This is a genomic window from Anaerosalibacter sp. Marseille-P3206 (assembly GCF_900155565.1).
Lineage (GTDB): Bacteria > Bacillota > Clostridia > Tissierellales > Sporanaerobacteraceae > FUHM01.
On record NZ_FUHM01000002.1, the window covers coordinates 57672 to 173014 of the forward strand.

Sequence of the window (115343 nt, forward strand, 5' to 3'; positions counted from 1 at the left end):
CAGGAGAGATATTGGGCCAAGTTTACGGTATTCAAAGGAATCTTGATATCAAGTTATCAAATTTAGTTTTGATGGGAAGTGGTGAGCCGCTAGATAACTATGAAAATGTATTAAAGTTTCTTTATTTATTACATAATGAAAAAGGACAAAATTTTAGTTTTAGGAATATCACATTATCTACTTGTGGTATAGTGCCTAAGATATATAAATTAGCAGAAGAAGAATTGCCAATAACTTTGTCTATATCCCTTCATTCTCCTTTTGATGAAGATAGAAAGAAGATGATGCCTATTGGCAAAGTATATTCAATAGATGAAATAATAAAAGCTTGCCATTATTATTTTGAAAAAACAAATAGAAGAATAACATTTGAATATACATTAATTAAGAATAAAAACGATAGAAAAGAGGATTTAGAAGAATTAAGTAGAATATTAAAAGGGCTTAATTGTCATATTAATTTGATTCCTCTAAATCCTATAAGAGAATATAAAGAAAACAAAGCAGATACAGAAGTGGTAACAAATTTTAAAATTGAATTAGAAAAAAGAGGAATAAATGCAACAATAAGAAAAGAAATGGGCTCAGATATTAATGCTGCATGTGGTCAACTTAGAAGAGATTATATAAGTAAGAGAAGTTGATCACGTTACAAAATAGCGAGGTGATGGCATGCAAATAGGAGTATGCACAGATAGAGGTAGATTAAGAGAAAACAATCAAGATTATTATTATTCTTCCAAGACACTAGATTTGCCTTTGTTCATTGTTGCTGATGGAATGGGAGGACATAAGGCAGGAGAAGTAGCAAGTAAAATGGCTGTTGAGATAATTGTTGAAGTATTTAATTCAAACAAAGTAAATGTATCAAAAGATGAGAAAACAATTATAAATACTATTAAACAAGCTATTGATGAAGCTAATGAAAAAATATATAAAAAGTCTCTTGCTAATTTAGAATTTAATGGAATGGGTACTACTTTGACAATGGCTTATATTCTAGGTAAAAAACTGTTGGTAGGCCATATTGGTGATAGTAGAGTATATATTATTCAGGATAATAAAATTTATCAAATAACTGAAGATCATTCTCTTGTTGCAGAACTAGTAAAGAATGGTAGTATTAGTGCCGAAGAAGCACAATATCATCCTCAAAAGAATATTATTACCAGAGCTGTTGGGACTAGTAAGAGTATTGATACAGATATTGTCATTGATGAAGTGAAAAAAGGTGATATAATCTTATTGTGCACTGATGGATTGACTAATATGATTGATGATTTAGAAATTAAAAACATAATTAAAGATAATGATGATATGCAAAAAGCATGTGAAGGTTTAGTAAAGAGAGCCAATGAATTAGGTGGACTAGACAATATAACAGCAATAGCTGTTAAAATTGTATGAAATGGGGTGGTTAGATGATTGGAAAAATTTTAGGCGGTAGGTATGAAATACTTGAAAAAATAGGTGGCGGAGGAATGGCTTTAGTTTATAAAGCTAGATGTCAGTTACTTAATAGATATGTTGCCATAAAAGTGTTAAGAGATGAATTTACTAATGATGAAGAATTTATTAAAAAATTCAGACATGAATCACAAGCAGCTGCAAGTTTATCTCATCCAAACATTGTAAGTATTTATGATGTTGGTTCAGAAGGTAATACTTACTATATTGTTATGGAATATATAAAAGGAAAAACATTAAAGGAAATTATTAAGGAAAAAGGTAAATTAACACCGGAAGAAACTATTAATTATTCCATACAAATAGCAGAGGCATTACAACATGCTCATAATAATCATATTGTTCATAGGGATATAAAACCACATAATATAATGGTTACAGAAGATAAAAGAGTTAAGGTAACTGATTTTGGTATTGCGAGAGCTGCTACATCTACTACAATGACAAATACTTCAAATGTAATAGGTTCAGTTCATTATTTTTCACCTGAACAAGCTAGAGGTAGATTTACAGATGAGAAGTCAGACATATATTCATTAGGGATAGTTATGTATGAAATGATTACAGGAAAAGTTCCATTTGAAGGTGAAAGTCCTATATCAATTGCACTAAAACATGTTGAGGAAGAAATCATTCCTCCTAGAACAATTGATGCTTCTGTACCTGAAAATATAGAATATATCATAATGAAATGTGTAAAAAAGAATCAAATTGAAAGATATAAAAATGCTGGAGAATTGTTAAGAGATTTGAGAAAAATTAAGTATTCTAATGGAGAAATAGATTTTATTGAAGATACTAATGAACTTGATTCAGCTACTAGGATTATACCAGTAGTTGGTGGTGAAGGAGAAACTAATGATATGGAAACAAAAAGAAAAGTAAAACAAAAAAAGAAGAATAGTAATGATAGTAGTAAAAAGGCAGTTTTCTGGGGAATACTTTTATCCTTTCTTGTTGCTACAGGTTTGTTTATAGGTTCTTTTAAATTTAAAGGACTATTTGGATCTAGTGAAGTAGAAGTTCCTAAGCTTATTGGATTACAAGAAGAAGTGGCTAAAGAAGAGATTGAGAGTTTGGGTTTGAAATTTGCAGTTAGAGAAAAAGTGAATAATTCTGAATTTCAGGAAGGCCAAGTTGTAGCTCAAAGTGTTGAACCTGGCACAAAGGTCAAGAAAAATTATCCAATTGAAGTAGATGTAAGTTTAGGTAGTAAGCTTGCTAAAGTTCCTAAATTAGAAAATAGGGATATTACGGAAGTAGATGAATTATTAGATAAAACTGGATTATCTGAAGGGGAAGTAAGATATGAATATAGCGATACTATACCTATAAATATTGTTATCAGTCAGGATCCAGACCCATATATGGAAGTGCCTGAAGGAAGTAAGGTAAGCTTAATTGTAAGTAAGGGACCTGAAACTAAAACTGTAATTATGCCTAAAATAACAGGATTAAAGGAAAATGAGGCTAAAAGAGCATTAATAGCTAACCAATTGAAAGTTGGAGAAGTTTTACCTGAATATAGTGATGATGTTCCGAAAGGTGAGGTAATTTGGCAGAGTATTGAAAGTGGTAATGAAATTGAAATTAATACTGCGATAGATATTTCTGTAAGCAAAGGCCCTGAAAAGAAAAATGAAGGTAATAATGGTACAGGTAATGAAGAAGTAGTAAGATCTATTAAAATAACATTGCCTCAAGATAGAAATCAAACTGAAGTGAAAATATACAGAACCCAAGATGGGGTTAGTGAATTGAAATATAATAGTGTCCATGATGTTAGTGAAGGAAGTATAGTGGTTAATTTAGAAGGAAAACCTAATGCTAAATTCGATATATACTTTGATGATGTATATCAGGTTACTTTACCTGATTAAAATTAGGGAGGTCTTGTATGCTAGAGGGAGTTATAACTAAAGGTGTTGGTGGCTTCTATTATGTAAAAACAGATAGAGGAGTATATGAATGTAGAGCAAGAGGTGCGTTTAGGGAAAAAAATATTACTCCTCTAGTTGGGGATAGAGTTTTAATTAGAGAATCTGATAGCAACAAAACAGGTTATGTAGAGGAAATATTTGAAAGAAAAACACAACTTAAGAGGCCACCTGTAGCCAATGTTTCACAGGCGGTTATAGTTGCTAGTATCAAGAATCCAGACCCTAATCTTTGGTTGTTAGACAGATTTTTGGTGTTAGCTGAAGGAGTAGGTATAAATATAGTTATTGTCATAAATAAAGTTGATTTAGTTGATACAAATACAATTGATAGTATTTGTAAAACATATGAAAAAGCAAGGTATAAGGTTATATTAACAAGTTCAATGACAGATGAAGGAATTGATGAGTTAAAAGAGGTCCTAAAAGATAATGTCACTGTATTTGCAGGACCATCTGGAGTTGGTAAGTCATCACTTTTAAATAAAATTCAAAAAAAATTAGAACTAAAGACAGGCGAAATTAGCAACAAAACGAAAAGAGGTAAACATACGACAAGACATACAGAATTATTAGAATTAGAATTTGGTGGATATGTTTTAGATACCCCTGGCTTTAGTTCATTGAACTTAGATTTTATAGAAAAGGAAGAAGATTTAAAGTATTATTTTAAAGAAATCGAAGAATACAGTACTCAATGTAAATTCTCCAGTTGCTTGCATATAAGTGAACCAGGTTGTCAAGTAAGAGAAAAAGTCGAATCTGGAGAAATAGGAAAGACCAGATATGAAAATTACCTAAGCTTTATCAATGAAATAAAAAGTAATAGGAGGTACTAAAATGACTAAAATCTCACCATCTGTATTATCATCAGATTTCAGTAGACTGAGTGAAGAGATTGAGAAAATTGAAAGTGGTGGAGCAGATTATGTACATTTAGATGTAATGGATGGAATTTTTGTTCCAAATATAACTTTTGGTCCACCAGTTATTAAAAAAATTAGAGGCACTACTGATTTGCCTTTTGATGTTCATTTAATGATTGATAGACCAGAAAGATATATTGAAGATTTTGCAAAAGCTGGAGCTGATATCATTACTGTACATCAAGAAGCTACTATTCATTTACATAGAACTATACAAGCTATAAAGAGTTGTGGAAAAAAAGTTGGTGTTGCATTAAATCCTTCAACTCCACTAGAAAGTATAGAATATGTTTTAGAAGATATAGATATGGTTTTAATTATGACTGTAAATCCAGGATTTGGTGGACAATCATTTATTCCTGCAATGGAGAGAAAAATAAAAACCCTTAGGAAAATGATTGATAATAATGGCTTAAATGTTGAAATTGAAGTAGATGGAGGAGTAAAGCTTGATAATGCAAAAGAAATAATTAGTTGGGGAGTAGATATATTGGTTGCAGGTTCGGCTATATTTGGAGGAAGAGATGTAATTGAGAAAACAAGAATGTTTAAGAATCTTTAATATATTTTCAATGTTTTTTGTGATACAATGAAGTTAGAACTCAATATTAACACTAGGGGAGCTCTTATAGCTGAGAGGGAACTATGGTTCCGACCCTTTTACCTGAACTAGGTAATACTAGCGTAGGAAAGTGATTTGTTAGTTTGTGAAACAAACCCATTGCCTTTTCAGGTGATGGGTTTTATTTTATTAAATAAGGGGGATTTAATATGTCGAAGAAATGGAATGTTAAGATGTTAGCAGAAGGAGGAATAATGATTGCGTTAGCAACACTTTTGAGCTTTATTAAAATTTATAAGGCTCCACAAGGGGGTTCAGTTACCGCTGGTAGTATGATTCCAATAATGATATTTGCTATGAGATGGGGACTGGGACCAGGATTATTAGTTGGTTGTGTATATGGGTTATTGCAATTTGCAATTGAACCATATATATATCATCCTATACAATTCTTATTGGACTATCCAATTGCTTTTGGATGTTTAGGACTAGCTGGTATTGCAAAAATGGATGATGAACAATTAAGTAATAATAAATATTTTATGATAGTTTTAGGGGTATTATTAGCTATAAGTGGAAGATTGATTTCACATTTACTTTCAGGGGTTATATTCTTTGCAGAATATGCTGGAGACCAAAATCCTTGGGTTTATTCTGCACTTTATAATGGAGGATATTTATTACCAGAATTTATTATATCTTCAATAATACTTGTACTAATTTGGAAACCTATAAGTAAAATACAAAAATAATTGAATTGAAAGGATTAAAATGAAAGGTCTTATAGTATCTAATGGTGAAATTAGTGATTTAAATATTTTAAAGTCTGTAATTAAAGATGTAGATTTTATTGTATGTGCAGATGGTGGTACAAACCATATTGCAGCAATCAATGTTATGCCAGATTTAGTAGTAGGTGATTTAGATTCTATTAGTAGTAATACTCTAGAGAAAATTGAAAGTAATAATATTAATATCGAGAGATATAATCCTAAAAAAGATGCTACAGATACAGAGTTAGCTACAGAGTACTTAATAGAAAAAGGATTTAAGGAAATTATTTTTATGGGAGTAACAGGTTCAAGAATTGATCATACATTAGGCAATATTCTTATACTAGACAAATTACTAAAAAGAGGAATTAAAGGTGTTATTATTGATGAAAATAATAGAGTTTATATTACTGATAGTGAATTATGTGTATCTAGAGAAGAGGGAACCTTCGTATCTATAATACCTATTACTTCTAACGGAGCAAAAGTCACATTGACAGGTTTTGAATATGAAACAGACAGGGTAGAGTTTGGTTTTTCATCTACTCTAGGTATTAGTAATAGAGTTGTAGAAGAGAATGGTTATATAAAAGTAGAAAATGGAACATGTTTAGTAATCATCTCAAAAGATTAAAAGCCTAGTTTAAGGCTTTTTCTTTTGTTTTTGCAACTATTGATTTTTTTTGAATACTATGTATAAAAGCTACTTTTGAGGTGATGTGCATGAAAAGGAAAAAGTTTTTCAAAAGACATGGTTATAGGCATTATAATAGATGCACTAAAAAAAATATATTTGGGATTATATTAATAATAATTGGGTTAATTTTAATCCTAAAAGTACTACCTTTAAATTTCTGGTTGTTTTTATTTGGTGTAGCTATTTTGTCTTTAGGCATATTTCTATATAAATGTAGATAAAAGAGCAAGAAAAAAGGCTTCCAGTGTAATATGGGAAGCCAAATTTTTATTGAAATTTTTTATAATGCTCTAGTTACATTTCCAGATCTGAGGCATCTTGTACAAACGTAGATTCTCTTAGGAGATCCATCCATAACAACTTTAACTCTTCTAACATTTGGAGCCCAAGATCTATTATTTTTCTTATTTGAGAAAGTTACTTTATTTCCGTAAGTTTTACCTTTTCCACATACCTCACAAAACTTAGCCATTTACAACACCTCCTTAACTGACTATATGACATACTATTACATACTATTACATAGTATATACATCATTACATAATAACAACATATATTCTAACACACGAGTGCATATAATTGCAATACATGATTTAAATATAAAAGTTAAACTAGGAATAGTTGAACTATTTTTTGTAATAAGGTAAAATATAGTTACAAATATTTTTGAGGAGGTTTTGGTAATGGGAAGTAAATTTAAAAATGACTACGGAACAGTTAGCATAGATGATAGTGTATTAGCAACAATTGCAGGATTGTCAGCCATGGAATGCTATGGTATCGTTGGAATGGCAAGTAAAAATGCTACAGAAGGTTTTTTTGAATTAGTAAAATGGGAAAACTTATCCAAAGGCGTAAAAGTATATACACAAGATAATGAGATAACTGTTGATTTGCATGTTATACTCCAATATGGAGTAAGGATTACAGTAGTTGCAGCAAATATAATCGAGAAAGTTAAATATAATTTAGAAAATTATACAGGACTTAATGTAAGTAAAATAAACGTACTAGTACAAGGAATTAATGTTCAAAAGTAATATAAGGAGGTACAAACTTTGAGAATAGAGTATATAGACGGTGCAACGCTGAAAAGGGCTTTTATTGGTGCAGCAAACTATCTTGAAGCAAATAAAGAAGAGGTTAATGCATTAAACGTATTCCCTGTACCTGATGGAGATACAGGAACCAATATGTCCCTAACTGTTCAATCAGCAATAAAAGAAATATTGAATCTTGATGAATGTAGTGCTGAAAAAGTAGCTCTAGCAGCTAGTAATGGTTCGTTAATGGGAGCTAGAGGAAACTCTGGAGTTATTTTATCTCAATTATATAGAGGATTTGCAAATGGATTAAAAGATAGAAAAAGTGTAGATACAACAGCTCTAGCCGAAGCTTTTAATTTAGCTTCTGAAACTGCTTATAAAGCTGTAATGAAGCCAACAGAGGGAACAATACTTACAGTGGCTAGGGGCTGTGCAGAAAAAGCAATAGAGATATCAAAAAAAGAAAAAGATGTAGTTATATTCATGAATAAGGTAATAGAACATGGAAATTATGTACTTAGCAAAACCCCGGAAATGCTTCCTGTACTTAAAGAGGCAGGAGTTGTGGATGCAGGTGGAAAAGGCTTAATGGTTATATTGGAAGGTTCCTTTAAAGCCTTGATTTCTCATGGAGAAATAAAATATGAACCTATTTCTGCTAAGAAAGATGAAGTTCATTTTGATCATGATGTATCAACGGGAGATATTAAATATGGATATTGTACTGAGTTCATTGTTAAGAAGACAAACAAAGATGTGGAAGAGTTTAGAAAAGAACTATCACTTTTTGGTGATTCTCTATTAGCAGTTGGTGGAGAGAATATGATTAAAGTTCATATTCATACAAATAATCCAGGTTTAGTTCTGGAAAAAGGATTGGCTATTGGTGAATTAAATGATATAAAAATAGACAATATGAGGGTTCAACATAGAAATCTTCTTATAGAAAATGAAGATCAAGTATATGAAAATAAAGTCTCAAAATCAAATAATATAAAAAAAGAGCCTAAAAAGTATAGTTTCATTACTGTTGCTATGGGTGATGGCATTTCAGATGTATTTAAAGATTTAAAAGTAGATTATGTTATTCCTGGTGGGCAAACAATGAATCCAAGTACAGAAGATATTTTAAAAGGTGTAGAAAAAGTAGATGGTGAGAATATCATTATACTACCCAATAATGGAAATATAGTTTTGGCAGCTGAACAAGCTATGAAAATTAGTGATAGAAACATAAAGGTTTTTCCAACTAAGACTATAGCAGAAGGAGTAAGTGCTCTCTTAGCTTTTGATTATGAAAAGGATTTAGATGAAAATCTAAAAGCTATGGAATTTGCAGTACAAAATGTTAAAACAGGTCAAGTAACTTATGCAGTTAGAGATACAGAAATCAATGGAGTTAAAATAAAAAAAGATGATATTATAGGAATATGTAAAGGAGAAATAATATCAAATGGTAAGAATAAAGATGATGTATCCCTTGAGCTGATAAGAGAAGTTGTAGAAGAGGATTCAGAAATCATTACTATATTTTACGGAAATGATATTACTGAAGATGAAGCGAATGAATTAGCAGAAAAAATAGAGAGTGAATTAGAAGATTGTGATGTTGAAGTAATCTATGGTGGGCAACCTCTATACTATTATATTTTTTCAATTGAGTGATTAACTTATCCCCTACCTATATAGGTAGGGGAAATATATTATTTGAGGTGTTAAAGTGGAAAGATTATCTATGTCAGTTCAATATGTTAAAGGGGTTGGACCAAAAAGAGCCACTAAGTTGAGACGATTAAATATATTTACAGTTGAGGATTTGATATATTTCTTTCCTAGAAGTTATGATGATAGGAGAAAATTTAGCAAGATAGTAGATTGTGTAGAAGGTGAAAAGCTTAGTTTAAAGGTTCAAGTGATTAATCATCCAACTGTGCTGAGGCCAAGAAGAAATCTTTCCATTTTAAAGTTGCCTGTGAAAGATGATACTGGAATGGCCTATTTAGTATGGTTTAATCAGGATTATTTAGCTGATAGTTTTAGGATTGGTCAAGTCTTAGCTGTAAATGGAAAAATAAAAAGAATTGGAAATGAAGTTCAAATAACAACTCCAGTTTATGAATTAGAAAACTCCTCCAAAGGAAAGATTGGAAGGATTATTCCCATATATCCATTAACAGAAAAACTTAGTAATAATGAAATGATTAAAATCGTTGGTAATGCACTTAAAGATAATTTAAATCAAGTTGTGGAAGTTTTACCTCAAGAGATTCTTGAAGAATTTTGTTTAATGCCTGTAAAAGAAGCCATATTAAATATGCATTTTCCAACAAGTGGAGATGAATTTCATCAAGCAAGAAGTAGATTAGTTTTTGAGGAACTGCTTATTCTTCAACTAGGATTATTTTTAATAAATAATAAGAATAAATCTGACAATCTAGGAATTATGTTTAAAAAGGTTTCAGAAGTTGAAAACTTTATTAAATCATTACCCTTTGAATTAACAGGAGCACAAAAAAGGGTCATTAAAGAAATTGAAAAGGACATGGAATGTGAAAGACAAATGAATAGATTAGTTCAAGGGGATGTTGGTTCAGGTAAAACAGTTATAGCAGTTCTAGCTATGATTAAGGCGTGGAAATCAGGTTATCAATCAGTTATGATGGCTCCAACTGAAATTCTCGCTACACAACATTATGAAACAGTTTCAGAAATGCTTAAAAACTATGATGTAAATTGTGAATTACTTGTTGGTAGTTTAACGAGTAAGAAAAAGGAAGAAATATTACAAAGACTAAAAGATGGAAAAATTGATGTACTTATTGGAACTCACGCTGTAATACAGGAAGATGTTGAATTTTATAAATTGGGTCTAGCTATAACAGATGAACAGCATAGATTTGGTGTTAAGCAAAGAGCCGTTTTATCACAAAAAGGATTAAATCCAGATATATTAGTTATGACAGCTACTCCTATTCCTAGAACTCTTGCACTAATCTTATATGGGGATTTAGATATATCTGTTATAGATGAATTACCTCCAGGTAGAAAAGAAATTGGTACATATGCAGTTGGCTTACAGATGGAAAAAAGAGTGACTGAATTTATAAAAAAACAAATTAGAGAAGGTAGACAAGCATATATAGTATCTCCACTAATTGAAGAGTCAGATTCCTTAGATTTGAAGGCAGCTGAGGAATTATATAATAAATTTAAAGATGGGGCTTTTAAGGGGTTTAGATTAGGACTACTTCATGGTAAAATGAAAGGTGAAGAAAAAGACTATATAATGCAGCAATTTAAGAATGGCGATATTGATATACTCATATCAACAACAGTTATAGAAGTAGGTGTAAATGTACCAAATGCTAGTATTATGGTGATTTATAATGCAGAGAGATTTGGCTTAGCTCAACTTCATCAATTAAGAGGCAGGGTTGGTAGAGGTGAATATAAGTCTTATTGTATTTTGATAAGTGAAGGGAAAAATAAAATAGCAAGAGAAAGAATGAGAATTATGCAAAAAACTAATGATGGGTTTGAAATATCTGAAAAGGATTTAGAGCTTAGAGGCCCAGGTGAATTTTTTGGAACAAAGCAACATGGACTTCCAGACTTAAAAATTGCTAATTTGTTTACAGATATGGATATATTAAAGTTGGTGCAAGTAAAAGCACATGATATTCTTGAAGAAGATCCAAATCTTCAAAAAGATAAATATAGTCTGATAAAATATAAAATAATCAAAATGTTTAAAGATAAAATTGATAATATAGTTTTAAATTAAAGATTTATTTTATTGTTATAAAATATATGTTAAAATATAGATAAAAGAGGAGTGATCTTTTGAGAGTAATCTCAGGTAGTAGAAAAGGTTTTAGATTGAAAGCTCCTAAAGGATTAGATACAAGGCCTACTCAAGACAGAATAAAGGAGTCACTGTTTAATATTATAGGTAAAATACATGAGGAATCTGTAGTTTTAGATTTGTTTTCAGGTTCTGGTGGAATTGGAATAGAATTTTTAAGTAGAGGTGCTAAAAAATCATATTTTATTGATGATTCTCAAGAAAGTATTAAGGCTATTAATGAAAACTTAGAAAAAACAAGTTTTAAGGGTCAGTCTGAGGTATATAAAAATGATGTTTTTAGAGCTGTAAAAGTATTAGGAAAGAATAATATTACTTTTGATTATATTTTTATGGATCCACCATATAACAAAGAACTTGAGAAAAAAGCATTGAAGTTAATTTGTGAAAGTCAAATTATAAATGAAGATACACTAATTATTGTGGAACATGGAAAGGGATTAGTACTTGAGGATTTTCTATTTTGCTTAAAGAAAGTTGATGAAAGAAATTATGGGGATACAACAGTAACATTTTATATTAAAAACATAATTTAGGAGGTAAAAAGATGCCAGTAATATATCCGGGAAGTTTTGATCCTGTAACTAATGGACATCTAGATATTATCAAAAGATGTTCAAATAAGTTTGATAAGGTTATTGTAGCAGTTTTAAATAATACTTCAAAGAATGTATTATTTACTATAGAAGAAAGAATAAAAATGCTAGAAATGACTGTAAAAGAATATGACAATGTAGAAGTTGATACATTTTCAGGGCTATTAATAGATTATGCAAAAGAGAAAAATGTTACAACAATGGTTAGGGGACTTAGGGCTGTTTCGGATTTTGAATATGAAATGCAAATGGCTCTAGCAAATAGAAAATTATTTTCTGACATTGAGACTTTATTCATGGTGTCTAACAGTGAATATGCATATCTTAGCTCTAGTATTGTAAAAGAAATAGCATCGTTCAATGGTGATGTATCATGTCTTGTTCCTAAAGTGGTGAATGAAGCCTTAAAACAAAAACTAAAAGGGGGTAAATAAGTTTTATGGATATATTGCAATTAATTGAGGAGATAGAAGATATTATTGAAGAAAGTTCATCCATACCTTTTTCAGGAAAAGTAATGATAGATAAAGATGAAATATTAGAAATCATAAAAGAGATAAGGATAAAACTACCAGATGAAATAAAACAAGCTAGTTGGGTAAAAGATGAGAAACAAAGAATTTTAGCTGAAGCTCAAAAAGAAGCAGATACAATAGTGAGTGAAGCAAGAACTCATTTAGAAGAATTAATTGATCATGATGAAATTACTAAATTAGCTCAAGTAAGAGCAGAGGAGATTATGGCTAGATCTCAAAATAATGCAAAAGAAATTCGTATAGGTGCTGTGGAATATGCAGATAATCTTTTAATGGAAACCCAAGAATATTTAAAGGAACAAATAGATATTCTTGATAAGAATAGACAAGAACTAAGAGGTATGAAATAAAACTATTTATTAAATAAGATTTTATTTATTGAACTTATTATTAAGCCATAAATTATTAAAAATACAATGCTATGCAATAATATTTGTAATGAAAAAGCAGAAACTTTAATCCAGCTAGTTATTGATAGTGTATTCCAAAATGTAATTTGAGGTTTAAATGAAGGTAAAGTCAAATTTGTGTATTTAAGTTTATAAAGGATATAACTATAAATGCTTGAAAAAGAACCATGTAATAATTTTGAAAACACATAGATTTTGCCATTTAGATCTGTAGTCTGTATAAAGCTTAAGGCTTGGCTATGAATTGAGAAACCACTCCATCCTATTAAAAAGTTAATTATCATAATTTTTGATAGGAAAGACAACTCTGTTAAATTGGAGATTTCGACACAACCAATTGTAATTTCAAACAGACCAGGCAATAAGGCTTCTAAAATTTTACAATTTGTTTTTAAGGGTGTTATAGCAATTATAATATTATTTATTATATCAATAAAGTTAGATGTTTTTAATATTTCCACTACAACAGAGTAGAATATCATAAATCCGCCAATTATTGTTAGAGAAGAGAATCCACTTTTAATACTATTAGCTAATAGATTAGCTATACTGACGTTATTGCTATAGTTTAGTAGTTTATTAAATGAATTTTTTATGCTTGCTTTAGTGAATTTTTGATTGTTTTTATCTCTTTTATATTGATAAAATCTAAAAATAATACCTACAGTTATTGCGCCCAAATAGTGGGGAAGAACTATTAAAGGACTAATTGTTTGATTGTTTAACATTCCTGTAGATACAGCTCCAATCATAAATATTGGGCCAGATGTACTACAGAAAGATAGTAGCCTTTGAGCTTCAACTTTTGTAAAGGTGTTTTCTTTTCTAAGAGAAGAGATTAATTTTACACCAACAGGGTAACCTGAGGTAAAACTCATTACAAGAGGGAAAGCGCCTTTTCCAGACACATTGAAAATAGGTTTCATTAATGGTTCTAATAGTGTTCCTATTAGGTCAACAAATCCAAAATTGATTAACAAGTCAGTTATAATAAAAAAGGGAAAAAGCGATGGAACTATAATATTAAACCATGTAAGTAGTCCTTTTTTAGCAGCAATTATACAGTTGTTTGGAAATCGAATCAAATTAATTACTAGCCATATGAATATTATTAAATAGAATATTATTTTAAGATTTTTCTTAGAATTCATCTTGTACCTCCATTTTTACAATAAATGGTTTTCTAAAATTCTTATTAATATAAGAATTTTAATATAAGCTTTTGTTCATATATATTTAAAATAAAGACATAATATGATTGATTTTAAAGAATGATTGAGGTGATTAAATGACTAACAAACCTAAAATTGGTTTAGCATTAGGATCAGGCTCAGCAAGAGGAATGGCACACATTGGTGTATTGAAGGCATTAGAAGAGCATGGGATTAACATAGATATGGTTTCTGGTAGTAGTGCTGGAGCTCTTATAGGAGGTTTATATTGTTCAGGAATAAAACCTGATATGATAAAAAACTTATCAATACAAATAGATAAAAAATTATGGATGGATTTTTCATTTCCAAGAAGAGGTATTTTAAAAGGAGAAAAAATAGAAGAAATTCTTAGGATTATAACAGGGGAAAAACAAATTGAAGATCTTGATAAGAAGCTAGCAATTGTAGCTACAGATTTAAAAAATGCTGAAGGGGTTATATTTACTAGCGGGCCTATTTCTAAGGCTATTAGGGCTAGTATTTCAATACCAGGTTTTTTTGAACCTGTAGAGCATAATGGCATATTATTAGTAGATGGTGGCGTTGTAGATAGGGTACCTATTTCTGTTGTTAAGGATATGGGTGCTGATATAGTCATTGCAGTTGATGTAGGATTTAGTGATTATAATAGCAGAGTATTTCATCTTCTTGATATCATGCAACAATCTATTGATGTGATGGCAAAGAGAATACTTGAAGCAGATAAGATATATGCAGACGTTATTTTGGAACCATCTCTATCTCATATTGACTCTTCTCAATTTGAAAGAGTAGAGGAGTGTGCAGAAATAGGATATAATTGTGCTATGGAAAAAATGGATGAAATATTAAAAATTATTGATACTTATGAAATAAAACACCTGACAGAGTGATTATGTAGCTTCAGGTGTTTTATTTGTTGATATATGGACTTGTTGTAAAGTCTTTATTTCCCAAGTTTATTTGATTGGTTCCCAATCCTAAGAAAAATAAATCTGTAGCAATTTTATCGTATTGAATTATTTCATCTAAGTAAGGATTTTTATACTTATAATAGTCAGAGAATCTATTTATTATGGGTAATTTTGAGTTGCTTTTTATTTTTCTTAATAGAAACATTCCCTTCTCATTCATTCCAAGTACTCTTATATAATTTGGATAAGAATTATTTAATCTAATAAAAGTTTTCTTATCAAGATTTAACAATAACTGGATTAAAATTCGCTGAATTCTTGATTTTGGATATCTTTTTGTTGTTGTCTCATCAATTACTTGCGTGATACTGTTATATTTTAAGCCATATTTTATGAGCCTATTTTCTAAGCCATTTTCCATATCTAATATTTGCAATAAAGTTTCTTTATCGACTGTTCTCAATAGATACATTAATATTTTAGAATAATTATCTAATTTATTAAAGTACTGATATCTATGCAAGTAGTCTAATAATATATTATAACTTTTAGGAGGTAAATTGTTTTTTACTATATCTAAATTATTATTAAACAATTCTTTTCTAATGGCAGTTGCACTTGCTATAGTATTAGAAATATCTTCTTCCTTATAGCCTTGGCCAACTCTATTTATCGTTATTGGGATTATATCAAAATTATACTTATATAGAATCTTTAAATATTCTATAGCCAATATATTATTTGAGGATTCTAATATGTTTTTAAAATCATATTTAACATTTCTTCTTTTACTAAGATATTCTACAGTTGCATTACTTCTAGCTATAGAAAATGATAGCCCATTATCTAAATGTTTTTTAAGTAAACTTTTATATTCATTAGGTTCTTCTACAAATAACTCTGCAAGTATTTTTAGAGGTTCTATATAACCTATTTCACTACCAAAAGAAATATAGTCTATGATATTTAAGCTATTTAAAAGTTTTATACCACCAAGGGCAAAGAGTTCCGCACTTTGAATAGAATAAATAGTAGGCATTTCAATCACTAAATCTACTCCATTTTCTACTGCCATTTTTGCTTTACTCCATTTATCAATAAGAGAAGGTTCACCTCTTTGGACAAAGGAACCACTCATTACAGCAACAGAGTAGTCACATCCTGTTATTTCTTTTGATTTATTTAAATGGTAAAGATGACCATAATGAAAGGGATTGTATTCCACAATAAAACTGACAACCTTCATTTAATACCTCCACAATTAGTATATTTATAAAGATTATAACACAAAATTTATAACAGTTGATTTTTTAATATAATTATAATATCATGATTAATAGGATTGTATTAAATTAAAGGAGGTATGACAAATGAATATTCTAGTAATAAACTGTGGTAGTTCATCATTAAAGTACCAATTAATAGATATGAAAGAGGAAAAAGTATTAGCTAAAGGTCTTTCAGAAAGAATAGGTATAGAAGGTTCTAGAATAAAACATAAAACAACTGGAAAAGATGAAGTGATTATTGAAAAGCCTATGGAAAATCACAAAGTAGTGCTTGAATTAGTGTTAAATGCATTGGTAGATTCAGAGTATGGCGCTATAAAATCCATGGATGAAATAAGTGCAGTAGGCCATAGAGTAGTACATGGTGGAGAAAAGTTTGCAACTTCTGTAAAGATTGATGATGAAGTAATGAAGGCTCTAAACGATTGTGTAGATTTGGCACCATTACATAATCCACCTAACATAATGGGAATTGAAGCTTGTAAAGAATTAATGCCAAATACACCAATGGTTGGAGTTTTTGATACAGCTTTCCATCAAACTATGCCAAAATCAAATTATATTTATCCATTACCTTATGAATTGTATGAAAAATATGGGGTGAGAAAATATGGCTTCCATGGAACATCTCATAAATATGTTTCATTGAAGACAGCTGAGATTTTAGGAAAAGATATAAAGGATTTAAAAATTATTACTTGTCATTTAGGAAATGGTGCAAGTGTTTGTGCTGTTGAAAATGGTAAATCAATAGATACTAGTATGGGCTTTACACCATTAGAAGGATTGGCAATGGGAACTAGAACAGGTGATTTAGATCCAGCTATAATTCCTTTCTTAATGGATAAAGAAAAATTAACAATTGAAGATGTTAATAATCTACTTAATAAGAAATCTGGAGTATTGGGTATATCTGGGGTAAGTAGTGATTTTAGGGATTTAGAAGAAGCGGCGGAAAAAGGTAATGAAAGAGCTGAACTTGCATTAGATGTATTTGTAAATAGAGTTAAGAAATACATTGGTGCTTATGCAGTATTAATGGGAGGAGCAGATGCAATAGTATTTACTGCAGGAATAGGCGAAAACTCAGCAGAAATGAGAGAAAAAATATGTGCTGGATTAGAGAATATAGGAATTGAAATTGATAGCGAAAAGAATAATATAAGAGGAAAAGAAGCTGTTGTAAGCAAAGATAGTTCTAAGGTTAAGATATTAGTAGTACCAACAAATGAAGAACTAATGATAGCAAGAGATACTAAAGAACTAGCTTAAATGCAATATATTTCTTGACAAATAAAGTCCACCTTTATATAATTAAACTTGTTAGATTTAAGAGGTGAAACTATGATTATTGATTTAACTGGTTTTCTCGATAGAACTACTGCTAACCTTCACTTTGATAACACTCTTGAAAAAGAAAGCATTGAAGTTGGTGGAAGAGAAATTATTTTTGAAAAACCAATTTTAGTTACTGTTGATGTATATAGAGTAGATGGTAGCGACTATTTAAGTGGTTATGTAAATTATGAATACACTGAAAGTTGTGCCCGTTGTTTAAAACAGTTTACTCAAGAAGTAAAGGGTGTGTTATCTGGAAGACTCATTGAAAAAACTAACGATTACGATGAGGATGAAATAGATGAAGATGTTATTAACTACGAGGGAGAAATCTTGGATTTAACTGAGCATATAATGAATGCTATAGTTTTGTCCTTACCTATGAAATCTCTTTGCAGTGAAGATTGCAAGGGATTGTGTCCAAAATGTGGCAAAGACCTAAATAAGGGAAAATGTGATTGTACTATAGAAGAGATTGATCCAAGGTTAGCAAAGTTAAAGGATTTATTTAAGTAAATTAAGGAGGTGTTTTCGTTGGCAGTACCAAAAAGAAAAGTGTCAAAAGCAAGAAGAGATAGAAGAAGAGCCTCTGCTTATAGGCTTTCAAGGATGTCAGCTGTAGAATGTCCACAATGTCATGAATTGAAATTACCACATAGAGTATGTCAATCATGTGGATATTACAGAGATAAGGAAATAATCGACGTTGAATAGTAATAAAAGATAGTGAGAGTGATCACTATCTTTTTCATTTATTTATGGTTGCAATTTTATATTATGTAATATATATTAAATACAGTAGTGTAAATTGCTTTGTTACAGGAGGTTAAAATGAGGATAATAGTTGATGCCATGGGGGGCGATAGAGGACCTAGTGAAGTGGTTAAAGGTTCTATTCAAGCTATAAATGAATATGACATAAGTGTAGTTCTTGTTGGGAATGATAAGATTTTAAAAGAAGAACTAGCAAAAAACAATTTCCATGATGATAGGATTCAAATAATACATGCTGATGAAATGATAACAAATGATGATTCTCCATCTATGGCTATAAGGAGAAAGAAGAATTCTTCAATGGTAATAGGTTTAAATAGTTTAAATAATGGCGAAGGAGATGCTTTTATATCTGCAGGCAATACAGGTGCACTTCTTGCTGGAGGATTATTCTTAGTAAAAAGGATAGAAAAAGTAGAGAGAGCTGCTATATCTACTGTTTATCCAACTAAAAAGGGAATGTCTCTATTAATAGATGCAGGTGCAAATATAGATTGTAAGCCACAATTTTTAGAACAATTTGCTATTATGGGTTCAATATATGTAGAAAATGTTTTAGGAATAAAATCTCCAAAAGTAGGACTTGTAAATGTTGGAACTGAAGCAGAAAAAGGAAATCTATTAGTTAAAGAAACTTATTCTATACTAGAAAGATCAAATATTAATTTTGTTGGAAATGTTGAGGCAAGAGAAATTCCTGAGGGAGTTGTAGATGTAATGGTATGCGATGGGTTTGTTGGAAATGTTATACTCAAACTGACGGAAGGTCTCGGGCAAACAATATTTTCTACTTTAAAAGAAGAGTTTTCAAGTAGCTTTTCTTCAAAATTGGGAGCATTGTTGTTAAAATCACAGTTGAAATCTTTTAAGAATAGGTTCGACTATAGAGAATATGGTGGAGCACCACTTTTAGGTGTCAAAAAGCCTGTTATAAAAGCCCATGGTAGTTCTGATGCATTGGCTTTTAAGAATGCAATAAAACAAGGCAAAATTTTTGTAGAAAAAGAAGTAATAAAAACAATAGAACGAGATATAAATAATTCTAGAAACTAATTTTGAAAGGAGGTGTAAATTGTGGTACTTGAGAGATTAAAAAAGATTATATCAGAACAATTAGATGTAAACGAAGATGATATAAAAAAAGATTCTTCGTTTCAAGATGATTTTAATGCCGATTCACTTGATATTGTTGAATTAATAATGGCTCTTGAAGATGAGTTTGAACTTGAAATAGAAGATGATGAGATTGAAAAATTGAAAACTGTAGGAGATGCTGTTGAATATATCCAAAATCATATTGATGATGTGGAATAAGTGATCCTATACATAGGTCTCGATGATTCGAGACCTCAAGAATATTCTTGGGGGTAGCAATATGAGGAAAAATAGTGAAAGAATTGAATCTTTATCAAAGTTTGAGGAAGTAATTGATTATAAATTTAAAGATATAACTATTTTAAATAGAGCATTAACTCATAGTTCCTATGCTAACGAACATAAAAAATCAAGTATTAGCTATAATGAACGTTTAGAATTCCTAGGGGATTCTGTTCTTAGTTTAATTGTAAGTGATTATATATATAAAAAATACCCTGATTATCCTGAAGGTGATTTAACAAAATTGAGAGCAGCTGTAGTATGTGAACTTGCATTAGCATATATAGCTAAAAATTTAAAACTTGGTGATTATTTGTTGTTGGGAAAAGGAGAGGAAGCTACGGGTGGTAGAGATAGAACTTCAATTTTAGCAGATGCCCTAGAAGCTCTTATTGGGGCTATATATCTTGATAGGGGATTAGAGGCTTCTAAACAGTTTGTTATCAATTTACTAGAAAACGAAATAATACAAGCTGCAAAAGAAGGAGATTTATTTACAGATTATAAAACTAAATTGCAAGAAACACTACAAAAAACCTCTAAATCTAAAATTGAATACAAAATTGAAAAAGAAGTAGGGCCTGATCACGATAAGAAGTTTTATATGTCAGCTATTATTAATTCAGAAGTTTGTGGAAGAGGATGGGGAAGAAATAAAAAAGAAGCAGAACAGATGGCAGCAAAAGAAGTTTTAAATAGGATGGGTGTTTATTATGAGTAAAGACTATTACATAATACCAATATTTGTACCACATTTGGGTTGTCCACATGATTGTGTGTTTTGTAATCAAAAGAGAATTACAGGACTTTCAACTCTTATGACAAGTGAAAAAGCAGATATTATTATAAAAGAACATTTGAAAACAATACCATCGAAAGATAGATTTTTAGAAATTGCTTTTTATGGTGGAAGTTTTACTGCAATTGACAAAGATGTACAAGTTGAACTTTTAGAAGTAGCTTATAAATACAAAAAGGAAGGAAAGGTCGAAAGAATTAGATTATCTACACGACCTGATTATATAGATGAAAGAGAACTTCTTCTTTTAAAGGAATATGGTGTAGATATTATTGAATTAGGAGTTCAGTCTTTAGATGAAGAAGTTTTGTTTCATAGTGGTAGAGGTCATACTAGTGAAGCGGTATACAAAGCATCTAAGTTGATTAAAGAAAATGGTTTTTACCTAGGTCACCAGATGATGATTGGTCTTCCAAAAGATACATATGAGAAGGCATTATATACTGCAAAAGAAATAGTAAAGATGGAACCTTTTTGTGTAAGAATTTATCCCACATTAGTCATTAAAGATACTTATCTAGAAGATATGTTTTTAGAAAAAAGGTATAAGCCATTATCATTGGATGAAGGAGTAGATATTTCTACAGATTTACTTATGATATTTAATTACTATGATATTGATGTTATTAGAGTAGGCTTACAACCTACTAAAAATATAACTATAGGCAAGGATGTTGTAGCAGGACCTTTTCACCCTTCTTTTAGACAATTGGTAGAATCTAATATTTACAAAAAAGTATTAGAAGAATATTTAAGTCAAAATGATTTACAAAAATCAAAGGATTTAGTTTTTGAAATTGATAATAAAGAAATTTCTAATTTTGCTGGTCAAGGTTCAAAAAATATTAAATGGCTAAAAGAAGAACAACATTTTTCCAATGTAAAAGTTTTTGGTAAGGAACTACCTAAAAATATTTTCTATGTGAAAAACGGTGAGGTTTATGATAAAATTGATAAGAAAGTATTTATGAAAGAGTATTTACTTAAAAAAAGTTTAATTTAAATATTTAGTATTCAGGTTTCCTAATTGGAAACCTTTTTAGATAAGTGATGAAGAGGTGTTTGCTTTGCATTTAAAGAAGCTAGAAATTCAAGGGTTTAAGTCATTTGCTGAGAAAACCGAAATTGAATTTAAAGATGGAATAACTGGTATAGTTGGACCAAACGGTAGTGGGAAAAGCAATATTTCTGATGCTATAAGATGGGTATTGGGAGAACAAAGTGTTAAAACACTGCGTGGCAATAAAATGGAAGATATTATATTTGCAGGTACTGATAAGAGAAAACCACTAGGCTTTTCTGAAGTTACTATTACTTTTGATAATAAAGATGGAATTATACCTATAGATTATTCTGAAGTTTCCGTAATGAGACGAATTTTTAGGTCTGGAGAGAGTGAATACTACCTAAACAAAAATTCTTGCAGACTAAAAGATATTAGAGAGCTATTTATGGATACAGGAGTAGGCAAAGATGGTTATTCTATTATTGGACAAGGCCGAGTAGATGAGATATTGAGTACAAGATCTGAAGATAGAAGAAATATCTTTGAAGAGGCTGCTGGTATCGTTAAGTATAAGGCTAGAAAAGAAGAGGGAGAAAAAAAGCTAGAAAAAACAAATGAAAATCTTATTAGAATCAATGATATTATATATGAATTGGAACAACAACTGGAACCATTAAAGAATCAATCAGATACAGCTAAAGAATATGTTAAGCTATCAAATAGACTTAAAGATTTAGAAGTAAGCTTATTTATTAAGGAAATAGATAGACTTACTAGTGAATTATTAGAAATTGAAAATGATAAAAAGACTATAACTGAACAAGCTAGAATCTATATGGAAGAAAAGGAAAAAATAGAAAACAAATATTTATCTATTAAAAGTCAAATTGAAGATATGGACAATTCAATAGAAGAGCTTCAAAACGAAAAATATACACTTCAAAGTGATATAGAAAGAAATGAGAATAAATTAGTTCTATATGAACAGAATGAAAGTTTTTATACAAAAGAGAAGGAAAGACTAGAAAATGAAAAAAAATTACTTATTAATAAGTCTAAAGAATTTCTAGCTGAAAAAGATGAAATAATAGATAAAATAAGGGAAAAGGAAAATGAATTAGTTCTTTTAAAAGAAAAGTGTAAAGAACAGGAAAGCTTTTTAGAAAAACTCAATGAGGAGATAAATAAAAAGGAAAAGTCTATTGATGAAGAGAGAAATAGTGTTGTTGAAATATTTAATCAGATATCAGAAAAAAAGAATAAAGTAAATAGCTTAAATTCATTCAAAGAAAGTATGAATAAGCGAATTTTAGAGATAGAAAAAGAAATAGTAGAGTTAGATTCTGATAAAGAATATAAAGAAAAAACAAAAAATAAGTTATTAATTGATGATAGAGAAAAGAAAGAACAATTATTGCAGCATTCGGAGTTTAGAAATAAATATTTAAAAGAAGGAAATATACTTAAAGAAGAACAAGGCACATTAGTTAAGAGTGTTAATGAAATAAGAGGAACATTACAAGGGAAACTATCTAACTATAATTTGCTGAAAAATATGGAGGATGACTATGAAGGTTATTATAAAAGTGTTAGGAATTTACTTTTAGCTTCAAGAAATGAACCAAGATTAAATCAAGGAATAGTTGGTGTTGTAGGTGAACTTTTAAAAGTTCAAAATTCCTATGAAAAAGCTATAGAGGTCGCTTTAGGTTCTAGCATTCAAAATATTGTTACACATACAGAAGAAGATGCAAAAGACGCAATCAATTATTTAAGACAATATAATATGGGTAGAGTTACTTTTCTTCCTATTTCAGCAATAAAAGGTAGAAAACTAAGCTTAAATATGGCTGATATTCTTAAATTAGGTGGTATTAATATTGCCTCAGAACTAGTAGAGTTTGATGAAAAGTATAAGAATATATTTGAGTATTTATTAGGCAGAACACTAGTGGTTAAGGATATGGATTGTGGTATTCAAATTGCTAAAAAATATGGCTATTCATTTAGAATTGTTACATTAGAAGGAGATGTACTTAATCAAGGGGGCTCTATAACAGGGGGAAGTATGTCTAAAAGCAATACTAATATTCTAAGTAGAAAAACAAGAATTGAAACTTTATTAGAGGAGATAAATGATTTAAAAACTATTCTTAAAAACGCTGAAGATAGATTGGCGGTTATTGTAAATGAAAATGAAAAGATAAATATTAGAATTAAGGATGAAGAAGATAAAATTCAATCAATTAATATTGAAATTATAAATTTAAATAATGAAATTCAAAAATTGTTATCCGATATAGAAAAAGATAATATATCTATAAACAAATATAATAGTGAAATTAGTAAGTTAAATGAAGAAAAAGAGAACATTGAAAATGAAATAAATTGTTTAATTAAAGAGGCTACTCAGTTAGAAGAAGGAAAAGAATTAGCTTCAGGAAATATTAAAGAAATGCTTGAGAACTTTGAAAAGAAAAGGGAGTTAAAGGAACAAACGGCATTAAAGGTAACTGATTTTAAAATTGAAATTAATGATATTGAAAACAACTTAAATTCCCTAAAAGAAAGAGTTGAAGCAATAGAGATTGATTATGAAAATACATTAGTTAATATAAAATCAAAAGATTTAGAGCATGATAAAAACTCCTCCGAAATTGATGGAATTGAGGAAGTAAGGTCAAATACAAAAACGGAGATAGATGAATTTAAAATACTTTTAAATAATAATATAGAAAAGCTAAATAAATTAAAAATGGAAAAGGATAAATTTATTGAAAATTTTTCACTAGAGCAACAAAAACTTAAAGTGATAAGTGAAAAAGCAAGTCAATTAGAGAAAAAGCTTAGTGCACTAGATGTGAAACATACAAAGTTTAGTGTTCAAATCGAGAATTATAATACTAGATTACTTGAAGATTATGAATTAAATTACGAAAAAGCTCTTGAACATAGAATTGAAATTCACGATAATAAGATTGTTAATAGAGAAATAAAAGAAATAAAAGATAATATAAGAGAATTAGGTACTGTAAACCTAGGTGCTATAGAAGAGTATAAGAGAATTAAAGAGAAATATGATTTTATGAGCAAACAGAGAGAAGATTTATTGACAGCTAAAAAATCGCTTAATGAAGTTATAAAAGATATGGAAATAAAAATGGAAGAACAATTCATGGAAAACTTTGATGTTATAAGGAAAAATTTCATAGAAGTGTTTAAGGAGTTGTTTGGCGGGGGTAAAGCGGATATTTACTTGATGGATGAAGAAAATATACTTAATAGTGGCATAGAAATAATAGCCCAACCACCTGGGAAAAAGCTTCAGAGTCTTTCTCTTTTGTCAGGAGGGGAAAAATCACTGACAGCAGTGGCTCTTTTGTTTGCAATATTAAAAACTAGACCTACACCTTTTTGTATTCTAGATGAAATTGATGCGGCGCTTGATGAAGCGAATATTTCTAGATATACAAGTTATTTGAAGAATTTTTCAGATAATACTCAATTTATAATGATAACTCATAGAAAGGGAACTATGGAAATAGCTGATATTCTCTATGGTGTTACCATGGAAGAAGAAGGTGTAAGTAGATTGGTTTCAGTTAAGTTATCTGATAAATTTTCGGGAAAAGTAAGTTAAAGTAAGGAGGAATATTAAATATGTTTAAATTTTTTGATAGATTTAAAAAGAAAAAAAAAGAAGAAGTAGATTTGATTGAAGAGGAAAAGGTAATTGAAGAACCAGAACAATACCAAATGCCAGTAGAAGAATTACCAGATTTTGAACCGGAAGAAGTTTTAGAACAAAAACAAATAGAAGAGGTTCCAGAGCAGGTGAAAGAAGTAGTAGATACTGAACTTGAAGAGGCTTCAGAATCAGTTGAAAAAATAGAAGATTCAAAGCCAGAAGAGGCTCCAAAGGTAGACTTTTTTACGAAGTTAAAACAAGGTTTAGCTAAGACTAAAAAAGGAATGGTAGACAAAATCGATAGCATTCTTGCATCTTATGGAAAAATAGATGAAGATTTATTTGATGAATTAGAAGAAATATTGATTACTTCTGATGTTGGCGTTGAAACAACAATGACCATAATTGACAATCTAAAAGAAAGAGTAAAAGAGAATAAAGCTACACAAGCTAATGAAATTAGAGAATTCTTAAAAATGGAGATAAAAGATGTACTTAATAAAGTTGAAGACAATAGGGGATTAAATATTGAACCTTCACCAGCTATTGTATTAGTTGTGGGAGTAAATGGTGTAGGTAAAACTACAACAATAGGAAAACTTGCATACAATCTTAGAAGGCAAGACAAAAAAGTTTTAATAGCTGCAGGTGATACATTTAGAGCTGCTGCAATTGAACAGCTACAAGAATGGTCAAATAGAGCACATGTTGATATTATAGCTCACAGTGAAGGCTCAGATCCTGCTGCAGTTATATATGATGGGATACAAGCAGCAAAGGCTAGGGACACTGATGTATTAATATGTGATACAGCTGGTAGACTTCATAATAAGAAAAATTTAATGAATGAATTGAATAAAATCTTTAGAGTAGTGGAAAGAGAATTTCCAGAAGCAACAAAAGAAGTTCTTTTAGTAGTTGATGCAACTACTGGGCAAAATGCGATACTTCAAGCAAAAGTTTTTAAAGAAGTGTGTGATATTACAGGAATAGTTTTAACAAAATTAGATGGAACTGCAAAAGGTGGAGTAGTTATAGCGTTGCAGTCAGAATTAGAAGTGCCAGTAAAACTTGTTGGAGTTGGAGAAGGAGTAGAGGATCTTCAAGTGTTTGAAGTTGAAAGTTTTATAAGAGCATTAATTGAATAAAAATTTGTTGACAAAATCATATATTTATAATAGAATAATGCTGTCAAGTAAATGACTTGACAGCATTATTCTATACATGGTGATGATAACGATGGAAAAGTTAGTAGAGATTGGAATACTATTTGATTTTTATGGAAAGCTTTTAAGTGAGAGACAATACTTAGCTATAGAGCTATATTACTTACATGATTTATCTTTAGGTGAAATAGGTGAAGAATTAAACATTAGTAGACAAGGGGTATATGATACTCTAAAACGAGCAGAAAATAGACTTTATGAATATGAAGATACATTAGGATTAGTTAAAAAGTTTACTTTTAATAAAGAAAAAATTAAAACCATTTTAAAATATTCCCATGAAATAGAAAGCGTTGCAAAATCAATCAATAGTGAAAAATGTGAGAATAATGCAAAGTGCATACAGATGATTGCTTTGGAAATATTAGAAAATGACCAGGAGGGTATGTGATGGTATTTGAAAGTTTAGCAGAAAAACTTCAAAATGCTCTTGGAAAATTAAAAAGCAAGGGAAAACTCAATGAAAAAGATGTAGACCTTGCAATGAGAGAAGTTAAGCTTGCACTTCTTGAAGCAGATGTTAATTTTAAAGTTGTAAAAAAGTTTATAAAAGATGTTAAAGAAAGAGCAATTGGTTCTGAAGTAATGGAAAGTTTAACACCTGGACAACAGGTAATTAAGATAGTAAATGAAGAATTAACTTTATTAATGGGAGAGAAAGAAAGCAAGATAGAATTTTCTCCTAATCCTCCTACTGTTATTCTTTTTTGTGGTCTTCAAGGTGCAGGAAAAACAACTACAGCAGGAAAATTGGCTTTTAATTTGAAGAAACAAAACAAAAGGCCACTTCTTGTAGCTTGTGACGTATATAGACCAGCAGCTATAAAGCAATTGGAAGTTGTGGGAGAAAGAGTTTCAGTACCTGTATTTACTATGGGTGATAAGAATGATCCAGTTGATATTGCAAAGGCAGGAGTTGAACATGGAAAGAAGAATGGTAATGATGTAATAATCATTGATACTGCCGGAAGATTGCATATAGATGATACTTTGATGGAAGAACTTAAAAATATAGCATCTGAGGTAAATCCTAAAGAAATACTTTTGGTTGTAGATGCTATGACAGGCCAAGATGCTGTAACTGTAGCAGATAACTTTAATGAAAAATTAGAATTAACTGGTGTAATTCTTACAAAACTTGATGGTGATGCTCGTGGTGGAGCAGCTTTATCAATAAGGGCAGTTACAAATAAACCTATTAAATATGTAGGTATGGGTGAAAAACTAGATCAACTAGAACAATTTTATCCAGATAGAATGGCTTCTAGGATATTAGGTATGGGTGATGTACTTAGCTTAATAGAGAAAGCACAAGAATCTTTTGATGCACAAAAAGCTATGGAATTAGAGAAGAAAATTCGTACTCAACAATTTACATTTGATGACTTTTTAGATCAACTTGATCAGATGAAGAATCTAGGACCATTAGATGAAGTAATTGGCATGATACCCGGTGTAAATACTAAGAAGCTAAAGGGAATGGATGTAGATGAAAAAGAATTAGTTAGAATTCAAGCTATCATTCAGTCTATGACAAAGGATGAAAGGGAAGAGCCGTCCATTATAGATAGTAGTAGAAGAAAGAGAATTGCAAAAGGTAGCGGTACATCTGTACAAGATGTCAATAGATTATTAAAACAGTTTAAAGAAACTAAGAAAATGATGAAGAGATTTACTGATATGGAAAAGACAATAAAGAAAAAAGGGAAATTTGGATTCCCCTTTTTCTAATAGATGTTTGATATTTTAAAGGAGGTGAAAAAATGGCAGTTAAGATTAGACTTAGAAGAATGGGCGCAAAGAAAAGTCCTTTTTATAGAATTGTTGTTGCTGATTCCCGTTCTCCAAGGAATGGAAGATTTATAGATGAAATTGGGTATTATAATCCATTAACAGAACCTAAAACTATAAAGGTTGATGATGAAAAAGCTATGAATTGGCTTAATAATGGAGCAAAACCAACAGACACTGTGGAGAGACTTTTTAAAGAAACTGGTGTTTATGAAAAGCTAAGTGATAATAATGTCCAAGAATAATTCCTAGGGGGTGAAATAAGTGGGAGAACTTGTAGAAATGATTGCGAAGGCTCTTGTAGATAATCCTGACGAAGTTAAAGTCAATGAAGTTGAAGGTACCCAATCTGTTATTATCGAACTAAGAGTAGCCCCAGAGGACATGGGGAAAATAATTGGAAAACAAGGTAGAATTGCTAAAGCGATTAGAACCGTTGTTAAAGCAGCTGCTATTAAGGAAAATAAACGAGTAGTTGTTGAAATTATTCAGTAAGGGATTAGCTTTCTAATCCCTTTTTCTAACTTAATTTGGTAGGTGAAAATATGGATTATATCCAAGTAGGAAAAATAACCAACACCCATGGAATTAAAGGAGAATTAAAAATATTTCCCCTTACAGACAATATAAATAGATTTGATGAATTAAAAAGTGTATTTGTTGGAGAAGCTAAAACAAAAGTTAATATTGAGAAAACTTGGTACAAAAAAGATTTTGTCATAATAAAGTTTAAAGAATTTGATGATATCAACCAAGTAATTTGTTACAAAGATGAATATATATATATAGATGCAGAAGACAAAGTAAAGTTACCGGAAAATGCATATTTTATTTTTGATATTATTGGTTGCAAGGTAGTTGATATAAGAGGTAACAGTATAGGAATTGTAAAAGATGTTATGACTAATTTTTCTAATGATATATATGTAGTTAAAGATTCAAAATTAGGAAAAGAATATTTAATTCCTGCAGTTAAACAATTTGTAGTTGATGTAGATATTGAAGATAAAGTTATAACTATTGAACCAATTGAAGGATTGATAGAATGAAAATAGATGTTTTAACATTGTTCCCTGAGATATTTGAATATATTTTCGGATGGAGTATTATAGGAAGAGCAATAAAAGATGAAATTTTAGATTTGGATTGTATAAATATAAGGGATTTTTCAAAAGATAAGCATAAAAGAGTAGATGATTATCCTTTTGGTGGTGGACCAGGTATGGTTATGAAACCAGAGCCTATTTACGATTCAATACAAAGTATAAAAAAGGATAATTCCAAAGTTATTTACTTATCACCAAAGGGAAAGGTGTATAATCAAAAACTTGCAAATAGATTATCTAAAGAAGAACATTTAATTCTCTTATGTGGTCATTATGAGGGTATAGATAATAGAATAATAGAAAATTATGTTGATGAAGTAATATCCATAGGAGATTTTGTTTTAACTGGTGGGGAAATACCTGCAATGGTTTTAATAGATTCAATCGTTAGATTGATACCTGGTGTTTTAAGCAGTGAAGATTCATATATGGAAGAGTCCCATTATGATGGGCTTTTAGAATATCCACAGTACACTAGACCCAGAGAATTTAGAGGACATTTGGTTCCCCCAATACTTTTGTCTGGGGATCATAAAAAAATAGAAGAGTGGAAAAAATATGAATCGCTAAAGAATACCTATTTAAATAGGAAAGAGCTTTTGGAAAAAAGAGAAATGACAACTATGGAAAAAGAATTATTGGAAAAAATTATAGAAAGCAATAATGAAAAAAATTAGTTGTAATTTAAATATACTTGTGCTATAATACACAACGTATGGTATAAGGGACGGTCCTCTGTTCGTGAAACAAGAACGTCTAGGGAGAAGGGAGGTATAGACATGGATATCATTAAAATGATTGAAGATGAACAACTTAAAAAAGACATTCCTGCTTTTAATGTGGGAGATACAATTAAAGTTCATTACAGAGTAAAAGAGGGAACTCGTGAAAGAATTCAAATATTTGAGGGAACTGTTATAAAGAGACAAGGCGGAGGAGCAAGAGAAACTTTTACTGTAAGAAGAATTTCTTATGGTGTTGGAGTTGAAAGAACATTTCCTCTACATTCTCCAAGGATTGAAAAGATCGAAATTACTAGAAAAGGTAAGGTAAGAAGATCTAAATTGTATTACTTAAGAGGTAGACAAGGTAAGGCAGCTAAAGTTAAAGAGAAAACAAACTATTAATGTATTGGGACTATTTAGTCCCAATATTTGTTTATTGTCTATAGGTATTAAATTTATCAATAGTAAGGCTTTACAGTATACGCCTTTTTTATTAGGATGGTGATTAAATGAATATAAATTGGTATCCAGGTCATATGAAAAAAACTAAAGAAGCTATAAAGAAAAGTCTACCTTTGATAGATATTATATATGAGCTACTAGATGCAAGAATACCTATTAGTAGTAAAAATCCAGATATAGATTCTTTAGTTGGAAATAAACCTAGAATTATCATATTAAATAAATCTGATTTAAGTAATCCAGATAATAATTTTAAATGGCAAAAGAAGTTATCTGAAAGTGGAACACCATCTATATTAGTTAACTCATTAGATAATACTGGAATAAATGATTTGATTCGTATATCTAATGTGCTTATGAAAGAAAAAAGAGATAAGCTAGAAAAGAAGGGTATAAAGAATAAAGCTATTAGAGTGATGATAGTTGGTATACCAAATGTAGGAAAATCTACTTTAATAAATAGTTTATCTGGTAGAAAAGGAGCTAAAACAGGAAATAGACCTGGAGTTACCAAAGGCAATCAATGGATTAAGTTAAAAGGTAACTTAGAATTATTAGATACGCCAGGAATATTATGGCCCAAATTTGAAGACAAGGAAATTGGTCTTAACTTGGCTTTTACAGGAGCTATAAAAGATGAGCTACTAGATATAGAAACTTTAGCATACAGATTAATTGAAAAACTTGTAACTATATGCCCATTTTTATTAGAAGAAAGATATAATATAACTATATCAGGCAAATCGACAATAGAGGTATTTGAAGAAATCGGGAAAAAGCGAGGCTGTATATTAAAAGGTGGAGAAATTGATTTTGATAAAACAAGTAATATTATTATAGATGATTTTAGAAAAGGCAGAATTGGTAGAATAACATTAGAGTTGCCATAAATATGGAGGAGTTCATGTGCTAGAATTAGAAAAAGCTTTATGGGAAGAAGGTTATAATTATATAGCTTGTATAGATGAAGTAGGACGAGGATGCTTAGCTGGAGATGTTGTTGCTTGTGCTGTAATAATGCCAAAGGAAATTTTGATTGAAGGTGTTAATGATTCAAAAAAGCTAACAGCTAAAAAGCGAGAAAAGTTATATGGAAAGATACTAGAAACAGCAATAGCAGTTGGAATTGGACAAGTAGATCCAGATACTATTGATAAAATTAATATAAAAGAGAGTACTAGACTTGCAATGAAGAAGGCAATACTTAATTTAAAGGATAAACAAGGCAATCAAATACTACCAGATTATCTTTTAATAGATGCAGAAGAAGTTTATATTGATATACCTCAGTCAAGTATTATAAAAGGTGATGAAAAATCACATGGTATTGCGTGTGCCTCCATTGTTGCTAAGGTATATAGGGATAGCAAATGTCAAATATGGGGACAAGAATATAATGGGTATGCAATTGAAAAAAACAAAGGATATGGAACAAAAGAACATAGAGAAGCTCTAAAGGAAATAGGTCCTTGCCCTATACATAGATTAAGCTTTTTAAAAAAGATTATTTAGGGTGTAATGTATGAGAATAGATGATTTTACTTTAAAAGAAATTTTAACATTAGAGTTAGATGGCTCTCCTTTGAAAGAAGGAAGTATTATAGATGGAGAAATAATAGAGATATTTGAAGATTCTATATTACTTGATATAGAAAACTTAGGATTAATTGAAGGTAAAATAGAAATACCCATTGATAATTTAGAAGGAAAGAATTTAAAATTTCTAGTAAAATCCAATGATGAAAACTCTATTAAACTTGTACCATTAATAGAAGAACAGCCAAAGACTCAGATTGTAAATCAAGAAGAAAAAGACTTCATACTCGTAAATGCAGAGGAAGATACATCAGCTAAAACCCATATTATTAAAAATATTTTAAAAGAGCACAATATTGTAGAAAATAAAACTACAGTTGAAATGATAGAAACACTGTTTAAGTACAATATTCCTATAAACAAAGAAAACTTAGAGAAAAGCATTAGAGTATTGGATAAAATAGATTATATTTGCAGTAAGACCTCAGAGGAGAAAGTTATACTCTTAAACAATGAATCAGATCCTGTAAAATCTCAGATAATGGATTTTGTTTTAGTAGATAATAGTGAGTACCCTGAAAAAAAGAATTTGGATTTTATATATGATGAAATAAAACCTATGATATCTGATGGAGAAGTTGATAGTAAACTTATAAAGACTGTTATATTTTTATTAAAAAACAACATAAAAATCTCAGTAAACAATCTAAAAAATATATTTAGGCTTATGGACAATGAGGAAATAATTTCAAAAGAATTAATAGATAAATTAAATGATCATTCAGATAAGTCTAATACAAATGAGAAAAAAGTAGATAGTAATAGTAAGGTAAATATTACTTTTACAGAAAAAGATATTGTTTCTTTAAGAGAATACAATGACGATGTAAAAAAGAAATTAGAATTAATAAAAGATTTTTCAACAAATGAAAAAACAGATGGTAGCAAAGATATAAAAGAAACAATAAAAGAACTAGGGAATAGAATTGATTTTTTAAATGATATGAACAAAGAGTTGAATTTCATGTATATACCTTTGACTATAAAAGATGGAGAAACAGATGGTTCTATTTCTTTTTTAAAAAAGAAAAGACATTCAAAGGGAAAATCAGAGAAATTAAATGTTTTTATTAATTTAAACATGAAATATTTAGGCAATGTTAAAATAATGTGTGAGGCTTTTGATGATTTAGTTAATATTAATTTTAATTTAGATGAGAAACATATATCTTTTATCAAATCTTATGAAAAAAAATTATATAATCTAATTGAAGAAAAGGGTTATAAATTAAATGCACTAAACTATATAACAGATAATAAGACAAGCCTTTTAGATACACTTATAGACAATCATAAACCTTATTATTATTTAGACGTGCGGGTGTAGATTATGAAAAATGATAAGAATAAAAAAGCTGTTGCCTTAAAATATAACAAAGACGATTCATCTCCATTTGTGGTAGCCAAGGGAAAAGGATATATAGCTGAAAAAATCATTGAAAAGGGTAAAGAAGAAAAAGTCCATATATATGAGGATGAAAATATAATCGACAATTTGATGCAATTGGATTTAGGAGAGGAAATTCCACCTGAATTATATGATGTTGTAGCAGAGATAATTGCATATGTTTATTATTTAGATAAGAAATTAGGTGATATAAATGGGTAGGGGTAATTTGGAAAAGGGATTTAAAGGCGAAGACATAGCTTGTGAATACATAATAGAAAATGGGTATCAGGTATTAGAAAGAAATTTTAGATTGAAAACCGGTGAAATAGATATTATAGCAATGAAAGAAAATTTATTAGTTATAATAGAAGTTAAAACAAGAACTAATATTAATTATGGATATCCTTATGAGGCTGTAAATAAGCGAAAGCAAGATAAAATAATAAAAACAGCGCTATATTATGTTAAACTTCATGGTTTAAAAAACATTCAATTAAGATTTGATATTATTGAGATTTATCTGGGCAAGGAAAACAAGATAAATCATTATGAAAATGCCTTTATGTAAATATGTATACATGCTTTGAATATATTGAATATTTAAATAAATCTGCAAAGGAGTAGACTATGTATTCGAAAGTTAAAACTTGTGTTCTTCAGGGGTTAAGTGGTTTTATAGTAGAAGTTGAAACTGATATTTCAAGAGGTTTACCAAATTTTAACATAGTTGGATTACCAGATACTGCTATAAAGGAATCAAAAGAAAGAGTTAGGACTGCTATTAAAAACAGTCAATATGAATTTCCGTTAAATAGAATTACTGTCAATTTAGCTCCAGCAAATCTAAAAAAAGAGGGGTCTCAGATAGATTTATCTATTGCAATAGGACTTCTGTCTGCTATGGGAATTATAATGTATGAGGATTTTAGTAATATTTCTTTTTTAGGTGAACTATCATTGGACGGAAAGATAAATAAAATCGAGGGAGCCCTTCCTATGGTTATATCTCTTAGGGAGCTAGGCATAAGAAAAGTTGTATTGCCCTATGACAATAGAAATGAATGTGGAGCTATAGATGATGTAGAGATAGTTCCTGTAAAAGATTTAAAGGAATTGGTGTACTATTTGAATGGGGAAATTGAAATAGATTTTCAATATAAAAAGAATAAAAATATCTTTCCTTATAAAGAGGATTATGAAGAAGATTTTAGTGATATAAAGGGACAGGATGGATTGAAAAGAGCATTAGAAGTAGCAGCTGCTGGATCGCATAATATTTTGATTATAGGGCCTCCTGGCTCAGGTAAGACAATGGCAGCAAGAAGATTACCATCAATACTTCCTGACCTAACTTTTGAAGAGTCAGTTGAAATTACTAAGATATATAGTGTTGCAGGGCTTTTAAATAATGATTATTTAGTAAGTCAAAGACCTTTCAGAGCTCCTCATCACACTGCGTCAGCATCTTCCTTAATAGGTGGTGGAAGGATACCTAAGCCTGGAGAAGTATCTCTAGCTCATCATGGAGTTCTTTTTCTTGATGAGTTGCCAGAATTTCAAAGAAAAGTATTAGAGGTACTTAGGCAACCGTTAGAGGATGGATTTGTGACTATCTCTAGAGTTAGTGCTACATTAACTTATCCCGCTGATTTTATGTTGGTGGCAAGCATGAATCCTTGTCCGTGTGGGTATTATGGAGATCCTCATCACGAATGTACTTGTTCACAAAGAAGTATTGACAATTATTTGAATAAGATAAGCAATCCTCTTTTAGATAGAATAGATATCCATACTGAGGTTATGCCTGTAAATTATTTAGATTTAAATAGTGATAAAAAATCAGATTCTTCAAAGGATATCAAGGAAAGGGTTAATAATGCAAGAAAAATGCAAATCGAGAGATACGATAAAGAAGGAATATTTTCTAATGGTCAACTTTCAGCAAAAAATATTAAAAAATATTGTAAACTCAATGGGAATGCAGAAAAGATAATGAAACAAGCTTTTAATAAATTTAAGTTTAGTGCAAGAAGTTATAACAAAATTTTAAAAGTATCAAGAACTATTGCTGATTTAGATGGTGAAAAAACAATCAATGAAAAACATATACTAGAAGCTATTCAATATAGAAGTTTAGATAAAAAGTATTGGGGGTAAGAGAATGAATGGCTTTACTAATAGAGAGACTCTTATTTGGTTAAACAGTATATTTATTAGCAATGCTACAATCAAGGTGTTATTAGAGTACTTTGACAATATAAAAGATATTTGGGATGTGCCAAGTGTTGAAATTTCAAAAATCAAAGGTATAAAAGAAGAAGTTAAGGAAAAAATTTTATATAATAGAAATCCAGAACAATTAAAAATAATATTAGAAAAAATCGATGAATTAGGAATAAATGCTGTAACTATACTTGATGAAAACTACCCAAATAGGTTAAGATATATTCATAACAGTCCCACAATACTGTATTGTAATGGAACTCTAGTTGAAGAAGATGAATTATCTATTTCTATTGTAGGGTCAAGAAAATCAACTAGTTATGGAAAATGGGCTAGTGAAAAGTTTTCAAAGGAATTAGCAAGTATTGGAGTGACTGTTGTTAGTGGAATGGCAAAAGGAATAGATACTTGTGCCCATAGAGGTGCCTTAGATGAAAATGGTAGAACGATAGCAGTTTTAGGTAGTGGTGTAGATGTCATATATCCTCGCAATAACAAAAAGCTTTATGAAGACATTATAAAGCAAGGAGTTGTTATGTCTGAGTTTCCAATTGGAACCCAACCTTTTGCTACAAATTTCCCCCAAAGGAATCGTATTATTAGTGGAATTTCTTTAGGTGTTATTGTGATAGAAGCTACTGAAAAAAGTGGCTCTTTAATTACAGCTACTCATGCGCTTGAACAGGGCAAGGAAGTATTTGCTCTTCCTGGAAATATAAATAGTATATTTAGTAGGGGGACTAATAGTTTAATAAAAGATGGGGCAAAAATAGTTATGGATATAGAGGACATATTAGAGGAAATTTATGAGTTAAAGGAAAGATTATGTTTATTAAAAAATGAAGAAATAGATTATTCTGATTTAAGTCCTATTGAGATAAAAATTGTAGATACATTAAAAGAAAGACCAATTCATTGTGACAATATAGTTTATTTAACAGGTTTGGATATATCCACTGTTATTAGTACTCTTACCATTTTAGAATTAAAAGGAATAGCTAAAGAGTTACCAGGTAGAGTATATACATTGTCATGATTAGTTATAAATTATTTCGTTGGAGGTGCATATCTTGCAAAAGAATTTAGTAATAGTTGAATCACCTGCAAAAGCAAAAACTATAGGTAAATTTCTAGGTAAAAATTATAAGGTAAAGGCTTCTGTTGGGCATGTGAGGGACTTGCCTAAAAGTAGTTTAGGTATAGATATTGATAATAATTTTGAACCAAAGTACATCACTATAAGAGGTAAGGGTCCAGTAATAAAAGAATTAAAGAGTGAAGCAAAAAAAGCAGATAAGATTTTCCTAGCAACTGACCCTGATAGAGAAGGAGAAGCTATATCTTGGCATTTAGCACATATATTAGAATTAAGTGAAGATGATTTGATTAGAATTGAGTTTAATGAAATAACAAAAGAAGCAGTAGCTAAAGCAATAAAAAAACCTCGCCCAATTAACAAGGATTTAGTGGATGCTCAACAGGGGAGAAGGATTTTAGATAGATTAGTTGGATATAAAATTAGTCCTCTTTTATGGAGGAAGATTAGAAAAGGGTTAAGTGCAGGTAGAGTTCAGTCAGTTACAGTAAAATTAATATGTGATAGAGAAAAAGAGATAGAGAATTTTATTCCTGAAGAGTATTGGAGTATAAAAGGCATATTTAATAGTGGAAATGATGAATTTGAAGCTAATTTTTATGGAGAATTAGATAACAAAAAAGAGATAAAAATTGATTTAAAAACAAAAGAAGAAGTAGATGAGATACTTAATTATTTAAAAGATAAAAAATATAATATACATGAAGTAAAAACAGGAACTAAAAAGAGAAATCCATATCCACCTTATACTACCAGTACATTACAACAAGATGCTTCAAAGAGATTAGGATTTTCAACAAAGAAAACAATGATGATAGCACAGCAATTATATGAAGGAATAGATTTAAAAAAAGAAGGTACAGTAGGGTTAATTACTTATATCAGAACAGACTCAATGCGTATATCAGAAGATGCTATAAAAAGTACAAATGATTTTATTTACAGTAATTATGGGAAAGAGTATTCAACAGGTGGAAGGGTATATAAAAATAAAAAAGGTGGGGAAGTTCAAGATGCTCACGAAGCAATTAGGCCAACATCTATAGTTAGGATACCTGATAATATAAAAGAATCTTTAACTAAAGATCAATATAAATTGTATAAACTCATTTGGGAAAGATTTGTTGCTAGCCAAATGAGCCCAGCTATTTATGAAACTATAACTGTGAAAATATTATCTGGGAAATATCTATTTAGAGCTTCGGGTTCTAAAATGAAATTTGATGGATTTATGAAGCTTTACGATAGTGGAGATAAAAATGAAAATGAACTAAATATTTCTTCGATAAATGAAGGGGCAGAGGTAAAATTAAAAAAATTAGAACCAAATCAACATTTTACACAACCACCTGCTCAATATTCTGAAGCGACACTTATTAAGACTTTAGAAGATTTGGGAATAGGTAGACCTAGTACTTATGCTCCAACTATTAGCACTATACTAAGTAGGGAGTATGTAATATTACAAAACAAATACTTCAAGCCTACAGAATTGGGTATATTGGTTACGGAATTGCTAGAAGAATATTTTAAAGATATAGTTGATAAAGAGTTTACAGCAGCAATGGAAGATAGATTAGATGATGTTGCTGATGGTAAATATTCATGGGTAAAAGTAGTAGATGAATTTTATTCTGATTTTAGTAAGGTTCTAAAAATTGCAGAGGAAGAAATTGAGAAAATAGAAATCAAAGAAGAAGTAACAGATGTTTTATGTGAAAAATGTGGCAGAAACATGGTTGTTAAATATGGAAGATATGGTAAGTTTTTAGCTTGCCCTGGCTATCCAGAATGCAAAAATACAAAGCCTATTTTACAGGAATTAAATGTAAATTGCCCGCTTTGTGGGGGAAAAGTAGTAGAGAGAAAATCAAAAAAAGGAAGACGTTTTTATGGTTGTAGTAATTATCCAAAATGTAATTTTGTATCATGGGATGAGCCAATTGAAGAGAAATGCCCTAAGTGTGGTAATATGTTAGTAAGAAAGGGAACTAGAAATAATATTACAATTAAATGCACAGAAAAAACTTGTGATTATGAAAGAAAGGAAGATAAAACAAAAAAACAAAAAAATAAATAGATTAAAACTGTACTTTTTATAAAAAATATAGTAATCTATACATAGACTAACAATTTAAAAAATAATGAATAATCTGAAAACTTGTTATTTTTTTCCCTTGAAGTTATTTGAAAGTTGTGTTAGTATTTGTTTGGTCTATTTGTTCTATAGGAGAGTGGTCTACATGATGATGGGAACAACTATTATTGCAATTAAAAAAGGAAATAACATTGCAATTGCTGGTGATGGTCAAGTAACTATGGGTGATAAGACCATCATGAAGAGTTCAGCAAAAAAAGTTAGAAAGATTTATAATGATAAGGTTGTTATTGGTTTTGCTGGCTCTGTAGCTGATGCGGTAACATTAGCAGAAATATTGGAAGAAAAACTAGAGCAACATGGTGGCAATTTAAAAAGAAGTGCTGTTGAATTAGCTAAAGAATGGAGAAGAGATAAAGTTTTAAGAAGGCTAGAGGCTATGCTAGTAGCTGGAGATGGAGAAAACCTACTATTGATTTCTGGTAATGGTGAGGTTATAGAACCAGATGAAGGTATAATTGCTATAGGTTCTGGAGGAAATTATGCTTTAGCTGCTGGAAAAGCTTTAATTAAGCATTCTGATTTAAATATAGAAGATGTTGCTTTAGAATCGCTATTGATAGCATCGTCAATATGTGTATATACGAATGATAATATAACCCTTGAAATTATATAAGGAGAGTGATTCTATGGTCGAGTTAACCCCTAATGAAATTGTAATGGAACTAGATAAGTATGTAGTTGGCCAAGAGCAAGCAAAAAAAGCTGTAGCAATAGCTATTAGGAATAGATATAGGAGGAGCCTAATACCAGATGATTTCAGAGAAGAAGTAAAACCTAAAAACATACTCATGGTAGGACCTACAGGTGTGGGGAAAACTGAAATCGCTAGAAGATTAGCAAAGCTTGTAAATGCTCCTTTTGTAAAAGTAGAGGCAACAAAATTTACAGAGGTTGGTTATGTAGGTAGAGATGTGGATTCTATGATTAGAGATTTGGTAGAAGACTCTGTGAGAATGGTAAAAGAAGAAGAAGTGTCAAGAGTGCTAGACAAGGGAAAACTAATTGCTGAGGAAAAAATCATAGAACTACTCGTTCCGAAATCAAAGAAGAGAACAAATATAAATAATCCATTAGATATGCTTTTTAGAACTTCAGAAGAAGAAGTTGGAGATGATGAAGAACTTAAAAATATTAGTATTCAAAGAGAAGAAGTTAGAAAACTTTTAAAAAGTGGAGAATTAGACAATAGGATTATAGAAATTGAGGTTGAGGAATCTTCAAATCCCACTGTAGAGTTATTTAGTGGTATGGGGATTGAAGAATACAATATAAATATGAATGATATTTTAGGAGACCTTTTACCTAAAAAAACTAAAAAAAGAAAGGTCACTATAAAAGAAGCAAAGAAAATAATGGGTTCCCAAGAAGCACAAAAATTGATTGACATGGACGAAGTTATAGAAGAAGGTATTAAAAGGGCAGAAGAAAAAGGTATAGTGTTTATTGATGAGATTGATAAGATATCTGGAAGTGGATATTCTTCTGGTCCTGATGTATCTAGGGAAGGTGTACAGAGAGATATATTGCCTATAATTGAAGGTAGTAATGTCATGACAAAATATGGTCCTGTAAGGACTGATCACATTCTTTTTATGGCTGCTGGTGCATTCCATGTTTCAAAGGTTAGTGATCTTATACCTGAGATTCAAGGAAGATTTCCGATCAGAGTAGAGCTAGATAACTTAACAGAGGACAATTTTAAAGAAATACTTACAAAACCAAAGAACGCTATCATAAAACAATACCAATTATTACTGAAGACAGAAGGCATCAATTTATCTTTCACTGAAAGCGCCATTGAAGAAATAGCCAAATTTGCTTATATTTCAAATGAACAACAAGAAAACATTGGGGCAAGAAGACTTCATACTGTAATAGAAAAATTGTTAGAGGATATTTCTTTTAATGCTCCAGACCTAAAAGAAAATGAAATCGTTGTAGACGACGAATATGTAAAGATAAAGTTGATGAATGATATACAGCAAAAAGACATATCAAAATATATATTATAGAGGAGGACATATTAATATGAGTGAAAGCTTATTACAAAAAACTAGGAGACTAAATAAGGCATTACAAAGTTCTGGCTCAAAACCTGTATCTTTTCCAGAACTAACAAAAATACTTAGTGATATATTAGATGCAAATGTGTATATTGCAAGTAGAAAGGGTAGAGTTCTTGGTTATGAATTATCTTCAGGTTTTGATTGCGATATAATACAAAGTGAGATTGTAAAGGAAAAGAGATTTCCTAAAAAATATAATGATGAATTGTTAAAGGTTTTAGAAACAAGAGAAAATGTAGAAGAAGTATTAGAATGTGTATTTGATGAAGTATCTAAATGTGATTATCCAGATAAAGTTACTACTATAATTCCTATAAACAGTGGTGGAGTTAGATTAGGCACCCTTGTATTATCTAGATTTGGTAGAGATTTTACAGAAGATGATTTGGTACTATCAGAATATAGTGCAACTATAGTTGGTATGGAAATACTTAGATCTAAAAATGATGAAATAGAAGAAGAAGCAAGAAAAAAGGCAGTTGTACAAATGGCAATAGGTACTTTATCATATTCTGAATTAGAAGCTATGGAGCATATATTCAATGAACTTGATGGGAGTGAAGGTTTACTTGTAGCAAGTAAGATTGCTGATAGAGTTGGGATTACAAGATCAGTTATTGTAAATGCTCTTAGGAAATTTGAGAGTGCAGGTGTTATAGAATCTAGATCACTTGGTATGAAAGGGACACATATAAAAATACTAAATGACAAATTAATGGATGAATTAAAAAAAGCAAGACAATAGTAGGAGTTATCCTACTATTTTTTTAATTTAAAATCAAATAGTGCAAAAGGACTAATTGTTAAATTTGATAAAAAAAAGTTCGAAAATTGAAGGATTATAGATTTCTATGGAGAATAGTAATTATGTTATGAAAACAAAGATTATGTAATGCGAAAAATATCATTAAATACCAAAAAAGTAAATAGTTCTATAATATTATGATTAATATGTAGAAAAATTATACAAAATAGGTTATTATAATATATATGTGCAGTGGGAGAGGTGAGAAAATGTTAAATAGTATATATAATAACTCAAAATATCTAGAAAAAGCTTTAGATGGTACTTGGCTTCGTAATAAAGTTATTGATCAAAACTTAGCAAATAATGATACCCCAAATTATAAAAGGAAAACCATACTATTCGAAGATTGTTTGAAAGAAGAACTCAATATTTCTAAAAAAAAGTTAAATACAACAGATGAAAGACATATACCAGGTATTGGTGGGTTTAAAAATAATGAACCTAGAATAGTTGAAGACAATAAAACATCTTATAGATTTGATGGAAATAACGTCAATCAAGATACGGAAATGGCAGAACTTTACAAAAACACTATAATGTTTGATGCATTAACAAAACAACTCATAGATGAGTATGAAAAGATAAAGAATGCTATTGCGGAAGGGAGTAAATAATAATGGGTATGTTTGATTCTATTAATATTAATGCTACAGGTTTAACAGCTCAAAAGACTAGAATAGATATAATATCTAAAAATATGACAAATGCAGAAACCACAAGAGGTACTGGTGGAATGCCATATAGAAGACAAATGGTAGTTTTTCAAGAAAAAAAATCAACTCCTTTTGAATATTATTTATCCCAAAAAACCAATAAATTTAATGGTGGAGGGGTAAAAATTACTGATATTGTAGAAGATACAACACCTTTTAAGTTGGTTTATGAACCTGGTCATCCTGATGCTGATGAGAATGGTTATGTTAAAATGCCAAATGTGGAAATGGTCAAAGAAATGGTAGATTTAATTGATGCCCAGAGAGCATATGAAGCTAATATTACTGCAATGAATGCTACCAAAACTTTATTGATGAAATCTATGGAAATAGGTAGAAAGTAGGAGGTGTTGAATAGTGAAAATAGGAGCTATACCATATAGTGAAAATAAGATCTTTAATACTATTGATAATAACAACAGTTCTAAAGATGTAGAGATGTCCTTTGGACAATATCTTAAAAATGCAATAGGCAAGGTTAATGATTTGCAAATTGAAGCACAAGACTATAAGAAACTTTTAGCTACAGGCGAAGTAGATGATCTCCATAGTGTAATGATAGCTGCAGAAAAGGCAAATATTGCATTGCAATTTACTATGGGCATAAGAACTAAAGTTGTTGATGCTTATAGAGAAATAATGAGAATGCAATTATAATTGATCTAGCAAGAAATGGGGTGATTAGGTGGGAGATACTATTGCGCAGATGAAGAAGCAATTAAATGATTTCTGGCAGGACATGGATAAGGCAAAGAAAAAGAAACTAATTATCAGTAGTATTTTAATAGTAGTGGGACTTACTGTACTTATTTTTGCTTTGACTAGGACTAAATACGAGGTATTATACGATAATCTATCAGCGAAAGATGCTGGACAAGTTACCAAACAATTAGATGAAATGAATATAAAGTGGAAAACTGGTGATAAAGAGAATACCATTTTGGTACCTGCAGATGTTAAAAACAAACTAAAATTAGAACTGGCTTCTGAAGGTCTACCAAAAGAAGGATATGGATTTGTTGATGCATTTAATGACAGTAGTTGGACAATGACGGATTACGAGAAAAGGGAAAGAGTTAAATACGCTCTTCAAAATGAACTTGCTTCAACAATATCTGAAATAGAAGGAATTGAAAGTGCAACGGTGTACATAGACGAGAAAGAAGACACAGGATTTATTCTAGAGGAAGACAAAAAAGATACTACTGCTTCAGTGTTTATAAAAAAGGATCAAAATAAAAATCTTCCGATTGATACTATTACAGCAATTAAAAATCTTGTTGCTGGTTCAATAAACATGGATCCTGATAATGTTCTTATTATTGATGATTCTGGTAGACTTTTAACTGAAAACAGTGATGAATCAAATTTTGTTATAACAGATCAGTACAGTATAAAACAAAATATAGAGATAAGAACAAATGAGAGCTTAAGAAGGTTCTTAGAAAATGTTTTTGGTTATGGTAATGTCGATGTAAGAACTAGTGTGAAAATGGATTTTGATAGTGAAATGACTAGTATAGTAGAATTTTCACCACCTATTGAAGGAAATGAAGAAGGGCTTATTAGAAGTATGGAAGAAGTAGAAGAACATGTAACGGATGGTGCTGAGGGTGGGGTTCCTGGTATTGAGGAAAACATGCCGGATGATTACACAATGGAAGACAATGGAAATTCTAAATACGATAAGGCGAGTCGTGCTATTAATTATGAATTAAATGAAATTAACAAAGAAATTCGTAAAGCACCAGGACAAATTGACACTATTACAGTTGCGGTTTTAATAAATAAAGATGTATTAGTTGATGGAGAAATGACTCAAGAGAAAAAAGATGAAATAAAAGATTTAATAATTGCAGCTACAGGATTAGATACTAAAGAAGTACAAGTTAGTTCTCAAGAGTTCAGTACAGGTGTTTTAGCAGAAGAAAAAGAAGAGAGGGAGTCTAATATAGCTATATGGTTAATAATTGGTGTTCTACTTGCTTTTGCTATTACTGGATTTGTTATTTATAAGAAAAGACAGGGAGAACAAGAAGAAGAAGAGATTTACGATGATTTAGAGAGAACTTTAGCTGAGGCTATTAGTCAAGAACAAGCGATAGATGAAATTAATTTTGAAGCTGAAAAATCAGAGATGAAGACTCAGATAGAAAACTTCATAGATAAGAAACCAGATGCGGTTGCACAATTGTTAAGATCATGGCTAAATGAGTAGGGGTGACAATAATGTCTAATAAAGAATTAAATGGTAAAGAAAAAGCAGCAATTCTATTGATTGCACTTGGACCTCAAAAATCAGCTGAAATATTTAAGCATTTAAATGAAGAAGAAATTGAAGAATTAACACTTCAAATTGCCAATATGAGAATGGTGTCTCCAGAAGAAAAGCAGGAAGTAATAGAAGACTTTTATCAATTATGTTTAGCTCAAGAATACATTTCTGAAGGTGGTATAAATTACGCTAAGGATGTTTTAGAGAGAGCTTTAGGAGCTGACAAGGCAGTTAACATTATAAGTAGATTGACATCATCTTTACAGGTGAGACCATTTGAATTTGTAAGGAAAGCAGATCCAAATCAACTGCTTAATTATATTCAAAACGAACATCCACAAACTATAGCATTAATATTGTCATATTTGTCACCAGCCCAATCAGCACATATATTAGCAAGTTTACCTCAGGAGAAACAGTCTGAAGTAACTCGTAGAATAGCTATAATGGATAGTACGTCACCAGAAGTTGTAAAGGAAATAGAAAGTGTATTGGAAAGCAAGTTTTCCAATATTGTTTCTCAAGATTTTACAGTTGCAGGTGGTATTCAATCTGTTGTAGATATACTTAATTCAGTAGACAGAGGAACTGAAAAATATATCATGGAGGAATTAGACATAAAAGATGCTGAACTTAGTGATGAGATTAGAAAGAGAATGTTTGTATTTGAAGATATTGTTGGCCTTGACAATAGAAGTATCCAAAGAATTATTAGAGAAGTTGATAACAGTCAATGGGCTATTGCGCTTAAGAGTGCTAGTGAAGAAGTTAAAGAGACAGTATTTGTTAATATGTCTAAACGATTAGCTGAAATGATTAAAGAAGATATTGAGTTTATGGGTCCAATTAGATTAAAAGATATAGAAGAGGCACAACAAAATATAGTAAATATTATTAGAAGATTAGAGGAAGAAGGAGAAATCATAACTCCAAGAGGAGGAGATGAAATAATTGTCTAAAGTAATCAAATCTTTTAGAGTAATTGAAAAACCCAATGATACTATTTTTGAAGAGCCTGAAAATGTTGAGGAAAAAATATTAATAGAAGAGGCAAAAAAGAAATATGAAAGCATTCTTGAAAAGGCAAATAAAGAGGCAGAAAAAATCATAACAGAAGCTAATGAACAAAAAGAAAATCATCTAAATCAAGCATATGAAAAGTCAAAAGAACTTTTTAAAGAATTTAGAGAAAAAGGATATAATGAAGGGTATAATATAGGATATAAAGAAGGAAATAGCGAAGGATATTCTAAAGGTTATGATGAAGGCAAAACTGAATCTGACAAGTTAATACAAGAAGCTATTGATATTAAGAATGAATGTATGAAAACCAAAGATAATATTTATCGTGAAATTGAAGAAGATGTAATTCAATTAGTAATAGATATTTGTGAAAAAGTAATTTATGAGAAGATAGATGAGGATAAGGAATATATAGTAAGTCTTATTTTAAAGGGAATAGAGAGTTTAAATGCTACAGAAAATTTAGTGGTTAGAGTTCCTAGAGAAGATTATGACATTGTAGAAATGTCAAAGGATAAGATACTGGTTAAGGCAAGTTTAATTAATGAGTTAGAAGTGAAAGCTGATAGCAATTTAGATAAAGGAGATTGTATCATTGAAACTTCTAGCGGTAATGTGGATATGAGTGTTCAAGATCAAGTAGAAAAAGTAAAAAAACTCTTAAATAATATTCTAAGTAGCGAGTGATTGAAATGGAGAAATCAGTTAATATTAATAAATATATAAATGCAGTCAATAATAAAAGGCTTGTAAGATATACAGGAGAGATAACCAAAGTTACAGGTTTGACTATTGAATCAAATGGACCAATGGCTAGTATTGGGGAATTGTGCTATATTTATCCTCACAGTAGAAAGGAACCAGTGGTTTCTGAGGTTGTTGGATTTAAGGAAGATAGAATACTACTTATGCCCTTAGGAGAAATGGAGGGAATAGCATTAGGTAGTAAAGTAGTTGGAAGTGGCAACACTTTAAATGTAAATGTAGGGAAGGGCCTAATAGGCAGAGTTTTGGATGGATTAGGGAATCCTATAGATGACAAGGGGCCAATAAAGACTTTAAAGAGCTATCCTGTAAATGAGTCTCCACCAAATCCTCTAGAAAGGAAAAAGATAGTTGACCCTTTATCCTTAGGGGTAAAGACTATTGATGGGCTTTTAACTTGTGGCAAAGGTCAAAGAATTGGTATTTTTGCAGGTAGTGGAGTTGGAAAGAGTACACTAATGGGAATGATTTCGAGAGATTCTACAGCTGAGGTAAATGTTATAGGTCTTATTGGAGAAAGAGGAAGAGAAGTAAGAGAGTTTATTGAAAACGATTTAAAAGAAGAAGGTCTAAAAAAATCAGTTGTAGTTGTTGTAACATCTGACCAACCAGCACTAATAAGAGTTAAAGGTGCAATGGTAACAACAGCAATTGCAGAATATTTTAGAGATCAGGGAATGAATGTAATGCTACTGATGGATTCTTTAACTCGTTTTGCAATGGCTCAAAGAGAAATAGGATTAGCTATTGGAGAGCCACCTGTTACTAGGGGGTTCACACCTTCAGTATTTGCACTACTTCCAAAACTACTTGAAAGAGCAGGTACATCATCCAAGGGAACTATTACTGGATTGTACACTGTGTTAGTTGATGGAGATGATTTGAATGAACCGGTAACAGATACGGTTAGAGGAATACTTGATGGGCATATTGTTCTTTCTAGAAAACTAGCAAATCAAAACCATTATCCTGCCATAGATGTACTTGCTAGTATAAGTAGGGTAATGCCTAGTATTGTAACAAAAGAACATTTAGCGATGTCAAATACTATTAAGGATATACTTGCAATATATAAAGAATCTGAGGACTTAATAAATATTGGTGCATATAAAATGGGAAGTAACAAAAAGTTAGATTTAGCCATAGCATTAATTGATGAAATAAATGAATTTTTAACACAAAAAACATTAGTGAGCTACACATTTGAGGAAACCTTAAACATCCTTAAAACCATAACAGAAAAAGCTAATAGTAATAATTAATGGGGGCGATTGGCATAGAAAAATTTAATTTTAAGTTAGAAAAGGTCCTTGATTATAAAGTGGGCATTGAAACAAATAAAAAGAATGAATATGGAAAAGCAAGACAGAGATTGAATAATGATGAAAAGATTTTAAATAGTTACAATAGCTTTAAAGATAATATTATTAGAGAGAGAAATATGTCTACTTCTAATATAAGTATCAATGATTTAAAGATGTACAATAACTTTTTATTAGATATAAATACTAAAATCAATAATCAAAAAGAAGAGGTACATAAATCAAAAGCATATGTAGAAAAAAAACAAACAGAATTGCTTGAAGCAACAAAAGAGAAAAAAATGTTTGAAAAACTAAAAGAATACAGGTATGATGAGTATTTGTATGCTATGAAAAAAGAAGAAGAAAAAATTATTGACACAATAGTTTCTTATAGAGAGAGTACCCGATAATAGGGGGTGAAGTTTAACATTATGGAAAATATAGAAATTGAAAATAACGAAATTGAAAACATAAAAAAACCAAAGAAGAAGAAAAATCGAAAGTTAAGAATGATATTGATTGTTTCATTTGTAGTAGTACCGCTGGTTATTGTAGGAATACTTTATAATACCAACAAGACATTTAAGGTAAAAGTAAATAATAAATTAGTTAAAGCACCAGGATTTGTTGGTAAATATTTTAGAAACTATCCTACTGAAAGTGAAAGAAATGATAAAAAGACTTATTTAGCTAATTATTATCTTTCCTTAGATAGTAGTAGTGCAGCAGATAAAATCTACATAGTTAAAAAGAATGATGAAAAGCTTTTTGATGATATAATCAAAATAATGAATGGCATATCTTCAAGTAAAACTTCTGAAATATTAAAGCTAGTTAGGAACATAGAACTTAGGAAGGATTTGCTTTTTTCAATACATGATGAAATACAAAAAGAAAAGCAAAACCAACTTAAGGATGAAATATCTAGACTTGAGAAAAATGATATTTTAGTTTCAATTAATGAAATTGAAAAAAAAGCTAATGAAGATACAGCTTATATGGACAAGCTTCCAAGTATTATAAGCTACATGAAAGAAAACAAGGCTTCAAGAATACTATATTATATTGATAAAGACATTAAAGATGTTGTAATGTCTAAAATTGAAGAAAACAAAAGAACAAGTTTAGAAAATGAAATGTTAAAATTAGAAATAGAAGATAATAGATTAGCAGATTTAGCTAGCCTGTATGAGGCTAAGCCCATAGATACTGCCATAGAAGAAATAGGGAATGCTGAAACTTATACTATGGATGAATTAGGTGCTATATATATGAATCTATCAGTAAAAAGATCAGCAGAAATTCTTTCGAAAGTACATGATGATAATTTTACAGAAGAGCTATTTACATCAATTCGAGATAAAGAACAACTAAATAAGGCTGAAGCTTCTAAGACTGTAGAGATAAGTGAAGCTATCCAGTTTGTAAGTGAGTATAATAGAAAAATTGATGAATTGGTGGCTGTATATGAAAAGATGAATCCTGCTACAGTAGCAAAGATAGTAGAAAACATGATGAACAATACAAGTACTGTGACTTCATTGGAAATAGATACAAAACCAGTTTATGAAATATCAGATTCAACAATAATAATGGATGTTTTAAGTAGGATAAAGAAACAAACCCTTTCTAAAATTATTGGGTATATGGATACAAAAAAGGCTTCCCAGCTAACTCAAATGTTAGCTAAACCATAAAAAAATTATGTAAAGGAGGTGAAATGTTGGAAAATATAAAGTCATCCATGCTTGAACTAAAGGGGTTAGATTGTTTTTTTTCATCTTCAAGGGGTAATAATATCTCAAAAAATGAGAAGGATTTTTTAAACTGTTTAAAACAAGCAAAATCTAATATATCAGAGAGTAGTGTTGAAAATAATCTACCTAAAGACATTAAACCAGTAAAAATGGAAAGCAAAGGTGAAACAATCAAAAACAAATCTACAAAAGATAAGACTAATGTAGTAATAGATGAAGAAGAAAAGGAAGAAATCTTTGAAGAGTTAGAAGGTATAAATGAACAAATAGTAGCAATTATATTAAATCTAATTGAATTAAACAAGACAAATGAAATGGAAAATGTAGAAGTAATTGAAGAAGATGCTGTACAATTACTTGAAGAATTAGAATCATTTGTGATGAATAGCAATGTAGATTTGGAGATTAGTGAAGAAAATATTGAGTTATTGAAAAATGTTACTGATAACTTAACTAAAGTAAAAGACTTGGTATTGGATTCAGAAAATGAGTTTGTAAAACAATTGGATGAGAACATAGTATCCAAATTAGAAACTCAAATACTTGAACTTGAGGAAAAGCTTAAGCCAGTAATGAGTAAAATACCATCTCTAGAAGTAAAAAATGAAATGCTAACAAAAGTAGAAAGTGAAGAAAAAGAAGAATTAGATAATACAAAAGCTATTTCTACTGATGAGGAGATTATTTTTGAAAAGAAGGAAACTCCAGAAATCAAGGTGGAAGAAAAAGCAGAAGTACCAGAAGAAAAACTTGAGGAAAACAAACTCAATACAAGCGATTCCTTTGAAGAACTTTCGAGTATCAATACAAAAACAGAACAAACATTCGATAAGAAAGTTGATAATATTATAAACAAAGAAATTGAAGTGCCTAAGGAAGAAGTATTAAAACAAATTATAGACAAAGGAAAAGCTATTATAGACAGTGAAAAGTCTGAAATAAGGATAAAGTTAAAACCAGAGATATTAGGTGATTTAGTTTTAAAAGTTGAACTAGAAAAAGGAGCAGTAGTGGCCAAAGCTATAGTTGATAATTATAGAGTCAAGGAACTATTAGAAGCGAATATTTATCAGCTAAAAGAAGGATTAGAAAAACAAGGTATGGAAATAAAAGCTTTTGAGGTTCAGGTGGGAAGTAATTCGGATTTTGAAAAACAAAACAGACAAAATACTTTTAATAATAGTAAAAAGAAAAAGATAAAAATGAAACAACTAGATTTAGATGATTTAAATTTGTATGAAGAAAGTACCATTTCATATGGTCCTAGTATAGGAAGTGAAAGCAAACTTGATTTAATGGCTTAGGAGGTGAAAACTTGGAGATTAACAATTTAAATAAGATAGAATACAAAGAACACATCTACAAGTTTGATGATAAGAAAAAAACTGAAGTAGGCAATTCTAAAAAAACTGGAGAACTAGATAAAGATGCTTTCTTGAAGTTATTAGTTACTCAACTTTCCAATCAGGATCCATTAAATCCTATGGAAGATAAGGAGTTTATTGCACAAATGGCACAGTTTAGTACTCTTGAACAAGTTCAGAATCTAAATGCAAGCCTTCAAAAATCCCAATCAGATATAAAGGATACTATAGAGGCTCTTAATAAAAATCATATAGATTCAAGTATAGAGACATTAAAGCAATTGCTTAATATTAGAAAAGCAATGGATACTTATTTTGGAGAAACTATAAAACCAGATACTAAAGTAGATTCTGAAAAACAAGAAACGCTAGTTGTTGCTGCAAATCCTGACAATGATTAGTTTGGAGTTGATTTTATGAATAGCATTAATATTAAACAATTAGAAAACAGGCTTATAAATACTTCTCTTCAACCAAAAGAGATAAAAACATCTCAAAACAAGAACTTTGAAGACATACTTAAAAAGATTCAAGCAAATAATGAAGAGATTAAGTTTTCAAAACATGCAGTTGAGAGAATGGATACTAGAAATATAGAACTTGACTCTGAAGATGTTCAAAAACTTCAGAAAGCATTTAAAAAAGCAGAAGAAAAGGGAGTCAAAGAAGCATTAATAATCATTGGAGATAAGGGATTTATTGCAAGTGTAAAAAACAAAACTGTAGTTACAACAATGACAAGGGATCAAATTAAAGAAAATGTTTTTACAAATATTGACGGGGCAGTGATATTATAACTGGACCTTAAAAGGAAGTTATCTATATCTGATTGATAGAGGATATAGCTGCCCTAAGTTTTAGGAGGTATGTATTATGATGAGATCAATGTTCTCAGGTGTATCAGGCTTGAGAGTACATCAAAATAAAATGGATGTTATAGGCAACAATATTGCAAATGTAAACACAGTAGGATACAAAAAAGGTCAAATGACTTTCCAAGAAGTATTCAGTCAAGTAATAAGAGGAGCTAGTGCACCTCAAGGAGGAAAAGGAGGTACTAACCCTCAACAAGTAGGCCTTGGTGTAAATATAGGCTCAATAAACACTATACACACAAAAGGACCAGCACAAAGAACAGACAATCCTACTGACTTAATGATAGATGGTGAAGGTTTTTTTGTAGTAAGTGATGATACAAATTTTCAAAATAGATTCTACACAAGAGCAGGTAACTTTTCACTAGATAGAGATGGAAATCTTGTTACACCTGATGGATTTAAGGTATTAGGGTATCAAGTTGATGGAAAAGGTGAGATTACAGATCAAATCGGAGGAATAGTAGTAAATAGATCAGAAACAGTTCCACCATCTGCTACAACCAAAATGAATATCAGGGGAAATTTAGATGCTAGGATAGCTGAAGGTGAAAAATATACAACAGATACTGTTATCCATGATAGTTTAGGTAATTCATATATAGTTAGATATAAGTTTACAAAAGGTGCAAAAGATGATGAAAAAAATACAAAATGGACAATGTCTGTTGATAGAATCATTGAGCAGTCTACTGGGAATTATGTAAAGTGTGACGGAGAGGATAAAGTAAATTTTGGTGATAATAATAGTGTAAATCTACTTTTTGATGCAAATGGGAAATTGATAAAAATAGGAGAACATGATATACAAGACGATAAAGAGGCTAATGATAAGATAAAAGTATTACTTAATCTTAAAGAAATAGCTTTTAATAAAGATGTAAATGATGAAGATATAAATGATGCAATAAAGCCTGCAGGAAATTTCAGTGAAATAACTGTTTTTGATTTTAGTAATAAAGACAATCTTTTAAAACTAACCCAATATGCAAATGATATGGATGCTAAACCATATACAAAAGATGGAAACACATCTGGGGTATTAAATGGTTTTGCTATAGATGCTTCAGGAGTAGTGGAGGGCATATTTACAAACGAGGAGAGAAAAAATTTAGGACAAATCATGTTAGCTAAATTTGACAACTCTATGGGGCTTCAGAAATTAGGAAACAACTTTTTTATTGATACTAGAAACTCTGGTGAACCTCAATTAGGAAAAGCTGATAACAGTGGCTATGGAGCAATTGCACCTGGTACACTTGAAATGTCAAATGTGGATCTTTCAATGGAATTTACTGAAATGATTACTACTCAAAGAGGTTTCCAAGCTAATTCAAGGATCATTACTACATCTGATGAGATGTTACAAGAATTAGTTAATATGAAAAGATAGTAATATAGTTGGGTAGATTCATCTACCCAACTATAAAAAAAGGTGGGATAATTATGATAAAGGTTAAGAGATTAAATGGCAAAGAGTTTGTAGTTAATTCGGATTTAATCGAATTCATAGAGGAAACTCCAGATACGGTCATTTCTCTAACCACAGGGAAAAAAGTGGTTGTACAAGAGTCAGTAGATGAAGTAGTTGACAAAATAATAGCATTTAAAGGACGAGCTATTGACTATTATAAAATGAATGTAGACAGAAAAGAGGTGTAACTATTGGATATAGCAACTATCATTGGTTTAATAAGTGGTATTGTTTTTATCATTGGTGGTATTGTAACATCAGGAGAATTAGGTTCTTTTTGGGATTTAGCTTCTGTTATTATAGTTTTAGGTGGTACTATAGCATCTACATTAATAAGTTACCCTATAAAAAGTTTTCTAAATTCCTTTAAGGTTGTTAAGAAAGCCTTCTTTAAAAAAGAAGCTTCACCAGAGCAAGTAATAGGTGATATAATTAATTTAGCAAATGTAGCTAGAAAAGAAGGTCTACTTTCACTTGAAGAATTTGGTCAGAAAATTGATGATGATTTTCTCAAAAAAGGTATTATGCTTATAGTTGACGGTACAGATCCTGAACTAGTAAGGAATATATTAGAAACAGAATTGGTATTTCTTGAAGAAAGACACTCTGAAGGACAAAGTATTTTTGAAACTATGGGAGCTTTTGCACCTGGTTATGGTATGTTAGGGACACTAGTTGGACTAATAAATATGCTTAAAAACTTAGATGATCCATCAACAATAGGCCCTAGTATGTCAGTAGCTCTTGTTACAACTTTTTATGGTTCACTATTAGCTAACTTAATATTTTTACCATTGGCTAATAAATTAAAAATTAGAAGTGGTAGAGAAATTTTAGTTAAAGAATTAATGGTAGAAGGTCTATTATCCATACAAGCTGGAGAAAACCCAAGAATTATTGAAGAAAAATTAAAGACATTTATACCACCAGAAATGAGAAAAGACTACAAAGGCCAGTCTGAAAGTGAGGGAGCATAATGAGAAAAAGAAAGAAAGAAGAAAAAAAAGGAGCTGCAGAATGGCTAACTACATATAGTGACATGGTTACATTATTGCTTTGCTTTTTTGTATTACTTTTTTCTTTTTCAAACATTGACGCACAAAAGTTCAGGAGTATTATGAGCTCATTTCAAGGTGGTGCTGGTGTTTTGCAAGGTGGTACAGCAATGGATATTCCTGAGAACCTAGCTGGTGATTACAATGTTGACGAAGACGAGCTTGAAAAGCTTAAAGGAGTTATTGAAGAGTATGCAGAAAGCATTGATTTAGAGAATAAAATAACTCTTACTACTGAAGAAAGAGGACTAGTAATTAGATTTGCAGATAGTGTTTTTTTTGATTCAGGAAAAGCTGATATAAAGCCTGAATCAAAGAAGATATTACATTATGTAGCAGAACTTTTAAACAGAAATGAGTTTAAGGAAAAACAGATAAAGGTTGAAGGACATACAGATTCTGATCCTATTTATCGCTCAATTACATATCCTACTAATTGGGAGTTATCAGCAATACGTGCAACAAATGTTTTAAGATATTTAGTTGAAGTTGAGAGTATTGATGGCGAAAGAATTTCGTCTTCTGGTTATAGCTATTATAGACCTATTGCTCCAAATGATACAAAAGAAAACAAGGCAAAAAATAGAAGGGTAGATATTGTTATTTTAAGAACTTCTGAAGAAGCCCTTGAGCCATAGAAATCAAGTGAGGTGGGAATATGGAAACGAAAAAGGTTATAATTATTATGATTCTTGTTATAGTTGTTTTATTTGCAATTTTTGGGACTATTATGGGTTTTGTTTTGTTTAAAAATAATGGTAGTAATTCGAATAAAGTTAAAGAAGCTGAGAAGTTTTATATTACATTAGATGATATGTATTGTAATTTAAAAGATAGTAAAAAGATAATTAAGATAAAAACTACCATTGAAATAATTGACGAAAAGACTTACACAACAATTCAAGACAGACAATTTTTAATAAGAGATGAAATAAATAAAATCATTAGAAACAAAAAAGAAGAAGATATACAAGGAAGAGAAGGTCAAATAGCATTACAAACAGAGATAAAAAATAGTTTAGTTAAGCTGTTTAATGATGAAAACATTATAAATGTATATTTTGACGATTTAATTATACAGTAGGGAGGTATCACAGTTGGCTGATATATTATCTCAAAGTGAAATTGATTCCCTACTTCAAGCATTAAGTTCAGGGGAAGTTGATGTACAAGAAATAAAAGAAGACGAAGGTTCAAAAAAAGTAAAAAAATATGATTTTAGAAATCCCCAAAAAATTGCCAAAGATCAATTGCGAACATTAGAAATTATACATGAGAATTTCGCAAGACTTCTACAAACTTTTCTTTCTGGCTATTTGAGGGCTCCAGTACAAGCTTCGATTTTAACAGTAGATCAATATGCTTATAGTGAATTTAGCAATGCTATTTCTAATCCAGCTTTTTTAAGTATAATTGATTTTGATCCACTAAATGGTCAGATACTTATAGATATTTCTACCAATATTGTATTTGCAACTATTGATAGATTACTAGGTGGAGATGGAGAAGAAATTCCTGAAATGAGGGGATTTACTGAAATTGAAATAGCACTTCTTAAAAAGACTATGGTAAGAACTATGGATTTAGTAAAAGAAGCTTGGGAAAATGTAATTGAATTGAATCCAAAATTAGAAAAAATAGAAGTAAATTCTCAATTTGCACAAATTGTACCTCCAAATGAAACTATAGCATTAGTTACACTAAATATATCTATAGGTTCTGTAGAAGGAATGATGAATGTTTGTATACCATATTTGGTTTTAGAACCAATATTAGATAAATTGAGTACTAAATATTGGTTTTCTAATACAAAAAAGACCATCACTAAGGATGAAATGAAGGCAATAAGGCAAAGAATGCTAGATACTAAAGTACCTATAAAAGCAGAATTGGGTTCAACAAATATTACAATTAGAGAATTACTCAATCTGCAGCCTGGAGATGTAATACGATTAGATGAACCAAATAGTTTAATCAATTTGAGAATTGGAAGTAAAGTTAAATTCTATGGAACACCTGGAGTTTCTAACAATAGAATGGCAGTAAAAATAGTAAAGGTAGTAAAGGATGGTGAGAACAACAATGACTAGTGATATGCTTTCTCAAGAAGAAATAGATGCTCTACTAAAAGGTGATAGTAATAAAAGTTCTGAAAGTGATTCTCTTGAGGAAATTAGTTTTGGAGATATAGAAAGAGATACTATTGGTGAAATAGGAAATATTAGTATGGGTACAGCAGCTACTACATTGTCTACTCTGCTAAATCAAAAGGTTATTATAACAACACCAACAGTAGAAATAACTACTGTAAATAAACTTTCAGATGAATATCAAATTCCTTTTGTAGCAATTGATGTTTCCTATAAAGAGGGGCTAGAGGGTTCTAATATACTTATTTTAAAAGTTGATGATGTAAAAATAATAACTGATGTACTTATGGGAAAAGAAGAGATAGATTTAGAAAGAGAACTAACTGAGTTGGATTTAAGTGCTGTTAGTGAAGTGATGAATCAGATGATGGGCTCTGCAGCTACATCTCTCTCTGAAATATTTAATCAAAAAATTGATATTAAACCACCGAAATCTTATGAAATAACTTTTAGCGAAGGAAAAGAAAAAATAGAAATGTTAAAAGGCGAAAAACCAATAGTTAAGGTTTCCTTTAGTATGATAGTAGGTGATTTAATAGATAGTCAAATCATGCAGCTGATACCTATTGATTTTGCTACAGATGTAGTTAAAAATCTTTTAGGTGGAAATGATGAAGTTGTTGAAAAAGAAATGCCATTAAAAGAAGAGCCTGTTGTAGAAGAGATGGCTTTTTATCAAGAAAAAGAACCAATTAAGGAGATTAAAACTACAAGTCCTAGACCTGAATATGAAGGCTCACCATCTAGAGGTGCAATTGAAAAAGACATGAATACTGTTACTGTTAAAAAACCAGTATTTGAAACCTTTGACAAGGAGCCTAACGTTAGCTATAATGAATCCATTGACTTAGTTGGTGAGATTCCTGTAGAAATAACTGCAGAATTAGGGAGGACTACTAAAAAAATTGGTGAAATATTAGAATATGGACCAGGCACAATTATTGAGCTGGAAAAGCTAGTAGGTGAACCATTGAATATTTATGCTAATGGAAAATTTATAGCAAAAGGTGAAGTAGTTGTAATTGATGATAATTTTGGAATCAGAATTACTGATATAGTAAATCCTTATAGGAGTTTTAATTAATATTATTTTAATGTTAGGGGGATATGAAAATGGCAAATAAAATATTAGTAGTAGATGATGCTTCTTTTATGAGAATGATGATTAAAGATATTTTAACTAAAAATGGTTTTGAAGTCGTAGGTGAAGCCGAAAATGGAGCAAAAGCTATTGAAAAATATAAAGAATTACAACCTGATTTGGTTATAATGGATATAACAATGCCAGAAGTAGATGGTATACAAGCTGTTAAAGAAATTAAAAAAATTGCTCCTGAAGCAAAAGTTGTTATGTGTTCAGCAATGGGACAACAAGCTATGGTAATAGAAGCTATACAAGCTGGTGCTAAAGATTTTATTGTAAAACCATTTCAGGCAGATAGGGTATTAGAAGCAGTTAAGAAAGTATTAGGTTAATATATGAAAAAGTGTATCATTTTCACAATTTGTATTTTGTTGGTTATTCCGAGTTTTGGTACTTCCACATCTGGTTTAGAGAATGATGCTAGTTTACCTTTGATGGTTTTTAAATCAATAATGTATGTAGTGATTTTTATAATTGTTATTTTATTTGCTATGTATGGAACAAAGTTCATAGCGAGAAGATCCCAATCGATGTTAAAGAGTAAGTATATTCATATAATTGACTCAGTAAATATTGGACAGAATACAAAGATAATTATAGCTAAAATATCAAATTTCATTTATATATTATCTTTAAACAACAATCAGACTTATTTAATTGACAAAATGAGTATAGATACTTTTTTTGAAAACGTAAAACAAAATAATTTTGAAGAATATTTAAATGAATATATTGATGGTAACAAAGATTGGGAAAACAGTTCTTTAATAATTAAAGATAAAGTAAAAAAAGTTTTGGACAAGATTAATTTTACAAAAATAGGTAAGGAAGACGAAAAAAATGAAAAAGACAGTTAGCATTATTGTCATCATGACAATTGTTTTATTATTTTCTAGTTTAGTATATGCACAACCAAATAATTCCCTATTAAACAAGAGGATAAAATTAGAAGATGCAGAAACTCCACAAGATTTCGTATCTTCATTACAGATACTATTCTTGTTTACAATACTAACACTTGCGCCATCAATACTTATAATGATGACTAGTTTTACAAGAATTATCATAGTATTATCCTTTATAAGAAATGCATTAGGATTACAACAGACACCACCTAATCAAGTTTTAATAGGTATTGCATTGTTTCTAACATTTTTCATAATGGCTCCGATTGGCAATCAAATTAACACAGAAGCTATCCAACCTTATCTAAACGAGGAGATAGACCAGAAAATTGCAATAGACAGGGCTATGGAGCCTATTAGAGAATTTATGTTTAAGCAAACTAGAAATAAAGATCTTTCATTGTTTATGAATGTGGCAAAAATTGATGAAGCTAATAATTTAAAAGATATACCAAATAGGGTTATTATTCCTGCTTTTATTATAAGTGAATTAAAAACTGCATTTCAAATTGGTTTTGTAATTTACATACCCTTTTTGGTAATTGATATGGTAGTTTCAAGTACATTAATGTCTATGGGAATGATGATGTTGCCGCCAGTTATAATTTCTTTACCTTTTAAAATACTTTTATTTGTTTTAGTTGATGGTTGGAATTTGATAGCTAAATCATTAATTCTCGGCTTTAAATAATGAGGTGATATAATGAATCAAGGAGATGTTCTTAAGTTAGCACAAGATGCAATAAGGACTATATTAGTTGTAGCAGCTCCAATGTTAGGATTTAGCTTGGTTGTAGGTTTATTAGTTAGTATATTTCAAGCTGTAACACAGATCCAAGAAGCTACTTTAGCTTTTGTTCCTAAGATTGTAGCTGTTTTATTATCTCTAATAATATTTGGTCCTTGGTTATTAAGAGCACTGACTGAATTTATTTCTGGAGTTTTTACAAACATTAATTTATATATTCAATAAGATAGGTGTAGATAGATGGATTTTATTATGGATGTTTTAACCAATAAGTATCAACTTTTTTTATTAATATTTGTAAGAGTATCTGGCATATTTATATTTTCACCAATATTTAGTTCGCAAAATGTGCCAAATCCTTTAAAAATAGGTTTTTCTTTTTTTCTTTCTATTTTATTAACTACTACATTAAATGTTAATTATCTATCTAGTATTGAAACAAACTATATCTTATTAATTATAAAAGAACTAATGGTAGGAATTATAATAGGGTATGTAAGTTATGCTTTTTTTAGCGCGTTTTATGTTCTAGGTCAAATAGTAGATATGGAAATAGGCTTTGGTATGGTAAATGTGATTGACCCTCAAAACAAAGTACAAGTACCAGTTATGGGAAATTTTTATTACATATTGGCCTTATTAGTTTTTTTGATGATTAATGGACATCATGTTGTAATAAAGGCCTTAATAGAAAGTTATGAATTTGTCCCAATAGGTAGTTTTTATTTTAGTGAGGGTATTACACACAAGCTTGTAGAAATATTGGCAAAGACATTTAGTTTAGGGTTTAGGATAAGTAGCCCTATTGTAGTTGTTATGTTATTAATTGACATTCTACTTGGAGTTCTTTCTAGAACTATGCCGCAAATGAATGTATTTGTTGTAGGAATGCCTTTAAAAATAATTGTTGGATTATTGATTGTTGCTGTTTCCATTCCAGTTTTTTATGCACTTACAGGCAAGGTATTTGATGAAATGATGGAGGATATTTACTATATTTTAAAGTCCTTCGTTAAAGGATGATGTAAATGATAATAAAACTAAATTTGCAATTGTTTTCAGATGGTGAAAAGACTGAGAAAGCTACTCCTAAAAAACGTAAAGAAGCTAGAGAAGAAGGACAAGTATTACAAAGTAGAGAAATAGCTGCGTCTTTTATGCTTTTAGTTTCTTTTTTAACTTTAAGTGTTTTTGGGAATTATATGTTAAAGAATATAACTAATTTTATGAGGCAAACTTTTTCAATAATCAATGATTTAGATCCTTATTTTACTTTTGATAGCATTAGATTAAATTTTTTCACTGTTATTTCAGTTTTTTTAAGTATAATTGCTCCAGTTGCATTAGTTACTGTTATAGCTGGATTAGTTATTAACTATTTACAAATAGGTTTTTTATTTACAACGAAAACTTTAAAACCTAAATTAAGTAGAATAAATCCAGTAGAAGGGTTCAAAAGGCTTTTTTCTAAAAGAGCTATAATGGAACTTATAAAGTCAATAATTAAGATTATTATAATTGGATATGTAGGTTATTCTTATATCAAGAAGAGAGCTGGAATATTATTAAAATTGCCTAATATGGGTATAAATCAATTAATAAAAAACTTTTCTGAACTTTCATTCGGCTTTAGTATGAAAATTATAGGAGCTTTATTTTTTATATCAATTATAGATTATATCTATCAGTGGAGAGAGTATGAGAAAAATTTGATGATGACAAAGCAGGAATTAAAAGAAGAATACAAGCAAATGGAAGGAGATCCATTAGTTAAATCCAAGATAAGGGAAAAACAAAGAAAAATGGCTTTTAGCAGAATGATGCAAGAAGTGCCTAAAGCTGATGTTATTATTACAAATCCTACTCATATTGCTGTAGCCTTGAAATATGATAGGGAAAATTCATCAGCACCTTATCTAGTGGCAAAAGGTGTGGATTTAATTGCAGAAAACATCAAAAAAGTCGCAAGAGAAAATAAAATTCCTATTGTTGAAAATAAGCCTTTAGCTAGAGCTATTAATGAAGTTGTTGAAATAGGTGAAGTTATTCCAGAGGAATTATACGAAGCGGTAGCAGAAGTTTTAGCATATGTTTATAGCTTAAAAGATGAAATTTAGGGGGATATTTAGCATGAAATTTGGCGATTTAATAGTAGCCATTGGTATTATTGCAATTATTATTATAATTATTATACCTATACCAAGTTGGACATTAGATATATTATTGAGTTTAAATATTTCACTGTCATTGTTACTATTACTTATTTCAATGTATACAGAAGATGTTCTTCAGATATCAATTTTTCCATCATTACTTTTAATATCTACAGTCTATAGATTGGCATTAAATATTTCAACAACAAGAAGTATTTTAAAAGATGGAGAAGCAGGTAAGGTTATTGAAACCTTTGGAGAATTTGTAATTCAAGGAGATATAGTAGTAGGATTTATCGTGTTTTTAATAATCATATTAGTTCAGTTTATTGTTATAACAAAGGGTGCGGAAAGGGTTGCAGAAGTTGCAGCAAGATTTACCCTTGATGCTATGCCTGGAAAACAGATGGCTATTGATGCAGATTTGAATTCTGGTCTTATTAATGAAGAGGAAGCTAGAAAGAGAAGAAAAGAAGTTCAACAATATTCAGATTTCTATGGTGCTATGGATGGGGCTACAAAGTTTGTCAAAGGAGATGCAATTGCTGGAATTATAATTACAATAATAAACGTTGTAGGTGGTCTTATTATTGGTATGGTTTCTAAGAACTTATCGTTTTTAGAATCCCTACAAAAGTACACTCTTTTAACAGTTGGTGATGGTCTTGTAAGCCAGATACCGGCATTACTAATTTCTACTGCAACAGGATTAGTAGTAACGAGAGCTGCTTCAGAGTCTAATCTTGGAAGAGATTTGATAAATCAGCTATTTGGCAATAACCCAATTTTAATGTTTATTATATCAGGAGTATTGGCATTATTGGGGATTTTTACTCCATTACCATTACCTCCTTATTTAGCTTTAGCGTTTATGTTTGGGTTTTTAGGATATTCAATGAAAAGACAAAAGAAACAAATTGTTGAAGAAGAGGAACCAGTACAAGCAACAGAAGCTGAAGAATTGAGAAAACCAGAGAATGTAATGTCATTACTTAAGGTAGATGACATAGAACTTGAATTTGGCTATGGGCTTATACCTTTGGCAGATGTTAGCCAAGGTGGAGATTTACTGGATAGAATAGTGATGATAAGAAGGCAAATAGCAATGGAACTAGGATTAGTTGTACCTATAGTTAGACTTAGAGATAATATTCAACTAAATCCTAATGAATATGTCATAAAAATAAAGGGAGTTGAAGTTTCTAAAGGGGAAGTCTTTTTCGATCACTATTTAGCTATGAATCCAGGAACAGCTGAAGGAGATGTAGAAGGAATAGATACTGTGGAACCTGCCTTTGGATTACCTGCTAAGTGGATTACAGAAAAGGAAAGAGAAAAAGCAGAAGTATTGGGCTATACAGTAGTAGACCCACCTTCAGTAATTGCTACTCATCTTACAGAAATAATTAAGGAAAGGGCTTATGAATTAATCGGTAGACAAGATGTTAAATTGTTAGTTGATAATGTTAGAGAAGAATATCCTGCAGTTGTTGAAGAAGTTGTTCCTAAAGTATTATCATTAGGGGAGGTTCAAAAGGTTCTTTCTAATTTATTAAGAGAACAAATTAGTATTAGGGATATGGTTACAATATTAGAAACATTAGCAGACTATGGTAATGTTACAAGGGATACAGATTTACTTACAGAATATGTACGCCAGAGATTATCTGGTTATATAACTAATAAATACGTAGGGAATAATGAGTTAAATGTCGTTACTCTAGATAGTGAAGTTGAGGAATTGATTATGAATTCTATAAGCAAAACTGAAACAGGCTCATATTTATCTCTAGAACCTAAAAATGCACAAAAGATACTTAGTAGTACTTTGAAAACCGTACAAGGATTAGCATCTATAGGTGAGCAGCCCATTGTACTTACTGCTCCAATAGTAAGATTTTATTTTAAAAGATTAACTGAGCAGATAACGAGAGACTTAATCGTCCTATCATATAATGAAATTGAATCCTCTGTTGAAGTACATTCTGTAGGGATGGTGAATATATAATGAAAGTTAAGAAGTATGTAGGTGCAAATACTCAAGAAGCTATGAATAAATTAAAAAAAGAATTAGGTTCTGAAGCTATCATACTAAATACTAGAGTTATAAAGCAGAAAGGGTTCTTTAATTTTTTCAAAAAACCGTTAGTTGAAGTAACTGCAGCGATTGAGGATAAATACTTAAAATCAACTGATGACAAGACGGCTAATATAGATGAAATAAATCATGAATTAAGAAAGTTAAGATCTTTAGTAGAAGAAGTAGCTGTAAATGTTAATAGTGATGAACAGACTTTTAATAGTAACTTAGAAGTATATAGAGATAAATTAGTTAGCAATGGTGTAGATTACAACATTGCTACAAGTATATTAGATAATATTAATGTACAAATAAATCTTAAAGATAAAACTAAAGAGGAAATTCAAAAGATTATTTGTTATAATATAAAGGAACACATTGGTAATGCAGAACCATTAGACTTAACCGATGCACCTAAGATTATATTTTTTGTTGGACCTACTGGTGTTGGTAAGACAACGACTCTAGCAAAAATTGCAGCTCAATTAGTTATTAAAGATAATTATAAAATAGGATTAATTACTGCAGATACTTATAGGATTGCTGCAGTTGAACAACTAAGGACGTATAGTGAAATTTTAAAGCTACCGTTGAAGATAATATACAAACCTGACGAGATTTATAAAGCAATGGCAGAATTTAATGATAAAGATATAATATTAGTTGATACAGCAGGGAGAAGTCACAAAGATAAAACTCTTATTAACGAAACAAAAGTTTTAATGAACACAGTAAAAAACAAAGAAGTATATCTAGTATTAAGTGTAACAACTGACTTTTTAACAATGAGTTCTATTGTAGAACAGTATAATTTTATAGATGATCTTAAAGTTATTTTTACTAAACTAGATGAAGCAGAAACTTATGGAAATATTTTAAATACAATGTTTAAACATAGATGTAAACTGTCTTATTTTACAATGGGACAAGATGTTCCAGATGATATAAAAATAGCAAATCCAGATGAAATTGTAAAACATTTGATGGGGGAGAACTAACATGGGAGACCAAGCTGAAAAACTTAGAAAGATAATGGAAAAAAACACTAATAACAACTCGTCAAATGATAGCGATAAGGAAAGAGCAAAGATAATATCAGTAACTAGTGGTAAAGGCGGCGTTGGAAAAACAAGCTTTATCATAAATTTAGCAATATCATTAAAACAATTAGGATATAAAGTAGTTATTATAGATGCAGATATAGGATTGGCTAATGTAGATATAATTTCTGGTGCCATATCTAAGTTCACTCTTGCAGATTTATTTTTAAGTGAAAAAGATATATTTGATATTATGACAGATGGCCCAGAAGGTATAAAGATAATATCTGGTGGATCAGGACTAAGTGATTTTTCGTTAATAGATGATGCAAATTTAGATAAATTAATAGAGGAAATAGGGAAGTTAGAAAATTATTCGGATTTTATATTAATTGACACTGGAGCTGGAATTTCAAACAATGTGTTAAAATTTTTAGCAGTTTCAGATGAAGTTATATTAGTGGTTACACCTGATCCAACATCTTTAACTGATGGATATGTTTTAGTAAAAGCTCTTACATTAAGTAATTATAAAAACTCTATTAATATTGTTGTCAATATGGTAGAAAATAAAAGGGAAGCAGAGGAAGTATTTATTAAATTAAATACAGTCTCCAATAAGTTTTTAAGAGTTAATTTAGAGTCTCTAGGGTATTTAAATAAGAGCAATGTTGTTTCAAATGCTATAAGGAACCAAACGCCCTTTATTCTTAATAATCCTAATAGTTCAATAGCAAAAAAAATAAATATTATGGCATTAAGTTTTATTAATAAAGAAGAAAAGAATTTTAGAAAAAAAGAAAGTAATAGTTTTTCTCAAAGAATTAAAGAGTTTTTCTTAGGAAAGGGTGGTATGTTCATATGAACATAAATGAAACTCAGTTGAATATAGGAGATAAAATTCAAATAATAAGGACTCGAAGGGATATGAGTTTTATATATCCAAGTCAAATACTAGATGTTTTAGATGAAAATACATACATTATAAGTGGTCCAATTACAATGAGTACTATAGTCCCTGTGTTTATCAGTGAAAATATAGAGATTATATATGTTGTAAAAGATAAAGGTAGATATAAATTTGATGCAATAGTTTTAAAAAAGCAAGATGATAATATATATAAATTAGTTATAAAGAAAACAGGAAATGTAAAGAGATTACAGCAAAGAAGTTTTTATAGATTTAATTTAAAAATTCCAGTTAAAAAATTTTTTACAATAAAAATAGGTGAAAAAGAAAAAGTTATAGAAGAAAATTGTGAAACCAAAGACTTAAGTGGCAGTGGAATGAAACTATTATCTAACTATGATCATGATATAAATGATATTGTTGAATGTCTATTTGAAATAGATAAAAAGAAAGTACATATAAAAGGTAAAATTGTAAGAAAAGACAAAATTGATAATTTTTCTTTTAAATTTGCATTTGGCATATATTTTACAGATATAAGAAAAGAAGATAGAGAAGATATTGTCAAATATATTTTTCAACAAGAAAGAATAATGATAGAAAAAGGATTGATTTAAATGATTAAAGTACTTATAGTAGATGATTCTGCATTAATAAGAACTATAATTAAAGACATCATAGAAGAAGATAATGAAATAAAAGTTATTGGAATTGCTAGAAATGGAAAAGAAGCTCTAGAAAAAATACCTAAATTAAATCCGGATGTAATAACATTAGATGTTGAAATGCCAATTATGGATGGGATTACAACATTAAAGGAAATAAATAAAAGATATAGTATTCCTGTTATAATGTTAAGTAGTCTCACTACTAAAGGGGCAGAAATGACTTTAAAGGCTCTTGAGATAGGTGCTGTAGATTTTATCCCTAAACCGAAAAATGTATTCGATATAGGAAGCAATTCTGTAAGAAAAGATCTCATTGAGAAAATTAAAGTAGTTTCAAAATTAAAATCAATAAAAAAAGATATAGAATTTACTGAAACTAAAAAAACTAAAAATAAGACAATTGTTACTGCGAAATCCTATGGAAAAGAATATGAAAGTATTGTAGCGATAGGAACATCAACTGGGGGGCCTAGGGCATTGCAACAATTAATACCCAAAATACCCCCAAATATAAATGCTACAATTGTTATAGTACAACATATGCCGCCAGGATTTACTAAGTCCTTAGCAAATAGATTAGATACACTGTCAGAGGTAAATGTGAAAGAGGGTGAAGATGGAGAGATTTTAAAAAGAGGTTACTGTTATATAGCACCTGGTGATTTTCATATGACTGTAGTGGAAACTAATAGGGAATTAAAAATTAAATTAGATAAAAACCCACCTGTATCAGGCTTAAGACCCACCGTAGATGCATTGATGGAATCAGTTTCAAGACTTATTCATGTAAAAAAAATTGCTGCTATTTTAACTGGTATGGGTTCAGATGGGACAATAGGAATCAATGAAATTAAAAAAAATAATGGATTTACTATTGCTGAGGATGAATCTACTTGTGTTGTTTATGGAATGCCAAAATCTGCTATTAAATCTGGTGCTATAGATGTAGTGCTACCTATTGATAAAATTGCAGATGAAATAATAAATAGAGTGGGGGGATAAATTGTGGACTTGGACATTAATCAATATTTAGATATTTTTGTAGAAGAAGGTCGAGAGCATTTACAAAACATGAATGATATATTACTCGAATTAGAAAAAGATACAGAAAACCAAGAATTAGTAAATGAGCTTTTTAGAATTGCACATACTATTAAAGGTATGGCAGGAACTATGGGATTTAATAACATGGCAAATCTAACCCATGAAATGGAAGATGTATTACAAGCTATTAGAAGTTCAGAAATTAAAGCCACTACTGAAGTAATAGATATATTATTTGAATGCTTTGATGCTTTGGATTTAAATGTAAATTATATATCGGAAAATTCTAAAGAAACAGAAGATGAACACTCTGAGTTAATTAGTAAACTAACAAGTGTTTTTAATTCTAAGTTAGAAGAATCTAATAATAATAATAATACAGCTAAAAATCAAAGTAATGAGTTTGATGCATATGTAAATAATGCAATACTAAAAGCTGAATCGAACAATTTAAATACTTATGAAATAAATATTAAATTAAGCGAAAATTGTATGCTTAAAGCTGCAAGAGCTTTTATAATCTTTAATACGATTGAAAGTTATGCTGAAATAATTCATTCAAATCCAGCTGTAGAAGATATTGAAGATGAAAAATTTGATAGGGAGTTTTTATTGGTAATTGTTACGGAAAAAGATATAAATACAGTTAAGGATAGTTTATTTAGTATATCCGAAATTGATAACTTTGATGTAAATCCAATTAAAGCTGAGCTAGAAGAGAATATTAAAGAAAAACCAACTACAAAACCTGTTGATAAGCCTAACAAACCATCTACTAAAGCAACTAATACTACAACAAAAACGACAAAGGTTGGAAAAACTGTTAGAGTGGATATAGACAGATTAGATAATCTAATGAATTTAGTTAGTGAACTAATAATTATTAAAACAAGAATGGAAGATATGGGTGAAGCTTCTAGTCAAGAAGATATGAATGAAGCAATTGAGTATTTAGAAAGGATAACTACTAGTCTTCATGATGCTGTTATGAAAGTAAGAATGGTTCCAATAGAGAGAGTATTTAATAGATTCCCAAGAATGGTAAGAGATTTGTCTAAAGAACTAAATAAGGAAATAAATCTTGAAATGACTGGTGAAGAAACAGAAGTAGACAGGACAGTAATAGATGAAATTGGAGACCCATTAGTACATCTTATAAGAAATTCAATTGATCATGGAATAGAACATCCTGAGGAAAGAGTGCAGAATGGAAAGAGTTCAGATGGTACTGTTAAATTGAAAGCATATCCAGATGGAAATAATGTAGTTATTGAAGTAGAAGATGATGGAAAAGGAATTAATCACGAAGTAATTAAGCGAAAGGCATTAGAAAAGAATTTAATCACAGAAAGAGAAGCTGAAATCTTAACTAAAGAAGAATCAGTAGAACTACTATTTAAACCTGGATTTAGTACTGCTGAGACTATATCAGATGTTTCAGGTAGGGGAGTAGGCTTAGATGTAGTTAAGAGTAAGATTGAGTCTGTAAATGGTTCGATAGAAGTAGAAACAAATTTAGGAAAAGGATCTAAATTTATAATAAGAATTCCACTTACATTAGCAATTATTCAAGCGTTACTAGTTAAGTTAGGTGATGAAATATTTGCTATACCATTAAGTTCAATTGCTGAAATAACAAGTATTCAAAAAGACGATATTAGAAATATTCAAGGCCAAGAAATTATACTATATAGAGAAAAAACTCTACCTATTGTAAGATTGAATCGTATGGTGGGATTAGACGAAGAAGAGGAAGATGAATTAACTGTAGTTGTAGTTAGAAAAGGAGATAAGCAAGCTGGAGTTATAGTTCGTAGTTTAATTGGGCAGCAAGAAATTGTAATAAAGCCACTAGGGAAGTATCTATCAAACATTAAGTATTTAGCTGGAGCTACAATACTTGGGAATGGAAAAATCTCTTTGATATTAGATGTTAATTCTTTATTCTAAAGGGGGGAAGATAGTGACTACAGAGATGGAAAACAAATATGTTATATTTAAAATAGAGAATGAGTATTATGGACTAAATATTGAAAATGTACAATCTATTGAAAAATTTCAAAACTATACTAGGGTACCAAATGCCCCTAAATATGTAAAAGGGGTTATTAATTTAAGAGGAGAAGTAGTTCCTATATTAGATCTAAGAATAAAACTAAATCTTAGTCCAAAAGAGGTTGATACTAATACTAGGATAGTTATTGCTAAACAAGATGAATTAGTTATAGGATTAATAGTGGATGCATCTAGCGAAGTTTTAGAAATAAGTAGGGAAAATGTAGACAAACCTCCTACTAATGGGGATGATGAATCTCAAGAATATATTAAAGGGATTGGAAAAGAAAAAGATAGATTGATTATTATTATTGATTTAGAAAAATTATTAGAGTAAGAATGATGAGGTGTTTGTATGTCATTAGATATAGATAATCTTAATGATGTGATGTTGGATGTATTAAAGGAATTAGGAAATATTGGTTCTGGGAATGCTGCGACTGCTTTAGCAACTATGATTTCTAAGAGAGTTGATATGAATGTACCTCAAGTAAAAATATTAGAATTCCAAGATGTACCTAAAATTTTAGGCGGAGAGGAGACTCCGGTGGTTGGAATTTATTTTGAAATGACTGGTGAAATTGTAGGGAATATTATGTTTGTATTAAGTTTAGAGTCAGCAAGAAATTTAACAAATATTTTATTTGGTAGAGAAGATACTTCTAGTAATTTAGATGAAATGGATTTATCAGCATTATCTGAAATTGGGAACATATTAGCCTCATCATATATTAATTCATTGAGCGCTTTAACTGGTATGAAATTAAATGTTTCTGTGCCATCTTTATGTATTGATATGGCTGGAGCTATAATAAGCGTTACTGCTATTCAATTTGGCTATATTGCTGATAATATAATATTTATTGAAACTGAGTTTGAAGAAGGTAATAGTACTGTTTCAGGTAATTTGTTTATGATACCTGAAATTGATTCTTTTGAAAAATTACTAAATAGTTTAGGGGTATGTTAAGATGGAAGTAGTTAAGGTAGGTATGGCAGATCTAAATGTTTTAAAATCTCCAGGCATATTAACAACATTAGGATTAGGTTCTTGTGTTGGTATAGCACTATATGATAAGGATAAAAAAATAGCAGGATTGGCTCATATTATGTTACCGTCAAGTTTAGAAATAAAAAACAATACCAATAAAGCCAAATTTGCTGATACAGGTATAGAACTTCTTGTTGAAAGAATGCTTCATATTGGTGCAAGTAGAAGAGTACTTAAAGCAAAGATTGCAGGTGGTTCCCAAATGTTCAATTTCAATTCGGATAGTGATATATTAAAAGTTGGTCAACGAAATGTATTAGCTACTAAAGAAAAATTAAGAGAATTAAAAATACCAATAATTGCAGAAGATACAGGTGGAAATTATGGTAGAACTATCGAATTAAGTTCTTTAGATGGTTCTTTATTAGTGAAAACTATTGGACATGGGACTCAAGTTATTTAGCTTATCTGCAGGAGGTTTTGCTTTATGATTACTGAAGAAATTTGGATAAAATATAAAGAGACTGAAGATAAAAAACTTAAAGATTTATTAATAATTAACTATGTTCCTTTAGTCAAAATAGTAGCAGGAAGGATGTACAATTTTTACGGAAGTAAAGTTGAATTTGATGATTTGCTTGGTTATGGTATACTTGGACTAATAGATAGCATTGAAAAGTTTGATATAAGTAAAAATATAAAATTTGAAACTTATGCTCAGATAAGAATAAAGGGCGCTATTATTGATAATATTAGAAAATTAGATTGGATTCCTAGGTCTTTAAGGAAAAAATCAAAACTAGTTCAGCAGACAATGCAAGAACTTGAAAACAAGTTAGGATATACTCCATCAAACATTGAAATAGCTAATCACTTAAATATCGGTGTTGAAGAAGTAGAAAATATATTATCTGACATTGCTACATTTAATGTTGTATCTCTAGAAGAATTTTTAAAAAACAAAAGTGAGGGTATTTTAGATTCAAAAGACAATAGTGAGTTACCTGATGATGTATATGAAAAGAAAGAAATAAAAGCTATTTTGATTGATACGATTAATAATTTACCTGAGAAAGAAAAGCTCATTATTTCACTATATTATTATGATGAATTAACTTATAAGGAAATTGGTAATATTTTAGACTTATCTGAATCTAGGATATCTCAAATACATAGTAAAACTATGTTAAAATTAAAGAATGACTTAATAAAGAAAGGAATAAACGACCATTAAACAAGGGGGATGTTTATGGACAATGACAATAATCAAATCATAGTAGAAGTAAGCAGAAATGGACTTGAAGCCTATTTGACGCTTAAACAAGAAGGATATTTAGATACTGATTTTTCATATGAAGAAGTTTTAAATAAAATAAAAGATATAATTAAGTCAGATATTGACGAGCAGATTGTCAAAGAAATAGTTTATCAAAAGATATATAATGATAAGTTACGTATAGCCAAAGGACAGCCACCGGAAGATGGAAAAGATGGATACATAAAGTATTTCTTTGAGGACAAGAAAAAGATTACACCTAAGGTAAATACAAATGGTACAGTTGATTACAGAGAACTAGATTTAATTAATAATGTAAAAAAAGGAGATATACTTGCAGAGATTATTCCTCCCAAGGAAGGTAAGGATGGTATTAAAGTCACTGGTGAGATTATCCCGTATAAAAAAGGTAAGTTGCCTTATCTAAAACCTGGTAAAAATGTTAAAGTTTCAGATGATGGAGTTAAACTTATAGCAACTAGTGATGGACAAGTTAGATTTATGGGAGATAAAGTAGTTGTTTTAGATATATTGAATTTAGAATCGGTAGACAATTCAACGGGTAATATATCTTTTAATGGTACTGTTAAGATTAAAAACAATGTACTAAGTGGTTTTGAAGTGAAGTCTAGTGGAGATATAGAAGTTTCAGGTGTTGTTGAAGGTGCTATATTACAAAGTGAAGGCAATATTTTAATTAGAAAGGGAATACAAGGATATAATTGTGGTAGGATAAATGCTAGAGGAAACATAATTTCAAATTATATTGAAAATTCATTTATTTATTGTAATAATAATTTGACTTCAGAGGCAATTATGCATAGTGAAGTAACTTGCAGAGGCGAGATAAATGTTATAGGTAGAAAAGGACTTATAGTAGGTGGAGTTTGTAGAGCAAGAACTATGATTAAAGCAAAGACTGTTGGTTCGAGGATGGCTACTGTAACAGTAATTGAAGTTGGCTCTGATCCAGAATTAAAATTTAAATATGAAAAACTTGAAAAAGATATTTGCGAAATAACAAATAATCTAGATAAGGTTAAAAAAACAATAACTTTATTAGAAAATATGGCAAAGGCAAATAAATTGGATGATAATAAAAAAGAATTATACAATAATTTATTATATACTCGGGAGAATTTAGAAGATGAGTTTGCCAATTTAAATAGGGAATATATAATTGTCAAGGCAAAGTTAAGCGATACTTCATCAGGTAGATTAAAAGTCGAAGGGACTGTATATCCAGGCGTAAAAATCGTAATGGGTAATAATGTCATCTATATAAGGGATGAAATGAGTCATTGTACTTTTTATAGAGAAGGCGGAGATATAAAAGTTGGTCCCTATTAAGGGGTGATTTTAATGTCAATTAGACCTGTAGACTATAATACAATGGTACCAAAGGTACAAGAACTATCTAAAACAAGACAAATTGAAAATGATAAGACAAAAGTTCAGTTGCAGCAATTGCATTTACAACAGGAGCATAAGACCCAAAGAGAGCTGTCTAGGGTAAATAGTACACAAAAAAATGAAAAAGCTAAAATAAATGTAAAAGATGAGAAGAATAAAGGCGGTAGTCACAAAAATGATTCTGAGTTAAATAATGATAAAAAGAAAAGAGATAAAGAAGAAAAAAAAGAAAATAATAAATTAGATGTTGGAAATAATATAGATATAAGAATATGATGAGGGATTAATATGTCTAATACTATTTTATTGATAATCGGTATAATATTTATAATTATATCTATTATCAATATTAATAAAACAAAAATTCAAGAAGAAAAAAGATATGAAGAAATTGTCAAGATATATGAAGAAGCTATTGAGTATAGAGATTACCTTAATGAAATAACTGATAATTTAGAATCAATAATTGATTCTACTATTTATAAAGTAAATAAGACAAAATCAAAGAATGAACCTGTTGTTGTGGAATCCCTTAATAGCGCAAATGATTTGTTTAAAATAGACAATAAAAATGAGGATAAAGAATTGATAGAACAAGTACTTGAATTAAGAGAAATAGGTTTAACTACTAGAGAGATAGCTCAAAAATTAAATAAAGGTATAAGGGAAATTGACATTATGTTAAAGGTTAATGAAAATATGAATAGAGTTAAATAAAAAAAAGATTGATTTATAAAAAACTCTATGTTATACTACAAAAGTGATTACACACATTCTTAGATTTTTAAGGTGTTGCCAACAAAAGGTACCTTAGAGAGATGATAAGGATGGAGGAAAAAAACGAGGAGGTGAAGTAGATGTCAGTTATAACAATGAAAAGTCTACTAGAAGCAGGTGTTCACTTTGGACATCAAACTAGAAGATGGAATCCTAAAATGGCAGAATATATATTTACAGAGAGAAATGGAATATATATAATTGATTTACAAAAAACAGTAACAAAAGTTGAAGAAGCATATGAGTTTGTAAAAGAAGTAGCTGCAGATGATGGAAAAATATTATTCGTAGGAACTAAAAAACAAGCTCAAGAAGCTATTGAATCTGAAGCAAAAAGATGTGGTATGTATTATGTAAATCAAAGATGGTTAGGTGGAATGTTAACTAACTATAAGACTATTAGGAAAAGAATAGATAGACTTAATGAATTAACTAAAATGGAGGAAGACGGCATATTCGAAGTTCTTCCAAAAAAAGAGGTTATTCAATTAAAGCTTGAAGCAGAAAGATTAGAAAAGTTCCTTGGTGGAATTAAAGACATGAATGGAATTCCAGATGTTTTATTTATAGTAGACCCAAGAAAAGAAAGAATAGCAGTAAATGAAGCAAAGATATTAGGTATACCTGTTATAGCTATTGTTGATACTAACTGTGATCCAGATGAAGTTGATTATGTTATACCAGGTAATGATGATGCAATAAGAGCTGTAAAATTACTTACAGAAACTATGGCAAATGCAGTTATAGAAGGTAAGCAAGGCGAACAAATGGAAACAGTTGAAGAGTAAAAATTTGACGGTAAGGGTTACATAAGGGATTACTCCCTTACTACTCTTACCATTTTATTTAATATGATCAGGAGGGATAATATGGCTATATCAGCTGCAATGGTAAAAGAGTTAAGAGAAAGAACTGGCGCTGGAATGATGGATTGTAAAAAAGCATTACAAGAAACAGATGGTGACATAGAAAAAGCTATAGATTTATTAAGAGAAAAAGGATTATCAAAGGCTGCAAAAAAGGCTGGAAGAATTGCTGCGGAAGGTTTAGTTGACTCATACATACACAATGGTAGAATTGGTGTATTAATTGAAGTAAACACAGAAACTGATTTCGTTGCTAAAAATGAAGAATTCAAACAATTTGTTAGGGACATGGCTATGCAAGTAGCTGCTTCAAGTCCAAAATATGTTTCTGTAGAAGATGTTCCAGAAGAAGTAGTAGCAAGAGAAAAAGAAGTATTAATGAATCAAGTAGTTAATGAAGGAAAACCAGAACATGTTGCTGAGAAAATAGTTGAAGGAAGACTTGGAAAGTTCTTTGAACAAATTTGTTTACTTGAACAATCTTTCATTAAAGATCCAGACAAAAAAGTAAAAGATTTATTAAATGAAAAGATATCAGTGATTGGTGAAAATATAAAAATCAGAAGATTTGTTAGATATGAAGTTGGAGAAGGATTAGAAAAAAGAGAAGAAGATTTTGCTGAAGAAGTAGCTAAGCAAATTAATGGATAGATTAAATGGAGAACACAGGGCTGTTCTCCATTTAAAATAAATTGAGAAAAATTAAAGGAGAAATCATCTTAATGTAGAAATAAGTAGTATGGGGAGTGTTTATATGGGTAAACCTAAATATAATAGAGTAATATTAAAACTTAGTGGAGAAGCATTGTCAGGTAATAAGGGAACAGGAATTGATGAAGAAACTATTGTAGGGATTTCTCAACAAATTAAAAAGCTTCATGAAGTTGGTGTGGAAGTTGCCATAGTAGTAGGAGGAGGCAATTTCTGGAGAGGCAGAAGTGCCAAAGAAATGGATCGATCTACATCTGATTATATGGGAATGTTAGGTACTGTTATCAATGCGCTTGCATTACAAAACGCATTAGAAAGAATAGGTGTGGTAACAAGAGTTCAAACTGCTATTGAAATGAGGCAAGTTGCAGAGCCGTACATAAAAAGAAAAGCAATAAGACATTTAGAGAAGGGCAGAGTAGTCATTTTTGGTGCGGGTTCAGGCAATCCTTATTTTTCTACAGATACAGCTGCAGCATTAAGGGCTGCTGAAATTGAAGCAGACGTTATATTACTTGCCAAAAAAGGTGTAGATGGAGTTTATGACTCTGACCCTAATGAAAATATTAATGCAAAGAAATTTGAACATTTAAGATATATTGACATATTAAATATGGGGCTTGGAATAATGGATTCAACAGCAACATCTCTTTGCATGGATAATAAAATACCATTGGTTGTCTTTGGCATTGATGAGCCTGACAATATATTAAAAGTAGCTTTAGGTGAAAAAATAGGAACGGAAGTAAAGGAGGAGTGATGTATGTATTTAAATGTTCATAAAGAAACAGATGCAAAAATGAAAAAGACTATTAATGTTTATCAAGAGGAGCTTTTGAGCATACGAGCAGGTAGAGCAAATCCGTCATTATTAGATAAAATCACCATAGATTACTATGGCGTAATGACACCATTAAATCAAGTTGCAGGTGTTTCAGCTCCAGAACCAAGACTACTAGTTATTCAACCTTGGGACGCAAATACTATACCACTAATTGAAAAGGCAATTTTAACATCAGATTTAGGATTAAATCCTTCAAATGATGGAAAAATTATAAGACTCCCTATACCTCAGTTGACTGAAGAGAGAAGAAAAGACTTGGTAAAAGTTGTAAGAAAGAATGCTGAAAGCACAAAAATAGCTATTAGAAATAATAGAAGAGAAGCTAATGATATTTTAAAGAAAATGGAAAAAAACAAAGAATTAAGTGAAGATGAAAGAATTATGGCTGAAGAAGAAGTACAGAAGATCACAGACAAATATATTGAAGAAGTTGACAAACTAACAGAAAAGAAGGAATCAGAGTTAATGGAAGTTTAAAGCTATTAATATTTTCCTTTATTAAAGCCCCTTCTTAAACAGGAGGGGTTTTAATAAGTAGAAATATATTTGGAGGAAATAATAATGTATGATAGAAAGAAGAAAATTGAAGAACTAAAGAAAAGCATTGATATGGATAAACTTCCTCTTCATATTGCAATTATTATGGACGGGAATGGTAGATGGGCAAAGAAAAGATTTCTACCAAGAACAGCAGGTCATAAGGAAGGAATGGAAAGAGTTAAAGAAATTGTAGAGGTAGCATCAAATATTGGAATCAAATATTTGTCGTTATATGCCTTTTCAACAGAAAATTGGAAGAGGCCAAAAGAAGAAATTGATGGACTTATGAAATTGTTAGTATATTATTTAAGAGTAGAGCTTAAAAATTTAAATAAAAACAATATTAAAATCTGTACATTAGGTGATATTACTAAATTACCTGAAGGGCCTAGAAAAGAAGTTCAGTATGCAGTAGAAACAACGAAGCATAATGATAAGATGATATTAAATATTGCTCTTAATTATGGTGGACGTGATGAAATAGTTGGAGGTATAAAAAACATTGTAAATGATATAAAAATGGGTAAGATTAAGGTAGAAGATTTAGATGAAAGTGTTTTTTCAGACTACCTTTATACAAAAGGTCAACCAGATCCAGATTTATTAATCAGACCTAGCGGAGAATTAAGATTAAGTAATTTTATGCTTTATCAAATTGCATATTCTGAATTTTGGTTTTCTAATATATATTGGCCTGATTTTAGAGAAGAACATTTTTATCAAGCAATTGTAGATTATCAAAAGAGAGATCGAAGATTTGGGGGAATTTAGGTGAAAGAATTAATAATTAGGACTATTAGTGGATTAATAGGTGTTATACTATTAATCTTAATAGCTTCTCAAGGTGGAATTGTATTAGATGCTGGAATACTTTTTATTTCTATTGTTGGGGTATATGAGTTCTATAAAGCTCTTAATAAAAGTGGATATAAACCGATTAAATTATTAGGATACATATTTTGCATATTATTATTTCTAGATAATATTAATATTGTGTGGGCAGATTTAGACTTTGGTATTTTTATAGTGTTGATTATTTCATTGTTGTTAATGGTAGTTAATAATAAGGTTACCATATTAGATGTAGCATATACATTGATGGGAATACTATATGTTCCATTTCTTATGTTCCATATAACGTATTTAGATAATACTAAATATATTTGGTTGATATTTTTAACTGCTTGGGGCACAGATACATTTGCATATATATTTGGTAATTTATTTGGCAAAAATAAGCTATGTCCAGATCTTAGTCCTAATAAGACTATAGAAGGTTCTCTTGGTGGAATATTAGGTAGCATTATATTAACAACTATTTTTTCAAAATATTTTAAATTAGGACCAATGTGGAAAATGATTTTACTTTCAATCATTGCTTCGATACTGGCACAATTCGGAGATTTAACAGCTTCGAAAATAAAGCGTATCACTGGTATTAAAGATTATGGCTATATTATGCCTGGGCATGGAGGAATATTAGATAGATTTGATAGTATACTTTTTACTGCACCAGTAGTATACTATTATGTAAAATATTTTATATTGTAGATGGGTGGTGTGTTTTTTGACTACAGCATTAGCAGCAATTTTTGTTTTTATGTTAGTAATTGTTTTTCACGAATTTGGACATTTTATGGTAGCTAAGTTAGTAGGTATTAAAGTGCATGAATTTTCAATAGGTATGGGTCCTAAGTTATTACACAAAAAAGGCAAGGAAACAGAATATTTCTTAAGGGCAATTCCTATAGGTGGATATGTTAGGATGGAAGGTGAAGATGAGAGTTCTGAAGATCCACGTAGTTTTGGTAAAAAACCAGTTGGCGCAAGAATATTAGTAGTTGCTGCAGGAGCAATAATGAACTTTATTTTAGCTATAATTGTGTTTACTATCGTATCCTATGGAATGGGAGTTCCTACAACTACTATTCAAGAAATTATCAAAGATTCACCAGCTTCTTATGCAGGTTTACAATCTGGAGACGAGATCAAAAGGATAAATGATGAAGAAGTAAAGTCATGGAATTCTATAGTTGAAAACATTAACAAAAGTGATTCGGATAAAAACTTAACTATAGTTGTAAAAAGAAACTCTGAGGAAATAAGCTTTAATATGAAACCTAAATACGATAGAGAAACAAAAAGATATCTTATAGGAATAGTACCTTCATATAAGAAGAGCTTTTTATTAGCATTAAAAGGTGGAGTTCAAACTACTGGTACAGTGCTAGGGTTAATGTTTAAATTTTTAGGAATGTTATTTAAAGGGCAAGTTAGTAGGGGAGATTTATCAGGACCTGTTGGTGTTATTTATACTGTAGGAGAAGCAGCTAAATATGGATTTTTAAACTTGCTATATATTGCTGGTTTTATTAGTGTAAACCTTGGATTTTTCAACTTATTACCTATACCTGCACTTGATGGTAGTAGAATATTTTTTATGTTGATAGAATTGATAAGAGGTAAACCTGTAAATCCTGAAAAAGAAGGATTTGTACATTTTGTAGGATTTGTGTTATTAATGATTTTGATGATTGTTGTTACTTATTCAGATATAGTTAAATTTAAATTATTTAGAAGGTGAAGAAAATGAATAGAAGAAAAACTAGATTGATTAAGGTAGGAGACGTGGAAGTAGGAGGAGATAGTCCTATTTCTGTTCAGTCAATGACTAATACGAATACAAAAGATATAAAAAGTACCATTAGTCAAATAAGAGAATTAGAAAGAGTACATTGTGATATAGTTAGAGTTGCAATTTCAGACTCAGAAGACGCAAGAGCAATTAAAGAAATTAAAAAGCATATATCAATTCCTATTATTGCAGATATTCAATTTAATTATAAATTGGCTATAGAATCAGTAAAAAATGGAGTTGATGGTTTAAGGATAAATCCAGGCAATATAGGTTCTAATTCAAGAATAAGAGAAGTTGTAAAAGCATGTGAAGAAAGAAACATTTCAATTCGTATTGGTGTTAACTCTGGATCAATAAGTAGAGAAACATTAGATAAATATGGTGGAGTCAATGAAAATTCAATAGTATATAGTGCACTTGAAAATATTAAATTACTAGAAGATATGAATTTTAATAATATTAAAATAGCTTTAAAAGCAACTAATGTTCCACTTACTATTAAATCATATTTAAGAATGGCTGAATTCGTTGATTATCCATTTCATATCGGAATCACAGAATCAGGTCTTCCTTGGAATGGAACTGTTAAGTCTTCGGTAGGGATAGGTGCGCTATTGGCAATGGGACTTGGAGATACTATTAGAGTATCTTTAACAGGAGATCCAGTAGAAGAAGTTAAAGTAGGTAGGGAAATACTTAAAGCTTTAGATTTATTAGAAGAAGGTATTCAAATCATTTCTTGTCCTACTTGTGGCAGAACTAAGATTGATCTTATAAAATTAGCTGAAGATGTAGAAAAAAGGGTTAGTAACATAAAAGTTAATAGACCAATTAAGTTGGCTATTATGGGTTGTGCTGTAAACGGTCCTGGAGAAGCAAGAGAAGCTGATATAGGTATTGCTGGTGGTAAAGGTTGTGGCTTAATTTTCAAACATGGAGAGATACTTAGAAAAGTTAGTGAAGACAAACTTATAGATGAGTTGATTAAAGAGATTGAAAAAATGTAATTTAATATTTTTATGGATGTGATTAAAATGTTATCTAATAATCAAATAATTATTAGATTGTTAGTATCATTTGGTCTTTCAACTCTAATAGGTTTGAACAGGGAAAGCAGTAAAAGACCTGCAGGATTGAGGACTCATGTATTGGTAGGAGTTAGTTCAACTCTTGTTATGCTTATTTCATTATTTATGTTTGAACACTTTAACAATATAACAAATTTACAACCAGATAGATTAGGTGCACAGGTGATTAGCGGAATAGGATTTTTAGGGGCAGGAACTATATTAAGAGAAGGTAATACTGTTAAAGGTCTAACTACTGCTGCAAGTTTATGGGCTGTAGCATGTATTGGTTTAGCTATTGGAGTTGGATTTTATTTAGGTGGAATATTATTAACTTTTTTAGTTTTGATAACCTTAGTTACTTATTCAAGAGTAGGTAAAAAAATTAAAAGAAAAAATAATAAATGTTCTATAAATATTTTGACTATTAATAAACCAGGTCAGTTAGGTGAAATATGTAAAATTATTGGAGATTGTGATGCTTCAATAATTGGAATTGATATAGAATCGAGAGAAGATGAGTTAGTAAATGTTGATATTGATATATCATTTACTGAAAAAGAAACAAAGTGTAAAATCTTAAATCAACTTACAGATATTGAAGATATATTAGAAATATCTCAGAGAATATAAAGGAGGTATAGTTTATACATATGATACAAGAGAAAAAGTTAAATGAATTATTAGATAAAAAGGGCTTACAATGCAATTTAACTAAATTAAAAGAAGCTACTATAAATAGTGTTGATATAAATGTTAAGAAAAAATCTATATTACTTAAACTTACCTCAACTACTCTAGTTTCTGAGAAAGAAGTTAAAATATTAAAAGATTTTTTAGTAAATCAATTTTCTAATTTTGATAATATTGATATAAATATAACTTATAAAAATATTCCGCAAGATATTAATAAAATTATAGAAAGCTATTGGAATAATATATCTTATATAATAGAAAAAGAAATTCCTTCTAGTAGTGCTTGGGTAGAACATCTTCAATGGAAAATTGAAGATGATTTTTTCTATATCATTTGTAAAAATGAAGTGATTATGTATTCTCTTAAGAACAATCAAGTTGATAAGAAGATAAATAAAAAGATCATAGATGAATTAGGTATTAAATTAAAAGTAGTCATAGAGCTTAATGACGAAAATGTTAAAGGAAAAGATGAGTTTTTGCTACAGGCAATTGAAGAAGAAAAGTCTATTGCAAAAGATATTATTACATCAGAGGTTAAAATTGAAAATAATAAAATTGAGAACAATGTAGTTAAAAACTTCGTTTATGGTTCTACTATAAATGGTGAAATATCAAAAATATCTGAAGTAAATATTAATTCAGGTTCGGTAATAGTGGAAGGAAAAATTTTCGATGTAGAATCAAGAGAAATAAAGGGTGGTAAAACACTATACATTTTCAATATTTCTGATCATACTAATTCTGTAACTGTGAAGGCTTTCTTAAAAAAAGGAGAAAAAGAACAGTTTGAATCCAATGTAAAAGATGGGGCTTATGTAAGGATACAAGGAGAGGCAGTTTATGATAATTATTCAAGATATCTAGCAATAATGCTTAAGTCTTTAAATTTAGTTGAAGAAAATAAAAGAATGGATACCTCAAAAGATAAAAGAGTTGAGTTACATCTTCATACCCAAATGAGTGCTATGGATGGTATGACAAGTTTTTCGGATTTAGCAAAACAGGCTAAAGAATGGGGACATAGTGCTATTGCTATTACAGATCACGGTGTAGTTCAAAGCTTTCCAGAAGCTATGGATGCAGGTAAAAAATATGGACTAAAGATTATTTATGGTCTTGAGGGCTATCTAGTAGATGATAGCCGTTCTATAGTTATTAATCATAATGATGAAGAATTGAATACTGAATATGTTGTTTTTGATATAGAAACTACTGGTTTTTCTCCAATAAATGATAAGATAACAGAGATAGGTGCTGTTAAGATTAAAGATGGAAAAATCGTAGATAAATACAATCAATTGATAAATCCTCAAATTCCTATTCCTGAAAAAATAGTAAAATTAACTGGAATTACAGATGAACTGGTAAGTAACAAACCAAAAGTAGATGAAATATTGCCGGAGTTTTTTGATTTTATAAAGGGTTCTGTATTGGTAGCTCACAATGCTTCTTTTGATGTGGGATTTATTAGACATAATCTTTCAAATATTGGTTTAAAGTTAGAAAATCCAGTATTAGATACTTTAGAGCTTTCTAGAGTATTGTTTCCAAATCTTAAAAGTCATAAGTTGAATATTGTTGCTAAACATTTGAATGTTAGCTTAGAAAATCACCATAGAGCTGTAGATGATGCTAAAGCTACAGCAGATATATTTTTAAATTGCTTAGACATCCTAGAAGGCAAGGGAGTTAAAACTCTTGATGAAATTAATACTGCACTTTCTGATAATAAAAAAACTTATAAAGATGAAACTTATCATATTGTAATTTTAGTTAAGAATTACACAGGGTTAAAAAATCTTTATGAAATGATTTCTGAATCTCATTTAAAATACTTTTATAGAAAACCGAGAATACCAAAATCTCTACTTATAAAATACAGAGAAGGGCTTATTATAGGAAGTGCTTGTGAAGCAGGAGAACTTTATAAAGCAATACTACGAAATAAGGACTATAAAGAGATTAGGGAGATTGTTAAGTTCTACGATTATTTAGAGATTCAACCTTTAGGAAATAATTATCATTTAATAAGGAATGGCATGGTAAAAGATGAAGAAGAATTAAAAGGTATTAATAAGAGAATTATTCAGTTAGGAATTAAGTATTCTAAGCCCGTAGTAGCTACTGGCGATGTACATTTTTTAAATCCAGAAGATGAGGTTTATAGAAGAATTCTTATGTTTGGGCAAGGTTTTTCAGATGCGGATAACCAAGCACCATTATATTTCAAAACTACTGATGAGATGTTAGATGAATTCAGTTATCTTGGAGAAGAAAAAGCTTATGAAGTAGTAATTGAAAATACAAATAAAATTGCAGATATTTGTGAGGAAATTATCCCTATACCAGATGGTACATTTCCACCAGTTATTGAAGGTGCAGAAGAACAACTAAGAGAAATTACGACTAAAAAAGCTAAAGAAATATATGGGGATAATGTTCCCGATTTAGTTAGGGAAAGATTAGACAAAGAATTAAATTCTATTATCAAAAATGGATATGCAGTTATGTATATTATTGCACAAAAACTAGTATGGAAGTCCTTAGAAGATGGATATTTAGTTGGTTCAAGGGGTTCGGTCGGTTCTTCTTTTGCTGCAACTATGAGTGGTATTACTGAAGTAAATCCTCTTCCACCTCATTATATTTGTCCTAAATGTAAATATAGTGAGTTTGTTGAACGTGGTAAGGTAGGCTCAGGAGTGGATTTACCCGATAAAAACTGCCCTCATTGTGGAACATCTTTATATAAAGATGGACATGATATACCATTTGAAGTATTTCTTGGTTTTGAAGGTGATAAGGAACCAGATATTGACTTAAATTTTGCTGGTGAATATCAACCTATGGCACATAAATATACAGAGGAACTTTTTGGTACAGGTTATGTTTATAGGGCGGGTACAATAGGTACAATTGCAGAAAAAACTGCTTATGGATTTGTTAAAAAATACTTTGAAGGTAAGGAAACTTATGTACATCCCGCTGAGATAAATCGTCTTGTTAGAGGTTTAACTGGAATAAAGAGGACATCTGGACAACATCCTGGAGGAGTTATGATAGTTCCTAAATATAAAGATGTTCATGACTTTACTCCTATTCAGTATCCTGCAGATGACAAGAAGTCTGGAGTTATTACGACACATTTTGATTATCATTCTATCAGTGGTAGAATATTAAAATTAGATATACTTGGTCATGATGTTCCAACCATTATTAGAATGCTTGAAGATATAACGGGTATAGACCCTCAAAAGATTCCATTAGATGACAAGGAAACGATGAAAATATTTACAAGTACTGAACCATTAGGAATTACTAGTGAAGATATTAATATGGAAGTAGGAACTTTAGGTATTCCTGAATTTGGTACTAAATTTGTTAGACAGATGTTAGTTGATACACAACCTTCTACTTTTGCAGAATTAGTTAGAATTAGTGGTCTTTCTCATGGGACTGATGTTTGGCTAAATAATGCTCAGGAATTAATCAGAAATGGTACTGCAACACTTAGTAATGTAATTTCTACAAGAGATGATATTATGTTATATTTGATTAGTAAAGATTTAGATAAAAAAAGGTCATTTAAGATAATGGAGAAAGTTAGAAAAGGGAAAGGACTTACAGAAGAGGATGAGTCTTATATGAGAGAAATGAATGTTCCAGAATGGTATATTGAATCTTGTAAAAAAATAAAATACATGTTTCCTAAGGCACATGCTGCAGCTTATGTATTAATGTCTTATAGGATTGCATATTTTAAAGTTCATTATCCAGAGGCTTTCTATGCTACTTACTTTACTACAAAAGCTAGTGATTTTGATGCTGAATTAATTCTACAAGGTAAGGAAGTTGTAAAGAAAAAAATAGAGGAATTAGAATTACTATCAAATGATAAAACTGCTAAAGAAAAAAACCTCTTAACAGTATTGGAGGTTGTGTTGGAAATGTATAGTAGAGGTTTTACTTTTGAAAAGGTAGATCTATATAAATCAGATAGTGATAAGTTTTTATTGGGGGAAAAAGGTATAATTCCACCGTTGAAAACAATACAAGGTATGGGTGAAACTGCTGCTAGAAATATTGTTAGTGAGAGAGAAAAAGGTACATTTATTTCAGTGGAAGATTTAATGAATAGAGCTAAAGTAAGTAAAGCTGTTATTGAATCGTTAAAAAATCATGGATGTTTAGAAGGCATTCCTGAGAGTAATCAGCTAAGTCTTTTTAGTATTTGATTTTTTACAAAATAATGTTATAATAGTAATGATAAGACTTAAGAGAACTGATACTGTAAAAGAGTGGGAGTACCCACTCTTTACTTTATTTGTATAATTTATAAAGATGTTTTAACTTAAAAATCAACCTTTAAAATGTATAAATAAAAACTTTAATCAAAAAATAGTTTCTAGGAGATGGGGGTGAATTTATGAATAAACGTGAAGTTATTAAACTTGTTAGGGAAATCAGTGAATCTATTACAGAACAAAATGGTTATGAACTTGTAGATGTGGAATTTGTTAAAGAGGGACCAAATCATTTTTTAAGAATATATATTGACAAACCAGGAGGAATAACTATAGATGATTGTCAAATAGTGAGTGAAGCAATAAATAAAAAACTAGATGAAATTGACCCTATTGATGTTAGTTACTATTTAGAAGTATCTTCGCCAGGAATTGATAGGCCTTTAAAAACAGACAAGGATTTAAATAGAAACATTGGTAAAGATGTAGAAGTGAAACTATATCAGAATATTGAAGGAAAAAAGAAACTAATAGGAGAACTTCTTTTCTTTGATGAAAATATCATTAGAATATCAGATGATGAATTAGGAGAAATTGAGATTTTGAAAACCAATATAGCGAAAATTAATTTAGCAATTAGGTTTTAAGGGAGGTTTTGAATAAAATGAAGGCCGAATTTATAGAAGCTCTTCAAGAGATAGAAAAAGATAAAGGAATATCTAAGGAAATTATATTTGATGCACTTGAAGCAGCTCTAATTTCAGGATATAAGAAGAATTTCGGTTCATCACAAAATGTCGAGGTTGAAATTGATAGAACTACAGGATCTGTTAAGGTGTTTGCTAAAAAGACTGTGGTTGAAGATGTAGAAGATGAATTGCTTGAAATGTCTATTGAAGAAGCGAAAAAAATTGATTTAAAATATGAAATAGGTGATGTAGTTCAATTAGAGGTAACACCTAAAGATTTTGGAAGAATTGCAGCACAGACAGCAAAACAAGTAGTTATGCAAAAGATAAAGGAAGCTGAAAGAGAAGTAATATTTGATGAATTTATAAATAGGGAAAATGAGATAGTGACCGGATTGGTTCAAAGAGTTAGTAAGAATATCGTCTATATTGACTTAGGCAAGACAGAAGGAGTTTTACCTCCAACAGAACAAATCGAAGGTGAAGTATATGAACAAGGGGATAGAATAAAAGTATTTATATTGGAAGTTAAAAAAACAACAAAAGGGCCTCAAATTGTACTTTCAAGATCTCATCCAGGACTTGTAAAAAGACTTTTTGAATTAGAAGTGCCAGAAATACAAGAAGGTGTAGTAGAGATTTATGCTATATCAAGAGAAGCAGGTTCTCGAACAAAATTAGCAGTATTTTCAAGGGAGGAAAATGTAGATCCAGTAGGTGCTTGTGTTGGTTTTAAAGGAAGTAGGGTAAAAGCTATAGTTGATGAGCTAAATGGTGAAAAAATAGATATAGTTATATGGAGTAAAAATATGGATGAATTTATTGCTAATAGCTTAAGTCCTTCAAAAGTAATTAATGTTGATATAGATGAAAAAGAAAGATCTGCTGTAGTAGTAGTTCCAGATTATCAATTGTCATTAGCAATTGGTAAGGAAGGTCAGAATGCAAGACTAGCAGCTAAGTTAACTAATTGGAAAATTGACATAAAAAGTGAAAGTCAATATAAAGAGGAAAAAGAATAATAGGGGTGATTTGATGAAAAAAAAGAAAATGCCTCTAAGGAAATGTGTGGCTTGTGGTGAAAATAAGCCAAAAAAAGAATTGATAAGAATTGTAAACAACAAAGAAGAAGGCGTAATACTTGATTTAACGGGAAAAAAGAATGGTAGAGGGGCTTATATATGTAGAAACATAGAATGTTTAAATTTAGCAATAAAGAATAAAAAACTTTCAAGAGCATTAGAAACTGAAGTTCCTGATACTATATATGATGAGTTAAAAGAAGTAATAGATAGCAAATAAAAAAAGTCACCTGTAAATTATATTGGGGGTGTATAGTTTGACAAAAATTAGAGTTTATGAATTAGCTAAAGAATTAGGTGTTTCAAGTAAGGAACTAATCGAAAAAATTGAAGATTTAGAGTTAGATATAAGTAGTCATATGAGTACTATAGAGGAAGAAGAAGCAGATTTAATAAAGGAACTTTTAGAAGGTGAAGAAGAAAAACAAAAAAAAGGTGACAAGAAATTGAAACCTAAAAAAATGACCAAAGAAAAAGAAGTTACTAAAGATGAAGGAAAAAAAGAAGACGAGGCAAAGGAAGTGGAAATTATAGAGCTAGAAGAAAATATAATTGTAAAAGATTTAGCAGATAAATTAGGAGTTACTGCAAGTCAAGTGATAACTAAATTGATCTCATTAGGAGTTATGGTTAGCCAAAATCAATCAATTGATTTTGATATAGCTAGTATTATAGCTGAAGAATTTGGTTTTATAACGGAAAAAAGTGTACCAGAGGATGATGGTTTTAAAGAAGAATTGGATGAGTTAGTTTTTGATGTAGAAGATAAAGAAGAGGATTTAAAACCTAGGCCACCAGTTGTAACAGTAATGGGTCACGTAGACCATGGTAAGACATCTTTATTAGATGCAATAAGAAGAACTGAAGTTACTAGTAGTGAAGCTGGAGGTATAACTCAACATATAGGAGCTTCAACTGTAAATATTCAAAATAAAAAAATTGTATTTTTGGATACCCCTGGTCACGAAGCCTTTACAGCTATGAGAGCAAGGGGAGCACAAGCTACAGATATAGCAATATTAGTAGTAGCTGCGGATGATGGAATTATGCCACAAACAATTGAAGCAATAAATCACTCAAAGGCCGCAAATGTACCAATTATAGTTGCTATTAATAAAATGGATAAACCTACTGCTAATCCAGATAGGGTAAAACAAGAATTAACAGAACAAGGTTTAGTTCCTGAAGATTGGGGTGGAGATACTATATGTGTACCAGTTTCTGCTCTTAAAAGAGAGGGAATTGACGAACTGTTAGAAATGATATTATTAGTAGCAGAAATGCAAGAATTAAAAGCTAATCCAAAGAGAAAAGCTGTAGGAATAATCATTGAAGCAGAGCTTGACAAAGGTAAAGGACCATTGGCTTCTGTTTTAGTTCAAAAAGGAACCTTAAATGTTGGAGACAATGTAGTTTCTGGTACTGCACACGGAAGAGTGCGTGCAATGTTAGATGACAAAGGTAAAAGGGTTAAAAAGGCCACACCTTCAATTCCTGTTATGATTTTAGGTTTGTCAGAGGTTCCTGAAGCGGGTGGATACTTATATGCAGTAGAAGATGAAAAAACTGCTAGATTGTATGCTGATATGGTAAAAACAAAGAGAAGAGAAGAACAGATGAAGGCTAGTCAAAAAGTTTCATTAGATGATTTATTTGAACAGATTCAAGCAGGTGAAGTAAAAGATCTTAATGTTGTTATTAAAGCGGATGTAAGAGGTTCTATAGAAGCTATAAAACAATCATTAATAAAATTAGAAACTGATGAAGTAAAAGTTAACATTATACATGGTGGAGTAGGTGGAATCACAGAAAGTGACGTAATGTTAGCTTCAGCATCAAATGCTATAGTTATAGGATTTAATGTTCGTCCTACATTAACAGCTATGGATTTGGCTAAAAATGAAAATGTTGACATAAGAACGTATAGAGTAATATACGATGCAATAGAAGATATTGAATCTGCAATAAAGGGAATGTTAGAACCTAAGATAGTTGAAAAAGTTATTGGTAGATTAGAAGTAAGAGCTACTTTTAAAATACCAAATGCAGGTATGGTAGCAGGTATTTATGTGCTACAAGGAAAAGTTACTAGGAATTCAAAAGTTCGCTTGTTGAGAGATGATATAGTTATATTTGAAGGAAGCATATCTTCATTAAAGAGATTTAAAGATGATGTTAGAGAAATACAGACAGGATATGAAGGTGGAATGGGCCTTGAAAATTATAACGACCTTAAAGAGGGAGATGTAATAGAAGCATATATATTAGAGGAAGTGGAAAGGTAGAGGTGTATTCCTAATGAATAATAAAAGAATTAATAGAATTTCAGAAGAAGTTAAAAAAGTTGTTTCTGATATAATAACTAATGATTTAAAAGATCCTAGAATATCTCCTATGACAACATTGACATATGTAGAAGTAACTAGAGATTTAAGATATGCAAAGGTATATGTTAGTGTATTAGGAGATGAAAATGACAAAAAGGAAACTATAGAAGGATTAGAAAATGCTAAAGGTTTCATAAGAAGAGAAATAGGAAACAGGATAAATTTACGTTATGTACCAGAACCTATATTTAATTTAGATGATTCTATTGAAAAAAGTATCTATATTTCAAAATTGATAGATAAGGTGAATAGAGAAGATGAAAAAAACAGACCAAACGATGATAACTAAAAATAAAAATGTTTATTTCGAAGAATGTATAGAAGCTATTAAAAATAGTGATAATATATTTTTGGCTAGTCATATTCATCCAGATGGTGATAATATTGGTTCACTATTAGCTTTAGGTATGGCATTAAAAACATTTAATAAAAATGTTAATATAATAAAAGTTGATGACATACCTAAAGATTATCTATTTTTACCAAATATAGATTTATTCGTTGAACCAAATCCCAAAGATCCTATTGACCTTTTTATATCATTAGATTGCAGTGATTTAGATAGATTAGGCATTGGTAAGGAATTGGCTATAAAAGCTAATAGGCTTATTAATATTGATCATCATATTACCAATGAAAACTTTGGTGACATAAATATTGTAGATCCTTTTGCTAGTGCAACAGGAGAACTAGTATATCATCTTATTAAAAAAATAGGTATAGAAATAAATAAAGATATTGCTACTTGTATATATGTTGCTATTAGCACTGATACAGGTAGCTTTATGTATGATAGTACTACCAGCGAAACCCATATGATTGCAGCAGACTTAATAAGTAAAGGAATAAATACTAACAATATTATTGTGAATTTATATCAAAGTAGATCCATAGAGAGAACTAAACTTTTCCTAAAAACATTAAATACTTTAGAAGTGATATTTAATGGAAAAGTTGCTTTTGTAATGTTAACTCAAGATATGCTAAAAGAATGCAACGCAAATATGGAGGATTCTGAAGGAATAATATCCTTTGTTAGAGATATTGAAGGCATAGAAGTAGCTTGTATACTAAAGGAATATAAAGAAAATGAAATAAAGTTAAGCTTAAGATCTAAAAATATAGTGGATGTATCTGAAATATGTTTTAAATTTAATGGTGGTGGACATAAAAGAGCAGCAGGATGTACTATATTTGACAATATAAAAAATGTAAAGAATATAATTTCAGATGAAATATATAAATATTTTAGGTGATTTAATGAATGGTTATATTAATGTTTTTAAACCAAGGGGATTGACTTCCCATGATGTTGTTAAAAAGGTAAAGAAAATTTTAAAAGTTAAAAAAGTTGGACATACAGGTACACTTGATCCAAATGCAAGTGGAGTATTACCTATATGTGTAGGAAAAGCTACTAGAACTAGTGAATACTTACTTAATGCTGATAAAACTTATATTGGTGAACTAACCTTAGGAATTAGTACTGATACACAGGATGGAGAAGGTAGTATACTAAACTATTCCAATAAGGAAGTTGAAGAAAAAGATATCATAAGTGTTTTCAACCAATATAAAGGAGAAATATATCAAATTCCACCTATGTATTCAGCATTAAAGTTTAAGGGAAAAAAACTTTATGAATTAGCTAGAACTGGTGTAGAAGTAGAAAGAGAAAAAAGAAGAATTTACATTTATGATATTGATGTATTAAAAATACAAGATAATAGGAAGATTTTGTTTAGTGTTAAATGTTCAAGAGGAACTTACATAAGAACATTATGTAATGATATTGGAGAAGATTTAGGTACCTATGGGTATATGTCCTATTTAATTAGAACAGTTGTAGGACCTTTTAAGCTGTCTGATGCAGTTAGTTTAGAAACTATCCAAGAAAAATGTGAAATAAATAAGGTTGGCGATATATTATATCCTATAGATTATCCATTATCGAATATTGAACCTATATATGTACCCAATTCCTATTATAAACAATTGACAAATGGAATGCCTATTGATATAGATTTAATAAATACTAAAAATATTAATACTAAGGATGATATTTTAAGAGTTTATTGCAAAGATACTTTTATAGGTATAGGAAGAGTAACAAAAGTTAATGAAAGAGTAGTTTTAAAACTTGATAAAGTACTAATGTAAAGGTGATATGATGAATATTTTAACACATGAAAGCAAAGAAAAAGTTGAACACAGAACTGCAGTTGCCTTAGGCAATTTTGATGGTATTCATTTAGGTCATCAGCAACTAATAAATATAATGACATCTGAAAGTGAAAAAAAAGGTTTAATGAGTTCTGTGTTACTTTTTAATAATCATACAAAATCTATAATTAGTAAAGAGTCAAAACCAGGAATACTAACTTCAAATGAACAAAAGTATAGAATTTTAGAATCACTAGGAGTTCAGCTTATCTATACCATGAAATTTAATGAGTCTATAATGAAACTTTCCCCTGAAGAATTTGCTATGGAAATATTAGTTGAGAAAATGAAAGCCAATCTTGTAGTTGTGGGATTTGACTATAAATTTGGTTATAAAGCTAAAGGAGATGCAAAATACTTAAGAAAACTAGGAATTAAATATGGTTTTGATGTAATAGTTGTAGATCCTGTTTATGATAATGACTACATCATAAGTAGTACATTTATTAGAAAACTACTAAAATCAGGTAATATTAAAGAGGCTAACAAATTATTAGGTAGACCCTATACCATAGAAGGTAGAGTTATTGGTGGAAAAAAAAGAGGGAGACAAATGGGTTTTCCAACGGCTAATTTAGAATTACTACAAAATTACTTGATACCAAAATTCGGCGTTTATAAAAGTAAAACAATAATCGATGATATTGAATACAATAGTTTGACAAATATAGGCAAAAATCCAACTTTTAACAATAATATGTGGAGTATTGAGAGTCACATATTAGATTTTAATAAAGATATCTATGGTAATAGAATTTATATAAAATTTTTGGAATACTTAAGAGAAGATAAAAAATTTAATACTAAAGAAGAACTTATTAATCAAATGAATCTTGATATAGAATCTATTAAAAGTAATGATGATATTTACAATTCGACTTGTTTATGATAGAATTGTTCTAGTTGTAAATTACCTTTTGCTAAGTTTATCGTTTCCTCATCGTTATACTTAGCTTAAGGCGAAAACAAATTTGAGGAGGTGTATTGAATGTCTTTAACAAAAGAACAAAAGGACAAAATTATTGATGAGTATAAATTACACGAAGGTGACACTGGTTCTCCAGAAGTTCAAATTGCTATACTCACTTACAGAATTAATTCATTAAATGAGCATCTTAAGGATCACAAGAAAGATCATCATTCTAGAAGAGGTCTTTTGAAGATGGTTGGACAAAGAAGAGGATTGTTAAACTACTTACAGAAGAAAGATATAGAAAGATATCGTAATCTTATTCAAAGACTTGGTATAAGAGGCTAGTCTAGAGCGGGAACACCCGCTCTATTGATTTATTGTGGCTTAATTAATTTTAAAGGTGTTTAATTAATGAAATAAGGTTATAATATATTTGATAAATAGAAATATATTTCAAAGAAAAGGAGGTAAAGTATGGAAAAGGTTTTTAAATATGAATTAGCAGGTAGAGATTTAACTGTTACAATTGGTAAGGTGGCAGAACAGGCTAATGGATCTTGTATAGTTAGATATGGAGATACTGTAGTTTTAGTTACTGCTACTGCTTCAAAAGAACCAAGAGAAGGAATCGATTTTTTCCCACTAAGTGTTGATTTTGAAGAAAGACTTTATTCAGTTGGAAAGATTCCTGGTGGTTTTATAAAAAGAGAGGGTAAACCTAGTGAAAAAGCTATATTAACTTCTAGACTTATTGACAGACCAATAAGACCTTTGTTTCCTAAAGGATACAGAAATGATGTACAAGTTATTGCAACTGTATTATCAGTAGATCAAGATTGTACACCAGATATAGTAGCAATGATTGGTTCATCAATAGCTTTGACTATATCTGATATTCCTTTTGCTGGACCTACTGGTTCAGTATCAATAGGTTTGATTGATGGAGAACTTATTCTAAATCCTACAAGTGATCAAAGAGATAAATCAGATCTTCATTTAATAGTTTCTGGAACAAAAGATGCTGTGATGATGGTTGAAGCTGGAGCAAATGAAGTGCCAGAAAAAGAGATGCTAGAAGCAATAATGTTTGCTCATGATGAAATAAAAAATATTTGTCAATTCGTTGAAGAGATCCAAAATGAAATAGGAAAAGAAAAACAAGAATACCATGTTTTCAAAGCAGAAGAAGAAATAGAAAAAGAGGTAAAAGAGTATGCAACTGATAAACTAATTGAAGCTATACAAACAAAAGATAAGCAAGAAAGAGAAGAAAACATGGATAAGGTAAAAGAAGAAGTTTATGAATATTTCATAGAAAAATATCCAGAAAATGAAAAAGACATTGAAGAAGTTGTACAAGATATAATTAAAGTAGAAGTAAGGAAAATGATAATAGAACAAGGAATAAGACCTGATAATAGAAAGATTGATGAAATCAGACCTATTAGTTGTGACGTTGGTTTATTACCTAGAACTCATGGTTCTGGATTGTTTACAAGAGGTCAAACCCAAGTTTTAACAGTAGCTACATTAGGTGCTTCTAGTGATGTTCAAATAATTGATGGGATTGATGAAACAGAGTCTAAAAGATATATGCATCACTATAATTTTCCTCCATACAGTGTTGGTGATACAAGAGTTATTAGAGGACCAGGAAGAAGAGAGATTGGTCATGGAGCACTTGCAGAAAGAGCATTAGAGCCAGTAATACCACCATATGAAGATTTTCCATATACTCTTAGATTAGTATCTGAAGTGTTAAGCTCAAATGGTTCATCATCTCAAGCAAGCGTTTGTGGTAGTACATTAGCATTGTTAGATGCAGGCGTTCCTATTAAGTTACCAGTAGCCGGAATTGCCATGGGACTTATGAAGTCAGAAGATGATGTGGTTATATTAAGTGATATACAAGGTATGGAAGACTTTTTAGGTGATATGGATTTTAAAGTAGCAGGAACAGAAAAAGGTATTACAGCTATACAAATGGATATAAAAATTGCTGGTATTGGAAGAGAAATACTACAAGAAGCATTAGAAAGAGCACGTATTGGAAGGTTATTCATTTTAAATAAGATGCTACAAGTTATTTCAGAACCACGTAATGAATTATCCCCTTATGCTCCAAGAATATTTACTATGGAAATACATCCAGACAAGATAAGAGATGTAATAGGACCTGGTGGAAAGATGATCAACAAAATAATAGATGAGACAGGTGTTAAAATAGACATAGACGATGATGGGAAAGTAACAATAGCTGCAGTAGATGTAGAAATGGGCAATAAAGCTATAGATATGATAAATAAAGTAACTAAAGATGTTGAAGTTGGAGAAATGTATCTTGGTAAAGTAACAAGGATAGTTCCTTTTGGTGCTTTTGTTGAAATATTGAATGGAAAAGAAGGGTTAGTTCATATATCCAATATTGCATGGGAAAGGATTAATAAAGTAGAAGATGTACTTTCTGTTGGAGATGAAATATTAGTAAAAGTTACAGAAATTGATAACCAAGGTAGAATTAATTTATCTAGAAAAGATGCCTTACCAAAGGAAGAGAATAATAATAGTGATAATGAAAAATAAAGGCATGAACCTAAGAGTGGTTCATGTTTTTTTATAACTCATAGGAAAGTTCTAGTTTTCCTTAATATAAAACTTTCCGAAATGAGTTTCAAAAAAGGCTTCCTTATTATGTTCTGATAGAAGCCTTTTTTATGCAATATTATGTTTTTTAAAAATATTTTCAAGTCTTCATGAATATATTATATAGAATATATTTTGGAGGCGATTTGTAATGAAGATAATGTATATTAAGAAAAAAGTTATTTATATTATTTTAATAGCTATTGTTACAATTATTTTTTTAAGTTTTATACGAGTTGGAATAAGAAATAGGGATAGTGAAACATTTGCTAGAGATATATATTATAATGGGAATATTGATAAAAAGGTAATTGCTTTTGCTTGTAATGTAGATTGGGGAGAAGAGTACATTCCTAAGCTTCTAGATATATTAGAAGAGGAGGATATATCTATAACTTTTTTTGTTACTGGGAAATGGGCAGAGAAGAATGAGTCGTTACTTAAAGAAATATATAATCGTGGTCATCAAATAGGTAATCATGGATATTCACATAGAGACTATGGGAAATTGAACTATGAGATAAATAAAAGTGAGATAGAAAAATGTCACAATGTAGTATATAATATTTTAGGTATTGATTGTAAATATTTCGCTCCACCATCAGGATCCTTTAATGATAATACGATTAAAGCAGCAAATGAATTAAATTATGATATAATTATGTGGAGTATTGATACAATTGATTGGAGAGAAGATACAACAGAAGAATTGATAGTACAAAGAATATTAACTAAAGCTGACAATTCTCATATAGTTCTTATGCATCCTAAGGAAAACACTATAAAGGCACTACCATATGTTATAAAATCATTAAAAAAAGATGGATTTCATATAGGAAATATTAGTGATGTAATAAAATAAGAATTTTTACGTTTTCCTTTTATTAAACATTGTATATAAGCTATTATCTGAAATCATATTTTAAAATACATCTCTTGCATTTCCTATTCTGGGGGCAGAGAAACAATAGTCAATTATTTTAATACTCATTATATACCTAGTAATATAGTTATTAATGTTAATGATATTTTATTTAGTTGAGGTGATTTTGTGAAAATTAAAATTGTAAACAAAAGTCCATTCCCCAATCCTGAATATAAAACTGAAGGTTCAGCTGGACTTGACTTATATGCAAATATAAAAGAAACAATGATTTTAAAACCATTTGAAAGAGTATTAGTGCCAACTGGGATATATCTATCTATTCCCATTGGATATGAAGCTCAAGTTAGAGCAAGAAGTGGATTAGCTTTAAAGCATGGAATAACATTAGCCAATGGCATTGGTACCATTGACAGCGATTATAGAGGAGAAATAAAAGTTATACTTATTAATCTAGGTAATGAAGATTTCAAAATTAATAGAGGGGATAGAATAGCTCAGTTAGTATTTTTAAAGTATGAAACAATTTCATTAGTAGAAGTTGAATCTCTAGATGAAACATCAAGAGGAGATGGCGGTTTTGGTCATACAGGGTATTAAGATATCATATCTGATCTTATCATAATTGATATAACATATATATAATACAAAAGAATATAATATAATAATCAACTTAATTAGAAAAAAATTATTTTGTATTATATAATATATGGAGGTATCATTATGCGATTAAATGATTTAGGAGGAAAAGAAATAGTTAATTTAAATGATGGTGGAAGACTTGGCGTTATTGCTGATTCAGACATTATTATTGATGAGAAAACAGGCAAAATTATTTCTTTATTAATCCCTGATAGAAGAATACAATTTAAATTGTTTGGAGAAAGAGAAGAAATCGAGATTCCATGGGATTGTATTAGAAAAATTGGCAATGATATGATAATAGTTGAATTAGAAGATTACTAAATAGTATAATTTTTTCACTTTTTTTAGTATAAACACATAATATAAACTATCGATAAAAGATAAAGAGGTGAAATACAGAATGAATACAATAATACAAAAATTTGGTGGTACATCTTTAGCTTCAGAGGAAAGTAGAGAAAGAGTTGTTTCTAAAATAATCAATAAACATAATCAAGGTTATAATGTAGTTGTAACTGTTTCTGCAATAGGTAGAAAAGGCAATCCATATTCTACAGATTCTTTAATTGACCTAATAAATACAAATACTGTTTCTTATAGGGATAAGGATTTATTACTTTCATGTGGTGAGATAATTTCGGCTGTAGTACTTTCGAGTACTTTAAATGAAAAAGGATATAAATCTATTGTATATACAGGTTATCAGGCAGGTATTGTCACGGATGATAATTTTGGCAATGCAGATATTATTGAAATCAATCCTGAAAAATTAATTAAAGGTTTAGATAAAGGTTATATAGTTATTGTAGCAGGTTTTCAAGGTGCAAATAGGAACGGTGAAATAACTACATTAGGTAGAGGTGGTAGTGACATTACAGCTGTTGCATTGGGAAAAGCACTCAATAGCCAGTGGGTAGAAATATATACTGATGTTGATGGAATTATGACGGCTGATCCGAATATTGTTCCAGATGCTAAAGTATTAGAAAACATGTGTTACTCTGAAGTTTATCAACTAGCAGAAGATGGTGCTAAAGTCATTCATCCTAAGGCTGTAGCAATTGCTCAGGAATCCAAAATTCCTATAAGAATATTAAATACTTTTTCAGAAAATGAAGGAACTAAAGTTGAAACATTAGAGAGAATGTATTATAGTGGAAACAACACTATGCAGGAAGATAAAATTATTACAGCAATCACTTATAAAAAAGGTAGGGTACAAGTAATATTAGATTTGGATAATAATGAGAATAAAACTGAAAAATTAATGGAAGAGTTAACTTCAAATAATGTTAGTATTGACTTGATAAACTTTTTTATCGATAAAAAGGTTTTTACTATTGATAATGAAGACGTACTAAAATTAAAAAAAATAATGGATAGTGGAGATTATAGTTATAAAATAGTAAAAAACTGTTGTAAGCTAAGTGCTATAGGGTATAAAATGAGAGGCGTACCAGGTGTTATGGCTAGAATAGTAAAAGCACTACTAAAAGAGAATATTAAAATTTTACAATCCTCGGATTCTCACAATACTATATGGTGTTTAATTGAAGAGAAAGATACTGATAAAGCAATTAATGCTCTCCATAAGGAATTTAAACTTTACCAATAATAAAAAGCATAATTATCTATATGATAATTATGCTTTTTTATTGGGGATATTATTGTGTAAATAGTAAAAACTATTATTAATATTGATTATAATTTGGAGGGAATTATAAAATGAAAAAAAATAATTTATCAAACAAAATTGAAGAAATTGAAGAAAACAAGGATGAATTAGAAAGTCTAAAAGAAGTAGGTATGATGCAAATTTCAACTATGCCTAATGACATTCAGTTTTTAACTATAATAGGAGAAATAGAAGGACATATAATGGCTCCTCCACAAAAGAAGGCTACAAAGTATGAACATCTTATTCCTTTGCTTATATCAGCAGTTGAGGATCCAAAGATTAAAGGGATATTTATAATATTAAATACTATTGGTGGAGATGTAGAAGCAGGATTAGCACTTGCAGAAATGATAACAAGTATAGATAAGCCTAAGGTATCTTTAGTACTTGGAGGAGGGCATAGTGTAGGAGTGCCACTTGCTATAGCTACAGACTATTCATATATTGTACCTTCAGCTTCTATGACCATACACCCAATTAGAACTACAGGTTTGGTTATAGGTGGACCTCAAACCTTTAGATATTTTGAAAAGATGCAACAAAGAATCATAAATTTTATAGTTCGAACATCTAATATAGATATAAAGGTTTTAAAGGATCTTATGTATGCAACAGATGAAATAGCTAATGATGTTGGAACAATACTTATAGGTCAAGAGGCAGTTGATTATGGCTTAATTGATGAAGTTGGTGGCTTTAGTGATGCATTAAATAAACTAAGAAGTCTTATGGATTAATATAATAGTATAATATATGAAATTATGCTATAATACAGAAGTAATCAGATTTTAAATTTTAAGGGGGGTTTTTTTTGACTTATTTTCAAGCAATAATATTAGGTATATTTCAAGGAATTAGTGAATTCCTTCCAATTAGTAGTTCTGGACATTTAGTAGTATTACAACGTATTTTTGGTATCAAAGAAGGGAATTTGTTTTTTACCGAGATGTTACACTTTGGAACCTTAATCTCAATTTTTGTAGTGTTCTTTAATGATATTATAAAAATAATAGTTGAGTTTTTCAAGATGATAGGACAGGGTATAAAAAATAAGAAATTTAAAATTACAAATATATATCAGAAGATGGCTATCTTAATTATAGTTGGAAGCATTCCTACTGCTATTATTGGGTTACTATTTCAAGATACATTTGAAAAATTATATTCTTCATTATTATCCATAAGTGTAGCTTTTATAATTACTGGTTTTATATTGTGGATAGTAGATAAGAAATCTAGAGGACATAAGAAGGTAAAAAACATGAGTTATGTTGATTCTCTTGTAATAGGTACTTTTCAAGGAATTGCCATAATACCAGGTATTTCTAGATCTGGTTCTACAATAGCTGGAGGACTTTTTAGAGGTTTAGATAGAAACTTAGCTACTGAATACTCTTTTTTACTTGCTTTACCAGCAACTTTTGGTGCTGCTTTATTAGGTATCAAAGATGTTGTTGAAACAGGTAGTGAGGTTTATTTTTCATTACCCTTAATCACAGGAGTAATAATTTCAGCTATTGTAGGAATTGTTTCACTTAGATTATTAATAAAACTACTTCAAAATAAAAAATTACATTACTTCTCATATTATCTATGGGCTCTAGGAATATTTTTATTGATATACCAATTATTTTAAATAAAGAGGATTTTATAATCTTCTGTAGAAATAAACCTAGAGGTGAATGTTTTGAAAAATAAAAGTAAAAAAAGAAATAAAACTAAAAACAGTAAAAAAAATATTAATAAAGATATTTTAGGAATAATAATTGTCTCAATAGGAATACTTTCACTTTTAAGTTTGTTTAGTAATAAAACTGGTGTAGTTGGCAATTTACTTAAAAATGTTTTTTTAACCTTAATGGGATTTGCAGGTTACATATTTCCTTTAATCATTATTTTCATTGGATTCTGTTTTATTTTAACAACTGCAGATGTTGAAAATAACAGGAAATCTATATACTTGCTTTTGATTTTTTTATGTTTCATTATAATTTTAGATATCAAACTTTTGAAGAATGACTCTTTTACTGAACGAATAAATTTGGCCTTTAGTTATAGTCAAAAAGGATTAGGTGGAGGATTAATAGGAGGCTTTTTAGGTTTCGTTTTTTTTAAGCTGTTTGGTACCTTAGGTTCTTATATTATATTATCTATAGTAATTTTTGTTAATTTCTTATTAATTACTGAAATAAAATTAAAAGATCTATTTTCAAAACAAAAAACAAAACCTAAACTTAAATCTATAAAAATTAACAACTATAATAAAAATGAAGAAATAAAAAAGAGTGAAAGAATAGTAGATAGTTTAGAAGATAAGAATCAAAATATTAAAATACTAGATTATTCAAAGAGACAAACAGTTGAAACTCAGGATAATTATAAAGATATTAACTTCAAACCTAATGTTAATCTAGATAATTATCAGTTCCCTTCAACAGATTTACTAAAAGATAGATTTGATAAAATTGGACTTGATGATAAAAAAGAAATCTTAACTAATGCTAAAAAAATAGAAGAGACTATGAAAAACTTTGGAGTTGATGCAAATATTATTCAAATTAGCAAAGGGCCTACTATTACATGTTATGAATTACAACCCGCACCTGGAGTTAAAGTTAGTAAAATAGTTAATTTGTCAGATGATATTTCGTTAAATTTGGCAACTTCAGATGTAAGAATAGAAGCTCCTATCCCAGGTAAGGCTGCAGTAGGAATAGAAGTTCCAAATAAAAATAAGATGGTTGTTAGTCTCAAAGAGATGCTGTTATCACAGGAATATAACGAAATAAAATCAAAGGTACCTTTTGCTTTGGGAAAAAACATAGCTGGTAAACCTATAGTTACTTCAATAGAAAAAATGCCACATCTATTGATTGCTGGTGCAACAGGTTCAGGAAAGAGTGTTTGTATTAATACTATTATTATGAGTATATTATTTAAATCAAATCCAGAGGAAGTTAAACTTATTTTGATTGATCCTAAAGTAGTGGAATTAAATGTCTATAATGATATACCACATTTATTAATACCAGTTGTTACAGATGCAAAAAAGGCTCAAGGTTCACTTTATTGGGCAGTAGAAGAAATGAATAGAAGATATAAACTATTTGCTAAAAATAGTGTTAGAGATATTAAAAGCTATAATCAAAAATTTAAAAATGATGAATCTAAAGAGAAATTGCCTTTAATAATAATAATAATTGATGAATTAGCTGATTTAATGATGGTGGCGGCTCAAGAGATAGAAGATTATATTTGTAGATTAGCACAAATGGCTAGAGCTGCAGGTATGCATTTAATAGTGGCTACACAAAGGCCATCTGTTGATGTAATAACAGGAACTATAAAGGCAAATATTCCATCAAGGATTTCCTTTGCTGTAACTTCTCAGATTGATTCAAGAACTATATTAGACATGAGTGGTGCTGAAAAACTATTAGGACAAGGAGATATGCTTTTCTTCCCATCTGATATACCCAAGCCAGTGAGGATACAAGGTGCTTTTATAGATGATGAAGAAGTTGAAGAAGTAGTAACCTTTCTAAAAAGTCAAACAGTTGTAGAATACGATGAAGAACTACTAGAATCTATTAAAAATAATGAGGTTCAAATAGATGACAATGTTGACGAATTGCTTCCAGATGCTATTAATCTAGTTATTGATGAAGGACAGGCTTCAATATCCCTATTACAGAGAAGATTGCGTGTAGGATATGCAAGAGCAGCAAGAATGGTTGATCAAATGGAGGAAAGAGGAATAGTCGGAGGTTATGAAGGAAGTAAGCCTAGAAAAGTATTAGTAGACAAAGATGATATTAAACAGTAATAAGAGGTGAAAAATGTGGTGAAAAAAAATGTTGCAATAGTAACTTTAGGTTGCTCAAAAAATGAAATTGACTCTGATTTAATGATGGGTTTATTAAAGAAAAGTAATTACGATATTACAACACATTTAGATGAAGCGGACATAATAATTGTAAATACATGTGGCTTTATTGATGATGCAAAAGAAGAATCCATAGAGATTATATGGGAAATGTCAAAATATAAAACTTATGGCAAATGCAAGTATCTTATATTAGCAGGTTGCTTAGCACAAAGATATGCAAATGAACTAATGGAAGAAATAGAAGAAGTTGATGGTATAATTGGGACAGGAGATATTTCTGAAGTTGTGAATATTATAGATAAGCTTAAACAAAATAACAAAATAATTAAAACTGAAAATATTAATAATGATTATATTGAAATGGTAGAAAGAACTAATTATAATTATTCAGCTTATGTAAAAATTTCAGAAGGTTGTAATAATAGATGTTCTTATTGCATAATACCAACATTAAGAGGTAAATATAGAAGCAGACGAATGGAGAATATTGTTAACGAAGTCAAGCAATTGGTAAAAAATGGTGTTAAAGAAATAATATTGATTGCTCAAAATACTACAGATTATGGCATAGATTTGTATGGAGAATATAAACTTGCTGAATTATTAAATGAATTAAATAAAATCCAAGACTTAGAATGGATCAGAATATTATATATGTACCCAGACCATTTTACAGATGAACTAGTTAAGGTTATTAAGGAAAATAAAAAAGTTGTAAAATACGTAGATATACCTATTCAACATATAAATGATGATATTTTAAGCAAAATGAATAGAAAAACTAATAAAGAACAAATTACAAATCTTATTAAAAAATTAAGAAGAGAAATACCTGATATAATTATTAGAACAACAATTATTGTTGGATTTCCAGGAGAAAATGAAGAACATTTCAATGAATTATATGATTATGTAAGAGACATAAGGTTTGATAGGCTTGGAGTATTTACTTATTCTCAAGAAGAAGGAACAGTAGCATATAATTATGAAGGACAGGTAAATGAAGAAATAAAACAATCAAGAAGAAATAAATTAATGGAGTTACAGCAAAAGATATCTTTAGAAGAAAATCGAAAGAAAATAGGTAATGTTTATAAAGTTTTAATTGAAGAGTGTTTAGATGACGATTTTTACTCAGGAAGAACATATGGAGATAGTCCAGAAATTGATGGAGTAGTTTTCTTTAAAAGTCAAAACAAAATAAGTATTGGTAGTTTTGTTTTGATAAAGGTAGAAGATTGCTTAGAATATGATTTGATGGGGGAGATTGTTAATGAATACAGCGAATAAGTTAACTATTTTCAGAATTTTTTTAGTACCAGTGTTTATGATATTTTTATTATCAGATATCAATAACGGTCAATATATTGCAGCAGCTATATTTATTATAGCTTCACTTACAGATACATTAGATGGTCATATAGCAAGGAGCAGAAATCAAATAACTAATTTTGGGAAATTTATGGACCCACTTGCAGATAAAATACTTGTTTCAGCTGCTTTGATTTCATTGATTGAATTAGGAAAAGTACCAGCATGGGTAGTAGTTGTTATCATAGCTAGAGAATTTGCTATTACAGGATTAAGAGTTTTGGCTGCTTCAGCTGGAATTACTATTGCAGCTAGTAAATTAGGTAAAATCAAAACAATTACTCAATTAATAGCTATTATCGCATTACTTTTAAATAATTGGCCTTTTAAATATGTCAATTTTCCTTTTGATAAAATTATGATTTATGTATCTGTTTTTACCACTATAATATCTGGAATAGATTATATATATAAAAATAGGCAGGTACTGTATTCAGATTCAAATAAATAGGAGATGATTTTATGAAGGCTGAGATTATTTCTGTAGGAACTGAGTTGTTGTTAGGAAATACTATAAACACTGATGCACAATTTTTATCTCAAAGATGTGCAGATTTAGGAATAGATGTCTATTATCATACTGTTGTAGGTGATAATATAGAACGAATAAAAGAAGTTACTGAAATTGCAATTAATAGATCAAATTTAATTATTTTTACTGGTGGCCTTGGACCTACAAGTGATGATATTACTAAAGAAGTAGTTTCGGAACTTCTAAATATTCAATTGGAATTGAATCAATTCTATTTAAAGGAAATAGAAAAATACTTTAAAAACATTAACAAGCAGATGACAGAAAATAATATCAAACAAGCTTATCTACCGAAAGGAAGCATTGTTTTAAAAAATGATGTTGGTACAGCACCAGGTGCTTTTTTATCTAGCAATGGAGTGAAGGTCATATTTTTACCTGGCCCACCTATAGAGTTAAAAACAATGTTTAATAGATATGTTGTTCCACTATTAGATAATGAATATATTATAAAATCAAAAGTAATAAAAACTATTGGAATAGGTGAATCACAGATAGATGATATGTTAGATAGCTTAATTAAAATACAAACTAATCCTACTATTGCAACCTATGCAAAAGAAGGGCAAGTAGATATTAGAATTACTGCAAAAGGGAAAGATGAAGATAATATTGATTTGTTAATAGATGAATTAACTAATAAGGTAAGTAAAATAATAGGAGATTATATATATAGTTATAATAATGAATCAGTTGAAGAGGTTTTTTATAGTTTATTGAAGAAGAAAAGCATGAAAGTAGCATTTTGTGAATCGTGCACAGGGGGATTAATTACAAGTCGATTTACAAGAATTCCAGGTGTTTCAGAGGTATTTGATAGAGGATTAGTTACTTATAGCAATGAAGCTAAAATTAATGAATTAGGAGTTAAAGAAGAAACTTTAAAAACATACGGGGCAGTCAGTCAGCAAACAGCAATTGAAATGGTAGAAGGATTGTTTAAAAAATCAAATGTAGATATTGCTATATCGACTACTGGAATAGCTGGTCCTTCTAGCGATGACAAGAATAAACCAATAGGGCTGGTTTATATTGGCGTAGCTGATAAAGATAAGTCATTTGCAATAGAATGTCATTTTTCAGGGAACAGAGAATCCATTCAAAAAAAAGCTACCAATTATGCATTTAATGAAGGACGCAAATTTTTATTAAGATAATCATTGACTATATGTTTTAAATAGTGTAAAATGATTACAAGAGAACTAACGTTCGAAAATGAAAGGTGGTGTATCCAGTTTAACTGGGGAAAATATGGCTGATTTAAATGATAAGAAAAAAGCTTTAGATGTTGCTATTAATCAAATAGAGAAACAATTTGGCAAAGGTTCTATTATGAGATTAGGCGAGAATGCAAAAATGAATATTGATGTTATTCCTACAGGCTCGTTAGATTTAGATTTAGCTTTGGGAATAGGAGGCCTTCCAAGAGGTAGAGTAATAGAAATATTTGGGCCAGAATCTTCTGGTAAAACAACTGTTGCATTACATGCTGTAGCTGAAGCACAAAAATCTGGTGGAATTGCAGCTTTTATTGATGCGGAGCATGCATTGGACCCTTCCTATGCTCAAAAATTAGGTGTAAATATTGATGATCTTATTGTTTCTCAACCTGATACAGGAGAACAAGGTTTAGAAATTGCTGAAGCTTTGGTTAGAAGTGGTGCTGTTGATATTGTTGTTGTCGACTCAGTAGCTGCCTTGGTTCCAAAAGCAGAAATAGAAGGAGATATGGGAGATAGTCATGTAGGGTTACAAGCTAGACTTATGTCACAAGCATTGAGAAAATTGACGGGTTCTATAAGTAAGTCTCAAACTATAATAATATTTATAAATCAATTGAGGGAAAAAGTTGGAGTTATGTTTGGAAATCCTGAAACTACAACAGGAGGTAGAGCCTTAAAATTTTATTCTTCTGTAAGATTAGATGTAAGAAGAATTGATTCTATTAAACAAGGTGATAATGTCATTGGTAATCGTACAAGGGTTAGAGTTGTTAAAAACAAAGTAGCTCCACCTTTTAAACAAGCTGAATTTGATATTATGTATGGTGAAGGAATATCTAAAGAAGGAAATATACTAGATGTAGGTGCAAATTCAGATATTGTTACAAAATCAGGTGCTTGGTATAGCTACGGCGAATATAAATTGGGACAAGGTAGAGAAAATGCAAAAGACTTTTTAAAGGAAAATCCTGAAGTTACAAAAGAAATTGAAACTAAGATTAGAGAAAAGTATGGACTCATTGAACAAAAATTAGATGAAACTATTGAAAGTGAAGATAAATCCAAAGAGTAAAACCTCCTTATTTAATTAAGGAGGTTTTACAATCAAGGAGTGTTGCTAATTGAAAATTTTATTTTTTACAGATACTCATATAAGGGGTACTACTCCTAAAAATAGAAAAGATAATTTAATGGATACATTAGAAAACAAGTTAAAAGAAATTGTAAGGCTATCAAAAGAATATAGTGTTGATTATATTTTTCATGGTGGAGATTTGTTTGATCGTCCTGATATATCTATATCTATAGTAAGTAGATTCATATCAATTCTCAATAGTTTTGAAGCTCCATTTTATATAATATGTGGAAATCATGATATATATGGTCACAATCCAGATACCGTTAATAGGACTATGCTGGGCTTGTTTGATGAAATAGGTCTTATCCATTTGATAAAAGAAAGTGAAGTAATATTTTTAGAAAAAGATAATATAATAGTTCAATTGACAGGACAACCCTATACTTATAATCTAGATGATAAAATGTATAGGGATAAATATATTGTTAATTATGTTGATGGAAAAGCTAAATATTCTATTCATATGGTTCATGGTATGTTGCTAGACAAACCTTTCATAAAAGGTATTCCTTATACCTTAGTAGATGAGATAAAAGAAACAAAAGCAGATATTACCCTTTCTGGTCACTATCATTCAGGTTTTGGTATATTAAAAGATAATCATAAATATTTTGTTAATCCAGGTAGTACAATCCGTATAACAAATAGTTTAAGAGAAATCGAAAGAATTCCACAAGTAGTACTTATTGAGTTAAATGATAGTATAAATATTGAGCTTATTCCACTTAGTACAGCACTACCAGGAGAAGAAGTTCTTGATAGGAAGGAAATAGAAACCTTTATATTCAAGAGTGAAAGATTAGCTCAGTTTAAACAAACAGTTGACAATACAACAAATTTTGATAAGTTAGATGTAAATGAAATATTATTAGAAGTTTCTAAGGCTGAAGGGGTTTCAGAAGAAGTTAAAGTTGAAGCATTGAGAAGAATTGCACTTTCTCAAATGAAGAGAGCAGGAGATGATTGATCCAAATGAAGTATATAAAAAAAGTAATTCTTGAAAACTTTCAATCTCATAAGAGTTCTGAATTAGAATTTGATAACAGTTTAAATGTTATAGTGGGTCCTTCTGATCAAGGAAAAAGCGCTATAATACGTGGTATTAAGTGGGCTCTTTTTAATGAACCTTCAGGAGATTATTTTATAAGAGAAGGCGAAAAGGATTGTAGTGTTACTGTTGTTTTTAATGACAATACTGCTATTAAAAGATATAGAAGTAAATCAAAAAACTTATATTATTTATATGATGCTGAAGGAAAAGAAACAATATTTGAAGGTTTTGGTACCAATGTACCTATTGAAATATTAGATAAAATAAACATAAAAAAAATCTATCTAGATGGGAAACAATCTAGTTCTATTAATATAAGTGATCAACTTGAAGGACCTTTTTTATTGTCTGATAAAACTGCAACAAGAGCAAATGCTATTGGTAGGTTAGTAGGAGTACATTTTGTAGATGATGCAGTTTCTGATACTTTAAAAGATATGCGAAGTTTAAATATGTTAAAAAGAAATACAGAAGAACAATTAAATATACAGATAGATGAATTGAATAAATACAGTTATTTAAAGGAATTAGAACAAACTATTGAGCATTTAGATAATATTAAGAATAAAATTAAAAAATTAGAATGTAAAGTTGAGAAATTAAAAACTCTTTCTAATAAACTTAATCTAATAAATAAAAGTATTGAGGAAGCAAATAAAATAATTACTGAATTTGGTAAAATTGAGTATATCAGCGATATTATTGAAGAATTGAATTTTAAAATAAAAATATATATATTTATTGATAATAGATCAAAGACATTATTTAATGTTGATAAAAATATTAAATATAATGAAAATGTAATTAGAAAAATCAAGGATTTAGATAGAGTTAATAAATGCATAAATCTACTTGAACAAAAAGTAGATAAAAGTATAAAATTAAAAAAAATACAGTCTAATAAAAAATATATTGATGAAAATTTACAATATAACAAACAAGTTTTAAATAAAATGAAATTTCTACAATTAGTGGATAAAGATATAGGAAGTATTGATAATAAATGCAAAAGATTAATTTCTTTAAATTCATTAAGAAAAAGCAAAATTGAAGTAGATAATAGAATTATTTATGGAAGTAACTACTTAGATAGATTTTCTAAAATAGATAATATTGATTCTAAGGTAATATTATTAGATGAAAGTAATATTATCTTAAATAAGTTAATTATATTAAGATATAAGAAGGATGAATTATTAAGTGAAATGAAAAAGGCAACAAAAACACTTTTGAAAAGCGAGGAAGAGACAGAACTTTTACTTTTAGAGTATAAAAAACTTTTATCACAATTTGAAGTTTGTCCATTATGTTTAAGCAAAATAGATCAAAGTACTATTCAAAAAATTGTAGATACTTATAAGTAGGAGGGTTTAACATGAATGATTATGAAAAAGAATTGAATATGTTAAAAGATAATCTCGAGAAGGCAAAATCTCTCAAATATAAAGCTGAAGCTCGATTAGAGCAACTGAATAAACAACAGGAAGAAATCATTAAAGAATTACAAGATTTGGGTGTAAATCCTGATGATTTGGACAAGGAAATTGAAAAACTAACTACTGAGATTGAAGAACTATTTAAAGAATCAAATGAGTTATTACCTAAAGATATTTTAGAAAAGAAGTGATTAATTATGATTGATAGTTATATTGAATTAGATAATCAAATTAATAAATTAAAGGATTATTTATCAAGAGAAAGCGGAAAGAGAGATAAAATATTAGAATTAATAGAAGCTAATAAAAAAAAGATATCCAAAATAAATTCAGATATTGAATTGTTAGAAAAGGTAAACATATTACTTCAAAGAACTTCAGAATATGGAAGAGAGCAAGCTAAAAAGCAAATAGAGATAATAGTTACTAATTGTCTTCAGTATGTATTTGACTCCAATGTAGAGTTTAAAATAGAAATTGAAGAGTTATATGGGAAACCTAATGCTGAATTTTATGTGATTACTAAGGTAGAAGACGAAGTGATAAAAACTAAACCTGAGTTATCAAGGGGTGGAGGAGTAGTCGATATTATTTCATTAGCTCTTAGAACTTCATTTCTGCAAATTCACAAACCATTAATTGAAGGGCCACTTATATTAGATGAACCAGCAAAACATGTAAGTGAAGAATATATATTTAATGTAGCAGATTTTTTAAAAAGGATATCAGAAATGTTTGATAGACAAGTAATAATGGTTACACATAACAATCATTTGTCTTCTATAAGCACTAATGCATACAGAGTACATTTAGAGGGAACACAAAGCGTTGTGGAGAGAGTTACTCCAAATTAATGACTTGACATATTTAGTTAAAAGTAATAGAATTAAATCGTATGTAGTGTATATAAAGAGTATAGTGTAGACTCTATAAGCCGAGACTACTCGGTTTATATTTTTACCATTATCCAGAATATGTAATATGAAACTTGAAAAGTAAATAGAAAGTGAGGTGCTTTGTTATCGAAGTTGTAATTGGAGTTATAAGTGCTGCTATTGGAATCATCATTGGATTTTATATAAGAAAAACAATTGGTGAAGGAAAAATTAATAATGCTGAGAAAGTAGCAGAAAAAATCATTGAAGATGCAAAAAGAAATTCAGAAACATTAAAGAAAGAAGTGCTTCTTGAAGCAAAAGAAGAAGTTCATAAGATGAGAACAGATATTGAAAGAGAAAGTCGTGAAAGAAGAAATGAACTACAAAAACTAGAAAGAAGATTAGTTCATAAGGAAGAAACTATAGATAGAAAAAGTGAGTCTATAGAAAAAAAAGAAGATTTAGTTGTCAAGAAAGCAAATGAATTAGATGAAAAAGAAGTTTTGCTTAATGAGTTGTATGAAAGACAGGTAGACGAGCTAGAAAGACTATCTGGATTGACTTCAGATGAAGCTAAGGAGTTATTATTAAATGATGTTAGGAAAGAAATAATCCATGAATCAGCTATTATGGTTAAGGAAATGGAAAACAAAGCAAAGGAAGAAGCAGAAAAGAAAGCACGTGAAATTATATCCATAGCAATTCAAAAATGTGCTGCTGATCATGTAACTGAGAGTACAGTTACGGTAGTGCCATTACCAAATGACGAGATGAAAGGTAGAATAATAGGAAGAGAAGGCAGGAATATAAGAACATTAGAAACTTTAACAGGTATTGACTTGATTATAGACGATACGCCAGAAGCTGTAGTATTATCTGGTTTTGATCCTATTAGAAGAGAAGTTGCAAGAATAGCCTTAGAAAAACTGATTGTTGATGGAAGAATACATCCAGCAAGAATTGAAGAAATGGTAGAAAAAGCAAAGAAGGATGTTGAAAATATCATAAGAGAAGAAGGAGAGCAAGCAGCATTTGAAACTGGTGTTCATGGTTTACACCCTGAAATTATAAAACTTTTAGGAAGATTAAAATATAGAACTAGTTATGGACAAAATGTTTTAAGACATTCTATTGAAGTTTCTCACTTAGCAGGTGTAATAGCAGCAGAATTAGGAGCAGATATAAAGATTGCTAAAAGGGCCGGTCTTCTTCATGATATTGGAAAGTCTGTAGATCATGAAATTGAAGGTCCACATGTAACGATTGGTGTAGATTTAGCAAAAAGATATAAAGAATCAAAAGAAGTATTACATGCTATTGAAGCTCATCATGGAGATGTAGAACCAGTTACTGTAGAAGCTGTATTAGTTCAAGCTGCTGATGCCATATCAGCTGCTAGGCCGGGTGCAAGAAGAGAAACATTAGAAGCTTATATTAAGAGATTAGAAAAGCTAGAAGAGATAGCGAACTCATTTGATGGAATAGAAAAGTCATATGCAATCCAAGCAGGTCGTGAGATTAGAATAATGGTTAAACCAGAAGTAATTAACGATGATGAAATTGTTCATACAGCAAGAGATATCGTTAAAAGAATTGAAGCTGAACTTGATTATCCAGGGCAAATTAAAGTAAATGTTATAAGAGAAACTAGAGCAATTGAATATGCTAAATAGTATTAATTATTTTATTTTTTAAGTAAATATTTTATAAATAAAAGAGGATTTCTCTATTATTTGTAGAATATAAAAGATAAACTAAATAATAGAAATAAAATAAGTAGAGGGGGCTATTTTAATGGATGTATTAAAAGTATCAGCAAAATCAAGTCCAAATTCTGTTGCAGGGGCACTAGCTGGAGTATTAAGAGAAAAAGGTGCTGCTGAAATTCAAGCTATAGGAGCTGGAGCTCTTAATCAAGCAGTTAAGGCAGTTGCTATTGCAAGAGGGTTTGTTGCACCAAGTGGAATTGATCTTATTTGTATACCTGCTTTCACCGATATTGAGATTGATGGTGAAGAAAGAACAGCTATTAAACTTATTGTAGAACCTAGATAGTAATTAAAAACCTGCCATATAGGCAGGTTTTTTCATAAAAAGGAGTTGTTTTGTAAAAATATTAAACTTTTTAATAAAAAAAGAGGACTTTATTAAAATTTGTAGAATATATATTATATAGTAATTTATTTGAAATTTTTAAAAATACTAAATAGGGAGGCATCTTTATGGATGTATTAAAAGTTGCAACAAAATCAAGTCCAAATTCTGTTGCAGGTGCACTAGCTGGAGTATTAAGAGAAAAAGGTGCTGCTGAAATTCAAGCTATAGGAGCTGGAGCTCTTAATCAAGCTGTTAAAGCAGTTGCTATTGCTAGGGGGTTTGTTGCGCCTAGCGGTATGGATTTAATATGTATACCTGCTTTCACCGATATTGAGATTGATGGTGAAGAAAGAACAGCTATTAAACTTATTGTAGAACCTAGATAAAACATTAGAACCTGCTTTGCCTATAGCAGGTTCTTTTACGTGAAGATTTTAATTTTAAGTATTATAAAAAAAGTGTATAATATATATGGCGATTAGTTATTAGAAGGAGTGTTTTTATGAAGCTGGATTTACATACACATACAACTTTTTCTGATGGATTTTTTACACCAGAGGAAATAGTTGATTTAGCAGTAAAAAAAGGTTTGGATGGTATTGCTATTACAGATCATGATACAACTAAAGGTATAGATAGTGCTATAAAGAGAAGTACAGTGTATAAGGATTTTTTAGTTGTTCCTGGTATTGAATTTAGTTGCGAATACAATGATGAAGAAGTTCATATATTAGGTTATTTTATAGAATATAAATCTCCTGAATTAATAAAACTTACTGATAAGCTTAAGACTGAAAGAATTAAGAGAGGATATAAGATTATTAGTGAGTTAAATAATATTGGATTAAATATTACTATAGAGGATGTAAAGAAATTTGCAAAAGATGATTTTGTTGGAAGACCACATATTGCAAATGCATTAGTAATGAAAGGATTAGCAGATAGTATTGAAGATGCTTTTAATAAATATCTAATAAAAGGAAAACCTGGCTATGTAAAAAGGTATAAATTATCTATAGCAGATACAATAAATTTAATTCATAGGATAGATGGTATAGCTGTTTTAGCACATCCTGGCTTACTAAAAGTTAAAGATATAATAGATTATGCTATCGATTCTGGGATTGATGGTATAGAAGCTATACACTCAAAGCATCTAAAAAAAGAAATAGATGATTATATATATATGTCTAAAAGGAATAATTTAATTATAACTGGTGGTTCTGATTTTCATGGAGCAATAAATAATTGTGAGTATTCTCTAGGTAATTATTATATAGATATTGATAAATTAGAAACTTTGAAAAGGAGGAGAAAAAATGACAGCATATAAAGGTGAAAGAAATAGACAGTTTCCTTCAAAGTTAAGCACTACTTCTTTTGTTAAGTTATATATATTACATTTATTAAGAGAGAAAAGTTATTATGGAAATGAAATTATTGAAGAAATTAAACAAAGATTAGATAATAAATGGGAACCAAGTCCTGGAATGGTTTATCCTTTATTAAGAGATTTAGAAGATCAAGGATATATAATAGGTTGGTGGGAAGAGCCTGACAAGCGTTCTATTAGGAGATATAGACTTACTGATGAGGGTTATAAACATTATAAAGTAATTTTATTAATGTATAAACCGATATTCGAAGATTCTTTACATATAACAAAAACTGTTTTGAAAGATATATATGGTTTTAAATGTTGACAAAAACTTAACATTTAAAAGAAGGATTAAGTTATTTTTTATAGAAGAATAACTATAATAACAATAATAAATTGGAGGTAGCAAAATGAATAAAAAACTTTCAGAAAAAGGACTAAAAATTTCACCATCAGTTACTTTAGAAATTACTGCAAAGGCAAAAGCAATGAAGGCAGAAGGAATTGATGTAGTTAGTTTTGGAGCAGGTGAACCAGATTTTAATACTCCTGAAAATATTATAGCTGAAGGGATTAAAGCTATTAATGAGGGAAAAACTAGATACACTCCTGCTTCTGGAATAATAGAACTTAAAGAAGCTATTTGTAAAAAGCTAAAAAGAGATAATGGACTAACTTATTCACCTAATAATATAATAATATCTAGTGGAGCAAAACATTCTATATACAATGCATTGATGGCAATAACTAACCCTGGAGATGAAATAATAATTTCTGTTCCTTATTGGGTTAGTTATCCTGAACTTATAAAACTTGCTGGTGGAGTTCCAGTTATGATAAAAACCAAAGAGGAAAACGGTTTTAAATATACAGTAGAAGATTTAAATAGTGTAATGACAAAAAACACTAAAGCAATTATATTGAACAGTCCTAATAATCCAACTGGAACATTTTATACTTTAGAAGAACTAAAGAAAATTGCTGATTGGGCTGTTGAAAATGAAGTATTTATAATATCTGATGAGATATATGAAAAATTAGTGTATGATGGAGATAAACACGTAAGTATAGCTTCGTTAAATAATGATGTAAAAGATTTAACAATTGTTATTAATGGAATGTCTAAAGCTTATGCAATGACAGGCTGGAGAATTGGTTATGCAGCAGCAAATGCTGAGATAATAAAAATAATGAGTAATGTTCAAAGTCATACTACTTCTAATCCTTGTTCTATTTCTCAATACGCTAGTGTTGAAGGTTTATTAGGTAATCAAGATAGTGTAGGAAAGATGAAAGAACATTTCGAAGAAAGAAGAAATGTTATGGTTGATATGGTTAATGATATAAGTGGGTTAAGTTGTAGAAAACCTAAGGGTGCTTTCTATGTAATGGTCAATCTTACACAAATCAAGGGAAAAACCATTAGAGGTATGAAGATTGAAAACTCATTAGATTTTGCTAAACTTTTATTAGATGAAGGAAAAGTTGCAGTAATACCAGGTATTGGTTTTGGTGATGATGATTATATAAGATTGTCATATGCAACTTCTATGGAAAATATAAAAGAGGGATTAACAAGAATTAAAAAGATTGTTGAAGGTTAATTTTTTGTAAAGTCATATAAATTATAAAGGCCAAGTTTACATAATATTATTATGTAAACTTGGCCTGATTTTTTGATAAGCTAAAAGGGGAAAATAACTTATATTTTAACAAAATATATAAAAAACATTATTTAAATGCATAAAACATTGGCAATAAAAGCAAAGATTGATTTTAAAGCCGTGGTTTAAGT

123 protein-coding genes and 1 riboswitch (1 of these 124 only partly in view) are annotated in these 115343 nt (G+C 29.8%); of the genes, 120 read left to right on the top strand and 3 right to left on the bottom strand.

Annotated elements, in window-relative coordinates:
* From rlmN to BQ9840_RS01485, 7 genes are all read left to right on the top strand, one after another.
* Positions 1 to 644: the 3' portion of a 23S rRNA (adenine(2503)-C(2))-methyltransferase RlmN gene (rlmN, locus tag BQ9840_RS01455; protein ID WP_077367353.1), read on the top strand. It extends 397 nt beyond the left edge of the window; 644 of the gene's 1041 nt are visible here — the last part of the coding sequence; its start codon lies beyond the left edge, outside the window; it ends in the stop codon at positions 642 to 644.
* Positions 645 to 672: 28 nt separating this feature from the next.
* Positions 673 to 1407 carry a Stp1/IreP family PP2C-type Ser/Thr phosphatase gene (locus BQ9840_RS01460; protein ID WP_077367355.1) on the top strand — a complete coding sequence of 245 codons (735 nt, stop codon included), beginning with the start codon at positions 673 to 675 and terminating at the stop codon, positions 1405 to 1407.
* Positions 1408 to 1421: 14 nt separating this feature from the next.
* A complete protein-coding gene (gene pknB, locus BQ9840_RS01465; protein ID WP_077367357.1) occupies positions 1422 to 3347 on the top strand; it encodes a Stk1 family PASTA domain-containing Ser/Thr kinase in 1926 nt (641 codons plus the stop codon).
* Between the two features lie 17 nt (positions 3348 to 3364).
* On the top strand, positions 3365 to 4243 hold the full coding sequence (gene rsgA / locus BQ9840_RS01470; RefSeq protein WP_077367359.1) for a ribosome small subunit-dependent GTPase A: 879 nt from the start codon (positions 3365 to 3367) through the stop codon (positions 4241 to 4243).
* A 1-nt stretch (position 4244) separates the two neighbouring features.
* Positions 4245 to 4892, top strand: a complete 648-nt coding sequence (gene rpe / locus BQ9840_RS01475; protein WP_077367361.1) for a ribulose-phosphate 3-epimerase — start codon at positions 4245 to 4247, stop codon at positions 4890 to 4892.
* Between the two features lie 44 nt (positions 4893 to 4936).
* Positions 4937 to 5038: riboswitch (TPP riboswitch) on the top strand.
* A gap of 63 nt (positions 5039 to 5101) precedes the next feature.
* Entirely contained in the window at positions 5102 to 5644 is a 543-nt protein-coding gene (gene thiT / locus BQ9840_RS01480; protein WP_077367363.1) for an energy-coupled thiamine transporter ThiT, read from the top strand.
* A gap of 19 nt (positions 5645 to 5663) precedes the next feature.
* On the top strand, positions 5664 to 6299 hold the full coding sequence (locus BQ9840_RS01485; RefSeq protein WP_077367365.1) for a thiamine diphosphokinase: 636 nt from the start codon (positions 5664 to 5666) through the stop codon (positions 6297 to 6299).
* A 343-nt stretch (positions 6300 to 6642) separates the two neighbouring features.
* Here BQ9840_RS01485 and rpmB read toward each other — a convergent pair whose 3' ends face one another.
* On the bottom strand, positions 6643 to 6834 hold the full coding sequence (gene rpmB, locus BQ9840_RS01490) for a 50S ribosomal protein L28 (protein WP_077367367.1): 192 nt from the start codon (positions 6832 to 6834) through the stop codon (positions 6643 to 6645).
* 212 nt (positions 6835 to 7046) lie between these two features.
* Here rpmB and BQ9840_RS01495 point away from each other — a divergent pair, with 212 nt between their 5' ends.
* The 6 genes from BQ9840_RS01495 to BQ9840_RS01520 are packed head-to-tail and all read left to right on the top strand — an operon-like array spanning position 7047 to position 12756.
* Positions 7047 to 7403 carry an Asp23/Gls24 family envelope stress response protein gene (locus BQ9840_RS01495; RefSeq protein WP_077367369.1) on the top strand — a complete coding sequence of 119 codons (357 nt, stop codon included), beginning with the start codon at positions 7047 to 7049 and terminating at the stop codon, positions 7401 to 7403.
* An 18-nt stretch (positions 7404 to 7421) separates the two neighbouring features.
* Entirely contained in the window at positions 7422 to 9074 is a 1653-nt protein-coding gene (locus BQ9840_RS01500) for a DAK2 domain-containing protein (protein WP_077367371.1), read from the top strand.
* Positions 9075 to 9129: 55 nt separating this feature from the next.
* Positions 9130 to 11193 (top strand): ATP-dependent DNA helicase RecG, encoded by a 2064-nt coding sequence (gene recG, locus BQ9840_RS01505; protein WP_234978593.1) that lies wholly within the window; start codon positions 9130 to 9132, stop codon positions 11191 to 11193.
* Between the two features lie 59 nt (positions 11194 to 11252).
* Positions 11253 to 11810: a 16S rRNA (guanine(966)-N(2))-methyltransferase RsmD gene (gene rsmD / locus BQ9840_RS01510; RefSeq protein ID WP_077367373.1), complete on the top strand. Its 558-nt coding sequence runs from the start codon at positions 11253 to 11255 to the stop codon at positions 11808 to 11810.
* Between the two features lie 11 nt (positions 11811 to 11821).
* Positions 11822 to 12304 carry a pantetheine-phosphate adenylyltransferase gene (gene coaD, locus BQ9840_RS01515; protein WP_077367375.1) on the top strand — a complete coding sequence of 161 codons (483 nt, stop codon included), beginning with the start codon at positions 11822 to 11824 and terminating at the stop codon, positions 12302 to 12304.
* Positions 12305 to 12309: 5 nt separating this feature from the next.
* Complete coding sequence (locus BQ9840_RS01520) at positions 12310 to 12756, top strand: ATPase (protein WP_077367377.1); 447 nt, start codon at positions 12310 to 12312, stop codon at positions 12754 to 12756.
* A 2-nt stretch (positions 12757 to 12758) separates the two neighbouring features.
* Here BQ9840_RS01520 and ylbJ read toward each other — a convergent pair whose 3' ends face one another.
* Complete coding sequence (gene ylbJ, locus BQ9840_RS01525; protein ID WP_077367379.1) at positions 12759 to 13967, bottom strand: sporulation integral membrane protein YlbJ; 1209 nt, start codon at positions 13965 to 13967, stop codon at positions 12759 to 12761.
* Between the two features lie 137 nt (positions 13968 to 14104).
* On the opposite strand from ylbJ, the gene BQ9840_RS01530 reads away from it, so the two are divergent.
* On the top strand, positions 14105 to 14902 hold the full coding sequence (locus tag BQ9840_RS01530; RefSeq protein ID WP_077367381.1) for a patatin-like phospholipase family protein: 798 nt from the start codon (positions 14105 to 14107) through the stop codon (positions 14900 to 14902).
* 19 nt (positions 14903 to 14921) lie between these two features.
* Here BQ9840_RS01530 and BQ9840_RS01535 read toward each other — a convergent pair whose 3' ends face one another.
* Positions 14922 to 16169 (bottom strand): nucleotidyltransferase, encoded by a 1248-nt coding sequence (locus tag BQ9840_RS01535; RefSeq protein WP_077367383.1) that lies wholly within the window; start codon positions 16167 to 16169, stop codon positions 14922 to 14924.
* Between the two features lie 124 nt (positions 16170 to 16293).
* Here BQ9840_RS01535 and BQ9840_RS01540 point away from each other — a divergent pair, with 124 nt between their 5' ends.
* The 106 genes from BQ9840_RS01540 (at position 16294) to BQ9840_RS02070 (ending at position 115152) form a co-directional block, all read left to right on the top strand.
* Entirely contained in the window at positions 16294 to 17484 is a 1191-nt protein-coding gene (locus BQ9840_RS01540; RefSeq protein WP_077367385.1) for an acetate/propionate family kinase, read from the top strand.
* Positions 17485 to 17556: 72 nt separating this feature from the next.
* Positions 17557 to 18066, top strand: coding sequence for a YceD family protein (locus BQ9840_RS01545; protein WP_077367386.1), 510 nt, complete (start codon positions 17557 to 17559; stop codon positions 18064 to 18066).
* Positions 18067 to 18084: 18 nt separating this feature from the next.
* On the top strand, positions 18085 to 18264 hold the full coding sequence (gene rpmF / locus BQ9840_RS01550) for a 50S ribosomal protein L32 (protein ID WP_077367388.1): 180 nt from the start codon (positions 18085 to 18087) through the stop codon (positions 18262 to 18264).
* 117 nt (positions 18265 to 18381) lie between these two features.
* On the top strand, positions 18382 to 19377 hold the full coding sequence (gene plsX / locus BQ9840_RS01555) for a phosphate acyltransferase PlsX (RefSeq protein WP_077367390.1): 996 nt from the start codon (positions 18382 to 18384) through the stop codon (positions 19375 to 19377).
* Positions 19378 to 19398: 21 nt separating this feature from the next.
* A complete protein-coding gene (gene acpP / locus BQ9840_RS01560) occupies positions 19399 to 19638 on the top strand; it encodes an acyl carrier protein (RefSeq protein ID WP_077367392.1) in 240 nt (79 codons plus the stop codon).
* A gap of 61 nt (positions 19639 to 19699) precedes the next feature.
* Positions 19700 to 20422 (top strand): ribonuclease III, encoded by a 723-nt coding sequence (gene rnc / locus BQ9840_RS01565; RefSeq protein WP_077367394.1) that lies wholly within the window; start codon positions 19700 to 19702, stop codon positions 20420 to 20422.
* On the top strand, positions 20415 to 21503 hold the full coding sequence (locus BQ9840_RS01570; protein WP_077367396.1) for an elongator complex protein 3: 1089 nt from the start codon (positions 20415 to 20417) through the stop codon (positions 21501 to 21503). Before rnc ends, BQ9840_RS01570 begins: the two co-directional genes overlap by 8 nt.
* A 64-nt stretch (positions 21504 to 21567) precedes the next feature.
* Positions 21568 to 25146, top strand: coding sequence for a chromosome segregation protein SMC (gene smc / locus BQ9840_RS01575; protein ID WP_159436055.1), 3579 nt, complete (start codon positions 21568 to 21570; stop codon positions 25144 to 25146).
* A gap of 20 nt (positions 25147 to 25166) precedes the next feature.
* Positions 25167 to 26342, top strand: coding sequence for a signal recognition particle-docking protein FtsY (gene ftsY, locus BQ9840_RS01580; protein WP_077367400.1), 1176 nt, complete (start codon positions 25167 to 25169; stop codon positions 26340 to 26342).
* A gap of 91 nt (positions 26343 to 26433) precedes the next feature.
* Positions 26434 to 26811, top strand: coding sequence for a YlxM family DNA-binding protein (gene ylxM / locus BQ9840_RS01585; protein WP_077367402.1), 378 nt, complete (start codon positions 26434 to 26436; stop codon positions 26809 to 26811).
* Positions 26811 to 28151: a signal recognition particle protein gene (ffh, locus tag BQ9840_RS01590; protein WP_077367404.1), complete on the top strand. Its 1341-nt coding sequence runs from the start codon at positions 26811 to 26813 to the stop codon at positions 28149 to 28151. The genes ylxM and ffh overlap by 1 nt, the downstream gene beginning before the upstream one ends.
* Before the next feature lie 32 nt (positions 28152 to 28183).
* Entirely contained in the window at positions 28184 to 28456 is a 273-nt protein-coding gene (rpsP, locus tag BQ9840_RS01595) for a 30S ribosomal protein S16 (protein ID WP_077367406.1), read from the top strand.
* 19 nt (positions 28457 to 28475) lie between these two features.
* Entirely contained in the window at positions 28476 to 28706 is a 231-nt protein-coding gene (locus tag BQ9840_RS01600) for a KH domain-containing protein (protein ID WP_077367408.1), read from the top strand.
* 50 nt (positions 28707 to 28756) lie between these two features.
* Complete coding sequence (gene rimM / locus BQ9840_RS01605; RefSeq protein ID WP_077367410.1) at positions 28757 to 29260, top strand: ribosome maturation factor RimM; 504 nt, start codon at positions 28757 to 28759, stop codon at positions 29258 to 29260.
* Positions 29257 to 29994 (top strand): tRNA (guanosine(37)-N1)-methyltransferase TrmD, encoded by a 738-nt coding sequence (gene trmD / locus BQ9840_RS01610; RefSeq protein WP_077367412.1) that lies wholly within the window; start codon positions 29257 to 29259, stop codon positions 29992 to 29994. Before rimM ends, trmD begins: the two co-directional genes overlap by 4 nt.
* Positions 29995 to 30096: 102 nt before the next feature.
* The gene (gene rplS, locus BQ9840_RS01615; RefSeq protein WP_077367414.1) at positions 30097 to 30444 is read left to right on the top strand and encodes a 50S ribosomal protein L19; all 348 of its coding nucleotides are present in this window, start codon (positions 30097 to 30099) and stop codon (positions 30442 to 30444) included.
* Positions 30445 to 30551: 107 nt separating this feature from the next.
* On the top strand, positions 30552 to 31394 hold the full coding sequence (ylqF, locus tag BQ9840_RS01620; RefSeq protein WP_077367416.1) for a ribosome biogenesis GTPase YlqF: 843 nt from the start codon (positions 30552 to 30554) through the stop codon (positions 31392 to 31394).
* 16 nt (positions 31395 to 31410) lie between these two features.
* A complete protein-coding gene (locus tag BQ9840_RS01625) occupies positions 31411 to 32016 on the top strand; it encodes a ribonuclease HII (protein ID WP_077367418.1) in 606 nt (201 codons plus the stop codon).
* A 10-nt stretch (positions 32017 to 32026) separates the two neighbouring features.
* On the top strand, positions 32027 to 33427 hold the full coding sequence (locus tag BQ9840_RS01630; RefSeq protein ID WP_077367420.1) for a hypothetical protein: 1401 nt from the start codon (positions 32027 to 32029) through the stop codon (positions 33425 to 33427).
* A gap of 3 nt (positions 33428 to 33430) precedes the next feature.
* Positions 33431 to 33709 carry an EscU/YscU/HrcU family type III secretion system export apparatus switch protein gene (locus BQ9840_RS01635; RefSeq protein WP_077367422.1) on the top strand — a complete coding sequence of 93 codons (279 nt, stop codon included), beginning with the start codon at positions 33431 to 33433 and terminating at the stop codon, positions 33707 to 33709.
* 7 nt (positions 33710 to 33716) lie between these two features.
* A complete protein-coding gene (locus BQ9840_RS01640) occupies positions 33717 to 34058 on the top strand; it encodes a YraN family protein (protein ID WP_234978594.1) in 342 nt (113 codons plus the stop codon).
* 59 nt (positions 34059 to 34117) lie between these two features.
* Entirely contained in the window at positions 34118 to 35647 is a 1530-nt protein-coding gene (locus BQ9840_RS01645) for a YifB family Mg chelatase-like AAA ATPase (RefSeq protein WP_077367426.1), read from the top strand.
* Positions 35648 to 35651: 4 nt separating this feature from the next.
* Positions 35652 to 36749, top strand: a complete 1098-nt coding sequence (gene dprA, locus BQ9840_RS01650; protein WP_077367428.1) for a DNA-processing protein DprA — start codon at positions 35652 to 35654, stop codon at positions 36747 to 36749.
* Between the two features lie 34 nt (positions 36750 to 36783).
* Positions 36784 to 38889, top strand: coding sequence for a type I DNA topoisomerase (topA, locus tag BQ9840_RS01655; protein WP_077367430.1), 2106 nt, complete (start codon positions 36784 to 36786; stop codon positions 38887 to 38889).
* Between the two features lie 163 nt (positions 38890 to 39052).
* Entirely contained in the window at positions 39053 to 39583 is a 531-nt protein-coding gene (hslV, locus tag BQ9840_RS01660; protein WP_077367432.1) for an ATP-dependent protease subunit HslV, read from the top strand.
* A gap of 13 nt (positions 39584 to 39596) precedes the next feature.
* Positions 39597 to 40982, top strand: coding sequence for an ATP-dependent protease ATPase subunit HslU (gene hslU, locus BQ9840_RS01665; protein ID WP_077367434.1), 1386 nt, complete (start codon positions 39597 to 39599; stop codon positions 40980 to 40982).
* Between the two features lie 16 nt (positions 40983 to 40998).
* On the top strand, positions 40999 to 41781 hold the full coding sequence (gene codY / locus BQ9840_RS01670; protein WP_077367436.1) for a GTP-sensing pleiotropic transcriptional regulator CodY: 783 nt from the start codon (positions 40999 to 41001) through the stop codon (positions 41779 to 41781).
* 269 nt (positions 41782 to 42050) lie between these two features.
* Positions 42051 to 42458, top strand: a complete 408-nt coding sequence (gene flgB, locus BQ9840_RS01675; RefSeq protein WP_077367438.1) for a flagellar basal body rod protein FlgB — start codon at positions 42051 to 42053, stop codon at positions 42456 to 42458.
* Between the two features lie 2 nt (positions 42459 to 42460).
* The gene (flgC, locus tag BQ9840_RS01680) at positions 42461 to 42901 is read left to right on the top strand and encodes a flagellar basal body rod protein FlgC (RefSeq protein WP_077367440.1); all 441 of its coding nucleotides are present in this window, start codon (positions 42461 to 42463) and stop codon (positions 42899 to 42901) included.
* A gap of 13 nt (positions 42902 to 42914) precedes the next feature.
* Entirely contained in the window at positions 42915 to 43214 is a 300-nt protein-coding gene (fliE, locus tag BQ9840_RS01685; protein ID WP_077367442.1) for a flagellar hook-basal body complex protein FliE, read from the top strand.
* A 28-nt stretch (positions 43215 to 43242) separates the two neighbouring features.
* The gene (gene fliF, locus BQ9840_RS01690; RefSeq protein WP_077367444.1) at positions 43243 to 44775 is read left to right on the top strand and encodes a flagellar basal-body MS-ring/collar protein FliF; all 1533 of its coding nucleotides are present in this window, start codon (positions 43243 to 43245) and stop codon (positions 44773 to 44775) included.
* 11 nt (positions 44776 to 44786) lie between these two features.
* Positions 44787 to 45791 carry a flagellar motor switch protein FliG gene (fliG, locus tag BQ9840_RS01695; protein WP_077367446.1) on the top strand — a complete coding sequence of 335 codons (1005 nt, stop codon included), beginning with the start codon at positions 44787 to 44789 and terminating at the stop codon, positions 45789 to 45791.
* Complete coding sequence (locus tag BQ9840_RS01700; RefSeq protein ID WP_077367448.1) at positions 45784 to 46542, top strand: FliH/SctL family protein; 759 nt, start codon at positions 45784 to 45786, stop codon at positions 46540 to 46542. Before fliG ends, BQ9840_RS01700 begins: the two co-directional genes overlap by 8 nt.
* A gap of 5 nt (positions 46543 to 46547) precedes the next feature.
* On the top strand, positions 46548 to 47882 hold the full coding sequence (fliI, locus tag BQ9840_RS01705; protein ID WP_077367450.1) for a flagellar protein export ATPase FliI: 1335 nt from the start codon (positions 46548 to 46550) through the stop codon (positions 47880 to 47882).
* Positions 47882 to 48334 (top strand): flagellar export protein FliJ, encoded by a 453-nt coding sequence (fliJ, locus tag BQ9840_RS01710; RefSeq protein ID WP_077367452.1) that lies wholly within the window; start codon positions 47882 to 47884, stop codon positions 48332 to 48334. The genes fliI and fliJ overlap by 1 nt, the downstream gene beginning before the upstream one ends.
* Before the next feature lie 21 nt (positions 48335 to 48355).
* Entirely contained in the window at positions 48356 to 49621 is a 1266-nt protein-coding gene (locus tag BQ9840_RS01715; RefSeq protein ID WP_077367454.1) for a hypothetical protein, read from the top strand.
* 26 nt (positions 49622 to 49647) lie between these two features.
* Entirely contained in the window at positions 49648 to 50985 is a 1338-nt protein-coding gene (locus tag BQ9840_RS01720; RefSeq protein ID WP_159436056.1) for a flagellar hook-length control protein FliK, read from the top strand.
* Between the two features lie 11 nt (positions 50986 to 50996).
* Positions 50997 to 51446, top strand: coding sequence for a flagellar hook assembly protein FlgD (locus BQ9840_RS01725; RefSeq protein WP_200804843.1), 450 nt, complete (start codon positions 50997 to 50999; stop codon positions 51444 to 51446).
* A gap of 15 nt (positions 51447 to 51461) precedes the next feature.
* Positions 51462 to 51842, top strand: coding sequence for a TIGR02530 family flagellar biosynthesis protein (locus BQ9840_RS01730; RefSeq protein ID WP_077367458.1), 381 nt, complete (start codon positions 51462 to 51464; stop codon positions 51840 to 51842).
* Positions 51843 to 51918: 76 nt separating this feature from the next.
* Complete coding sequence (locus BQ9840_RS01735) at positions 51919 to 53313, top strand: flagellar hook protein FlgE (RefSeq protein WP_077367460.1); 1395 nt, start codon at positions 51919 to 51921, stop codon at positions 53311 to 53313.
* Between the two features lie 53 nt (positions 53314 to 53366).
* A complete protein-coding gene (locus BQ9840_RS01740) occupies positions 53367 to 53582 on the top strand; it encodes a flagellar FlbD family protein (RefSeq protein ID WP_077367462.1) in 216 nt (71 codons plus the stop codon).
* 3 nt (positions 53583 to 53585) lie between these two features.
* Positions 53586 to 54371, top strand: coding sequence for a flagellar motor protein (locus BQ9840_RS01745; RefSeq protein ID WP_077367464.1), 786 nt, complete (start codon positions 53586 to 53588; stop codon positions 54369 to 54371).
* On the top strand, positions 54371 to 55087 hold the full coding sequence (locus BQ9840_RS01750; RefSeq protein WP_077367466.1) for a flagellar motor protein MotB: 717 nt from the start codon (positions 54371 to 54373) through the stop codon (positions 55085 to 55087). Before BQ9840_RS01745 ends, BQ9840_RS01750 begins: the two co-directional genes overlap by 1 nt.
* A gap of 20 nt (positions 55088 to 55107) precedes the next feature.
* The gene (fliL, locus tag BQ9840_RS01755; protein WP_077367468.1) at positions 55108 to 55533 is read left to right on the top strand and encodes a flagellar basal body-associated FliL family protein; all 426 of its coding nucleotides are present in this window, start codon (positions 55108 to 55110) and stop codon (positions 55531 to 55533) included.
* A gap of 13 nt (positions 55534 to 55546) precedes the next feature.
* Positions 55547 to 56539 carry a flagellar motor switch protein FliM gene (gene fliM, locus BQ9840_RS01760; protein WP_077367470.1) on the top strand — a complete coding sequence of 331 codons (993 nt, stop codon included), beginning with the start codon at positions 55547 to 55549 and terminating at the stop codon, positions 56537 to 56539.
* A complete protein-coding gene (gene fliY, locus BQ9840_RS01765; RefSeq protein ID WP_077367472.1) occupies positions 56532 to 57683 on the top strand; it encodes a flagellar motor switch phosphatase FliY in 1152 nt (383 codons plus the stop codon). Before fliM ends, fliY begins: the two co-directional genes overlap by 8 nt.
* Before the next feature lie 29 nt (positions 57684 to 57712).
* Positions 57713 to 58075 (top strand): response regulator, encoded by a 363-nt coding sequence (locus BQ9840_RS01770; RefSeq protein WP_077367474.1) that lies wholly within the window; start codon positions 57713 to 57715, stop codon positions 58073 to 58075.
* Positions 58076 to 58078: 3 nt separating this feature from the next.
* Positions 58079 to 58600 (top strand): flagellar biosynthetic protein FliO, encoded by a 522-nt coding sequence (locus tag BQ9840_RS12390; RefSeq protein WP_143254306.1) that lies wholly within the window; start codon positions 58079 to 58081, stop codon positions 58598 to 58600.
* Positions 58584 to 59339: a flagellar type III secretion system pore protein FliP gene (fliP, locus tag BQ9840_RS01785; protein WP_077367479.1), complete on the top strand. Its 756-nt coding sequence runs from the start codon at positions 58584 to 58586 to the stop codon at positions 59337 to 59339. Before BQ9840_RS12390 ends, fliP begins: the two co-directional genes overlap by 17 nt.
* Positions 59340 to 59351: 12 nt before the next feature.
* Positions 59352 to 59621, top strand: coding sequence for a flagellar biosynthesis protein FliQ (gene fliQ / locus BQ9840_RS01790; RefSeq protein ID WP_077367481.1), 270 nt, complete (start codon positions 59352 to 59354; stop codon positions 59619 to 59621).
* Positions 59622 to 59636: 15 nt separating this feature from the next.
* On the top strand, positions 59637 to 60419 hold the full coding sequence (fliR, locus tag BQ9840_RS01795) for a flagellar biosynthetic protein FliR (RefSeq protein ID WP_077367483.1): 783 nt from the start codon (positions 59637 to 59639) through the stop codon (positions 60417 to 60419).
* 5 nt (positions 60420 to 60424) lie between these two features.
* Entirely contained in the window at positions 60425 to 61513 is a 1089-nt protein-coding gene (gene flhB / locus BQ9840_RS01800) for a flagellar biosynthesis protein FlhB (protein WP_077367484.1), read from the top strand.
* 13 nt (positions 61514 to 61526) lie between these two features.
* Positions 61527 to 63557 (top strand): flagellar biosynthesis protein FlhA, encoded by a 2031-nt coding sequence (gene flhA, locus BQ9840_RS01805; protein ID WP_077367486.1) that lies wholly within the window; start codon positions 61527 to 61529, stop codon positions 63555 to 63557.
* Positions 63557 to 64627: a flagellar biosynthesis protein FlhF gene (gene flhF / locus BQ9840_RS01810; protein ID WP_234978595.1), complete on the top strand. Its 1071-nt coding sequence runs from the start codon at positions 63557 to 63559 to the stop codon at positions 64625 to 64627. Before flhA ends, flhF begins: the two co-directional genes overlap by 1 nt.
* A 1-nt stretch (position 64628) precedes the next feature.
* Positions 64629 to 65534, top strand: coding sequence for a MinD/ParA family protein (locus tag BQ9840_RS01815; RefSeq protein WP_077367490.1), 906 nt, complete (start codon positions 64629 to 64631; stop codon positions 65532 to 65534).
* On the top strand, positions 65531 to 66196 hold the full coding sequence (locus BQ9840_RS01820; protein WP_077367492.1) for a flagellar brake protein: 666 nt from the start codon (positions 65531 to 65533) through the stop codon (positions 66194 to 66196). Before BQ9840_RS01815 ends, BQ9840_RS01820 begins: the two co-directional genes overlap by 4 nt.
* Positions 66197 to 67249 carry a protein-glutamate methylesterase/protein-glutamine glutaminase gene (locus BQ9840_RS01825; RefSeq protein WP_077367494.1) on the top strand — a complete coding sequence of 351 codons (1053 nt, stop codon included), beginning with the start codon at positions 66197 to 66199 and terminating at the stop codon, positions 67247 to 67249.
* A 3-nt stretch (positions 67250 to 67252) separates the two neighbouring features.
* Positions 67253 to 69241 carry a chemotaxis protein CheA gene (locus BQ9840_RS01830; RefSeq protein WP_200804844.1) on the top strand — a complete coding sequence of 663 codons (1989 nt, stop codon included), beginning with the start codon at positions 67253 to 67255 and terminating at the stop codon, positions 69239 to 69241.
* Positions 69242 to 69254: 13 nt separating this feature from the next.
* Positions 69255 to 69683, top strand: coding sequence for a chemotaxis protein CheW (locus BQ9840_RS01835; RefSeq protein ID WP_200804845.1), 429 nt, complete (start codon positions 69255 to 69257; stop codon positions 69681 to 69683).
* A gap of 18 nt (positions 69684 to 69701) precedes the next feature.
* Positions 69702 to 70316 (top strand): chemotaxis protein CheC, encoded by a 615-nt coding sequence (locus BQ9840_RS01840; protein ID WP_077367496.1) that lies wholly within the window; start codon positions 69702 to 69704, stop codon positions 70314 to 70316.
* A gap of 1 nt (position 70317) precedes the next feature.
* Entirely contained in the window at positions 70318 to 70800 is a 483-nt protein-coding gene (locus tag BQ9840_RS01845) for a chemotaxis protein CheD (protein WP_077367498.1), read from the top strand.
* Positions 70801 to 70824: 24 nt separating this feature from the next.
* Complete coding sequence (locus tag BQ9840_RS01850) at positions 70825 to 71571, top strand: FliA/WhiG family RNA polymerase sigma factor (protein WP_077367500.1); 747 nt, start codon at positions 70825 to 70827, stop codon at positions 71569 to 71571.
* Between the two features lie 15 nt (positions 71572 to 71586).
* Entirely contained in the window at positions 71587 to 72963 is a 1377-nt protein-coding gene (locus tag BQ9840_RS01855; RefSeq protein WP_159436057.1) for a DUF342 domain-containing protein, read from the top strand.
* 12 nt (positions 72964 to 72975) lie between these two features.
* Positions 72976 to 73302: a hypothetical protein gene (locus BQ9840_RS01860; RefSeq protein ID WP_077367504.1), complete on the top strand. Its 327-nt coding sequence runs from the start codon at positions 72976 to 72978 to the stop codon at positions 73300 to 73302.
* Between the two features lie 12 nt (positions 73303 to 73314).
* A complete protein-coding gene (locus BQ9840_RS01865) occupies positions 73315 to 73743 on the top strand; it encodes a hypothetical protein (RefSeq protein ID WP_077367506.1) in 429 nt (142 codons plus the stop codon).
* Positions 73744 to 73883: 140 nt separating this feature from the next.
* Positions 73884 to 74591 (top strand): 30S ribosomal protein S2, encoded by a 708-nt coding sequence (rpsB, locus tag BQ9840_RS01870; protein ID WP_077367508.1) that lies wholly within the window; start codon positions 73884 to 73886, stop codon positions 74589 to 74591.
* 81 nt (positions 74592 to 74672) lie between these two features.
* Complete coding sequence (gene tsf / locus BQ9840_RS01875) at positions 74673 to 75320, top strand: translation elongation factor Ts (protein ID WP_077367509.1); 648 nt, start codon at positions 74673 to 74675, stop codon at positions 75318 to 75320.
* 103 nt (positions 75321 to 75423) lie between these two features.
* A complete protein-coding gene (gene pyrH, locus BQ9840_RS01880) occupies positions 75424 to 76140 on the top strand; it encodes a UMP kinase (RefSeq protein WP_077367511.1) in 717 nt (238 codons plus the stop codon).
* A gap of 3 nt (positions 76141 to 76143) precedes the next feature.
* Positions 76144 to 76701, top strand: coding sequence for a ribosome recycling factor (gene frr, locus BQ9840_RS01885; protein WP_077367513.1), 558 nt, complete (start codon positions 76144 to 76146; stop codon positions 76699 to 76701).
* Between the two features lie 84 nt (positions 76702 to 76785).
* Entirely contained in the window at positions 76786 to 77535 is a 750-nt protein-coding gene (locus BQ9840_RS01890; protein ID WP_077367515.1) for an isoprenyl transferase, read from the top strand.
* The gene (locus BQ9840_RS01895; protein WP_077367517.1) at positions 77536 to 78315 is read left to right on the top strand and encodes a phosphatidate cytidylyltransferase; all 780 of its coding nucleotides are present in this window, start codon (positions 77536 to 77538) and stop codon (positions 78313 to 78315) included.
* 7 nt (positions 78316 to 78322) lie between these two features.
* Positions 78323 to 79348: an RIP metalloprotease RseP gene (rseP, locus tag BQ9840_RS01900; RefSeq protein ID WP_234978596.1), complete on the top strand. Its 1026-nt coding sequence runs from the start codon at positions 78323 to 78325 to the stop codon at positions 79346 to 79348.
* A gap of 5 nt (positions 79349 to 79353) precedes the next feature.
* Entirely contained in the window at positions 79354 to 80409 is a 1056-nt protein-coding gene (gene ispG, locus BQ9840_RS01905; protein ID WP_077367521.1) for a flavodoxin-dependent (E)-4-hydroxy-3-methylbut-2-enyl-diphosphate synthase, read from the top strand.
* A 27-nt stretch (positions 80410 to 80436) separates the two neighbouring features.
* On the top strand, positions 80437 to 81102 hold the full coding sequence (locus BQ9840_RS01910) for an MgtC/SapB family protein (protein WP_077367523.1): 666 nt from the start codon (positions 80437 to 80439) through the stop codon (positions 81100 to 81102).
* A 20-nt stretch (positions 81103 to 81122) separates the two neighbouring features.
* The gene (locus BQ9840_RS01915; RefSeq protein ID WP_077367525.1) at positions 81123 to 85403 is read left to right on the top strand and encodes a PolC-type DNA polymerase III; all 4281 of its coding nucleotides are present in this window, start codon (positions 81123 to 81125) and stop codon (positions 85401 to 85403) included.
* Positions 85404 to 85594: 191 nt separating this feature from the next.
* The gene (rimP, locus tag BQ9840_RS01920; RefSeq protein WP_077367527.1) at positions 85595 to 86059 is read left to right on the top strand and encodes a ribosome maturation factor RimP; all 465 of its coding nucleotides are present in this window, start codon (positions 85595 to 85597) and stop codon (positions 86057 to 86059) included.
* A gap of 17 nt (positions 86060 to 86076) precedes the next feature.
* Positions 86077 to 87123 (top strand): transcription termination factor NusA, encoded by a 1047-nt coding sequence (gene nusA, locus BQ9840_RS01925; protein ID WP_077367529.1) that lies wholly within the window; start codon positions 86077 to 86079, stop codon positions 87121 to 87123.
* 13 nt (positions 87124 to 87136) lie between these two features.
* Entirely contained in the window at positions 87137 to 87403 is a 267-nt protein-coding gene (rnpM, locus tag BQ9840_RS01930; protein WP_077367531.1) for an RNase P modulator RnpM, read from the top strand.
* 37 nt (positions 87404 to 87440) lie between these two features.
* Positions 87441 to 89468 carry a translation initiation factor IF-2 gene (infB, locus tag BQ9840_RS01935; RefSeq protein WP_200804847.1) on the top strand — a complete coding sequence of 676 codons (2028 nt, stop codon included), beginning with the start codon at positions 87441 to 87443 and terminating at the stop codon, positions 89466 to 89468.
* A 13-nt stretch (positions 89469 to 89481) separates the two neighbouring features.
* A complete protein-coding gene (rbfA, locus tag BQ9840_RS01940) occupies positions 89482 to 89859 on the top strand; it encodes a 30S ribosome-binding factor RbfA (protein ID WP_077367535.1) in 378 nt (125 codons plus the stop codon).
* Positions 89828 to 90826 carry a DHH family phosphoesterase gene (locus tag BQ9840_RS01945; RefSeq protein WP_234978597.1) on the top strand — a complete coding sequence of 333 codons (999 nt, stop codon included), beginning with the start codon at positions 89828 to 89830 and terminating at the stop codon, positions 90824 to 90826. Before rbfA ends, BQ9840_RS01945 begins: the two co-directional genes overlap by 32 nt.
* Before the next feature lie 4 nt (positions 90827 to 90830).
* A complete protein-coding gene (gene truB, locus BQ9840_RS01950; protein WP_077370068.1) occupies positions 90831 to 91730 on the top strand; it encodes a tRNA pseudouridine(55) synthase TruB in 900 nt (299 codons plus the stop codon).
* 10 nt (positions 91731 to 91740) lie between these two features.
* Entirely contained in the window at positions 91741 to 92682 is a 942-nt protein-coding gene (locus BQ9840_RS01955) for a bifunctional riboflavin kinase/FAD synthetase (protein WP_159436058.1), read from the top strand.
* Positions 92683 to 92781: 99 nt separating this feature from the next.
* Complete coding sequence (gene rpsO / locus BQ9840_RS01960) at positions 92782 to 93051, top strand: 30S ribosomal protein S15 (protein ID WP_077367538.1); 270 nt, start codon at positions 92782 to 92784, stop codon at positions 93049 to 93051.
* A gap of 129 nt (positions 93052 to 93180) precedes the next feature.
* Complete coding sequence (gene pnp, locus BQ9840_RS01965; RefSeq protein ID WP_077367540.1) at positions 93181 to 95289, top strand: polyribonucleotide nucleotidyltransferase; 2109 nt, start codon at positions 93181 to 93183, stop codon at positions 95287 to 95289.
* 211 nt (positions 95290 to 95500) lie between these two features.
* Positions 95501 to 96211 (top strand): polysaccharide deacetylase family protein, encoded by a 711-nt coding sequence (locus BQ9840_RS01970; protein ID WP_077367542.1) that lies wholly within the window; start codon positions 95501 to 95503, stop codon positions 96209 to 96211.
* A gap of 189 nt (positions 96212 to 96400) precedes the next feature.
* Positions 96401 to 96832, top strand: coding sequence for a dUTP diphosphatase (dut, locus tag BQ9840_RS01975; protein ID WP_077367543.1), 432 nt, complete (start codon positions 96401 to 96403; stop codon positions 96830 to 96832).
* Positions 96833 to 96955: 123 nt separating this feature from the next.
* The gene (locus BQ9840_RS01980; protein ID WP_077367545.1) at positions 96956 to 97198 is read left to right on the top strand and encodes a YlmC/YmxH family sporulation protein; all 243 of its coding nucleotides are present in this window, start codon (positions 96956 to 96958) and stop codon (positions 97196 to 97198) included.
* Positions 97199 to 97277: 79 nt separating this feature from the next.
* Positions 97278 to 98492: an aspartate kinase gene (gene dapG / locus BQ9840_RS01985; protein WP_077367547.1), complete on the top strand. Its 1215-nt coding sequence runs from the start codon at positions 97278 to 97280 to the stop codon at positions 98490 to 98492.
* A gap of 110 nt (positions 98493 to 98602) precedes the next feature.
* The gene (locus BQ9840_RS01990; RefSeq protein WP_077367549.1) at positions 98603 to 99292 is read left to right on the top strand and encodes a ClpP family protease; all 690 of its coding nucleotides are present in this window, start codon (positions 98603 to 98605) and stop codon (positions 99290 to 99292) included.
* A 74-nt stretch (positions 99293 to 99366) separates the two neighbouring features.
* Positions 99367 to 100191, top strand: a complete 825-nt coding sequence (gene uppP, locus BQ9840_RS01995; protein ID WP_077367551.1) for an undecaprenyl-diphosphatase UppP — start codon at positions 99367 to 99369, stop codon at positions 100189 to 100191.
* A 51-nt stretch (positions 100192 to 100242) separates the two neighbouring features.
* Complete coding sequence (locus BQ9840_RS02000) at positions 100243 to 102381, top strand: DNA translocase FtsK (RefSeq protein ID WP_077367552.1); 2139 nt, start codon at positions 100243 to 100245, stop codon at positions 102379 to 102381.
* A 15-nt stretch (positions 102382 to 102396) separates the two neighbouring features.
* Positions 102397 to 103734: a 30S ribosomal protein S12 methylthiotransferase RimO gene (rimO, locus tag BQ9840_RS02005; RefSeq protein ID WP_077367554.1), complete on the top strand. Its 1338-nt coding sequence runs from the start codon at positions 102397 to 102399 to the stop codon at positions 103732 to 103734.
* Positions 103718 to 104266, top strand: a complete 549-nt coding sequence (gene pgsA / locus BQ9840_RS02010; RefSeq protein ID WP_077367556.1) for a CDP-diacylglycerol--glycerol-3-phosphate 3-phosphatidyltransferase — start codon at positions 103718 to 103720, stop codon at positions 104264 to 104266. The genes rimO and pgsA overlap by 17 nt, the downstream gene beginning before the upstream one ends.
* A gap of 11 nt (positions 104267 to 104277) precedes the next feature.
* Positions 104278 to 105504, top strand: a complete 1227-nt coding sequence (locus BQ9840_RS02015) for a competence/damage-inducible protein A (protein WP_077367558.1) — start codon at positions 104278 to 104280, stop codon at positions 105502 to 105504.
* Between the two features lie 94 nt (positions 105505 to 105598).
* Positions 105599 to 106642, top strand: coding sequence for a recombinase RecA (gene recA, locus BQ9840_RS02020; protein WP_077370069.1), 1044 nt, complete (start codon positions 105599 to 105601; stop codon positions 106640 to 106642).
* A gap of 49 nt (positions 106643 to 106691) precedes the next feature.
* A complete protein-coding gene (locus BQ9840_RS02025) occupies positions 106692 to 107675 on the top strand; it encodes a metallophosphoesterase family protein (RefSeq protein ID WP_077367560.1) in 984 nt (327 codons plus the stop codon).
* A 5-nt stretch (positions 107676 to 107680) separates the two neighbouring features.
* Complete coding sequence (locus BQ9840_RS02030) at positions 107681 to 109123, top strand: AAA family ATPase (RefSeq protein ID WP_077367562.1); 1443 nt, start codon at positions 107681 to 107683, stop codon at positions 109121 to 109123.
* Positions 109124 to 109134: 11 nt separating this feature from the next.
* The gene (locus BQ9840_RS02035; protein WP_077367564.1) at positions 109135 to 109386 is read left to right on the top strand and encodes a hypothetical protein; all 252 of its coding nucleotides are present in this window, start codon (positions 109135 to 109137) and stop codon (positions 109384 to 109386) included.
* Positions 109387 to 109392: 6 nt separating this feature from the next.
* A complete protein-coding gene (locus BQ9840_RS02040; RefSeq protein ID WP_077367566.1) occupies positions 109393 to 110049 on the top strand; it encodes an ATPase in 657 nt (218 codons plus the stop codon).
* Positions 110050 to 110201: 152 nt separating this feature from the next.
* Positions 110202 to 111746, top strand: coding sequence for a ribonuclease Y (rny, locus tag BQ9840_RS02045; RefSeq protein ID WP_234978598.1), 1545 nt, complete (start codon positions 110202 to 110204; stop codon positions 111744 to 111746).
* A gap of 121 nt (positions 111747 to 111867) precedes the next feature.
* A complete protein-coding gene (gene spoVS / locus BQ9840_RS02050; protein WP_072744385.1) occupies positions 111868 to 112128 on the top strand; it encodes a stage V sporulation protein SpoVS in 261 nt (86 codons plus the stop codon).
* A 167-nt stretch (positions 112129 to 112295) separates the two neighbouring features.
* The gene (locus tag BQ9840_RS02055) at positions 112296 to 112556 is read left to right on the top strand and encodes a stage V sporulation protein S (protein WP_077367568.1); all 261 of its coding nucleotides are present in this window, start codon (positions 112296 to 112298) and stop codon (positions 112554 to 112556) included.
* Between the two features lie 116 nt (positions 112557 to 112672).
* A complete protein-coding gene (locus BQ9840_RS02060) occupies positions 112673 to 113503 on the top strand; it encodes a PHP domain-containing protein (RefSeq protein WP_077367570.1) in 831 nt (276 codons plus the stop codon).
* On the top strand, positions 113490 to 113873 hold the full coding sequence (locus BQ9840_RS02065) for a PadR family transcriptional regulator (protein WP_077367572.1): 384 nt from the start codon (positions 113490 to 113492) through the stop codon (positions 113871 to 113873). Before BQ9840_RS02060 ends, BQ9840_RS02065 begins: the two co-directional genes overlap by 14 nt.
* 85 nt (positions 113874 to 113958) lie before the next feature.
* Positions 113959 to 115152, top strand: a complete 1194-nt coding sequence (locus BQ9840_RS02070) for a pyridoxal phosphate-dependent aminotransferase (protein ID WP_077367574.1) — start codon at positions 113959 to 113961, stop codon at positions 115150 to 115152.
* Positions 115153 to 115343: the final 191 nt, after the last annotated feature.

Excerpts from the sequence above, each read along its gene's own strand:
- BQ9840_RS01850 (WP_077367500.1), top strand. The coding sequence starts at position 70,825 with ATGATTACTGAAGAAATTTGGATAAAATATAAAGAGACTGAAGATAAA.
- BQ9840_RS02060 (WP_077367570.1), top strand. The coding sequence starts at position 112,673 with ATGAAGCTGGATTTACATACACATACAACTTTTTCTGATGGATTTTTT.
- rpsP (WP_077367406.1), top strand. The coding sequence starts at position 28,184 with ATGGCAGTTAAGATTAGACTTAGAAGAATGGGCGCAAAGAAAAGTCCT.
- BQ9840_RS01820 (WP_077367492.1), top strand. The coding sequence starts at position 65,531 with ATGAACATAAATGAAACTCAGTTGAATATAGGAGATAAAATTCAAATA.
- BQ9840_RS12390 (WP_143254306.1), top strand. The coding sequence starts at position 58,079 with ATGAAAAAGTGTATCATTTTCACAATTTGTATTTTGTTGGTTATTCCG.
- BQ9840_RS02015 (WP_077367558.1), top strand. The coding sequence starts at position 104,278 with ATGAAGGCTGAGATTATTTCTGTAGGAACTGAGTTGTTGTTAGGAAAT.
- rnc (WP_077367394.1), top strand. The coding sequence starts at position 19,700 with ATGAGGAAAAATAGTGAAAGAATTGAATCTTTATCAAAGTTTGAGGAA.
- fliR (WP_077367483.1), top strand. The coding sequence starts at position 59,637 with ATGGATTTTATTATGGATGTTTTAACCAATAAGTATCAACTTTTTTTA.
- BQ9840_RS01855 (WP_159436057.1), top strand. The coding sequence starts at position 71,587 with ATGGACAATGACAATAATCAAATCATAGTAGAAGTAAGCAGAAATGGA.
- BQ9840_RS01865 (WP_077367506.1), top strand. The coding sequence starts at position 73,315 with ATGTCTAATACTATTTTATTGATAATCGGTATAATATTTATAATTATA.
- BQ9840_RS01955 (WP_159436058.1), top strand. The coding sequence starts at position 91,741 with ATGAATATTTTAACACATGAAAGCAAAGAAAAAGTTGAACACAGAACT.
- flhA (WP_077367486.1), top strand. The coding sequence starts at position 61,527 with ATGAAATTTGGCGATTTAATAGTAGCCATTGGTATTATTGCAATTATT.
- BQ9840_RS01530 (WP_077367381.1), top strand. The coding sequence starts at position 14,105 with ATGACTAACAAACCTAAAATTGGTTTAGCATTAGGATCAGGCTCAGCA.
- hslU (WP_077367434.1), top strand. The coding sequence starts at position 39,597 with ATGGTCGAGTTAACCCCTAATGAAATTGTAATGGAACTAGATAAGTAT.
- codY (WP_077367436.1), top strand. The coding sequence starts at position 40,999 with ATGAGTGAAAGCTTATTACAAAAAACTAGGAGACTAAATAAGGCATTA.
- BQ9840_RS01730 (WP_077367458.1), top strand. The coding sequence starts at position 51,462 with ATGAATAGCATTAATATTAAACAATTAGAAAACAGGCTTATAAATACT.
- fliJ (WP_077367452.1), top strand. The coding sequence starts at position 47,882 with ATGGGGGCGATTGGCATAGAAAAATTTAATTTTAAGTTAGAAAAGGTC.
- pyrH (WP_077367511.1), top strand. The coding sequence starts at position 75,424 with ATGGGTAAACCTAAATATAATAGAGTAATATTAAAACTTAGTGGAGAA.
- recA (WP_077370069.1), top strand. The coding sequence starts at position 105,599 with ATGGCTGATTTAAATGATAAGAAAAAAGCTTTAGATGTTGCTATTAAT.
- nusA (WP_077367529.1), top strand. The coding sequence starts at position 86,077 with ATGAAGGCCGAATTTATAGAAGCTCTTCAAGAGATAGAAAAAGATAAA.
- rsgA (WP_077367359.1), top strand. The coding sequence starts at position 3,365 with ATGCTAGAGGGAGTTATAACTAAAGGTGTTGGTGGCTTCTATTATGTA.
- BQ9840_RS01715 (WP_077367454.1), top strand. The coding sequence starts at position 48,356 with ATGGAAAATATAGAAATTGAAAATAACGAAATTGAAAACATAAAAAAA.
- ispG (WP_077367521.1), top strand. The coding sequence starts at position 79,354 with ATGAATAGAAGAAAAACTAGATTGATTAAGGTAGGAGACGTGGAAGTA.
- rpmB (WP_077367367.1), bottom strand. The coding sequence starts at position 6,834 with ATGGCTAAGTTTTGTGAGGTATGTGGAAAAGGTAAAACTTACGGAAAT.
- rnpM (WP_077367531.1), top strand. The coding sequence starts at position 87,137 with ATGAAAAAAAAGAAAATGCCTCTAAGGAAATGTGTGGCTTGTGGTGAA.
- trmD (WP_077367412.1), top strand. The coding sequence starts at position 29,257 with ATGAAAATAGATGTTTTAACATTGTTCCCTGAGATATTTGAATATATT.
- BQ9840_RS01630 (WP_077367420.1), top strand. The coding sequence starts at position 32,027 with ATGAGAATAGATGATTTTACTTTAAAAGAAATTTTAACATTAGAGTTA.
- pnp (WP_077367540.1), top strand. The coding sequence starts at position 93,181 with ATGGAAAAGGTTTTTAAATATGAATTAGCAGGTAGAGATTTAACTGTT.
- tsf (WP_077367509.1), top strand. The coding sequence starts at position 74,673 with ATGGCTATATCAGCTGCAATGGTAAAAGAGTTAAGAGAAAGAACTGGC.
- dprA (WP_077367428.1), top strand. The coding sequence starts at position 35,652 with ATGAATGGCTTTACTAATAGAGAGACTCTTATTTGGTTAAACAGTATA.
- BQ9840_RS01990 (WP_077367549.1), top strand. The coding sequence starts at position 98,603 with ATGAAAAAAAATAATTTATCAAACAAAATTGAAGAAATTGAAGAAAAC.
- BQ9840_RS01945 (WP_234978597.1), top strand. The coding sequence starts at position 89,828 with ATGAAAAAAACAGACCAAACGATGATAACTAAAAATAAAAATGTTTAT.
- flhB (WP_077367484.1), top strand. The coding sequence starts at position 60,425 with ATGATAATAAAACTAAATTTGCAATTGTTTTCAGATGGTGAAAAGACT.
- fliP (WP_077367479.1), top strand. The coding sequence starts at position 58,584 with ATGAAAAAGACAGTTAGCATTATTGTCATCATGACAATTGTTTTATTA.
- BQ9840_RS01645 (WP_077367426.1), top strand. The coding sequence starts at position 34,118 with ATGTATTCGAAAGTTAAAACTTGTGTTCTTCAGGGGTTAAGTGGTTTT.
- ylxM (WP_077367402.1), top strand. The coding sequence starts at position 26,434 with ATGGAAAAGTTAGTAGAGATTGGAATACTATTTGATTTTTATGGAAAG.
- flgC (WP_077367440.1), top strand. The coding sequence starts at position 42,461 with ATGGGTATGTTTGATTCTATTAATATTAATGCTACAGGTTTAACAGCT.
- ylqF (WP_077367416.1), top strand. The coding sequence starts at position 30,552 with ATGAATATAAATTGGTATCCAGGTCATATGAAAAAAACTAAAGAAGCT.
- fliG (WP_077367446.1), top strand. The coding sequence starts at position 44,787 with ATGTCTAATAAAGAATTAAATGGTAAAGAAAAAGCAGCAATTCTATTG.
- rpsO (WP_077367538.1), top strand. The coding sequence starts at position 92,782 with ATGTCTTTAACAAAAGAACAAAAGGACAAAATTATTGATGAGTATAAA.
- rpsB (WP_077367508.1), top strand. The coding sequence starts at position 73,884 with ATGTCAGTTATAACAATGAAAAGTCTACTAGAAGCAGGTGTTCACTTT.
- BQ9840_RS01845 (WP_077367498.1), top strand. The coding sequence starts at position 70,318 with ATGGAAGTAGTTAAGGTAGGTATGGCAGATCTAAATGTTTTAAAATCT.
- flgB (WP_077367438.1), top strand. The coding sequence starts at position 42,051 with ATGTTAAATAGTATATATAATAACTCAAAATATCTAGAAAAAGCTTTA.
- rimP (WP_077367527.1), top strand. The coding sequence starts at position 85,595 with ATGAATAAACGTGAAGTTATTAAACTTGTTAGGGAAATCAGTGAATCT.
- BQ9840_RS01520 (WP_077367377.1), top strand. The coding sequence starts at position 12,310 with ATGGATATATTGCAATTAATTGAGGAGATAGAAGATATTATTGAAGAA.
- fliL (WP_077367468.1), top strand. The coding sequence starts at position 55,108 with ATGGAAACGAAAAAGGTTATAATTATTATGATTCTTGTTATAGTTGTT.
- rplS (WP_077367414.1), top strand. The coding sequence starts at position 30,097 with ATGGATATCATTAAAATGATTGAAGATGAACAACTTAAAAAAGACATT.
- thiT (WP_077367363.1), top strand. The coding sequence starts at position 5,102 with ATGTCGAAGAAATGGAATGTTAAGATGTTAGCAGAAGGAGGAATAATG.
- BQ9840_RS01635 (WP_077367422.1), top strand. The coding sequence starts at position 33,431 with ATGAAAAATGATAAGAATAAAAAAGCTGTTGCCTTAAAATATAACAAA.
- spoVS (WP_072744385.1), top strand. The coding sequence starts at position 111,868 with ATGGATGTATTAAAAGTATCAGCAAAATCAAGTCCAAATTCTGTTGCA.
- rpe (WP_077367361.1), top strand. The coding sequence starts at position 4,245 with ATGACTAAAATCTCACCATCTGTATTATCATCAGATTTCAGTAGACTG.
- BQ9840_RS01890 (WP_077367515.1), top strand. The coding sequence starts at position 76,786 with ATGTATGATAGAAAGAAGAAAATTGAAGAACTAAAGAAAAGCATTGAT.
- BQ9840_RS01535 (WP_077367383.1), bottom strand. The coding sequence starts at position 16,169 with ATGAAGGTTGTCAGTTTTATTGTGGAATACAATCCCTTTCATTATGGT.
- rimM (WP_077367410.1), top strand. The coding sequence starts at position 28,757 with ATGGATTATATCCAAGTAGGAAAAATAACCAACACCCATGGAATTAAA.
- BQ9840_RS02055 (WP_077367568.1), top strand. The coding sequence starts at position 112,296 with ATGGATGTATTAAAAGTTGCAACAAAATCAAGTCCAAATTCTGTTGCA.
- BQ9840_RS01910 (WP_077367523.1), top strand. The coding sequence starts at position 80,437 with ATGTTATCTAATAATCAAATAATTATTAGATTGTTAGTATCATTTGGT.
- BQ9840_RS01970 (WP_077367542.1), top strand. The coding sequence starts at position 95,501 with ATGAAGATAATGTATATTAAGAAAAAAGTTATTTATATTATTTTAATA.
- BQ9840_RS01840 (WP_077367496.1), top strand. The coding sequence starts at position 69,702 with ATGTCATTAGATATAGATAATCTTAATGATGTGATGTTGGATGTATTA.
- BQ9840_RS02040 (WP_077367566.1), top strand. The coding sequence starts at position 109,393 with ATGATTGATAGTTATATTGAATTAGATAATCAAATTAATAAATTAAAG.
- BQ9840_RS02065 (WP_077367572.1), top strand. The coding sequence starts at position 113,490 with ATGACAGCATATAAAGGTGAAAGAAATAGACAGTTTCCTTCAAAGTTA.
- BQ9840_RS01860 (WP_077367504.1), top strand. The coding sequence starts at position 72,976 with ATGTCAATTAGACCTGTAGACTATAATACAATGGTACCAAAGGTACAA.
- BQ9840_RS01460 (WP_077367355.1), top strand. The coding sequence starts at position 673 with ATGCAAATAGGAGTATGCACAGATAGAGGTAGATTAAGAGAAAACAAT.
- ylbJ (WP_077367379.1), bottom strand. The coding sequence starts at position 13,967 with ATGAATTCTAAGAAAAATCTTAAAATAATATTCTATTTAATAATATTC.
- pgsA (WP_077367556.1), top strand. The coding sequence starts at position 103,718 with ATGAATACAGCGAATAAGTTAACTATTTTCAGAATTTTTTTAGTACCA.
- fliQ (WP_077367481.1), top strand. The coding sequence starts at position 59,352 with ATGAATCAAGGAGATGTTCTTAAGTTAGCACAAGATGCAATAAGGACT.
- BQ9840_RS01750 (WP_077367466.1), top strand. The coding sequence starts at position 54,371 with ATGAGAAAAAGAAAGAAAGAAGAAAAAAAAGGAGCTGCAGAATGGCTA.
- BQ9840_RS01770 (WP_077367474.1), top strand. The coding sequence starts at position 57,713 with ATGGCAAATAAAATATTAGTAGTAGATGATGCTTCTTTTATGAGAATG.
- truB (WP_077370068.1), top strand. The coding sequence starts at position 90,831 with ATGAATGGTTATATTAATGTTTTTAAACCAAGGGGATTGACTTCCCAT.
- BQ9840_RS01825 (WP_077367494.1), top strand. The coding sequence starts at position 66,197 with ATGATTAAAGTACTTATAGTAGATGATTCTGCATTAATAAGAACTATA.
- fliI (WP_077367450.1), top strand. The coding sequence starts at position 46,548 with ATGGAGAAATCAGTTAATATTAATAAATATATAAATGCAGTCAATAAT.
- BQ9840_RS01740 (WP_077367462.1), top strand. The coding sequence starts at position 53,367 with ATGATAAAGGTTAAGAGATTAAATGGCAAAGAGTTTGTAGTTAATTCG.
- hslV (WP_077367432.1), top strand. The coding sequence starts at position 39,053 with ATGATGATGGGAACAACTATTATTGCAATTAAAAAAGGAAATAACATT.
- BQ9840_RS02035 (WP_077367564.1), top strand. The coding sequence starts at position 109,135 with ATGAATGATTATGAAAAAGAATTGAATATGTTAAAAGATAATCTCGAG.
- BQ9840_RS01545 (WP_077367386.1), top strand. The coding sequence starts at position 17,557 with ATGATTATTGATTTAACTGGTTTTCTCGATAGAACTACTGCTAACCTT.
- BQ9840_RS01540 (WP_077367385.1), top strand. The coding sequence starts at position 16,294 with ATGAATATTCTAGTAATAAACTGTGGTAGTTCATCATTAAAGTACCAA.
- BQ9840_RS02070 (WP_077367574.1), top strand. The coding sequence starts at position 113,959 with ATGAATAAAAAACTTTCAGAAAAAGGACTAAAAATTTCACCATCAGTT.
- plsX (WP_077367390.1), top strand. The coding sequence starts at position 18,382 with ATGAGGATAATAGTTGATGCCATGGGGGGCGATAGAGGACCTAGTGAA.
- BQ9840_RS01495 (WP_077367369.1), top strand. The coding sequence starts at position 7,047 with ATGGGAAGTAAATTTAAAAATGACTACGGAACAGTTAGCATAGATGAT.
- dapG (WP_077367547.1), top strand. The coding sequence starts at position 97,278 with ATGAATACAATAATACAAAAATTTGGTGGTACATCTTTAGCTTCAGAG.
- BQ9840_RS01815 (WP_077367490.1), top strand. The coding sequence starts at position 64,629 with ATGGGAGACCAAGCTGAAAAACTTAGAAAGATAATGGAAAAAAACACT.
- coaD (WP_077367375.1), top strand. The coding sequence starts at position 11,822 with ATGCCAGTAATATATCCGGGAAGTTTTGATCCTGTAACTAATGGACAT.
- ffh (WP_077367404.1), top strand. The coding sequence starts at position 26,811 with ATGGTATTTGAAAGTTTAGCAGAAAAACTTCAAAATGCTCTTGGAAAA.
- flhF (WP_234978595.1), top strand. The coding sequence starts at position 63,557 with ATGAAAGTTAAGAAGTATGTAGGTGCAAATACTCAAGAAGCTATGAAT.
- BQ9840_RS02030 (WP_077367562.1), top strand. The coding sequence starts at position 107,681 with ATGAAGTATATAAAAAAAGTAATTCTTGAAAACTTTCAATCTCATAAG.
- BQ9840_RS01570 (WP_077367396.1), top strand. The coding sequence starts at position 20,415 with ATGAGTAAAGACTATTACATAATACCAATATTTGTACCACATTTGGGT.
- rbfA (WP_077367535.1), top strand. The coding sequence starts at position 89,482 with ATGAATAATAAAAGAATTAATAGAATTTCAGAAGAAGTTAAAAAAGTT.
- BQ9840_RS01915 (WP_077367525.1), top strand. The coding sequence starts at position 81,123 with ATGATACAAGAGAAAAAGTTAAATGAATTATTAGATAAAAAGGGCTTA.
- BQ9840_RS01980 (WP_077367545.1), top strand. The coding sequence starts at position 96,956 with ATGCGATTAAATGATTTAGGAGGAAAAGAAATAGTTAATTTAAATGAT.
- BQ9840_RS01735 (WP_077367460.1), top strand. The coding sequence starts at position 51,919 with ATGATGAGATCAATGTTCTCAGGTGTATCAGGCTTGAGAGTACATCAA.
- ftsY (WP_077367400.1), top strand. The coding sequence starts at position 25,167 with ATGTTTAAATTTTTTGATAGATTTAAAAAGAAAAAAAAAGAAGAAGTA.
- BQ9840_RS01485 (WP_077367365.1), top strand. The coding sequence starts at position 5,664 with ATGAAAGGTCTTATAGTATCTAATGGTGAAATTAGTGATTTAAATATT.
- frr (WP_077367513.1), top strand. The coding sequence starts at position 76,144 with ATGTATTTAAATGTTCATAAAGAAACAGATGCAAAAATGAAAAAGACT.
- pknB (WP_077367357.1), top strand. The coding sequence starts at position 1,422 with ATGATTGGAAAAATTTTAGGCGGTAGGTATGAAATACTTGAAAAAATA.
- fliY (WP_077367472.1), top strand. The coding sequence starts at position 56,532 with ATGACTAGTGATATGCTTTCTCAAGAAGAAATAGATGCTCTACTAAAA.